This window comes from Sulfitobacter sediminivivens (assembly GCF_042611115.2).
Lineage (GTDB): Bacteria > Pseudomonadota > Alphaproteobacteria > Rhodobacterales > Rhodobacteraceae > Sulfitobacter > Sulfitobacter sediminivivens.
In genome coordinates, this window is record NZ_JBHGAR020000009.1 from 1 (window position 1) to 112,464 (window position 112,464).

The 112,464-nt window shown below is 56.8% G+C and carries 113 protein-coding genes, 1 tRNA gene and 1 other RNA gene (1 of these 115 only partly in view); 43 read left to right on the forward strand and 72 right to left on the reverse strand.

Annotated elements, in window-relative coordinates; all coding sequences use genetic code 11:
• Window positions 1–387: 387 nt before the first annotated feature.
• From ACEWL3_RS10685 to ACEWL3_RS10705, 5 genes are all read right to left on the reverse strand, one after another.
• Entirely contained in the window at window positions 388–735 is a 348-nt protein-coding gene (locus tag ACEWL3_RS10685) for a hypothetical protein (protein ID WP_386182121.1), read from the reverse strand.
• 90 nt (window positions 736–825) lie between these two features.
• Entirely contained in the window at window positions 826–969 is a 144-nt protein-coding gene (locus tag ACEWL3_RS10690; RefSeq protein ID WP_205389817.1) for a hypothetical protein, read from the reverse strand.
• Between the two features lie 214 nt (window positions 970–1,183).
• Window positions 1,184–1,606, reverse strand: coding sequence for a DUF6497 family protein (locus tag ACEWL3_RS10695; protein ID WP_386181837.1), 423 nt, complete (start codon window positions 1,604–1,606; stop codon window positions 1,184–1,186).
• 8 nt (window positions 1,607–1,614) lie between these two features.
• On the reverse strand, window positions 1,615–2,013 hold the full coding sequence (locus tag ACEWL3_RS10700) for a cupin domain-containing protein (RefSeq protein ID WP_386181834.1): 399 nt from the start codon (window positions 2,011–2,013) through the stop codon (window positions 1,615–1,617).
• Window positions 2,014–2,166: 153 nt separating this feature from the next.
• Complete coding sequence (locus ACEWL3_RS10705) at window positions 2,167–3,699, reverse strand: acyl-CoA carboxylase subunit beta (RefSeq protein WP_386181831.1); 1,533 nt, start codon at window positions 3,697–3,699, stop codon at window positions 2,167–2,169.
• 179 nt (window positions 3,700–3,878) lie between these two features.
• Between ACEWL3_RS10705 and ACEWL3_RS10710 the strand changes: the two genes are divergently transcribed.
• Window positions 3,879–5,102: a multidrug effflux MFS transporter gene (locus ACEWL3_RS10710; RefSeq protein ID WP_386181828.1), complete on the forward strand. Its 1,224-nt coding sequence runs from the start codon at window positions 3,879–3,881 to the stop codon at window positions 5,100–5,102.
• A gap of 75 nt (window positions 5,103–5,177) precedes the next feature.
• Window positions 5,178–6,578, forward strand: coding sequence for a helix-turn-helix domain-containing protein (locus ACEWL3_RS10715; protein WP_386181825.1), 1,401 nt, complete (start codon window positions 5,178–5,180; stop codon window positions 6,576–6,578).
• Here ACEWL3_RS10715 and ACEWL3_RS10720 read toward each other — a convergent pair whose 3' ends face one another.
• From ACEWL3_RS10720 to ACEWL3_RS10750, 7 genes are all read right to left on the reverse strand, one after another.
• A complete protein-coding gene (locus ACEWL3_RS10720; protein WP_435000856.1) occupies window positions 6,579–7,244 on the reverse strand; it encodes a thermonuclease family protein in 666 nt (221 codons plus the stop codon).
• Between the two features lie 74 nt (window positions 7,245–7,318).
• Entirely contained in the window at window positions 7,319–8,977 is a 1,659-nt protein-coding gene (gene betA / locus ACEWL3_RS10725; protein ID WP_386181819.1) for a choline dehydrogenase, read from the reverse strand.
• Window positions 8,978–8,997: 20 nt separating this feature from the next.
• Window positions 8,998–10,455, reverse strand: coding sequence for a betaine-aldehyde dehydrogenase (gene betB, locus ACEWL3_RS10730; RefSeq protein WP_386181815.1), 1,458 nt, complete (start codon window positions 10,453–10,455; stop codon window positions 8,998–9,000).
• Between the two features lie 59 nt (window positions 10,456–10,514).
• Window positions 10,515–12,023 carry a choline-sulfatase gene (gene betC, locus ACEWL3_RS10735; RefSeq protein ID WP_386181812.1) on the reverse strand — a complete coding sequence of 503 codons (1,509 nt, stop codon included), beginning with the start codon at window positions 12,021–12,023 and terminating at the stop codon, window positions 10,515–10,517.
• Window positions 12,020–12,595: a choline-binding transcriptional repressor BetI gene (betI, locus tag ACEWL3_RS10740; protein WP_386181809.1), complete on the reverse strand. Its 576-nt coding sequence runs from the start codon at window positions 12,593–12,595 to the stop codon at window positions 12,020–12,022. The genes betC and betI overlap by 4 nt, the downstream gene beginning before the upstream one ends.
• Window positions 12,596–12,670: 75 nt before the next feature.
• Window positions 12,671–13,573 (reverse strand): DMT family transporter, encoded by a 903-nt coding sequence (locus ACEWL3_RS10745; RefSeq protein ID WP_386181806.1) that lies wholly within the window; start codon window positions 13,571–13,573, stop codon window positions 12,671–12,673.
• A 37-nt stretch (window positions 13,574–13,610) separates the two neighbouring features.
• Window positions 13,611–14,207, reverse strand: coding sequence for a LysE/ArgO family amino acid transporter (locus tag ACEWL3_RS10750; RefSeq protein ID WP_386181803.1), 597 nt, complete (start codon window positions 14,205–14,207; stop codon window positions 13,611–13,613).
• Between the two features lie 248 nt (window positions 14,208–14,455).
• On the opposite strand from ACEWL3_RS10750, the gene ACEWL3_RS10755 reads away from it, so the two are divergent.
• Both ACEWL3_RS10755 and ACEWL3_RS10760 read left to right on the forward strand, forming a co-directional pair.
• Window positions 14,456–14,698, forward strand: a complete 243-nt coding sequence (locus ACEWL3_RS10755; protein WP_386181800.1) for a hypothetical protein — start codon at window positions 14,456–14,458, stop codon at window positions 14,696–14,698.
• 126 nt (window positions 14,699–14,824) lie between these two features.
• A complete protein-coding gene (locus tag ACEWL3_RS10760) occupies window positions 14,825–16,216 on the forward strand; it encodes a M20 family metallopeptidase (protein ID WP_386181797.1) in 1,392 nt (463 codons plus the stop codon).
• 79 nt (window positions 16,217–16,295) lie between these two features.
• Here ACEWL3_RS10760 and ACEWL3_RS10765 read toward each other — a convergent pair whose 3' ends face one another.
• Window positions 16,296–17,036, reverse strand: coding sequence for a YebC/PmpR family DNA-binding transcriptional regulator (locus ACEWL3_RS10765; RefSeq protein ID WP_386181794.1), 741 nt, complete (start codon window positions 17,034–17,036; stop codon window positions 16,296–16,298).
• A 177-nt stretch (window positions 17,037–17,213) separates the two neighbouring features.
• Here ACEWL3_RS10765 and ACEWL3_RS10770 point away from each other — a divergent pair, with 177 nt between their 5' ends.
• The 3 genes from ACEWL3_RS10770 to ACEWL3_RS10780 are packed head-to-tail and all read left to right on the forward strand — an operon-like array spanning window position 17,214 to window position 20,215.
• Complete coding sequence (locus tag ACEWL3_RS10770) at window positions 17,214–17,960, forward strand: 1-(5-phosphoribosyl)-5-[(5-phosphoribosylamino)methylideneamino]imidazole-4-carboxamide isomerase (protein ID WP_386181791.1); 747 nt, start codon at window positions 17,214–17,216, stop codon at window positions 17,958–17,960.
• Window positions 17,961–18,011: 51 nt separating this feature from the next.
• Entirely contained in the window at window positions 18,012–19,784 is a 1,773-nt protein-coding gene (locus ACEWL3_RS10775) for an SLC13 family permease (protein WP_386181788.1), read from the forward strand.
• The gene (locus ACEWL3_RS10780) at window positions 19,784–20,215 is read left to right on the forward strand and encodes an ion channel (protein WP_386181786.1); all 432 of its coding nucleotides are present in this window, start codon (window positions 19,784–19,786) and stop codon (window positions 20,213–20,215) included. The genes ACEWL3_RS10775 and ACEWL3_RS10780 overlap by 1 nt, the downstream gene beginning before the upstream one ends.
• Before the next feature lie 42 nt (window positions 20,216–20,257).
• Here ACEWL3_RS10780 and ACEWL3_RS10785 read toward each other — a convergent pair whose 3' ends face one another.
• From ACEWL3_RS10785 to ACEWL3_RS10795, 3 genes are read right to left on the reverse strand one after another with little or no spacing between them, the layout of a single operon-like run.
• The gene (locus ACEWL3_RS10785) at window positions 20,258–22,036 is read right to left on the reverse strand and encodes an SLC13 family permease (RefSeq protein ID WP_386181783.1); all 1,779 of its coding nucleotides are present in this window, start codon (window positions 22,034–22,036) and stop codon (window positions 20,258–20,260) included.
• A gap of 5 nt (window positions 22,037–22,041) precedes the next feature.
• A complete protein-coding gene (locus ACEWL3_RS10790) occupies window positions 22,042–22,965 on the reverse strand; it encodes a DMT family transporter (RefSeq protein ID WP_386181780.1) in 924 nt (307 codons plus the stop codon).
• A complete protein-coding gene (locus ACEWL3_RS10795) occupies window positions 22,962–23,774 on the reverse strand; it encodes a TIGR00282 family metallophosphoesterase (protein WP_386181777.1) in 813 nt (270 codons plus the stop codon). The genes ACEWL3_RS10790 and ACEWL3_RS10795 overlap by 4 nt, the downstream gene beginning before the upstream one ends.
• Window positions 23,775–23,894: 120 nt before the next feature.
• On the opposite strand from ACEWL3_RS10795, the gene ACEWL3_RS10800 reads away from it, so the two are divergent.
• Complete coding sequence (locus ACEWL3_RS10800) at window positions 23,895–25,025, forward strand: Hint domain-containing protein (protein WP_386181774.1); 1,131 nt, start codon at window positions 23,895–23,897, stop codon at window positions 25,023–25,025.
• Here the strand turns inward: ACEWL3_RS10800 and ACEWL3_RS10805 are convergent.
• Both ACEWL3_RS10805 and mgtE read right to left on the reverse strand, forming a co-directional pair.
• Window positions 25,022–25,585: a 5-formyltetrahydrofolate cyclo-ligase gene (locus tag ACEWL3_RS10805; protein WP_386181771.1), complete on the reverse strand. Its 564-nt coding sequence runs from the start codon at window positions 25,583–25,585 to the stop codon at window positions 25,022–25,024. The genes ACEWL3_RS10800 and ACEWL3_RS10805 overlap by 4 nt on opposite strands.
• Entirely contained in the window at window positions 25,582–26,985 is a 1,404-nt protein-coding gene (mgtE, locus tag ACEWL3_RS10810; protein WP_386181768.1) for a magnesium transporter, read from the reverse strand. Before mgtE ends, ACEWL3_RS10805 begins: the two co-directional genes overlap by 4 nt.
• 122 nt (window positions 26,986–27,107) lie before the next feature.
• Here mgtE and guaD point away from each other — a divergent pair, with 122 nt between their 5' ends.
• Window positions 27,108–28,403: a guanine deaminase gene (gene guaD, locus ACEWL3_RS10815; protein ID WP_386181766.1), complete on the forward strand. Its 1,296-nt coding sequence runs from the start codon at window positions 27,108–27,110 to the stop codon at window positions 28,401–28,403.
• A 2-nt stretch (window positions 28,404–28,405) separates the two neighbouring features.
• On the opposite strand, the gene ACEWL3_RS10820 is transcribed toward guaD, so the two are convergent.
• The 5 genes from ACEWL3_RS10820 to ACEWL3_RS10840 all read right to left on the reverse strand — a co-directional run bounded on the left by ACEWL3_RS10820 (window position 28,406) and on the right by ACEWL3_RS10840 (window position 32,878).
• Window positions 28,406–28,816 carry a CAP domain-containing protein gene (locus ACEWL3_RS10820; protein ID WP_435000903.1) on the reverse strand — a complete coding sequence of 137 codons (411 nt, stop codon included), beginning with the start codon at window positions 28,814–28,816 and terminating at the stop codon, window positions 28,406–28,408.
• 8 nt (window positions 28,817–28,824) lie between these two features.
• The gene (locus ACEWL3_RS10825; RefSeq protein WP_386181760.1) at window positions 28,825–30,165 is read right to left on the reverse strand and encodes an 8-oxoguanine deaminase; all 1,341 of its coding nucleotides are present in this window, start codon (window positions 30,163–30,165) and stop codon (window positions 28,825–28,827) included.
• 106 nt (window positions 30,166–30,271) lie between these two features.
• The gene (hisN, locus tag ACEWL3_RS10830) at window positions 30,272–31,072 is read right to left on the reverse strand and encodes a histidinol-phosphatase (protein WP_386181757.1); all 801 of its coding nucleotides are present in this window, start codon (window positions 31,070–31,072) and stop codon (window positions 30,272–30,274) included.
• Window positions 31,073–31,146: 74 nt separating this feature from the next.
• Window positions 31,147–31,521, reverse strand: coding sequence for a helix-turn-helix domain-containing protein (locus ACEWL3_RS10835; protein WP_386181755.1), 375 nt, complete (start codon window positions 31,519–31,521; stop codon window positions 31,147–31,149).
• 484 nt (window positions 31,522–32,005) lie between these two features.
• Window positions 32,006–32,878 carry a LysR family transcriptional regulator gene (locus ACEWL3_RS10840; RefSeq protein WP_386181752.1) on the reverse strand — a complete coding sequence of 291 codons (873 nt, stop codon included), beginning with the start codon at window positions 32,876–32,878 and terminating at the stop codon, window positions 32,006–32,008.
• Window positions 32,879–33,000: 122 nt separating this feature from the next.
• Between ACEWL3_RS10840 and ACEWL3_RS10845 the strand changes: the two genes are divergently transcribed.
• The 3 genes from ACEWL3_RS10845 (at window position 33,001) to ACEWL3_RS10855 (ending at window position 34,706) form a co-directional block, all read left to right on the forward strand.
• Complete coding sequence (locus ACEWL3_RS10845; RefSeq protein ID WP_386181749.1) at window positions 33,001–33,225, forward strand: DUF1127 domain-containing protein; 225 nt, start codon at window positions 33,001–33,003, stop codon at window positions 33,223–33,225.
• A 128-nt stretch (window positions 33,226–33,353) separates the two neighbouring features.
• Entirely contained in the window at window positions 33,354–34,130 is a 777-nt protein-coding gene (locus tag ACEWL3_RS10850) for a Bax inhibitor-1/YccA family protein (protein WP_386181746.1), read from the forward strand.
• A 108-nt stretch (window positions 34,131–34,238) separates the two neighbouring features.
• Window positions 34,239–34,706, forward strand: a complete 468-nt coding sequence (locus tag ACEWL3_RS10855; protein ID WP_386181743.1) for a cupin domain-containing protein — start codon at window positions 34,239–34,241, stop codon at window positions 34,704–34,706.
• On the opposite strand, the gene ACEWL3_RS10860 is transcribed toward ACEWL3_RS10855, so the two are convergent.
• The 8 genes from ACEWL3_RS10860 to gatC form a co-directional block, all read right to left on the reverse strand.
• Window positions 34,703–35,392, reverse strand: coding sequence for a VIT1/CCC1 transporter family protein (locus ACEWL3_RS10860; RefSeq protein ID WP_386181740.1), 690 nt, complete (start codon window positions 35,390–35,392; stop codon window positions 34,703–34,705). The genes ACEWL3_RS10855 and ACEWL3_RS10860 overlap by 4 nt on opposite strands.
• A gap of 86 nt (window positions 35,393–35,478) precedes the next feature.
• Window positions 35,479–36,033 (reverse strand): hypothetical protein, encoded by a 555-nt coding sequence (locus ACEWL3_RS10865; RefSeq protein ID WP_386181737.1) that lies wholly within the window; start codon window positions 36,031–36,033, stop codon window positions 35,479–35,481.
• A gap of 221 nt (window positions 36,034–36,254) precedes the next feature.
• Window positions 36,255–36,422 carry a 50S ribosomal protein L33 gene (rpmG, locus tag ACEWL3_RS10870; protein WP_005852281.1) on the reverse strand — a complete coding sequence of 56 codons (168 nt, stop codon included), beginning with the start codon at window positions 36,420–36,422 and terminating at the stop codon, window positions 36,255–36,257.
• Between the two features lie 186 nt (window positions 36,423–36,608).
• An RNA gene (gene rnpB / locus ACEWL3_RS10875) (RNase P RNA component class A) lies at window positions 36,609–37,020 on the reverse strand.
• A gap of 35 nt (window positions 37,021–37,055) precedes the next feature.
• Window positions 37,056–37,730 carry an N-acetylmuramoyl-L-alanine amidase gene (locus ACEWL3_RS10880; RefSeq protein ID WP_386181734.1) on the reverse strand — a complete coding sequence of 225 codons (675 nt, stop codon included), beginning with the start codon at window positions 37,728–37,730 and terminating at the stop codon, window positions 37,056–37,058.
• Window positions 37,731–38,483, reverse strand: a complete 753-nt coding sequence (locus ACEWL3_RS10885; protein ID WP_386181732.1) for a hypothetical protein — start codon at window positions 38,481–38,483, stop codon at window positions 37,731–37,733.
• Window positions 38,484–38,521: 38 nt separating this feature from the next.
• Complete coding sequence (gatA, locus tag ACEWL3_RS10890) at window positions 38,522–40,009, reverse strand: Asp-tRNA(Asn)/Glu-tRNA(Gln) amidotransferase subunit GatA (protein ID WP_386181729.1); 1,488 nt, start codon at window positions 40,007–40,009, stop codon at window positions 38,522–38,524.
• Window positions 40,009–40,296, reverse strand: a complete 288-nt coding sequence (gene gatC / locus ACEWL3_RS10895; protein WP_386181726.1) for an Asp-tRNA(Asn)/Glu-tRNA(Gln) amidotransferase subunit GatC — start codon at window positions 40,294–40,296, stop codon at window positions 40,009–40,011. Before gatC ends, gatA begins: the two co-directional genes overlap by 1 nt.
• Window positions 40,297–40,445: 149 nt before the next feature.
• Between gatC and ACEWL3_RS10900 the strand changes: the two genes are divergently transcribed.
• On the forward strand, window positions 40,446–41,138 hold the full coding sequence (locus tag ACEWL3_RS10900) for a metal-dependent hydrolase (protein WP_386181723.1): 693 nt from the start codon (window positions 40,446–40,448) through the stop codon (window positions 41,136–41,138).
• A 2-nt stretch (window positions 41,139–41,140) separates the two neighbouring features.
• Here the strand turns inward: ACEWL3_RS10900 and ACEWL3_RS10905 are convergent, their stop codons facing one another.
• The 3 genes from ACEWL3_RS10905 to ACEWL3_RS10915 are packed head-to-tail and all read right to left on the reverse strand — an operon-like array spanning window position 41,141 to window position 42,629.
• A complete protein-coding gene (locus ACEWL3_RS10905) occupies window positions 41,141–41,548 on the reverse strand; it encodes a hypothetical protein (protein WP_386181720.1) in 408 nt (135 codons plus the stop codon).
• On the reverse strand, window positions 41,545–42,168 hold the full coding sequence (locus ACEWL3_RS10910; protein WP_386181717.1) for a DUF5671 domain-containing protein: 624 nt from the start codon (window positions 42,166–42,168) through the stop codon (window positions 41,545–41,547). The genes ACEWL3_RS10905 and ACEWL3_RS10910 overlap by 4 nt, the downstream gene beginning before the upstream one ends.
• Before the next feature lie 5 nt (window positions 42,169–42,173).
• Window positions 42,174–42,629, reverse strand: a complete 456-nt coding sequence (locus ACEWL3_RS10915; protein ID WP_386181714.1) for a nucleoside deaminase — start codon at window positions 42,627–42,629, stop codon at window positions 42,174–42,176.
• A gap of 62 nt (window positions 42,630–42,691) precedes the next feature.
• Here ACEWL3_RS10915 and ACEWL3_RS10920 point away from each other — a divergent pair, with 62 nt between their 5' ends.
• The 16 genes from ACEWL3_RS10920 to ACEWL3_RS10995 all read left to right on the forward strand — a co-directional run bounded on the left by ACEWL3_RS10920 (window position 42,692) and on the right by ACEWL3_RS10995 (window position 60,650).
• Window positions 42,692–43,594 carry a pseudouridine synthase gene (locus ACEWL3_RS10920; protein ID WP_386181711.1) on the forward strand — a complete coding sequence of 301 codons (903 nt, stop codon included), beginning with the start codon at window positions 42,692–42,694 and terminating at the stop codon, window positions 43,592–43,594.
• A 460-nt stretch (window positions 43,595–44,054) separates the two neighbouring features.
• Window positions 44,055–44,939, forward strand: coding sequence for a 5-bromo-4-chloroindolyl phosphate hydrolysis family protein (locus tag ACEWL3_RS10925; protein ID WP_386181708.1), 885 nt, complete (start codon window positions 44,055–44,057; stop codon window positions 44,937–44,939).
• Between the two features lie 39 nt (window positions 44,940–44,978).
• Window positions 44,979–46,175, forward strand: coding sequence for a toxic anion resistance protein (locus ACEWL3_RS10930; RefSeq protein WP_386181705.1), 1,197 nt, complete (start codon window positions 44,979–44,981; stop codon window positions 46,173–46,175).
• 52 nt (window positions 46,176–46,227) lie between these two features.
• Window positions 46,228–47,139 carry a DUF2927 domain-containing protein gene (locus ACEWL3_RS10935; protein WP_386181702.1) on the forward strand — a complete coding sequence of 304 codons (912 nt, stop codon included), beginning with the start codon at window positions 46,228–46,230 and terminating at the stop codon, window positions 47,137–47,139.
• Between the two features lie 37 nt (window positions 47,140–47,176).
• Window positions 47,177–48,292 carry an SPFH domain-containing protein gene (locus ACEWL3_RS10940; protein ID WP_386181699.1) on the forward strand — a complete coding sequence of 372 codons (1,116 nt, stop codon included), beginning with the start codon at window positions 47,177–47,179 and terminating at the stop codon, window positions 48,290–48,292.
• A gap of 205 nt (window positions 48,293–48,497) precedes the next feature.
• The gene (locus ACEWL3_RS10945; RefSeq protein ID WP_386181696.1) at window positions 48,498–49,055 is read left to right on the forward strand and encodes a cytochrome b; all 558 of its coding nucleotides are present in this window, start codon (window positions 48,498–48,500) and stop codon (window positions 49,053–49,055) included.
• A gap of 74 nt (window positions 49,056–49,129) precedes the next feature.
• The gene (locus ACEWL3_RS10950) at window positions 49,130–50,242 is read left to right on the forward strand and encodes a TFIIB-type zinc ribbon-containing protein (protein WP_386181693.1); all 1,113 of its coding nucleotides are present in this window, start codon (window positions 49,130–49,132) and stop codon (window positions 50,240–50,242) included.
• A complete protein-coding gene (locus ACEWL3_RS10955; RefSeq protein ID WP_386181691.1) occupies window positions 50,239–50,913 on the forward strand; it encodes a nitroreductase in 675 nt (224 codons plus the stop codon). The genes ACEWL3_RS10950 and ACEWL3_RS10955 overlap by 4 nt, the downstream gene beginning before the upstream one ends.
• Window positions 50,913–51,359 carry a D-aminoacyl-tRNA deacylase gene (gene dtd / locus ACEWL3_RS10960; RefSeq protein ID WP_386181688.1) on the forward strand — a complete coding sequence of 149 codons (447 nt, stop codon included), beginning with the start codon at window positions 50,913–50,915 and terminating at the stop codon, window positions 51,357–51,359. The genes ACEWL3_RS10955 and dtd overlap by 1 nt, the downstream gene beginning before the upstream one ends.
• Before the next feature lie 151 nt (window positions 51,360–51,510).
• A complete protein-coding gene (locus tag ACEWL3_RS10965) occupies window positions 51,511–53,505 on the forward strand; it encodes a CocE/NonD family hydrolase (RefSeq protein ID WP_386181685.1) in 1,995 nt (664 codons plus the stop codon).
• Window positions 53,506–53,625: 120 nt separating this feature from the next.
• On the forward strand, window positions 53,626–55,215 hold the full coding sequence (locus ACEWL3_RS10970; protein WP_386181682.1) for an ABC transporter substrate-binding protein: 1,590 nt from the start codon (window positions 53,626–53,628) through the stop codon (window positions 55,213–55,215).
• A gap of 13 nt (window positions 55,216–55,228) precedes the next feature.
• Window positions 55,229–56,185: an ABC transporter permease gene (locus ACEWL3_RS10975; RefSeq protein ID WP_386181679.1), complete on the forward strand. Its 957-nt coding sequence runs from the start codon at window positions 55,229–55,231 to the stop codon at window positions 56,183–56,185.
• Window positions 56,182–56,997, forward strand: a complete 816-nt coding sequence (locus tag ACEWL3_RS10980; RefSeq protein ID WP_386181676.1) for an ABC transporter permease — start codon at window positions 56,182–56,184, stop codon at window positions 56,995–56,997. Before ACEWL3_RS10975 ends, ACEWL3_RS10980 begins: the two co-directional genes overlap by 4 nt.
• A complete protein-coding gene (locus ACEWL3_RS10985; RefSeq protein ID WP_386181673.1) occupies window positions 56,994–58,640 on the forward strand; it encodes an ABC transporter ATP-binding protein in 1,647 nt (548 codons plus the stop codon). The genes ACEWL3_RS10980 and ACEWL3_RS10985 overlap by 4 nt, the downstream gene beginning before the upstream one ends.
• 94 nt (window positions 58,641–58,734) lie before the next feature.
• Entirely contained in the window at window positions 58,735–59,514 is a 780-nt protein-coding gene (locus tag ACEWL3_RS10990) for a hypothetical protein (protein ID WP_386181670.1), read from the forward strand.
• 299 nt (window positions 59,515–59,813) lie between these two features.
• Window positions 59,814–60,650, forward strand: coding sequence for an alkaline phosphatase family protein (locus tag ACEWL3_RS10995; protein ID WP_386181667.1), 837 nt, complete (start codon window positions 59,814–59,816; stop codon window positions 60,648–60,650).
• Between the two features lie 21 nt (window positions 60,651–60,671).
• Here the strand turns inward: ACEWL3_RS10995 and ACEWL3_RS11000 are convergent, their stop codons facing one another.
• The 5 genes from ACEWL3_RS11000 to ACEWL3_RS11020 all read right to left on the reverse strand — a co-directional run bounded on the left by ACEWL3_RS11000 (window position 60,672) and on the right by ACEWL3_RS11020 (window position 66,165).
• Entirely contained in the window at window positions 60,672–61,619 is a 948-nt protein-coding gene (locus tag ACEWL3_RS11000) for an alpha/beta hydrolase (protein WP_386181664.1), read from the reverse strand.
• Entirely contained in the window at window positions 61,604–63,481 is a 1,878-nt protein-coding gene (locus ACEWL3_RS11005) for an acyl-CoA synthetase (protein ID WP_386181662.1), read from the reverse strand. The genes ACEWL3_RS11000 and ACEWL3_RS11005 overlap by 16 nt, the downstream gene beginning before the upstream one ends.
• Window positions 63,482–63,689: 208 nt before the next feature.
• Window positions 63,690–64,121, reverse strand: a complete 432-nt coding sequence (gene lysM / locus ACEWL3_RS11010; protein ID WP_386181659.1) for a peptidoglycan-binding protein LysM — start codon at window positions 64,119–64,121, stop codon at window positions 63,690–63,692.
• Between the two features lie 69 nt (window positions 64,122–64,190).
• On the reverse strand, window positions 64,191–65,993 hold the full coding sequence (locus ACEWL3_RS11015; RefSeq protein WP_386181656.1) for an ABC transporter transmembrane domain-containing protein: 1,803 nt from the start codon (window positions 65,991–65,993) through the stop codon (window positions 64,191–64,193).
• Window positions 65,994–66,091: 98 nt separating this feature from the next.
• A tRNA-Gly gene (locus ACEWL3_RS11020) sits at window positions 66,092–66,165 on the reverse strand.
• Window positions 66,166–66,424: 259 nt separating this feature from the next.
• On the opposite strand from ACEWL3_RS11020, the gene ACEWL3_RS11025 reads away from it, so the two are divergent.
• From ACEWL3_RS11025 to ACEWL3_RS11040, 4 genes are all read left to right on the forward strand, one after another.
• Window positions 66,425–67,117 carry a hypothetical protein gene (locus ACEWL3_RS11025; protein WP_386181653.1) on the forward strand — a complete coding sequence of 231 codons (693 nt, stop codon included), beginning with the start codon at window positions 66,425–66,427 and terminating at the stop codon, window positions 67,115–67,117.
• Between the two features lie 119 nt (window positions 67,118–67,236).
• On the forward strand, window positions 67,237–69,213 hold the full coding sequence (locus tag ACEWL3_RS11030) for a S1 family peptidase (RefSeq protein WP_386181650.1): 1,977 nt from the start codon (window positions 67,237–67,239) through the stop codon (window positions 69,211–69,213).
• A 192-nt stretch (window positions 69,214–69,405) separates the two neighbouring features.
• Window positions 69,406–70,029, forward strand: coding sequence for a GNAT family N-acetyltransferase (locus ACEWL3_RS11035; protein ID WP_386181647.1), 624 nt, complete (start codon window positions 69,406–69,408; stop codon window positions 70,027–70,029).
• Entirely contained in the window at window positions 70,022–71,812 is a 1,791-nt protein-coding gene (locus ACEWL3_RS11040) for a tetratricopeptide repeat protein (RefSeq protein ID WP_386181644.1), read from the forward strand. Before ACEWL3_RS11035 ends, ACEWL3_RS11040 begins: the two co-directional genes overlap by 8 nt.
• A 30-nt stretch (window positions 71,813–71,842) precedes the next feature.
• Here the strand turns inward: ACEWL3_RS11040 and ACEWL3_RS11045 are convergent, their stop codons facing one another.
• The 4 genes from ACEWL3_RS11045 to ACEWL3_RS11060 form a co-directional block, all read right to left on the reverse strand.
• A complete protein-coding gene (locus ACEWL3_RS11045; protein WP_386181642.1) occupies window positions 71,843–72,346 on the reverse strand; it encodes a pentapeptide repeat-containing protein in 504 nt (167 codons plus the stop codon).
• A gap of 76 nt (window positions 72,347–72,422) precedes the next feature.
• On the reverse strand, window positions 72,423–73,679 hold the full coding sequence (locus tag ACEWL3_RS11050) for a gluzincin family metallopeptidase (protein WP_386181638.1): 1,257 nt from the start codon (window positions 73,677–73,679) through the stop codon (window positions 72,423–72,425).
• A gap of 66 nt (window positions 73,680–73,745) precedes the next feature.
• Window positions 73,746–74,531: a TfuA-like protein gene (locus ACEWL3_RS11055; protein WP_386181635.1), complete on the reverse strand. Its 786-nt coding sequence runs from the start codon at window positions 74,529–74,531 to the stop codon at window positions 73,746–73,748.
• The gene (locus ACEWL3_RS11060) at window positions 74,528–75,763 is read right to left on the reverse strand and encodes a YcaO-like family protein (RefSeq protein WP_386181632.1); all 1,236 of its coding nucleotides are present in this window, start codon (window positions 75,761–75,763) and stop codon (window positions 74,528–74,530) included. Before ACEWL3_RS11060 ends, ACEWL3_RS11055 begins: the two co-directional genes overlap by 4 nt.
• A 315-nt stretch (window positions 75,764–76,078) precedes the next feature.
• Between ACEWL3_RS11060 and ACEWL3_RS11065 the strand changes: the two genes are divergently transcribed.
• Both ACEWL3_RS11065 and ACEWL3_RS11070 read left to right on the forward strand, forming a co-directional pair.
• Window positions 76,079–77,047 carry a permease gene (locus tag ACEWL3_RS11065; RefSeq protein WP_435000877.1) on the forward strand — a complete coding sequence of 323 codons (969 nt, stop codon included), beginning with the start codon at window positions 76,079–76,081 and terminating at the stop codon, window positions 77,045–77,047.
• Window positions 77,048–77,061: 14 nt separating this feature from the next.
• Window positions 77,062–77,298: a thioredoxin family protein gene (locus ACEWL3_RS11070; RefSeq protein ID WP_386181626.1), complete on the forward strand. Its 237-nt coding sequence runs from the start codon at window positions 77,062–77,064 to the stop codon at window positions 77,296–77,298.
• A 147-nt stretch (window positions 77,299–77,445) separates the two neighbouring features.
• Here the strand turns inward: ACEWL3_RS11070 and hemN are convergent, their stop codons facing one another.
• The 4 genes from hemN to ACEWL3_RS11090 form a co-directional block, all read right to left on the reverse strand.
• Window positions 77,446–78,798: an oxygen-independent coproporphyrinogen III oxidase gene (gene hemN / locus ACEWL3_RS11075; protein ID WP_386181623.1), complete on the reverse strand. Its 1,353-nt coding sequence runs from the start codon at window positions 78,796–78,798 to the stop codon at window positions 77,446–77,448.
• Between the two features lie 247 nt (window positions 78,799–79,045).
• Entirely contained in the window at window positions 79,046–79,447 is a 402-nt protein-coding gene (locus ACEWL3_RS11080) for a hypothetical protein (protein WP_386181619.1), read from the reverse strand.
• 181 nt (window positions 79,448–79,628) lie between these two features.
• A complete protein-coding gene (locus ACEWL3_RS11085; RefSeq protein WP_386181616.1) occupies window positions 79,629–80,840 on the reverse strand; it encodes an NnrS family protein in 1,212 nt (403 codons plus the stop codon).
• Window positions 80,837–81,001 carry a hypothetical protein gene (locus tag ACEWL3_RS11090; RefSeq protein WP_435000879.1) on the reverse strand — a complete coding sequence of 55 codons (165 nt, stop codon included), beginning with the start codon at window positions 80,999–81,001 and terminating at the stop codon, window positions 80,837–80,839. The genes ACEWL3_RS11085 and ACEWL3_RS11090 overlap by 4 nt, the downstream gene beginning before the upstream one ends.
• A 407-nt stretch (window positions 81,002–81,408) precedes the next feature.
• Between ACEWL3_RS11090 and ACEWL3_RS11095 the strand changes: the two genes are divergently transcribed.
• Complete coding sequence (locus tag ACEWL3_RS11095; RefSeq protein WP_435000880.1) at window positions 81,409–81,669, forward strand: DUF6522 family protein; 261 nt, start codon at window positions 81,409–81,411, stop codon at window positions 81,667–81,669.
• Between the two features lie 15 nt (window positions 81,670–81,684).
• Here the strand turns inward: ACEWL3_RS11095 and ACEWL3_RS11100 are convergent, their stop codons facing one another.
• Genes ACEWL3_RS11100 through ACEWL3_RS11130 form a run of 7 tightly spaced genes read right to left on the reverse strand, consistent with a single transcriptional unit; the run spans window position 81,685 to window position 90,329 of the window.
• Window positions 81,685–82,593 (reverse strand): FAD:protein FMN transferase, encoded by a 909-nt coding sequence (locus ACEWL3_RS11100; RefSeq protein WP_386181610.1) that lies wholly within the window; start codon window positions 82,591–82,593, stop codon window positions 81,685–81,687.
• Between the two features lie 4 nt (window positions 82,594–82,597).
• The gene (locus tag ACEWL3_RS11105) at window positions 82,598–83,164 is read right to left on the reverse strand and encodes a nitrous oxide reductase accessory protein NosL (RefSeq protein ID WP_386181607.1); all 567 of its coding nucleotides are present in this window, start codon (window positions 83,162–83,164) and stop codon (window positions 82,598–82,600) included.
• Complete coding sequence (locus tag ACEWL3_RS11110) at window positions 83,161–83,985, reverse strand: ABC transporter permease (RefSeq protein WP_386181604.1); 825 nt, start codon at window positions 83,983–83,985, stop codon at window positions 83,161–83,163. Before ACEWL3_RS11110 ends, ACEWL3_RS11105 begins: the two co-directional genes overlap by 4 nt.
• A complete protein-coding gene (locus ACEWL3_RS11115) occupies window positions 83,982–84,878 on the reverse strand; it encodes an ABC transporter ATP-binding protein (RefSeq protein WP_386181601.1) in 897 nt (298 codons plus the stop codon). The genes ACEWL3_RS11110 and ACEWL3_RS11115 overlap by 4 nt, the downstream gene beginning before the upstream one ends.
• The gene (locus tag ACEWL3_RS11120) at window positions 84,844–86,175 is read right to left on the reverse strand and encodes a nitrous oxide reductase family maturation protein NosD (protein ID WP_386181598.1); all 1,332 of its coding nucleotides are present in this window, start codon (window positions 86,173–86,175) and stop codon (window positions 84,844–84,846) included. The genes ACEWL3_RS11115 and ACEWL3_RS11120 overlap by 35 nt, the downstream gene beginning before the upstream one ends.
• A 3-nt stretch (window positions 86,176–86,178) precedes the next feature.
• Window positions 86,179–88,110 carry a TAT-dependent nitrous-oxide reductase gene (gene nosZ, locus ACEWL3_RS11125; RefSeq protein WP_386181595.1) on the reverse strand — a complete coding sequence of 644 codons (1,932 nt, stop codon included), beginning with the start codon at window positions 88,108–88,110 and terminating at the stop codon, window positions 86,179–86,181.
• A gap of 11 nt (window positions 88,111–88,121) precedes the next feature.
• Complete coding sequence (locus ACEWL3_RS11130) at window positions 88,122–90,329, reverse strand: 4Fe-4S binding protein (protein WP_386181592.1); 2,208 nt, start codon at window positions 90,327–90,329, stop codon at window positions 88,122–88,124.
• 380 nt (window positions 90,330–90,709) lie between these two features.
• Between ACEWL3_RS11130 and rsgA the strand changes: the two genes are divergently transcribed.
• Window positions 90,710–91,744: a ribosome small subunit-dependent GTPase A gene (rsgA, locus tag ACEWL3_RS11135; protein ID WP_386182119.1), complete on the forward strand. Its 1,035-nt coding sequence runs from the start codon at window positions 90,710–90,712 to the stop codon at window positions 91,742–91,744.
• A 263-nt stretch (window positions 91,745–92,007) separates the two neighbouring features.
• On the opposite strand, the gene ACEWL3_RS11140 is transcribed toward rsgA, so the two are convergent.
• From ACEWL3_RS11140 to ACEWL3_RS11200, 13 genes are all read right to left on the reverse strand, one after another.
• Window positions 92,008–92,676, reverse strand: coding sequence for an MBOAT family O-acyltransferase (locus tag ACEWL3_RS11140; protein WP_386181589.1), 669 nt, complete (start codon window positions 92,674–92,676; stop codon window positions 92,008–92,010).
• Window positions 92,677–92,706: 30 nt separating this feature from the next.
• Window positions 92,707–93,012, reverse strand: coding sequence for a hypothetical protein (locus ACEWL3_RS11145; protein ID WP_435000885.1), 306 nt, complete (start codon window positions 93,010–93,012; stop codon window positions 92,707–92,709).
• Window positions 93,012–93,197: a hypothetical protein gene (locus ACEWL3_RS11150; RefSeq protein ID WP_386181583.1), complete on the reverse strand. Its 186-nt coding sequence runs from the start codon at window positions 93,195–93,197 to the stop codon at window positions 93,012–93,014. Before ACEWL3_RS11150 ends, ACEWL3_RS11145 begins: the two co-directional genes overlap by 1 nt.
• Before the next feature lie 771 nt (window positions 93,198–93,968).
• The gene (locus tag ACEWL3_RS11155) at window positions 93,969–94,091 is read right to left on the reverse strand and encodes a hypothetical protein (protein ID WP_386181580.1); all 123 of its coding nucleotides are present in this window, start codon (window positions 94,089–94,091) and stop codon (window positions 93,969–93,971) included.
• 233 nt (window positions 94,092–94,324) lie between these two features.
• Window positions 94,325–94,627, reverse strand: coding sequence for an SH3 domain-containing protein (locus ACEWL3_RS11160; protein WP_386181577.1), 303 nt, complete (start codon window positions 94,625–94,627; stop codon window positions 94,325–94,327).
• Window positions 94,628–94,779: 152 nt separating this feature from the next.
• The gene (locus ACEWL3_RS11165) at window positions 94,780–94,911 is read right to left on the reverse strand and encodes a hypothetical protein (RefSeq protein WP_386181574.1); all 132 of its coding nucleotides are present in this window, start codon (window positions 94,909–94,911) and stop codon (window positions 94,780–94,782) included.
• Window positions 94,908–96,098: a formate dehydrogenase subunit gamma gene (locus ACEWL3_RS11170; protein ID WP_386181572.1), complete on the reverse strand. Its 1,191-nt coding sequence runs from the start codon at window positions 96,096–96,098 to the stop codon at window positions 94,908–94,910. Before ACEWL3_RS11170 ends, ACEWL3_RS11165 begins: the two co-directional genes overlap by 4 nt.
• A 77-nt stretch (window positions 96,099–96,175) precedes the next feature.
• A complete protein-coding gene (gene fdh3B, locus ACEWL3_RS11175; protein ID WP_386181568.1) occupies window positions 96,176–96,769 on the reverse strand; it encodes a formate dehydrogenase FDH3 subunit beta in 594 nt (197 codons plus the stop codon).
• A gap of 12 nt (window positions 96,770–96,781) precedes the next feature.
• Window positions 96,782–99,793 carry a formate dehydrogenase subunit alpha gene (locus ACEWL3_RS11180; RefSeq protein WP_386181565.1) on the reverse strand — a complete coding sequence of 1,004 codons (3,012 nt, stop codon included), beginning with the start codon at window positions 99,791–99,793 and terminating at the stop codon, window positions 96,782–96,784.
• Window positions 99,794–99,851: 58 nt separating this feature from the next.
• Window positions 99,852–100,043 carry a twin-arginine translocation pathway signal protein gene (locus ACEWL3_RS11185; protein WP_386181562.1) on the reverse strand — a complete coding sequence of 64 codons (192 nt, stop codon included), beginning with the start codon at window positions 100,041–100,043 and terminating at the stop codon, window positions 99,852–99,854.
• 59 nt (window positions 100,044–100,102) lie between these two features.
• On the reverse strand, window positions 100,103–100,711 hold the full coding sequence (locus ACEWL3_RS11190; RefSeq protein WP_386181559.1) for a TorD/DmsD family molecular chaperone: 609 nt from the start codon (window positions 100,709–100,711) through the stop codon (window positions 100,103–100,105).
• Entirely contained in the window at window positions 100,708–101,295 is a 588-nt protein-coding gene (locus ACEWL3_RS11195; protein WP_386181556.1) for a DUF3306 domain-containing protein, read from the reverse strand. The genes ACEWL3_RS11190 and ACEWL3_RS11195 overlap by 4 nt, the downstream gene beginning before the upstream one ends.
• Window positions 101,292–101,858, reverse strand: a complete 567-nt coding sequence (locus ACEWL3_RS11200) for a DUF3305 domain-containing protein (RefSeq protein ID WP_386181553.1) — start codon at window positions 101,856–101,858, stop codon at window positions 101,292–101,294. The genes ACEWL3_RS11195 and ACEWL3_RS11200 overlap by 4 nt, the downstream gene beginning before the upstream one ends.
• 300 nt (window positions 101,859–102,158) lie before the next feature.
• On the opposite strand from ACEWL3_RS11200, the gene ACEWL3_RS11205 reads away from it, so the two are divergent.
• Window positions 102,159–104,108 (forward strand): 4Fe-4S binding protein, encoded by a 1,950-nt coding sequence (locus ACEWL3_RS11205; RefSeq protein WP_386181550.1) that lies wholly within the window; start codon window positions 102,159–102,161, stop codon window positions 104,106–104,108.
• Here the strand turns inward: ACEWL3_RS11205 and ACEWL3_RS11210 are convergent.
• Window positions 104,102–104,827, reverse strand: coding sequence for a hypothetical protein (locus ACEWL3_RS11210; RefSeq protein WP_386181548.1), 726 nt, complete (start codon window positions 104,825–104,827; stop codon window positions 104,102–104,104). The two genes, ACEWL3_RS11205 and ACEWL3_RS11210, sit on opposite strands and share 7 nt — an antisense overlap.
• A gap of 75 nt (window positions 104,828–104,902) precedes the next feature.
• Here ACEWL3_RS11210 and ACEWL3_RS11215 point away from each other — a divergent pair, with 75 nt between their 5' ends.
• The 4 genes from ACEWL3_RS11215 to ACEWL3_RS11230 are packed head-to-tail and all read left to right on the forward strand — an operon-like array spanning window position 104,903 to window position 107,355.
• Window positions 104,903–105,097, forward strand: a complete 195-nt coding sequence (locus tag ACEWL3_RS11215) for a DUF6494 family protein (RefSeq protein WP_386181545.1) — start codon at window positions 104,903–104,905, stop codon at window positions 105,095–105,097.
• Window position 105,098: 1 nt separating this feature from the next.
• Window positions 105,099–106,166 (forward strand): Mrp/NBP35 family ATP-binding protein, encoded by a 1,068-nt coding sequence (locus ACEWL3_RS11220; RefSeq protein ID WP_386181542.1) that lies wholly within the window; start codon window positions 105,099–105,101, stop codon window positions 106,164–106,166.
• On the forward strand, window positions 106,163–106,864 hold the full coding sequence (locus ACEWL3_RS11225; protein ID WP_386181539.1) for a biotin/lipoate--protein ligase family protein: 702 nt from the start codon (window positions 106,163–106,165) through the stop codon (window positions 106,862–106,864). Before ACEWL3_RS11220 ends, ACEWL3_RS11225 begins: the two co-directional genes overlap by 4 nt.
• A complete protein-coding gene (locus ACEWL3_RS11230; protein ID WP_386181536.1) occupies window positions 106,861–107,355 on the forward strand; it encodes a DUF6505 family protein in 495 nt (164 codons plus the stop codon). Before ACEWL3_RS11225 ends, ACEWL3_RS11230 begins: the two co-directional genes overlap by 4 nt.
• Before the next feature lie 76 nt (window positions 107,356–107,431).
• On the opposite strand, the gene ACEWL3_RS11235 is transcribed toward ACEWL3_RS11230, so the two are convergent.
• The 3 genes from ACEWL3_RS11235 to ACEWL3_RS11245 all read right to left on the reverse strand — a co-directional run bounded on the left by ACEWL3_RS11235 (window position 107,432) and on the right by ACEWL3_RS11245 (window position 109,459).
• A complete protein-coding gene (locus tag ACEWL3_RS11235; protein ID WP_386182117.1) occupies window positions 107,432–108,139 on the reverse strand; it encodes an energy-coupling factor ABC transporter ATP-binding protein in 708 nt (235 codons plus the stop codon).
• Window positions 108,133–108,837, reverse strand: coding sequence for an ABC transporter permease (locus tag ACEWL3_RS11240; RefSeq protein ID WP_386181534.1), 705 nt, complete (start codon window positions 108,835–108,837; stop codon window positions 108,133–108,135). Before ACEWL3_RS11240 ends, ACEWL3_RS11235 begins: the two co-directional genes overlap by 7 nt.
• Window positions 108,838–109,021: 184 nt before the next feature.
• On the reverse strand, window positions 109,022–109,459 hold the full coding sequence (locus ACEWL3_RS11245; RefSeq protein WP_386181530.1) for a MarR family winged helix-turn-helix transcriptional regulator: 438 nt from the start codon (window positions 109,457–109,459) through the stop codon (window positions 109,022–109,024).
• 101 nt (window positions 109,460–109,560) lie between these two features.
• On the opposite strand from ACEWL3_RS11245, the gene ACEWL3_RS11250 reads away from it, so the two are divergent.
• The gene (locus ACEWL3_RS11250; RefSeq protein WP_386181527.1) at window positions 109,561–111,441 is read left to right on the forward strand and encodes an FAD-dependent monooxygenase; all 1,881 of its coding nucleotides are present in this window, start codon (window positions 109,561–109,563) and stop codon (window positions 111,439–111,441) included.
• Window positions 111,442–111,520: 79 nt separating this feature from the next.
• Here the strand turns inward: ACEWL3_RS11250 and ACEWL3_RS11255 are convergent, their stop codons facing one another.
• Window positions 111,521–112,464, reverse strand: partial view of an MFS transporter gene (locus ACEWL3_RS11255; RefSeq protein WP_386181524.1) — the 3' portion only. 262 nt of this gene lie beyond the right edge of the window; 944 of the gene's 1,206 nt are visible here — the last part of the coding sequence; its start codon lies beyond the right edge, outside the window; its stop codon occupies window positions 111,521–111,523.

A 112,464-nucleotide genomic window follows, 5' to 3' on the forward strand; every position in this document is an offset into this window, starting at 1 on the left:
GCCGCAAGGCCCGCGCAGGCCGTGAGCCCCAAAATGATGTTCCGAATAGACATATACCTGTTCCTTCACTGCTTTTATTTGCTTGGCCAATGCGCCGGGTTTTTCCCATTTCCCGCTTGGCTGCATCTTTAGGTCGACTGTGCCCGATCGTCGAGCCCAAACCCCGCCCCCCGTAAAAATCGGGCAGCAATGCCGAAGCTTCGACACGCTGCCCGTAAAGGGAAGGGGTATGGTCTTGGTGTGCATAAGGCGAAATCCAAAGGACTTTACCCGTTGCAAAGCTGATGCTGACCGAAACGCACGTGCACGCCAAGCGCGCCGTCGGACTTGCGCAAAAATCGGCTGAGGATTGCTGATATGGTGAAAGGCCAAGCGACAACATGCCGATCAATCCTCAAACGCGTCAGGAAAGGCGGCGCGTGCAACACCTTCGTTGATGACCAGCATGGCCTCATAATGGGCCGGATCAAAGGGATCTGTGGCCGGCAGAACCTCGCGACCAAAGAGCCATGAGAGCCGCCCGGCATCAAGGTTGCCCCGCTCGAACGGCTGATCGCCAAATGCGTCCCATAACGCCTTCATGAACCCGATGTCAGCACGCTTGTCAGCAGCTCGCCGGTCAGACCGGCGTTCGCGCACAGTCAAAGGCGTCGCCCCTTTGGGGTTCGCACGTCGTATGGTGAATTGGAAATCTGTGCCCGGCAGTCGTCCGGGAAAGCCGCGGTGCTTGAGCATATAGTCTAGCATGACAGCCCCCTCATATCGGGGCTGGCAGCCATCGCGGCAAAGGTCAGGACAGGCGCGGACGCCTGCCCTGTTATGGTATTACTTGTACTTGCCTGTGTACGTAGGCTCAACCGAGATTGGCTCGGGTGCGACCACAACGTAGTCATCGTCCTGCTGGCTTGCACATGCAGAAATGGCAGCAACAAAGCTGAAAGCTGCCAGCAATTTAATGCTCTTTGACATTTAAGTCTCCTGTCGTTGTTAATGGGGCGCGACACTGCTTGATGCCTCGCACGCCCCGATTCTGAGGTAAGGGATACGTGGGTATTCCTTGACCGCACGTTACAAGAAGTGATTTGCCATTGATACCGGGTTTGAACCAATCGGCGGCATTGTGACTCCAAAGCCTCATTTTTAGGGCGAATCGCAGCCCTCTGCCGTATATATTGTGGTTTCATCACAGGCCTTCCCAAATACAGGTGTCGCCCTCGGCACGGAAAGCTTCAAAAAATTGTGTTGCATCGGGATCTGGGACCCCAAATTCCGTCACGCGATCAGCCAGCGATACAACGATGATCTGCCCGTCCAGGTCATATTGCGTGATGTAGGGCAACGCCACCGACGTGCACAGATGTATCATGTCAGGGGCCGCCGCTTCGTTGTCGATGCTACCACCATCACGGGCAATTTCGGGGGCCACAAAGCGGAATCGCAGCCATATCTGGCCGTCCACTTCATCGACAAGCACCTCTTGAAGCTCAACGGGCTGACCCGATGGCACATCAATGGCAAAAGCTGGGGTAGCGGTGAGCGCTATGGCGAAAAGGCACGCCGATATCCCGTCGGTAAAGCGTCGGTACCGCGTCGGTATTTTTGTCATTGGGGTTTTCATGACGCGTCTTCGTCTTGGGTGGGGAAGTCAGCGGGTGAGATTATTTCGATGAGTTCCATATCATCGGAATGCCGGACTTCGCGGTGTATGATGCCGGGCGGCTGGAGCACGCAGGAGCCTGCGCGCAGGATGTGTTCCCCCTCGCCTTCGTACTCAAACACCACCCAACCTTGGGTGACATAGACCATCTGAAAATCGAGGTCGTGAGAATGCCATGTGGCGGGGCTTTCCATACCCGGCACAGCGCGGATGACATGGGCACCGTAGGCCCCCCTGGTCGCGGATTTGATTCCGAGGTCACGGTATTCAAAGAACGGTCGTAGACCCGCGCCTTTGAAAGTGCCGGAGTCCGCGTGGGCGATGGTGAAGGATTGGTTTTTGAACATCTCAGACATCAAACATTTCCCTGAAAGATGCGCCTATGGCCCACCTGCCATGGGTGGACGACGCGCACGCCTTACGTCTCCGACACCGATTATTCACAATGCTTTGCGCCTGACTGAGAGGTCGAACGGTATTTAAGAAAGGGTGAACAGGCATAGGTGTGCTCACAACGGAATATTGTCGTGCTTCTTCCACGGCGTCACGACCTTCTTATTCCGCAGGGACGCGAACGCCCGCGCGACCCGTTTGCGGGTGGCGCGCGGCTGGATCACTTCATCGATGAACCCCCGCTCGGCGGCCACAAACGGATTGGCAAAGCGGTTCTCGTAATCCTTTGCGTGCTGCGCGATCTTTTCGGCATCACCCAAATCGGCGCGGTGGATGATTTCGGTTGCGCCCTTGGCCCCCATCACCGCAACCTCGGCCGTGGGCCAGGCATAGTTGAAGTCAGACCGCAGATGTTTGGACGCCATCACGTCATAAGCCCCGCCATAGGCTTTGCGGGTGATCACCGTGACCATCGGCACGGTCGCCTCGCCATAGGCAAAGAGCAGTTTCGCGCCGTGTTTGATCACGCCGCCGTATTCCTGTGACGTGCCGGGCAGAAAGCCGGGGACATCGACCAGCGTCAGGATCGGAATTTCAAAGGCATCGCAGAACCGGACGAACCGCGCGGCCTTGCGCGAGCTGTCAATGTCCAGACATCCCGCCAGCACCATCGGTTGGTTTGCCACCACGCCCACAGTGCGCCCTTCAATGCGGATAAAGCCGGTGATGATGTTCTTGGCAAAATCTTCCTGAATTTCGTAAAAGTCGCACTCATCACCCAGCTTGAGGATCAATTCCTTCATGTCGTAGGGCGCATTCGCATTGGCAGGCACCAGCGTGTCCAGCGACGTCTCAATCCGCTCCGGATCATCAAAGAAGGGGCGCACGGGCGGCTTTTCCCGGTTGTTGGCGGGCAGGAAATCAACCAAACGCCGCACCTCTGCCAAGGCCTCAACGTCGTTTTCAAACGCGCCATCCGCGACGGACGATTTGCGGGTATGGGTGCTGGCCCCGCCCAGCTCCTCGGCGGTGACAACCTCGTTTGTGACGGTTTTCACCACGTCAGGGCCGGTGACGAACATGTAAGAGCTGTCTTTGACCATAAAGATAAAATCGGTCATCGCAGGTGAATAGACCGCCCCGCCCGCGCACGGCCCCATGATCACGCTGATCTGCGGGATCACGCCGCTGGCCTCAATGTTGCGCTGGAACACTTCGGCATAGCCCGCGAGACTTGCCACCCCTTCCTGAATGCGCGCGCCACCTGAATCGTTGATGCCAATCACAGGCGCACCATTCTGGATCGCCATGTCCATGATCTTGCAAATCTTCTGCGCGTGCGTTTCAGAGAGCGACCCGCCAAACACCGTGAAATCCTGAGAGAACAGATAGACCAGCCGCCCGTTGATCGTGCCCCACCCCGTAACCACGCCATCGCCCGCAGGCTTTTGTTTTTCCATGCCAAAATCGGTACACCGGTGCGTCACGAACATATCGAATTCTTCGAAACTGCCTTCGTCGAGCAACAGTTCAACCCGCTCACGGGCTGTCAGCTTGCCGCGCGCATGTTGGGCGTCGATCCGTTTTTGACCACCACCCATACGGGCCGTTTCGCGCCGCTGCTCCAGCTGTTCGAGAATATCTTTCATGGTGCTCCCCTATGTGGCCCGTCTTGAGTTTGCGGCATTCTAGCGAAGCAGGCGGCACAACCAAAGGTCAATTCTGCAAATTTGCAAAGTTTATTCAGTAGCTCGCTTGTTAATTGCAAATTAGCAAAAATGGCAATGCGCAATGGACAAGGTCACGCCACAGGACTACTTGCATTTGCATGGATAAGACACCGCAGATCCGGTTTCTGGATCGAACCACACCGCCCCACATCGCCACCCTGATCCTGCTGGCAGGCATGTCAGCCATCGTGATGAACATCTTCCTGCCCAGCCTGCCGCAAATGGCAGTATACTTTGGCACCGACTATGCCGTGATGCAGCTTTCCGTGCCGCTTTATCTGCTTTGCAGCGCGGTGATGCAGCTCTTTATTGGCCCGATTTCGGACAATCTGGGACGTCGCAGGGTGATGTTATGGGGTCTGGGCCTGTTCCTGCTTTCCACGCTGGGCTGCATCTTTGCCCCCAATGCCGCAGTTTTTCTGATCTTTCGGGTCGGTCAGGCGATCATCGCCACGGCCATGGTTCTGAGCCGCGCTGTGATCCGAGATCTTTACACCCAGGATCAATCTGCATCCGTCATTGGCTATGTCACCATGGGCATGGCCTTGGTCCCGATGGTCAGCCCGGCTCTGGGTGGACTTTTGGAAGAACTGTTCAACTGGCAGGCATCCTTTTGGGCATTGTTTGTGATCGGCGTGGGCGTCATGACCCTTGTTTGGGTCGACATGGGTGAAACAGCGCGGGCATCGAGCAAGTCACTGCTGGAGCAATTTTCTGAATACCCCGAACTGCTGCGGTCCCCCCGTTTCTGGGGCTATGCGCTCGCGTCTGGTTTCTGCTCGGGCGCGTTTTTTGCCTATCTGGGCGGCGCACCCTTTGTGGGGAGCGTGGTTTTCGCCCTCAGCCCGTTTTGGTTGGGCATCTATTTTGGTGCCCCTGCGGTTGGCTATTTCGTCGGCAACTTCATCACCGGGCGATTTGCCACGCGATTTGGCATTAACAATCTAGTGCTTTGGGGGTGCCTCGCCAATGCCTTTGGCGGGGCCGTTTCGCTGCTGATCTTTTTGGCTGGCTACGGCACGGCAATCACCTTTTTCGGAATGATGACACTGGTGGGGCTGGGCAATGGCTTGTGCATTCCCAATGCCACCGCAGGCATGCTCTCAGTGCGCCCGCATTTGGCAGGGACCGCATCGGGCCTTGGCGGCGCAATCATGATCGGCGGCGGCTCAGCCCTCGCCGTGTTGGCGGGCGCGTTGCTGACCCCTGAAACCGGGGCCTATCCGCTGCTGTGGCTGATGTTGCTCACGGCCATGGCGGGCGTCTGTTCGATATGGGTGGTCGTGCGCCGCGAAAAGGCATTGGCTTTGAAGCAGAGATAATTCACGCGACCCACCTTGCGACACACAGTTTGCAAAGCTAGGCTTGGCCATCTGCAAAGTTGCAAAGGGTGGATCATGGCCATTCAGAAACTCTATGCCGGGGCCAAGCTGCGTGAACTGCGCACAAAGGTGGGCCTGACCCAAAAAGATTTTGCCGCCCGGCTTGGTGTATCCCTGCCCTATCTCAACCAGATGGAAAACAACAACCGTCCCGTCAGCACGACCGTCGTGCTGGCGCTTGCCTCCGAGTTCGGGATGGATGTTACTGAACTCAGCACCGGCGACGGTGAGCGTTTGGTGAGCGACATGCGCGAAGCATTGGCCGATCCGGTCTTTGGTGGGGACATGCCGCCGCTGGCGGATTTGCGCCTTGCCGCGTCTAACGCGCCGGGGCTGGCGCGCGCCTTCCTGAAATTGCACCAGAACTACCGTCAAACCCACGAACGCCTTGCCTCACTCGATGAGGCACTGGGCCGCGAAGATGCCCGCGCCAGTCCAAGCCCATGGGAGGAAGTGCGCGACTTTTTTCATTACTGCGACAATTACATCGACGCCGTGGACCGCGCCGCAGAACATTTTGCCAGCCGCGAGGGGGGCCACCGAAACAGCCGCGCCTCTGCGGTTTCGACATTATCAGATGCAGGTGTAACCGTCGAATTTACCGACATGGATGCGTTGCGCAGCTTTGATCCCACCCAGAACATCCTGCGCATTTCGGCCCGTGCCGCCCCCGAAACCCAGACATTTCAACTGTTGCTGCAGGTCGCGCTCACCCGTCAGGACGCGCTGCTTGAAGCGACCCTCGATCTGGCACGCTTTCACAGTGCCGCCGCCCGTGACATTGCAAAGATCGGTCTGGCCAATTACTTTGCCGGGGCCGCCCTGCTGCCCTATGCCGCGTTCCACACCAAAGCCCAAAGCTGCCGACATGATCTGGAAGTACTGGCAGGCCATTTTGGCGCGTCGATTGAACAGGTGGCGCACCGACTGTCCACCCTGCAACGCCCAGGCACCAAGGGCATTCCGTTCTTTTTTGTGCGGGTGGATCAGGCCGGGACCATCACCAAACGCCACTCTGCCACCCGCCTGCAATTTGCGCGCTTTGGCGGGGCCTGTCCGCTTTGGAATGTGCACAGCGCCTTTGAAACTCCGGGACGGTTCTTGCGCCAGCTGGCTGAAACGCCTGATGGCGTCCGCTACATCAGCCTTGCGCGCGATATCTCGAAACCGGCGGGCCGCTTTGGTGCACCGGTGCGGCGCTATGCCATCGCATTGGGTTGTGAGGTGCGCCATGCCTCGGCGATTGTCTATGCCGATGGGATGGATGTTGGCCGGGATGGGGCGTTTGAACCGATCGGAATTTCCTGCCGTATTTGTGAGCGCAAAGAATGTCACCAGCGGTCGGTCCCGCCACTTGAACGTCAATTGGTGGTCGACCCGAACATGCGCAACGTCCTGCCGTACCGCATTGAATAATCAGCGTTTTGCAGGTCGCCAGCCAGATGCCTTGGCCTGCGCCTCTGAACAAAACCAGCGTTCGCCCTTTGCGGGCGAGATGCCGGTGCGATCATAGAATTTCTGACCCGGCATGTGGTAAATGTGTTTGCCTGACGCGCTGATATTCCCTTTGATCTGACAGTCCGGGTCATCACCCACCCGCCCTTTGATCCGCGTCAGCCGATAGCGTGCGGGCGATTGCAGCACAAACCCATGCACACCTTTGTTGGCGACATAGGCGGCCTTTTCATCCAGATCATAGTCAAGCGAATACCGGCGATAGGCAAAGGCCAGACCCTCTTGCACCAGCACCTTTGCAATGTCGGTACCATCCACAAAACAACGCGCCACCATCCTGCCATAGCGGTCTTTGCTCAAGGGTTCGCAGCGTACTTTTGCCCCCTGAAACCGGTCCCGCACCTGTCGGGTGATCCAATCACCGCAGGCCCAGTTCTGACCTGACAGGGTCGTGCAGGGTTGATCACTTTCAGGCGCATCAATGCCATGTAATCGAATTCGGGTCTGGCCCACTTCGAGCGTATCGCCATCAATCACCCTCACTTTGCCGGTGATCTCTGCCATGGCAGGCAACGCGCCGAGTAACAGCGCCGCAATGAGAGCAAAACGTGAACAAATCCTTAACATTTGGCCTATATGGCGGAGCAAATCCCCACCATCAATAGCAATTGTTAAGAAAGGTTAACGCAAATTCACAGCGATCAGCGTTGCGACACCTGCCAATTCGGATGCATCCAGGGTTCGTCGTTGGCGCGCGGTAAGGGATCAAGCCCCAGCAGGTGATCTGACACCTTTTCGCCAACCATGATCGACGGCGCGTTCAGGTTGCCGTTGGTGATGCGGGGAAAGATTGAACTGTCTGCAACGCGCAGACAGTCGACACCAATGACCCGCGCCTCAGGATCGACAACCGCGTTTTTATCGTCTGCCCGGCCCATCCGGCAGGTCCCGCAGGGGTGATAAGCACTTTCCGCATGTTCGGCGATCACGGCGTTCAGTTCCGCGTCCGTTTGCGCATCGGATCCAGGCTGAATTTCTTTTTTGACAAACGGCTTGAACGCTTCTTGTGCAAAAATCTCTCGGGTCAGGCGGATGCAGGTGCGGAAATCCTCCCAATCGCTTTCCTGAGACATGTAATTAAATCGGATCAAAGGATCGGCGGCGGGATCGGATGACGCGAGCGACACACTGCCGCGCGAGGCTGATCGCATGGGGCCGGTATGGGCCTGAAACCCATGTCCCTCTGGTGCCACCTGCCCGTCATATCGGACAGCGATGGGCAGGAAATGATACTGAATATCCGGGTATGGCACACCGGGTTTTGATCGGACAAAGGCCGCGGATTCAAACTGGTTCGACGCCCCCATGCCGCGCTTGGTGAAAAGCCACTGCGCGCCAATCACCGCCTTGGAAAGCAGGTTCCAGTGTTTATAAAGCGTGATCGGCTGCGATGCGGCCATCTGGATATACATTTCCAGATGGTCCTGCAGGTTTTGACCGACGCCGGGACGGTCCACAACCACCTCAATGTCATGTTCGGCCAGATGCGCGGCGGGGCCAATGCCCGACAACATCAAGAGCTTGGGCGAATTGATCGAGGACGCGGCCAGCACGACCTCACGCTCTGCCCCGATCACCTCAATCCGGCCACTGCGCGACACCTCTACGCCCACAGCACGGCCATCCTCGATAACCACACGCTGCGCCAAGGCGCGTACGATCTGCACATTCCCGGTCTTTTGCGCGGGCCGCAAATAGGCGTTCGCCGCAGACCATCGCCGCCCTGCCCAAACGGTTTGTTCCATCGGGCCAAAGCCCTCTTGTTGTTGGCCGTTGTAATCGTCGGTGACCTGATACCCGGCTTGCGCACCTGCCTGCACAAAAGCGTCAAATAGCGGATTGTCACGGGGTCCCCGGCTGACGTGCAACGGCCCATCTGTGCCGCGCCAGGTGGCATCACCGCCATGACCACCGTCATGCCAGGTTTCCATCCGCTTGTAGTAGGGCAGAACATCAGCAAAGGACCAGCCGCGCGCGCCCGCCTCTTCCCAATGGTCAAAATCCATTGCATGTCCGCGCACGTAAACCATGCCGTTGATCGAAGACGACCCACCAAGCACCTTGCCACGCGGACAGACCAGGCGGCGGTTGTTCAGATATGGTTCGGGTTCAGAGCTATAGCCCCAATCATAGCGTTTCATGTTCATCGGATAGCTGAGTGCGGCAGGCATCTGAATGAACGGGCCGGCGTCCGTGCCACCATGTTCGATCACAATGACCTTGCGTCCGGCCATCGCGAGCCGATACGCCATCGCACAGCCCGCGCTGCCCGCCCCTACAATCACAAATTCCGCGTTCATTTTTATGTCCTTTGCAGCGCTTAAAATGGCGCTTCGACGTCATCCATCCGGACAAAAACCGATTTCAACTGGCTATAGTGATTGATCGCAGCCTTGGAGTTTTCACGGCCCACACCGGAGTTCTTTGCCCCCCCAAAAGGGGCCTCGACCGGCGCATCATTGTAGGTGTTGATGTAACAGGTGCCCGCCTCAAACCGCGCCGCAACCCGGTGCGCACGGCTCAGGTCGTTGGTAAACACGCCCGCAGCCAACCCAAATTCCGTATCATTTGCACGGGTTATGACGTCTTCTTCATCTTCGAAATCAAGAACCGCCATGACGGGGCCAAAAATCTCTTCGCGTGCGATCACCATTTTGTCGGTCACATCGGCAAAGACAGTCGGCTGCATAAAGAACCCATCGCAGTCCACCCGCTTGCCGCCCGTGACCAGACGCGCGCCTTCGGCCTGGCCTTTTTTTACATACCTTAACGCGATGTTCATCTGCCGCTCTGATACCATCGGGCCAAAGCTGGTTGCGGGGTCCATAGGATCGCCGATGACGGCATCACCCAGACGCTCGGTCAGGCGTTTCAAGAATGCCTCTTTGATCGCTTTGTGCACAAAAACCCGCGTGCCGTTGGAACAGACCTGACCCGAGCTGTAAAAATTACCCAATATCGCGCCACTGACTGCGTTTTCGATATTGGCGTCGTCAAACACGATCATCGGGGATTTGCCGCCCAGTTCCATCGTGACATGTTTGATGCCCGCCGCCGCCGCTGCGTAAACCTTGCGGCCCGTGGGCACGGAGCCCGTCAAAGATACCTTGTCGACACGCGGATCCGTGACCAATGCGCCGCCGACCTCGCCCATGCCCTGCACCACATTGTAAATGCCCGCAGGCAATCCCGCCTCATGCAGGATTTCCGCGACTTTCAGGGCACAAAGCGGTGTTGTCTCGGACGGTTTGAAAATCATCGCATTGCCGCAGGCAAGCGCTGGTGCCCCTTTCCAGCAGGCAATCTGCGTGGGGTAATTCCATGCCCCGATGCCAACGCACAGACCCAATGGTTCGCGCCGTGTATAGACCCAGTTTTCGCCAAGCTGGATATGTTCGCCGGTCAGCGTGGCCGCCATCCCGCCAAAATATTCCAGCGCATCAGCACCGCTGGTGGCATCCACCACACTGGTTTCCTGATAGGGTTTGCCAGTGTCATATGTTTCCAGCACACTGAGATCATGGTTGCGTTCGCGGATCATATCCGCTGCGCGGCGCAGGATGCGCCCCCGTTCGGTGCCGGTCATCAGAGCCCATGCAGCCTGCGCCGTCCTTGCTGCGACAATTGCCTGTTCGATGATGGCTGGGGTGGCAGCATAGACGGTCGCGATCTTTTTGCCGGTGGCCGGATAGATCACATCAATCGGCGTGCCGGCGGTATCCTCAACGTATTGCCCGTTGATGAAATGGCTGGCTTTGGGTTGGGTATCATAAGGCATAAAGGTGTCTTTCTTGGCGGGAGTGCATGTGTATTTTTTGAACAATGAAGCTGGCGGGGCTATTCGCCGCGTGGAAACCGTTTGTTTTCTTCAAGCACATTGAGGTCCATATGGTTGCGCATGAACTGCTCTGATGCCTGGCGCAGCGGTTGATAATCCCAAGGGTAATAACCGCCCATGCGCAACGCCTCATAAACCACCCAGCGGCGGGCCTGCGACTTGCGCACATCAGCGTCATAGGCCTCCAGATCCCAACGCGCCTCTGATTTGGCGCGCAGGGTGTTCCGTGTGCCCTGATGGTCGGGATGTTCGGCGAGATTGGTCATCTCATGCGGATCGGCGTCCAGATCAAAAAGTTGATCATGGTCCAGCGCACAGCTGTTGAACTTCCATTTGCCGTACCGCAAAGAGACCATAGGTGCATAGGACGCCTCGGCCGCGTATTCCATGGCAACGGGTTCGGTGCGGTCAACACCCTGCCCCATGGGCACCAGAGATTGCCCTGTCGTCCAAGCCATCACTTCGTCCATGCTGACACCCGCGAGGTCGCACAGGGTTGGGCAGATATCAATGTTGCTGACCGGTGTGGTCTGCAGCCCCGGTTCCATCTGCGGCGCACAGATCATCATCGGCACGCGGGAGGACCCTTCGTAGAACGACATCTTGAACCACAAGCCGCGTTCGCCCAGCATGTCACCGTGATCGGAGACAAAGATGATGATTGCCTCTTGCCTCGTGTCTTCCAGTGTCTGCAAAATCTCGCCCACCTTGTCGTCGAGATAGCTGATGTTGGCAAAATAGGCGCGGCGCGATTTTTCGATGTTCTGGGACGTGATGTCGAAATTGCGCCAGTCGTTTGCGTCAAAGATGCGTTTGGAATGGGCGTCATGATCGGCATACTCCATCGCTGGAATGTCGGGCTGCAAGTGGTCACAATCCTTGTATAAATCCCAATACTTCTTGCGGGCCACATAGGGGTCGTGCGGGTGCGTAAAGCTGACCGTGAGGCACCACGGGCGGTCTTCCAAGCCGCGTGACAGGTCATAGATTTTGCGCGTCGCCTCAAAGGCCACCGCATCGTCGTATTCCATCTGATTGGAAATCTCGGCCACACCTGCACCGGTCACAGACCCCATGTTGTGATACCACCAATCAATGCGTTCGCCGGGCTTGCGGTAATCTGGCGTCCAGCCGAAATCTGCCGGGTAAATGTCGGTGGTCAGGCGCTCTTCGAACCCGTGCAGCTGATCCGGGCCGACAAAATGCATCTTGCCTGACAGGCAGGTGTGATAGCCGGCACGCCGCAGATGGTGTGCATAGGTCGGGATCGACGATGCAAACTCTGCCGCATTGTCGTAGACACCCGTCGCCGAAGGCAATTGGCCTGACATGAAGGCCGCCCGCCCCGGCGCGCAAAGCGGCGATGCGGTATAGGCATTGCGAAACCGTGTTGACCGGGCAGCCAGCTTTTTCAGGTTCGGCGCATGCAACCAGTCTGCCGGACCATCCGGAAAAAGCGTTCCGTTCAACTGATCCACCATCAAGATCAAGATATTCGGCTTGGTCATGCCGGGTCTTTCAGCAAAAGATCAAGCGTCGACAGCGCACTGGCCCGTGCTGCATTGGCGGTGCCACGGTCGGACAACGCCGCACGCAGATAGAGTCCGTCAATCAGCGCCGCCAATGTGTCGGCGTCCGCAATCGGATGCGCGCTTAGACCCCGCAATGCATGGGTCAGGTTGGACCGCAGGCGCCGCTGATAAAGTCGCAACAGGCGTTTGGTATCCTTGTTGGTCCGCGAGGCCGCATAAAGCGTCATCCAGGCGTTGACCGTGTCAGGGGCAAAACAGGTTTCATCAAAGCTGGCGATGATAATCGCCTGCGCCCGCGCCCGTTGCCCGCGCGCCTGCGTCAACCGCGCCCTTACCTCGGCCCCATATTCGACGAGGATATGGCGCATGGCCGCCAGAAATATCTGATCCTTGCCGCCAAAATAGTGATGCGCCAGTGCTGTGGACATGCCCGCACGCTTTGCAATCTGACCCACCGTCACGTCCAGAGAATGCGCGGCACCGATCTCAGCGATGGTCGCTTTGACCAGTGCCGAGCGGCGGATGGGTTCCATTCCTACTTTGGGCATGGGGATTCGCGTCCTTTGCGGGTTAACCACCCAAGGATAATGCGTTTTTTATTGACCAGTCAATCAAGAAAGATATCAGACTTTCGTCGCATGGCTCAGCGGCGTGATCTGACGTTTCAGCATCGCCTCACGCCAAGTGATGAACGTGACCGACCCAAGGATCACAAAGCCGCCGATGACCACCCAGATATCAATCGCTTCATCAAACATGATGGCCCCGAGGGCCGTGGCCCAGATCAGCTGAAGAAACGTCACAGGCTGTGTCACGGTCACAGGAGCAGCAGCAAAGGCAAGGGTCATGGTGTAATGACCCGCCGTTGCAAAAAACGCGACGCCGGCAAGGATGGTGATCTCGTGCCAGGTGGGCATAATCCAGACAGACAGCGCAAATGGGGCAAGCCCGATGGTGACAAAGATCGACAGCATCGCCACCACCACAGCCGGCTTCACCTCATCGGCGAGGATCTTGGCCAGCAGATATGACCCGGCAAAAACCACCGCAGCGAAGAGCATCGCCAGATGCCCCATGCTGACCTCACGAAATCCGGGCCGCAGGATGATCGCGGCCCCCAGCAGGCCCAGACAGACCGCCACAATTCGCCGCGCGGCCAGCCGTTCGCCCAGGAAAACGGCGGCACCCATGGTCACATAAATCGGCGCGAGATAGTTCATTGCCGTCACTTCGGCAATGGGAATGCGGGTCATCGCAAAAAACCACAACATGACCCCCATCGAATGGAAAATCCCGCGCAGTCCAAAGAGGCTCCAGTGACGCCGGGTCAGATGCGCGGACCTTAGGGCGCTGATGGCAGGCAGCAAGAACACAAGCCCCATGGCATAGCGCAGAAATGCTGCCTCTGCCGCAGGCAGGCGCGGACCCATATATTTTACCAGCGCCGTGACCATGATGAAACACAGTCCCGTCACCAGCATCCAGAAGATGCCCGTCACCGGGCGTTGGGGCAGTGCAGTTGCCATGGCAGCCTTGTTTCGCAACCCGCGAGCAAGGGCAAGGTCACATAAGCAGAAGTTTCGCGGCAATCGCCCACATGGTCAGCGCGATGATCGCATCCAGCACCTGCCAGCTGCGCGGCTTGGCAAAGAGCGGGCTGAGCAGACGCGCCCCATACCCCAGCGCGAAAAAGAACACAAAGCTAGCCGTGACAGCGCCGATACCAAACCACAGCCGGTCGGGATATTGCGCCGAGATGGAACCAAGCAACACCACGGTATCGAGATAGACATGCGGATTGAGCCAGGTAAGCGCGAGCAGTGTCAGGATGGCCCTGCGCAGGCTATGCGTGCCCTGCCCTTTAGCCTGCAGAGCAAGGCCGCCGCGCCATGCGGCTTGGGCGTTCTGCACGCCATACCAGATCAAAAAAGCCGCGCCGCCATAGCGCATTGCGGTTTCGAACCACGGCAGCGCCTCTGCCAGCGCCCCAAATCCGGCCACACCGGCGGCAATCAAAAGCGCATCTGACACCGCACAGGTCAAACAGACCCAAAAGACAAACTCGCGACGCAAACCCTGACGTAGCACGAATGCGTTCTGCGCACCGATGGCCAGGATGAGGGTCAGGCTCAGCGCAAAACCGGGTAAAAACGAGGTCATCACCGACGCGGTGGTCCTTTAATTCAGGTTAAACGGCGTAACGGCTGCGCGCTGATTGTTCCAGTGAAGCTATATCCAGTTATCGCGATACATTTCGACCGTTTTGCCGACCTTGCGACCGTATTGCAAGGCCCCGCTTCAGATCGAAAATGTAACAAAAGGGACACGTTTGAGTGATCCGAATGACGCCCCCTAGCGTACTTCTATTACAGTGCCTATGTGCAAGGTCATAGAAAAAGGAAAATGTCATGTTCGACAAATACAAGAAGCTGGAAATCAGCCAGGAAGAGCTTGCCGTGATCGAGGCCGCACTTCACACGCAATCAAAGATCCTGAACGTTCAGGCCAGTGCTGGTGGCAGCGCCGCGCGCAGTCGGCTGAACGAAGTCAAAAGGGTTCTGGCGCATGTTTCACAACACCGCGCCCCAGACACAGAGCCATGCCGCAAACCGACCGCTGGCTGGTTCGGAATGTCACGTATCTTTGGCTGAGACCTGCCAGAATAGGCACACAACCATAACGTCCCTTTCCGGGGCGTTTTTTATTGCCTGCTGCTTTATTGTGTTTCCATCCTTCCATGCGCAAACTTACCTTGCGAATTGGCGGGGATGCGCGGAATGAACTCTCAAAACACCGACCGGGCGAAAGCGCTTGCCAGGGCGGCCGCATATTTTGATGACGGCCGTTTCGAGGCTGACCTTGCCGCCCTTGTCAGCATCCGCAGCGAAAGCCAGAACCCTGCCAGCGCCGATGCCCTGCCCCACTACCTGAACGAGGCGTTAATGCCGAGATTGGCGGCCGCAGGCTTTAGCTGCGAGATCAACGAAACCCCTGTCGGCGGCCCGTTCATGATTGCGCGGCGGGTTGAAGCTGCAGGCCTGCCGACGGTTCTGCACTATGGCCACGGCGATGTTGTGCATGGTCAGGACGCGCAGTGGCAAGAGGGGCTGTCGCCCTTTGCCCTGACCCGCAGGGGCGACCGACTTTATGGGCGTGGCACTGCGGACAACAAGGGCCAGCATCTGATCAACATCGCTGCCGCAGAGGCCGTCATCGCAGCGCGCGGCAGCCTTGGGTTCAATGCCACTTGGGTCTTTGAGATGGCCGAGGAAACTGGCTCCGCCGGGCTGGCTGCGTTTTTCAAGGCGCACCGCGAGGACCTGAAAGCCGATGTGTTGATCGCCTCTGACGGGCCACGCCTGCAACCAGATACGCCAACGATCTTTCTGGGCGCACGCGGTGCGCTGAATTTTACCCTTACGGTGAACCTGCGCAACGGCGCGCATCATTCGGGCAATTGGGGGGGGCTGCTGGCCGATCCCGCGATGATCCTGTCGCATGCTCTTGCCTCAATCACCGACGCGCGCGGTCAGATTGCCGTGCCCGAATGGCACCCCACCAGCCTGACCGACGACGTGCGCGCCGCCCTCCGCGATCTGCCCATCTCAGGCGAAGATGGCCCCACGATTGATGCGGACTGGGGCGAAGAAACACTGACCCCCGCCGAACGCGCTTTTGGCTGGAATTCCTTTGCCATTCTCGCGATGAAAAGCGGCGTCCCAGAGGCCCCGGTCAATGCAATTTCGGGCCACGCCAGCGCCACCTGCCAGTTGCGGTTCGTTGTTGGCACCGAGCCGGAAGACATCCTTCCTGCCCTGCGCCGCCATCTGGACCACCATGGGTTCACTCAGGTTGAGATCATTCCTGAAGCTGCCAACATCTCGAAAGCAACGCGTCAGCCGCGGGATCACCCTTGGGTGCAACGTGTCGAACAGTCGGTCATTCGGACAACGGGCAAAGCACCGCATGTGCTGCCCAACCTCGCCGGATCGCTGCCGAACGATTGTTTCACTGACATTCTGGGACTGCCGACGGTGTGGATACCGCATTCCTATCGCGGCTGTTGCCAACATGGCCCTGATGAACACATGCTGGTCACCATTGCGCGCGAGGGTCTTCAGATCATGACCGGGGTGTTCTGGGATATCGCCCCACGGGGGCGTCCTTAACAAACTCTATCCCGCTGGGGCGTCCTTGATAGATAAGGCAACGCAAGAGTGCCCTAAATCCCAAAGCCCTGCCAATGCCCTAAAGCTGCTCCATCACCTCGTCAGAGGCTTCAAAATTGGTGGTAACGCGCTGCACATCATCATCATCTTCCAGCGCATCCACCAGCTTCATCAACTTTTGCATGCTTTCGAGATCCATTTCCGTGGTCGTCGTTGGCCGCCATGTCAGCTTGGTCGATTCACTTTCGCCCAGTTCAGCTTCCAAGGCTGTGGCAACCTCGTTCAGATCAGTGTCGGCACACCAAATGATATGGCCCTCTTCGGTGCTTTCCACATCCTCGGCCCCCGCTTCGATTGCGGCCATCATGACGGTGTCCGCATCACCGACATCTGCGGGATAGGTCACCTCGCCCTTGCGGTCGAACATGAACCCGACGCTGCCCGTTTCGCCCAGATTGCCACCGTTCTTGGTAAAGGTGGATCGCACCGTCGACGCGGTGCGGTTGCGGTTGTCGGTCATCGCCTCAACAATAACCGCCACGCCATTGGGACCATAACCCTCATAGCGGATTTCTTCGTAATCATCGCCTTCGCCAGCCGTTGATTTTTTGATGGCTCGGTCAATCACGTCCTTGGGCACGGATTGCGATTTCGCTTCTTTCACCGCCAGACGCAGGCGAGGGTTTTTGTCGGGGTCCGGTTCGCCCATGCGTGCCGCCACTGTGATTTCCTTGGAAAGCTTGGAAAACAGCTTGGAGCGTTGTGCATCAGCGCGCCCCTTGCGGTGTTGGATATTTGCCCATTTTGAGTGGCCGGCCATGACAAACCTCATGTCTGAAAATTCTAGTTGGCACTCTATATGCCAGCCGCACAGTCATGTGCAATCCGCAGCGTGATACCGGATGACCCCTCCAGCCCTTAAAATGCCGCTTTCAGCGTATCCGAATCTGGGCCAATCCATGATAGGTTGACCTAGCGTCAGCAAAGGAGCCCCGTCATGATCATCATTCCCGCCATCGAACTTCAGAAAGGCCGTTGTGTCAGCCTGTATCGTGGACGACTGGACGAGCCGCAGATTTGGCATGTCGATCCGGTGAATACCGCGCGTGGCTGGGCGCAGGCCGGTGCGCAAATGCTACATGTCACCGACTTTGACGCGGTTCAGGGCAAACCTGACGACAACCGCGATCTGGTCACCAGCATCATCCGGCAGGCAAAGATGCCAGTTCAGCTTGGCGGTGGGATACAAACAATGGACGGAATTCGGCGTTGGATCGACGCTGGGGCCGCGCGCATCGTGCTCAGCTCAGCCGCCGTGCACAAACCTGACCTTGTCAAGGAAGCAGCGCTTACCTGGCCTGACCGCATCGTTCTGGCCGTGGATGTCTTTCAAGGTAAGGTCATGGCAGGCGGATGGCGCACCCAGTCTGCGTTCGATCCCGAACCCTTCATCCGCAACTTTGCCAATGACCCGCTGGCCGCTGTCATCGTCACTGACATCGACTCTGCGATTGAGGACGCCGATGCGTCGCTTTCACTCATCACGAAATTGGCCGCAGAGACAAACGCGCCGGTCATTGCGCGCGGCACCGTGCGCGGTTTGGATGACATCAGCCGCTTGAAATATGTGCCCCATGTTGCAGGCACCATTGTCAGCCGCACACTGTTCGACAAAACGCTGTCGCTATCCGAGGCGCTGGCCGTTGCGGCAACTGTCCCTGAGGAAATTGCGCCCTTCGTATAGGTCCCGTTCTATCGGCTGGCCAAACGCAGCACGCTCGGCCATAAAACGGGGATGACAGCAGATCAGATCATTCTCTTTTCCTTGTTCGGCGCGGTTTTTGGCCTGCTGATCTGGGGCCGTTTCCGGTATGATATAGTGGCATTTTCCGCGCTCATGGTGGGCGTGGTGCTGGGCGTGGTACCAACCAAGAACGCCTTTGACGGCTTTGGCCACCCTGCAACGCTGGTGGTTGCGTTGGTTTTGGTCGTTTCCGCAGGCTTGGTTCGATCCGGTGCTGTGCTGTTGATCACCCGCACGCTGGTCGATGCCTCGCGCAGTCTGGGCGCGCATATCACGTTGATGGGTGCGGTGGGCGGCATCCTGTCCGCGTTCATGAACAACGTCGCCGCATTGGCCCTGTTGATGCCCGTCGACATACAAACGGCCCGAAAAGCAGGGCGTCAGCCGGGGCTCAGCCTGATGCCGCTCAGTTTCGCCACCATTCTTGGCGGCATGGTCACCCTTATCGGCACGCCACCCAATATCATCATCGCCGCGATCCGTCAGGAATCACTGGGAGAGCCGTTCAGGATGTTTGATTTCGCCCCAGTGGGCGGGCTGGCGGCCATTGCAGGCCTCATTTTTGTCGCCCTGATTGGCTGGCGCTTGATCCCGGTCCGCGAGGATGCGGCCCTCGATCTTGAGGACATATCACAGTACATCGCCGAATTGACGGTCCCCGAGGGCAGCAAACAAATCGGCAAACGCATCAGCGAACTACAGGATGTCGCAGATAAATCTGATGTCGCCATTCTGGGCCTGATGCGGGACGGCAAGCGTCGCTATGGTCAGGCGCGCAATGTCGCTTTGAAAGCGGGCGATGCGCTGGTGCTTGAAGCGACACCCGATGCGCTTGACGAATTTCGCAGCACCCTTGATCTGGCGCTGGCCGACAGCAACCGCGAAGAACACCTTAAGGCGGGCGGTGAAGGTGTTGAAATCATTGAGGTTGTCGTCCCTGAATCCTCGCGCCTGAACGGGCGCACAGCGCAGGCTGTGGGCATGCTTTGGCGGCAGCGCACGATCTTGCTGGGGATTTCACGACGGGGCCGCAAGATCACCTCACATCTGCGCAATACAGAGCTCATGGCCGGCGACATACTGTTGCTGCTGGTGCCGCGTGACATGGCCGCGCATGTGACCGATTGGCTCGGTGTCTTGCCCTTGGCCGATCGCGGTCTGGCGGTGACTGAAAACTCCAAGGTCTGGCTTGCCATCGGGCTTTTTGGGGCGGCGGTTGCGGCGGCGTCCTTTGGCCTGATCTATCTGCCCGTGGCACTTGGGCTCGTGGTGATTGCCTATGTGCTGGCCAAAATCGTCCCGCTTTCCGAGCTTTACACCCATATCGAATGGCCTGTCGTTGTCCTGCTTGGGTCGATGATCCCGCTGGGGGCAGCCCTTGAAACCTCGGGTGGTACGGAATTGATCGCGGGCGCGCTCATCGGCTTGACCGAAGGGATGGCCCCCTGGATTGTGCTGACCGTGCTTATGGTGGTGACGATGACGCTGTCAGATGTGCTTAACAACACCGCAACGACCATCGTGGCGGCCCCTGTGGGCATTCAGATGGCGCACACCCTGAACGTCTCACCCGATCCGTTTTTGATGGCAGTGGCGGTCGCGGCATCCAGCGCATTTCTGACCCCCATCGGTCACAAGAACAACACGCTGATCCTTGGCCCCGGCGGCTATTCCTTTGGCGATTACTGGCGCATTGGCCTGCCACTTGAGATCATCGTGGTGGCCGTGTCGATCCCTGCAATCCTCGTCTTTTGGCCACTCTGATGGAACTATGGACACAGATCGCACGCGGCACGCTGTTTCTGAGTATATCGGCAGGGATACATCTGGCGCTGATCATCTTCAGTCTGCCGTGGCTGACACGGGTGGCTCAAGCCACAAAAGAGCAATTTCGCGCCCATCGCGCCGGTCTGCTGATCAGCCTCGCTTTTGGGCTCACCGTCTTTGGCCACACCGTGCAGGTCTGGATCTGGGCAGGGGCGTTTTTGTGGTACGGGGCAATCGACGGCGTTGATACCGCTGTCTATTTCTCCCTCAGCACCTATACCACACTGGGATACGGCGACATCATTCTGGACGATACCATGCGTACCTTTGGGGCATTTGCCTCTGTGTGCGGGATGCTGACCTTTGGGATCAGCACCGCATTTCTGGTGGGGATGATCGGACGGGTGCTGCCCAAGGGACTGCACTGATCGGCGACCAGCCCACCCGCGCTGAAAATCAGGCCCAAGGCGTTACAACGGCCACATCAACGGGATCAACGCAGAAGCCAGCAGCCCGACAGACAGGTTCAACGGAATCCCAACCTTCAAGAAGTCCGTGAACTTGTACCCGCCCGGCCCATAGACCATCATATTTGTCTGATAGCTGATCGGCGTGGCAAAGGTCGCGCTGGCCGCAATCATCACCGCAATCACCAAAGGACGCGGATCAATGCCCATGTTCACCGCCAGACCAATGGCCACCGGCGTGAGCACCACCGCAACCGCGTGATTGATCAACTCTGACAGCACCGAAGTCAGCAGATAGATCGCCCAGACGATGAGGAAGGGCGGCAAAACCGCGATGGGCGGTGCAATAATCTCGACGATCAACTCGATCGCCCCGGAGGTTTCCAGCGCCGTCGCAACCGCCAGCATCGCAAAAATCAGCGCAAGCAACCGCCCGTCGATCACCGAAAACGCCTCGTCCGGGTCAATGCAGCGGGTCAGGAACAGCACAGCCATCGCAAGCACAGCAAGCAACAGGATCGGGGCCACCCCAAACGCTGCAAGGATGACGATACCCGCCAAAGCCGCCAATGCCAGCGGCGCATGGCGTTGACGGTACGGCCGTTCGGTGGGATGGTTCACATCCACAAGGCCTGCATCGACGGCCAGTCTGTCGATGTCTTGCGCATTCCCCTCAAGCAGCAGCGTATCGCCGACCCGCACGACCACGTCGTCAAGTTTGCTTCCAATGTTCTCGTTGCGCCGGTGCACGGCCAGTGGATAAACACCATAGCGCCGGCGCAAACGCAGCGCCCCAAGCGAGCGCCCGACCAATGTCGCACCCGGCGTGATCAGCACTTCCACCGTTGTCGTCTCGCGCGAGCTTAGCTTGTCCACAACCCGCACATCCGAGCTGGCTTGCATGCCCAGCAATTCCTGTATCTGAGTGCGCAAGACGATGCGGTCACCGACTTCAAGTTCAACGGAGGCAAGATCACGGCGCAGCGACAGGTCACCGCGCAGCACGTCAATAAGCCGTACACCGTCACCCCCGAAAAGCCCGACGTCCGTGACCTTTTGCCCAATCAGTGCGCTGCCTTCTGGTACCGCAACTTCGGTAAAGAATTTCTTTTTGGTTTTATCGCCAAGCATGCTGGCCATGGTGGGCCGGTCGGGCAGCAACCGAGGTGCGACAAACCGCAAATAGAGACCACCCCAGATCACCAGAGGGATCGCCAGCGGCGTGACCTCAAAGATCGAAAACGGCTCCATCCCGCTGGCCCGCGCCACGCCATCGACCAGCAGGTTGGTCGAGGTGCCGATCAGAGTTAGAGTTCCCCCAAGAATGGCCATATAAGACAATGGAATCAACATCTTGCTGGCGGAAATGCCCAGTTTCTTGGACAATTGCACAAACACCGGGATCATCACCAGAACCACGGGCGTATTGTTGACAAAGGCTGACGCCAGCACCACGAAAATCATCAAGGAGCCAATGGCCATCACCGGACTTGTGTCGGCCTTTGCCTCGGCCAGTCGGGTGAACCACGCCAAAGCGCCGGTGCGCACCAACGCCCCCATGACGATGAACATCGCGGCAATTGTCCACGGTGCCGAATTTGACAGCACATGAACCGCATCATCATAGGGTAACAGCCCCAGCGCCAGCATCGCCGCAGCCCCGCCAATGGCCGTGACCTCTGGCGGGTAGATCTCGCGGATGAAGAGCGTGAACATGACAATGACGACGCCGAGCGTCATGAGCGCCTGAGTTTCTTGCGAGAACTCAAAAAAACCAGCCATAACGCTCAACCCTCGTTTGGTTTTTGCTGTACCAAAAGCGCATTGTGGCGCTGAGGTTGCACCAGATACATACCCATGAACATCGCGGCCAATGCAAGCCAAATAGTCGGCGCATAGGTTTCGCCCAGTATCAGGTTCGCCCAGATCAGGCCAAAGCCCGTGACCATATAACTGACCTGCACTGCAAACACGGCCCCTGCCCGGCCCACCAGCCAAACATAGGCCGCATACACCAACACATGGATCACCGACCCCGCAATCAGCGCCTGCTGCGGGACCGCCAGCGGCCAGACCGGCGCGATGTATTGACCGGTAGCGAACGTCAGCGGGATCATAACGATCACACCCACCAATGACGCGCCAAACATCACCTGAAACGGGTCCAGCCTTTCCGTCCCCCATTTGTTCACATAATTGCCTTCAAAGGCATAAAATAACGCCGTAACCAGATAGATCGCGGCCCATCCGACCGGGATTTTCAACCCCAGATCAATCGCCGGGGCGACGATGATCAACACCCCGATCAAACCAAAAAGCAGCCCGCCAAGCCGCCGCCAGCGAAATCGGTCATTCCCAAGCATCAGAGCGATGACAAAGGCGAACATCGGCACTGTGCTGATCAGCAGCGACATGATGCCTGCGGGCAAGAACACCGCGGCCTGATACGATATGGAATTGGGCATCACCGTGCCAATCATTGCCAGGATCAGATAAAGCCGCAGCGCGCGCATGTTCAGCGGCAAAGCGACCCGGCGCACAGCACAGATCACCCCCATCAAAACCATACCGATGATCAACTGCCAGAACACCAGCCCAAAATGGCCGTATCCCGTGCTTACCGCGATTTTGGTAAAAGGCTGCGTAATGCCCCAGCCCGCGCCCATCAGCACCAGAAACGCGGAGTAAGACAGGATTTCGCGCCTTGTCACGGGGTGCTGGACTGCAAGGTGCCACCTGTGCGCACCGGCTGGATGCGCGTGGCACGGCCTGTGCGGTCATCCGTTTCGACATAGACACCTGACAACGTCGCCTCACCATTGGCTGGCGTGAACCGTTCTTTTGGCATGCCTGTAATAAACCGGCGCAAAGGCTCGGCTTTGTCCATGCCAATGACCGAATGATAATCGCCGCACATCCCTGCATCGCTGAGATACGCAGTGCCGCCGGGCAGGATCATCGCATCCGCCGTAGGGACATGGGTGTGGGTGCCCACCACCAGTGACGCGCGCCCGTCGCACCAATGGCCCATCGCCATCTTTTCAGACGTCGCCTCGCAATGGATGTCCACAATGATCGCCGATGCCAACCCGCCAAGAGGATGGGTTTTAAGCACAGGCTCCAGCGCTGAAAAAGGATCATCAAAGGGGCGTTTCATAAACACCTGACCCAACGCCTGACAGACCAGAACCTTGCGCCCGTTTTGCGCCGTAAACAGCCGTGCGCCCTTGCCCGGTGCAGATTTAGAGAAATTCAGCGGCCGGATAATGCGCTGTTCCTGCTCAATATAACTGAGCATGTCTTTTTGATCAAACGCATGATCACCCAGCGTGAGGCAATCGGTCCCGGCCTCCAGCAACAGCTTGGCATGCGCGCCCGACAACCCAATGCCACCGGTGGCGTTTTCGCCGTTCACCACGACAAAATCAAGCTTCCACTCGGTGCGCAGACGGGGCAGATTTTCGGTGATGGCGCGACGCCCGGCGCGGCCCATCACGTCGCCAAGAAACAATATTTTCATAACTGCCATCGTTAGGCCCGTTTGCCCGGATGAGCAAGCGCCCCAGAATTGACACGAAGCAGGCACAGTTTGGCACCACCCGGTTGGTACAATTTTCGATTAATTGTTCGGGGCGAGACTGTGGCCGACAAACTTGATGGACTGATTATCAGTGAAATCCTCGCGGACAATGGGGGGGGCAGCGCCTTTGATACAGACGGCGATGGCGAGGCCAACAAGGCCGATGAATTTGTCGAAATTCAAAATACCACCAATAGTGCCATATCACTTGATGGATATGAAATCTGGTCAGAAAAAGCTGGCCAACTTTACAGCTTTGGTCCCGGCGATACAATTGCTGCGGGCGGGACCGCCACTGTGGTTGGCGAATATATCGGAACCCCGCCCGCGGGCTATTACGATTCCGGGGCCAGCAATAGTGTGAACTGGCTGCCCGACGGTGAGGGCCAAAAGTTCGATTCAATCTTTCTGGTCAACAGCGTGACTGGCGAATACGTGGTGCTGTCATATGGCGTCCCGCCCCGCACACCCACGCTGCCCAGCGGCTTTCCCGGCACAACAAGAATTGGCGCGGGCGAGACGATTGCCAGCAATGCGCCCAACGGCACTGCATTTTCACGCGATATAAACGGCGATTTTGTCGAATCCGCGCCGACCCCCGGTGCACCGGGTGTACCTTGTTTTTGCCCCGGCACCTTGATCGAAACCGTTAAGGGGCCCGTCACCGTCGAAAAACTGCGGCCAGGTATGCTGCTGCGATCGCTAGACTCGGTTTTTGAGCCACTGCTGGGAATTAAGCGCCATGTCCTGCCCGCCGCCCGGGTTTTTTCTGACCCGACATTGCTGCCTGTCCTTTTGCCAGCAGGCTCTTTTGGCAATAGCCGCCCGCTGATGGTGTCGCCAAACCATCGCATCATGCTCAGATCACTGCGCGTCAGCATGCTTTTTGGTGGCTCAGAGGTCCTTGTTGCTGCGAAACACCTCTTGCCCCATGGGGCAACACGCGTTCCTTTTGAGGGCAGGCCGCAGTCCTATTATCACTTGTTGTTTAAGGATCACGTCATTCTGCAAGCCAATGGGCTATGGACAGAGAGCCTGTTTTTGGGGGACGTCATTGATCAGGATGAAAGCGCGCGCTGTGATTGGGATTTTGTACCAGGGACCGCGCCGTCGTCCATCAAACATGCTTATGCCGCGCGCCCGATCTTGCGGCGCTATGAAGCACATGTCCTGTTGGAACGCGCCGCCTAGGTGCCTACGTCGATAACGCCTGCTTCGGTCACAATCAGGTCCAACGGTTGATCCGTCGATTCAAGCGGCAGATCGTCCGTTTCCTGCCCCGCGAAGGCAAAACCAATCGCCATCGTCGGCCGGTTGGCACGCAACAACTCAAGAGTTCGGTCGTAGAATCCGCCCCCATAACCCAAACGCCCGCCTGCGCGGTTGAAGGCCAAGAGCGGCACGATCAGGATCTCGGGTTCAAAAAAATCTGCCCTCTCGGGGATCAATGCGCCAAATGCTCCCGCCACCATCGACGTATCAGGTGTCCACCGCGAGAATTTGAGGGGCTGACCTGATTTGATAATCACCGGCACGCCTACCGGTCCATACGCACAGGCCTCTGCCATGGCAGGCACCGGGTCGATTTCCGTGCGGATCGGCATGAAACCCGAAAGCGGCACACCACGATATCCCGCCAGCACCTCGCTCAGATATCCGGCCTGCGCGGCATTTGCGTTTTCGAACAAAGTCTTGCGCCGCGCAAATGCTAACTTGCGCGCCGCCGCCTTGATCGCTGCGAGATCGTTCACAACAGCACCGCCGCCGCCAATCCGAGGAACGCAAAGAAACCCACAACATCCGTCACAGTGGTCACAAAGGCCCCGGATGCAAGCGCCGGATCGACCCCGACCCTTTCCAGCAGAATGGGAATGCCCGTGCCTGCCAATCCGGCCACCACCATGTTGATCACCATGGCCGTGGCAATCACGTAACCCAATGCGGGCGAGCCGAACCAGATATAGCCCACGATCCCCATTACCACGGCAAAGACCGTGCCATTTATCAAGCCAACCAGACATTCACGCCGGATCACCCGCCAGACGTTTGACCCAGTCAAATCCTTGGTCGCAATCGCGCGCACCGCCACGGTCAGGCTTTGGGTCCCCGCATTGCCGCCCATCGACGCCACGATCGGCATGAGCACGGCCAGCGCCACGATTTGGGCCAAAGCCATTTCAAATTGGGCAATAACAAGTGATGCAGCAATCGCCGTGACAAGGTTAACCGCCAGCCACGGCAAGCGCTGTTTGGTGGTTTCCATCACCCGGTCGCTCAGTGACCCTTCGCCAACACCGGCAAGACGCAGGATGTCTTCCTCGTGTTCCTCATCCAGAACCGCCATCGCATCATCGATGGTTATCACCCCGATAAGGCGCCCCTCATCATCCACGACAGGTGCCGAAATCAGGTGATACTGGTTGAACGCATAGGCCACATCCCCCTCATCGCGCATCGCCGGGATCACCTGAAACGTTTCTTCGAGGATATCGCGCAGCATGGTGGCGCGTTTGGACCGCATCAGTTTGCCCAAGGTGATGTTGCCCACCGGGTGCAGGCGGGGATCGACCATTACGATGTGATAGAACTGATCTGGCAGGTCCTCTTCCTTGGTGTTACGCAAATGATCAATCGCCTGACCGACATTCCAATGCTCGGGGGCCATCACGACCTCGCGCTGCATCAGGCGACCGGCGGAATATTCCGGATAGCTGAGCGATTGTTGCACCGCCGCCCGGTCGCTATCTTCCAGCGCGCCCAGAATCGCGGCTTGCTGTTCGTCCTCCAGATCTTCGATCAGATCAACAACATCATCGCTGTCCATCTCACGCACCGCTTGGTTCAGGACCTGCGGCGTCAGCATCGAAATCACATCTTCTCGGATAGATTCGTCAAGTTCTGACAGGATTTCGCCGTCAAACTCGCGGTCATAAAGCCGGATCAGATCGGCGCGGTCACCATGGCTGATCTGTTCCAGAAGGTCAGCAATGTCCGCCGCGTGCAGCGGCTCCATCAGGGCGGTCAGTGTGGCCTGATCACCCGCTTCAACCGCCTCCAGAATCGCCGCGACCGCCTTGCGATCAAGCAGATAGGCCTCCGCCTCATCCTCTTCTTCCCGGGTCCGTTCCAGATCTTCACTATCATCCATCATCACGTGCTCCTCGACCGGCCCTTGCGCTTGGCGCGACCATAGGCATGAGGTGTTTGAGACACAATGGCGGTTGATTGCGGATCGGCGTTGCCGCCCGCCCCGGACAGGAATAATGTCACCTCATGACTCAACAGACTCTGCTTTGCGGCCCGACCCTGCGCTTTACCGGCGATCCGATGATCCAGCCGTGGCATGACGTGATCCATGTTGACACCAATGGCGGTGTGCTGATCGAAGGCGGCATCATCAAGGCGGTCGCTGACGCGGACCGCCTGCGCGCAGATCACCCGCAGGCAAGTGTTACAACGTATGGGGACGGCACCCTGATCTGCCCCGGTTTTGTCGATGCCCATGTGCATTACCCGCAGACGGCAATTATCGCGTCCTGGGGCAAGCGCCTGATTGACTGGCTCAACAGCTATACTTTTCCCGAAGAAATGCGCCTGTCTGATCCGGACTATGCCGATGAGATTGCCACGCGGTATCTGGATCTGACGCTGGATCATGGCACCACCACTGTGGCGTCATATTGCACCATCCATCCGCATAGTGTCGATGCGATTTTCACCGCCGCCGCGGCACGGGGCCAACGCATTGTCGCGGGCAAAACCTGTATGGACCGCAATGCCCCCGAAGGGCTGCGCGACACCGCGCAATCAGCATATGACGACAGCAAAGCCTTGCTGGAACGCTGGCACGGGAATGGGCGCGCCTTCTATGCCATCACCCCACGGTTTTCACCGACCTCAACGCCAGATCAGCTTGCCGCTCTTGGCGCGCTCTGGGCTGAATTTCCCGAATGTCTGATGCAAACCCATCTCAGCGAACAGCTTGATGAAATCGCTTGGGTCCGCGATCTTTATCCGTCTGCGCGCGATTATCTTGATACCTATGAGGTCCACGGCCTGATCGGGGATCGCGCCCTTTTCGGCCATGCCATCCACCTTGACCCCCGCGAGATCGACCGTATCTGCGAGACCGGTGCCGCATTGGTCCATTGCCCCACGTCCAACACCTTTATCGGCTCTGGTCTTTTTGACATGGCCGGCCTTACCGCGCGCGGCATTCCTTGCGGGCTGGCCACGGATACCGGCGGTGGTTCGTCTTTTTCAATGTTGCGCACCATGGCTGCGGCCTATGAGATTGGCCAGCTACGCGGCACCCCGCTGCACGCAGCACAACTGATCTGGCTCGCCACCGCCGGCTCTGCGCGCAGCCTGCATCAGCACGGGCACATCGGCACCATCGAGGTGGGCAAGGAAGCGGATCTGTGTATTCTCAACCTCGCCTCAACCCCCGCGATTGCGCAGCGCGCCGCACAGGCGCATGACATCTGGGAAAGCCTGTTTACCACGATCATGATGGGCGATGACCGCGCTGTCCGCGACGTCTGGATCGCCGGAAATCGACGGGCGTAGCGTCAGCAGGATCCCGCAAGCACCATCACCCAGATGTTATCCTTTGTCCGCGCGAGCCCAAATTCCCGAACTTTCTTATGGACCATGTTTCGGTAATGCCCTTTGGATTTCGTCCAACTCTGCATGACCTGCGCCAAATCCCGTTGCCCTTTCGCAATATTCTCGGCGACGAAACACCACTTATATCCCTGCGCGCTGACCCGATCAGAAACGGCTGAACCATTGCTGCCCTCATGGGCGAAAAACCCCCGCTGGGCCATGTCTTTCGCATGGGCCTGCGCCGCCTTTTCCAATCGCGGCGAATAGATCAGGGCCGGCTTGCCCGCACTGGCGCGCACCCCATTGATCGCGCGCGTTGCCGCAGGGTCCGCCGCCGCTGGCACGGCCATCAACAACAGCGCCAATACAAACATCACCTGATTCATAATGCCTCGCTCAATGTTCTTGCCATTTGGTTTTGCCGCGCGACCTGGGCACCCAGATCAAGGGTTTGAATCTGACCATCGCGGACAATCTGACGACCTTCTACGAATAAATCCCTTGCCGTGGTCGGTCCAGCAAGTAACAGTGCAGCGGGGTCCCAACTGCCCGCTGAGGTCAGGCCACTGACGTCCCAGATCGCCACATCCGCGCGGCAACCCACCGCCAGACGCCCACAATCGGGCCGCCCCAGGATATCCGCACCACCGCGCGTTGCAATCTCCAGTGCTTCGCGGGCGCTCATCGCATCTGCACCGCGCGCAACCCGCTGCAGCAACATCGCCATCCGTGCCTCAGCCACCAGATTGCCCGCATCATTGCTTGCCGATCCGTCAACACCAATGCCCACCGGGACGCCAGCATCCCGCATCGCCCGCACCGGTGCAATGCCAGAACCAAGGCGGCAGTTTGAGCAGGGGCAATGTGCCACGCCGGTGCCCGTCTCAGCAAAAAGCGCGATCTCACTTGGGTCCAGCTTGACGCAATGCGCGTGCCACACATCGCGGCCAACCCATCCCAACGCTTCGGCATACTGCCCGGGACGGCAGCCGAATTTCTCAAGGCTATAGGCGATGTCTTCGTCGTTCTCAGCCAGATGCGTGTGCAGCATCACGCCCTTGTCCCGTGCCAACACCGCCGCGTCGCGCATCAATTCGCGGCTGACTGAAAAAGGCGAACAGGGCGCGATCCCGACCCGGCACATCGACCCCTCTGAGGGGTCATGGAAACCATCCACCACTCGGATGCAGTCATTCAAGATCGCAGCTTCATCCTCAACCAGATCATCGGGCGGCAATCCACCGCTGCTGACCCCAATGCTCATGGCCCCTCGAGTCGGGTGAAAGCGCAGACCAAGCTCGGCAGCAGCGTGGATCGTGTCCTCAAGCCGCGCGCCATTGCGATACAGATACAGGTGATCGGACGACAGGGTACACCCTGACAATGCCAGTTCCGCCAGACCAATTTGCGCCGACACATACATATGCTCTGGCGTGAAACGCGACCAGATCGGATAGAGCGTTTGCAGCCAACCAAAGAGCAATGCGTCCTGGCCACCCGGCACCGCACGGGTCAGCGTCTGGGACAAATGGTGGTGGGTGTTCACCAGCCCCGGCGTCACAACACATCCAGACGCATTTATCACCTCGCCAGAGGTGGCAAGCCCGGTCGCAACCGCGACAATCACACCATCCCGGATCAGGATATCCGCACCGTACATTTCGCGGCGCACGTCATCCATTGTCAGAATACAATCTGCGTTTTTGATAAGAATTTCGACCATGCTGCACCTCTTGCTCTGGCCTGTCTCATGCAAAGGTGCAAACGCTGGTGGAAAACAGGCTCAAGAACCAGCATTACAGGAACTTAAACGCTGACACGGTCCGTGGTCAATAATCTTTGAGGATCGCCAGTGCCTGTGCGTGGATTTCTGTGTTCGCCGCCGCAATTGCACGTCCGCCCGCGTGGGCAGGCCCGCCTTGCCAATCGGTCACAACCCCGCCTGCCGCCCTGATCACCGCGATCGGCGCATGAATGTCATAGGCGTTCAATCCCGATTCAATGACCAGATCAACCTGCCCTGCCGCAACCAGCGCATAGGCATAACAATCCATGCCATACCGGGTCAGCTGTGCGCGACCGGCCACCGCATTGAACCCCGCACCATCCGCCGCGGTGCCGACCTCTGGAAAAGTTGTAAAAACAATTGCCTCGCTCAGGTCACGCGGTTTCATCGTGGCCAGCGGGCGCGTGCCTTGCGGCCCGGTCATCTGCGCGCCGTCTGGTGCCCCCTCAAATCGCTCACCAACATAGGGCTGATCAATGAGCCCATAAAACGGCCCCGCCGCATCTGAGAGCGCAATCAAAACGCCCCAGGTCGGGGTGCCGCTGACAAATCCACGGGTGCCATCAATCGGGTCAAGCACCCACGTCAGCCCGGATGTCCCGGACTTTGCCCCATATTCCTCGCCCAGAATGGCATCATCGGGCCGTTCCCGCGCCAGAATATCGCGCATGGCACGCTCTGCCGCGCGATCCGCCTCTGTCACCGGGTCGTATCCAACGCTCAGCTTGTTATCCGCCGTCAGACCCGCAGTGCGAAAATAGGGCAAAATAATCGCCCGCGCCGCATCTGCCATCAGATGCGCAACACGGCGGATATTTGGATCAAATGAGGTTGCATCTGTCATGCACATGGCCTGCCAGCTTGGCCCGCGCAATTCAAGCCCCCGATCCCCTTAAGGTACCGAGGGCCGTGCCCGTTTCAGGCTACGTCGCTTAAGACGCGGGCAAGTTCAAACAGCCTGCGCCGCTGGTTTTCCGGAATCGCGTAATAGGAGCGCACCAGATCCATTGCCTCTTTGTCGCTCATCAAATCGGTTGGCACAGTAGCGTCTTTCAGAGCGGCTTCGTCTTCAGCAGATTTAAGACCTTCAAAAAAGAAGGAAACCTGAACATCAAGGGCATCGGCAATATCCCAAAGCCGCGACGCGCTGACGCGGTTGGCCCCGGTTTCATATTTCTGAATTTGCTGGAACTTGATGCCAACCAAATCCGCGAGACCTTGTTGTGTCATCCCCTTCAACCATCGCCGCTGGCGAATGCATTTCCCAACGTGCACATCTACCTTGTGAGCCATCTCGTTTCGCTTCCTTACTTATTAAGAACTAAAATAATTTCAATCATTACGTTTTTGACGTCGAAAACATGTGTTTTGCAATCCGATGTCGCTCTCTAGCATACGAATTACCACCAGCACATCAAACATTATTAACTATTTCATGATCCGCGCACACAAAGGTGCTTACAACCTAAGGTGTTAATTGTGGATAAATCCGAGACTCAATGCGAGTCTATCAAACCGTCGAAAAGCTGTATTTTCCATGACATGTCAGACACCTGCGCCGCATCCTTAAGTTTCGCGGCAAACACGTAAAAGTTGGCTTTGAACAGAGTGCGCAAAGTTTTGGCAGCCTTAAAAAAACAGAGCGAATTGTAACAAACGGAACAATTTTACCCCCACACGCACCGGGAGAGTGAATAAAAAGTGATTCTCCCAAAGGGTTAAATGCGCCATTTGCGCGCGCCATACGCCACCCGCTGATAAAGACCATCATCTACCCTTAAACGGCGCGCAACCGGCCAGTCTGAGGCTGGAATGCATTTTGCAAAAGAGCGACCAATGTGTTGTGTACTTCTCCCTGCGATCCTTGCGCGCCATAAAGGTTGATCTGCTGGGTTGCCAGGATCGGCAAGGCGCTGTTGTGATCGACCTGTTCAAGATAGGGTGGTTCGGTCCCGTCGATCATCGCATGCACAGCCAGATCGGCGCTGACCGCCGCCTCAATCGTGCGATCACTTTCGGTATCAACGGCCATTTCCCAATCAATACCGGCGGCGTCCAACGCCTTTACCACATGCGGCCGAAACGTACAGAAACGGCAGAACGCCAGACGCAAAGGCCGTTGCCGCCACGCCGCGCCACCGGGTGCCCCGATCCAGATTAAATCTTTTTCTGCAAGCATCTGGCCACCCTGATCAAGCCCGGTCTCGGTCGTGACGATCAGATCACAGTCGCCTTTTGCGAACTGCTCTTTCAAGGTTTTCGTATAGGACGCTTCAAGCAAGATGCGCACCCTCGGGAACGCGGCGTGGAATTGTTTGAGCACCTGTGGAATGGCCGGATACACAATGTCATGCGGCACACCCAATTTGATCTCGCCCTCGTAGGCCTGATCGGTCAGGCGGGCAATCACCTCGTCGTTCAGCGCGATCATCCGGCGCGCATAAACCAGCAATTGTTCACCCGACGCGGTCAAGCCAATGGTGCGCCCCGTACGATCCAGAAGGCTCAGTCCCAGCATTTCCTCCAGTCGCTTCAACTGCATCGACACAGCTGATTGGGTCAGATGCAAGAACCCCGCCGCCCGTGTGACCCCGCCTGAATCGGCCACAGCCACAAAGGACCGCAGCGTCGTGATGTCGAGGTTTCTCATATATCAATCCCCTTGATGTCAACCATAACAAACATTCGTTTTTATTATGTCCCGATATCCACCATATATCAAGCATCGAAATGCAAAATGGAATCGCATCACAATTTCTAAAGGAATACGCCATGACCACGCTTCTTCGCCACAGCTGCCCTGCAACACCAATCAACGGTGCACGCACCCGTTCTATTCGCAGTTTTTTCGCCCGTGCTTATGGCTTGTGGCGCACCCGGCGTGCGCTGGAAGGTCTGTCAGGCGCTCAACTTGAAGATGTGGGCGTGACCCAAGCCGAGGCAGATCGCGAGGCACGTCGCCCGGTCTGGGACGTTCCGGCCAATTGGCACGACTGACCGACGCAGGCCGTTACAGTTTTCGACAACAAAAGCCTTGAAAAACAGTCGCGAAGGCCCAATATTCCACGCAATACCGTGACCGATCTTGTCGGCACGTAACTTATTGCCAGTTTGGAGGTCAACACATGGCTGACGTGAATACAATCCGGGGCGTAGCCGGAACCCGCGCCGCCGAAATCGACGCGGGTCTGCGCGCCCACATGAACAAAGTATACGGGACCATGTCCGTCGGTATGCTGATCACCTTTGCTGCGGCTTGGGCGATTTCAGGTTTGGCGGTTACTGCCGACCCTGCTTTGGGCGTGGCGCAATTGAGTGCTGACAAATACCTGACCAACTTCGGCTACACGCTTTATGCATCGCCGCTGAAGTGGGTAGTGATGTTTGCCCCTCTCGCCTTTGTCTTTGGCTTTAGCGCGATGATCAACAAGATGTCCGCCGCCACGGCACAGGTCGTGTTCTATACCTTTGCCGCCGTGATGGGCATCTCGATCAGCTCGATCTTTTTGGTCTTTACCGGCTATTCGATCGCTCAGGTGTTCCTGATCACCTCGATTGCCTTTGCGGGTCTTTCGCTCTGGGGGTACACAACCAAGAAAGACATTTCTGGTTGGGGCAGCTTCCTGATCATGGGCGTGATCGGCCTGATCGTCGCCTCCATCGTGAACATCTTCCTCGCCTCTTCGGCGCTGATGTTTGCCATCTCTGCCATTGGTGTTCTGATCTTTGCGGGCCTCACAGCCTACGATACACAAAAGATCAAGACCGAGTATCTGGCACATGCGCACCACGGTGATACCGAATGGTTGGGCAAAGCCGCCATCATGGGCGCGCTGAACCTCTATCTCGACTTCATCAACATGTTCATGATGTTGCTGCATCTGTTCGGCAACCGAGAATAAGCGCTTCGCATTCTGACGAAATGGGGCCGGTTCTGAAAAGGACCGGCCCTTTTTTTGATGGCAAGCACCCCGATGCCAGAGTTACGAGCAAACTGCGAAAGGTGATCCATGACCATTATCAAAGCAGGCACCGCAAAACGCGATGAAGCCGGGCAGGATGACTCTCTTGGCCCCTACCGGGCCGAACTCATCAGCGACACCGGGCACCTTACCCAATTTGGCGCGTTCATCGAAGAACTGCCGCCGGGATCGCATTCATCTTATGCGCATTGGCACAGGTCAGAGGATGAAATGATGCTGGTCCTGAGCGGTGAAGTTGTCGCCATCGAGAATGGCGTCGAGACCATTTTGGCACCCGGTGACGCGGCCTGTTGGAAGGCGGGGGATGCGGTTGCGCATACGCTGCACAACCGCAGCGATGCGCCCGTGCGCTATGTCGTGATCGGCACCCGCGCGCCCAAAGATACAGTAACCTATCCAAAACTCGACCGGGTTCTGCATTTTAATCGGGCGACTAAGGAACGCACGTATACCACGCTTGCGGGTGCACCAAGCAGCGGTCCACAGAAAAGCTAGGCCAGTACCCCAAACGCGTGTCCCACAAAGGCTGTCACTGCCATTGCCAATGTGCCCCAGACAACCACCCGGCGAATAGCTGGCCATCTTGGCGCTCCGCCCAGGTGTGCGCCGCCCCCGCCCAAGGCAACAAGCGCCAGCACCGCCACAATGGCCACCGAGATACCGCGGCTGCCCGCAGGGGCCAGTAACGCCGCAAGCAACGGCAAACCGCCGCCCAGCGCAAAGGCCAGCGCAGAGGCACCCGCCGCCTGCAATGGGTTCGCCTGCCCTGCCAATCCAAACATGCCCAATTCTTCGCGCGCATGTGCGCCCAGCGCATCATGATCGGTCAGCTGCGTCGCGACCTCCAGTGCCAGATCACTCTCGACACCTCGGCTTTCTAACCCTTCCGCCAATTCGCTAAGCTCATAATCCGGGTCTTCGATCAGCGCAACGCGCTCGCGTTCCAGATCCGCCTCTTCGACATCGGCTTGGGCAGAGACAGACACATACTCACCCGCAGCCATTGACAAGGCACCCGCAGTCAACCCGGCCAGTCCAGTCAAGATCACATTGCCATGCACCATTCCGGCAGAAGACACACCGACCAGCAGGCTGGCCGACGACACAATACCGTCATTCGCCCCCAAAACGGCAGCGCGCAGCCAATTGCTGCGATTGATATAGTGACCTTCTTTGGGCATTGGGCGTCATTCCAAATGCAGCATGCGTATTAAGTGTCGCGATACTGTGCATTGGGACGGGCTGCAAGCGGGTGTGTCCGGCAAGATCAGGGGCAGTTGATTGCGCCCGCGATCCCCGTTGCGCGTGCACGACTGGGCCCGATGGAATAGCCGCCGCCATCTGGTGTGCATCCGGTCAAGGCCGGGACTTCGGCAAGGAAATTACTTACGGTGGTGGGACCCATCGTGATGACTGTGCCACGCGGCGCACGGAAGACCGCAAACGGGTTGCTGCCCACACGCACAATGCTCAGCCGAACGTCGCGGCCAGCCACGTTCACGGCAACTGAATTACTGTCGAGGGTGCCACCGCTGCGTATCGCGCGAGACGCCTGAGTACTGCGGTTGGACGACCCGCCACGAACACTGATCTGCGGCACACGCACGCCCGACCGCACCACGACAACAGGGGCAGTTCTTTTCGAAAACAACGGCTTGCTCAAGACCTCGACCGCCTGGGTATGGGAACCGACGCCTGTGAACCCGACACTTTGACTGTATTTACCACCAAAGACGGGTGCCGGGGGCGGCCCGCCCAGTTTACCGGCACATGCCGACAAAAGACCGACAGACATCAAAGCGAAGATTAGCAAGCGTGGCATGTTTTGTTCCTTGGCAGCTAGGATATCGTCAACTATTGCGTGATGCTCGCTAGGACGCAAGCGCTGTGTTGTGATGAACAGGCGACAGATATCCAACCGGCCTTGAACGTCCGCGGGGACGATCCCCAGGCGCGTACGGCCCGAATGGCGTTATCCGACCCCTTAAACGCAAAAAGACCGCGCAATGAGCGCGGCCTCGGAATCCTGAAATCAGGCTGATCTTACTTGATCTTGCCTTCTTTGTATTCGACATGCTTGCGAATAACGGGATCGTACTTTTTGATGACCATTTTTTCGGTCATGGTACGTGCGTTTTTCTTGGTAACGTAAAAATGGCCTGTGCCCGCGGACGAGTTCAGACGGATCTTGATCGTGGTTGGCTTCGCCATAAGTCTTCTCCTGCTGCACCGCCCGGCCGTGCGCGGGGTGCGGGTAATCCTGAAACCCGGCTTTTAACCGGATGCGGGTCCGAGTCAACAGCAAAAGGCGGTTGCAACCTCAGTTCAGGCCGGGTGTGGAAAAATCCGGATTTTTCGGGCGTTTCTGTGCAAGACGCCGATTTCAGCCGGATGGATATGCGCGGAAAGCCTATAAGCCGGATTTTGTCCTCGTATGCAGGCAGGCCCGCACACGATGGATGACCATTCCTCTGACCACGCCGTTGCCGACGCAGCTATAGCTGCCAACCCGGACCTGCTGGGGCAAAAGAATCCCCGCTGTTGCCAGCACGCGGTCCCTATTTGGCATTGCTCCCGGTGGGGCTTGCCGTGCCGTCCCTGTTGCCAGCGACGCGGTGGGCTCTTACCCCACCGTTTCACCCTTACCCTTGAAGTGGTATCGGTTGCCCGACCTGCCACAAAGGCGGTTTAATTTCTGTGGCGCTGTCCGTCGGGTTGCCCCGCCCGGGAATTACCCGGCACCGTATCTTTTCGGAGTCCGGACTTTCCTCGATTCTGTTGCCAGAACCGCGGTCATCCAGCCTTCCGCGCAAGGTGTGGCGTAGCCCGCGACGCACCCTTGGGTCAAGTCTGCAAATCAGTTTCGCCCAAAACCGCAAAATCAGAAGCACAAAGCGGTCCCTGCGCATAGGGTCGATAGCGCAAGCGCACTGCCGCAAGCAGGGCGTCATCGTCCACCTCGGCGGTATAGCCCAGCGCTCTTGCGGCTTTGCGGAAACTGTCAAAGCTCTGGCCCTGCGGGCCTGCGTCGCCGCCAATTGCGCGCGCCAGCCCCTGCCGCGCCAACCGCGCCCAGTCAAAATGCGGACCGGGATCACCTTTGCGCCCCGGTGCCATGTCAGAATGGCCAATCACCCCCGCCGCCGGGATCGCCCAGCGCGCCATGATCCCTTTCAGCAAGTGTTCAAGCGCGGCCATCTGCGGCTCTGAAAACGGATGGGTCCCAAGGTTGTCCAACTCGATGCCAATGGAGCGGGAATTGATGTCATCCATACCAGCCCAAGCACCGGCACCCGCATGCCATGCGCGCTGATCTTCGGGGACCAATTGCGTAATTTCACCCCGATTGGCGATCACATAATGGGCCGACACCTCGGCCTCTGGATCACACAGACGCCCGATCGCCGCCTGCGCGTTTTCCATGGCTGTATAGTGGATCACGATCAGCGCGGGGTGCAGACCATCCCGGCGCGGCCCACAGTTGGGCGAAGGATGATCGGCAATCGCAAGCTTTGTCACCTAGCCGCCTTGCGCTGCCCGGCGAAACGGGGTGGGATCCCAGGCACAGGCAAATCCATCGCCATCAGGGTCGAGACCATTGCGGTCGCGGGTTGGCCCGCCATCAGTCAGAAAGGCGATCTGCGCCTGATCCGGGTGCGAGTACTGCGCACAGGCCCGCACAGATTTGGAGGCCTTGTTCAGACCAATCCGCGTGTAAATCGGTGTGCCCAGCGCATGTTTGGTTGCGATTGCATAGGCAACGATATTGGGACCGGCATCGCCGCGATCCGGCAATGCTTCGGGCTGCACCACTTGATATTGCGCCCGGTTTGCCGCAATGCGTGCTGCATCATCATCAATGGTGCGCTGCCCCGACACGGCATCAAAGTTGTTCTCGTTTGAAATGCCTGCCGTGTTGACCACCGCGGGGGCCGGGTTAGACGGGCTTGCGTTAATCGGCGCAATGCCGGAATTTGACGCCGCATCATTGCCTAGACCATTGCTGGCCCCACCGGGGCGGGTCGCAGCCAGCACACGGGCGGTTGCAGCGGCAGTCGCTTCGGGTGAGCCATCATTCACCGGCAACAAAGGTGCCGACGACACCGATGACGGTGCCGGTACGCCGCTGGCTGCCAATGCGGCTTCACGGCGGCGCTGCTGCTCTTCGAATGTGCCATCAAACCCCACACCGCGACCAGAATCCGGGACGGCAGGCTGACAAGCCGACAATACCACACCGGCGGCGATCATTAAAAATACACGTGTGATCATTTGACCTGCTTTATTTTACTGCTTTGTTGTGCACGCATTTACCACCATTTGTCCGCTTTGGCCACAAACCCCGCGTTGCGCTCAAGCGCATAAGCGGAAGACAGCAAATCGGCCTCTTCCCAAGGTCGGCCAATCAGTTGCAGACCCAACGGCAACCCCTGACGGTTTTGCCCGGTCGGCACCGCAATGCCCGGCAATCCGGCAAGGTTCACGGTGACAGTGAACACATCATTCAGATACATCGCCACCGGGTCTGCGTCTGTCATTTCACCAAGACCAAAGGCCGCAGATGGGGTGGCGGGCGTCAGGATGCAATCGATACCCTGCGCAAACACATCCTCAAAGTCCTTTTTGATCAGGGAACGTACCCGTCGCGCGCGGTTGTAATAGGCGTCATAAAAGCCAGCCGACAAAACATACGTCCCGATCATCACCCGGCGCTGAACTTCTGGTCCAAATCCTTCGGCACGGGTCTTTTCGTACATCTCGGTAATGCCATCCCCTTGATCCAACGTGGCACGGTGGCCATAGCGAACCCCGTCATAGCGCGCGAGGTTGCTGGACGCCTCGGCAGGCGCAATCACGTAATACGCAGGCAAGGCGTATTTGGTGTGCGGCAGGGTAATATCGACAATTTCGGCCCCGGCATCCTTCATCATCGCAGTGCCGTCAGACCACAGCGTTTCGATTTCTTCGGGCATGCCGTCCATGCGGTATTCGCGGGGGATGCCGATCTTTTTACCTCGAACATCACCGGTCAATGCCGCCTCAAAGTTCGGCACGGCCAGATCGGCACTTGTGGAATCCTTTGGGTCATGGCCACACATTGCCTCAAGCATGATCGCCGCATCGCGCACCGATTTGGTCATCGGTCCGGCCTGATCGAGCGAGGACGCAAAGGCCACAATACCCCAGCGCGAACACCGCCCGTAGGTCGGCTTGATCCCGACCGTACCTGTAAAGGCCGCTGGCTGACGGATTGAACCGCCCGTATCGGTGCCCGTTGCCGCCAGACACAAATCAGCCGCAACCGCCGCCGCTGACCCGCCTGACGATCCACCGGGCGTCAGTTCTGCCGCGTCGTTTCCGCGCCGCCATGGGTTGACCGCATTGCCATAAACAGACGTCTCATTAGACGATCCCATGGCAAATTCGTCCATGTTAAGCTTACCCAGCATCACGGCACCCGCATCGAACAGGTTCTGGCTGACCGTGCTTTCATATTCGGGCAGGAAGCCTTGCAGAATACGCGATCCCGCCTGAGACGGCACACCTTTGGTACAGAACAAATCCTTGATCCCAATCGGCAACCCACACATCGCCGGGGCATCCCCCGCCTTGATCCGCGCATCCGCCGCCTCGGCTTGCTGCATCGCGATCTCTGGCGTGTGGTGCACAAACGCGTTCAACGCACCGGCCCCGTCAATCGCGCTCAGACACGCTTCGGTCAGCGCTTTGGACGTCACCTCGCCAGAACGTAGGGCATCGCGGGCCTCTGCCAGCCCCATTTTATTCAGATCAGACATTATTCGACCACCTTTGGCACCGCAAAAAACCCCTCACGCGCATCGGGCGCATTGGCCAGCACGGCGCGCTGCTGATTACCGTCCGTCACCTCATCAGAACGCCGCTTAAGTACCTGAGGCGTGACAGACGTCATCGGCTCGACCCCCTCAACGTCCACCTCGTTGAGCTGCTCGATAAAGCCCAAAATGGTGTTAAATTCCTGCGCCAAGGCAGGCAACGCATCAGGCTCTACCTTGATCCGGGCCAGTTTCGCGACCCGCGCGGCGGTGCTTTCGTCAATGGACATCGGGATTCCTCATCTGATCCCCCGCCATTTACCGCCCCAAACGCCCCCTCGCAAGGGCAGCACGGGTTTTCCGCTTCACCCTTTTGAAAATACCTTCCCAAAGCCACAAAACACGCTAACTTTGCGGGCAAATCGCAACGGGGATCATCATGAATATCATCTGGCTGGGCCACGGCTCATTTCGCATCGAAATCGAAGACCAGATCTTGCTGATCGATCCATGGCTGAACGGCAATCCGATGCTGCCAGAGGATCAGCGCGATAAGGCGATCACCGGTGCCACCCATATTCTGGTCACCCACGGCCATTTCGACCACACGCAGGATATTGCCGAAATCGCGTCCAAGACAGGCGCACCCGTGTCCGGCATGTATGAACTGATGGCGTGGTTTGACCAAAAAGGCGTCAAAAACACAACCGGCTTTAACAAAGGCGGGACGATCCAATGCGGCTCTGTTGCTGTAAGCATGGTTCCTGCGTCACATTCATCCTCCATCGGCAGCGATAATGGGGCGGTCTATGTCGGGGCCGAAACCGGTTTCGTCATCAAAGGCGAGAACCACACCATCTATCACTCCGGCGACACCACGATCATGGCGGACATGGATTGGATCGGGGATTATTACAAACCCGACATTGGCATCCTCTCGGCGGGGGGATTTTACACCATGGACATGGCGCAGGCCGCCTATGCCGCCAAACGCTATTTCAACTTCAAGACGGTGATCCCCTGCCACTACCGCACCTTTGAGGCACTGGAACAAAACGCTAAAGTGCTGGCAGATGGCCTGCCCGGCGTGGATGTGATTGAGCCGCATGTGATGCGGCCAATTGCATTCTGACCTTAGTCGGGCAAAGTTGACCCGGACATGCAGCCTGTTTGCCCCGCAAATTCGAGCGGACGGTTAAGCGATTGTGAAAGATGGCTTTCAGCAGGCAATTCAAATTCCGCGCAAACCTCAAACCGGGTATCGTCGATGCGGCGATAAATGTAGGGCGCATCGGTCTTAGGGTCGGACACGGAGTTGATCCGCACATACTCCGGACAATAGTCCGCGTCTTCCAATGCCTCTGGCAACGGCCGCCTGGCCTTCGGGCACTGCAGGTAATTGAAAATGCGGTTGAGGTCGGAGATCCGTTCACGATCCATCTTTTCCATACGCGCATATCCAGGACCACCCGCCGCCATCAGCCCCAGAATCAGTGCCGCCACGACAGCGGCAATCATCGCAATCAACAACGCCTTGTTCACGTGGCGTCCCCTTTTCGGATGTCATTGAGATAGAACAGGAAAATCCCGCCCGCGACAGCACCGACCACAGCCGCCTTCATCACAAACTGCCCGGTCAGGTCGCCGTTTAGCAGCGCATAAATGGTCGCCACCAGATCACCCAGCAAAACCGACGCCGCGATCAGCAACGTGATATAAATCAGCCATTTTCGAATGGCGGACCGATACAGACTTGGGTCCGCCGCCAGCTTGCCGCGTTCACGGACCGTCAGCCATAGATAGGTCGGTGCGGTCACGATCAGCACCGCCATTGCCCATCTGATCTGGTTGTAAGGGCGATAGATAGTCGGTCCGTCAAACGTCAGGTCGATAAGGGCGTGAAACAGCGCAACCAAATGCCCCGCGCCAAAAATCAGCACCCCAAAGGTCAGCGCATAAATAAAGAAATCGCGTGCCGAAACGGTGGCTTGCGGGCGCGGGATTGGTGGTGAAAACGCGGTTTCGGCCCACGCATCCAGGGCATCCGCAACCTCGTTGCTGCTCCACCCCGACTGCGTCAATGCCGCTTCGATCTCGGCCCGATCTTTGCCAGCACTCAGCGCTTCGCGCACAAATCTGGAAAGTTGTTTGTTCGCCGCCATACCGATTATCCTTTTCTTTTTTCCGCAAAGAACGCCTTAAGCAGATCTTGCGCCTGCGCCTCGCCTATGCCGTCAAACACCTGTGGCACATGGTGGCACTGAGGGTGCGCAAACACCCGCGCGCCTTGCGCCACACCCCCTGATTTGGGGTCAGACGCGCCATAGTACAACCGACCGATGCGCGCCGCCGCAATCGCCGCCGCACACATCGCGCAGGGCTCAAGCGTCACATAAAGCGCATGATCCACCAGCCGCTCGGATCCAAGCAACGCACAGGCCGCACGGATTGCCAGCATCTCGGCATGTGCGGTCGGATCATTCAGTTCCCGCGTTCGGTTGCCTGCCTGCGCCACCACGCGGCCATCCGCGTCCACCACGACGGCACCCACAGGCACCTCACCGCGCGCACCCGCCACGCGGGCCTGATCCAGTGCCACATCCATGAAAGACCGAAATGTCATGCCCCTTGATGCCCGCAAAAGCCGCCCTTTCGCAAGCCGGTGAAACGCGTTAAGGCGGGGTCATGAACACCAAGCCCCCTTCCGATACGCCTAAAGGCGACCGCATCGCCAAAGTGCTGGCGCGCGCCGGCCTGGCCTCGCGCCGCGAGGCAGAGCGGATGATTGAGGCCGGCCGCGTGCGCGTGAACGGCGATCAGATACTGTCACCCGCCCTGAACGTGACCGAGACGGACAGGATCACCCTTGACGGCAACCCGGTATCAGAACCCGAACCCCCGCGCATGTGGCTATATCACAAGCCCACCGGCCTTGTGACCACCGACCGCGACGAAAAGGGGCGCGGCACGATCTATGATGATCTGCCCGAGGACATGCCGCGCGTGATGGCGATCGGACGGCTTGACCTGAACTCCGAAGGGTTGCTGCTTTTGACCAACGACGGCGGCATCAAGCGCAAGCTGGAACTGCCCGCGACAGGCTGGCTGCGCCGCTACCGCGCGCGCGTAAACGGGCGGCCCTCAGACGCGGCACTGGATCCCTTGCGTCAGGGCATCACCGTTGAGGGTGAACATTTTCAGCCCATGACCGTAACGATTGACCGCCAACAAGGCGCAAACGCCTGGCTGACGATCGGGTTGCGCGAGGGCAAGAACCGCGAAATCCGTCGCGCGATGGATCATGTGGGCCTCAGCGTGAACCGGCTGATCCGCATCAGCTATGGCCCTTTTCAATTGGGCGAACTGAAACCCGGCGAGGTTGAGGAAATCCGCCGTAAAATCGTGCGCGACCAGATGGGCATCACGCTTGCCGACGACAGCGGCACCGCTGTCAAAAAGAAACCGACAGGCGTGAAACGCGGCCCGCGCCGCAAACCCGGTGGATTTGGCGGCGCAGGCCAACCCGGCGCGCCCGGACCACAAAAAACCAAACCTGCCCCCAAAGGACCTCGCAAGCCGCGTGGCTAGGGTCTGGACCCATTTCTTCCAAAGAAATCTGCCCGGAAATTTGAGAACACACCCCTGCAAGGATACGCGCACGGCGAAATTCCCCGTCACAGGCAATTCACATTGAACCAAGATGGTCCTAAGACTTTGGTGAACACTGCCAATGGGGGATATCGTGACCATCCTGCTGCCAATAAAGCAGGCAAACCCTGTGGCGCTGTCCCGCGTTTGGGCAGCCGGTGAGTTACCCCTTTGGCCACGCGTGAGCGGTATTGAATGAGCGGACTTGGAAAAATAATGCAAGATTGCCCGACTACCCCCGTGTTTTTCCGCATCATCGTTGCTATTGTAGATTTTCCGAGATCGTTCGACAGGCAAAGGATTGCGCTATGAGGTCAACCGGCTTTCAGAAAGTCTCTTATGTCGCGTTGGTTGTGATCCTCTTTGGCGTCAGCTCCGGCTGGCTGGGGGGCCTGTAAAGATGGCAAAGCGTTTCGGTGGCAAGTACAGCCCAGACGACAGCGGCACGCCCCAGACCCAGCATGGCGATCGGGTGGTGGTTGACCCGGTTGGTGGACGTGCAAACGTGATGTTCATCCCGCCTGTTGTGCTGTTGGCAACCACATTGGGCAGCGGGGCGCAAAGCCTTGCGTTTGGATTGGTTGGCGCAGGGACCCTGACTTTGGGCGCATGGCTGCTGCGCGAAGGGCTGCGTGCCGAAGCGGCCTATGCCGCGCGCAAGGTGGCCCGCCGACCTGCCGTCCCCCGCAAGATTTTGGCAGGAATTGCAACCGGGCTGGGTGCCGGACTGGCTGTAATCGCCCACCTGAATGTGGCGAGCGATGTGGTTGCCGCCGTGCTCTACGGACTTTGCGCCACGGGTCTGCATTTCGCCGCTTTTGGGATTGATCCGCTCAAGTCCAAGGGCATGGAAGGCATCGACACCTTTCAACAAGACCGCGTGGCGCGTGTTGTGGATGAGGCCGAAAAATATCTGGCCGGCATGACCGACGCCATCAAACGCGCCGGCGATCGCAAAGCAGAAGCCCGGTTGGCGCGCTTTCAGGCCACCGCCCGCAATCTGATCCGCACCGTCGAAGAAGACCCGCGCGACCTGACTGCCGCGCGCAAATACCTGTCGGTGTACCTACGTGGTGCCCGCGACGCGACGGCAAAGTTTGCAGACATTTATGCGCGCACCGGCGATCCGCAGGCGCGCATTGATTACATGGCATTGCTGGATGATCTTGATCAGAACTTTGCCGCCCGAAACCAAAAATCTCTGCTGGATGATCGCAGCGATCTGTCGGTCGAAATTGATGTGCTGCGCGAGCGGCTTTCCCGAGAAGGGGTGCGTTTGGAATGACACGCCCCCTTCACCCAAAACTTTAAGGAACCAGAGTATATGTCTGAAACTGTAAGAGAAAAAGCCGCCCAATCCCTTGCCTTGGTCGAAGAGGTTACCGCCGTTATCCTGCCCGAACCCATGGATGCAAATGCTGTCGTTTCCCTGCAAGATGCCGACAAGCCACTCAGCGCTGAGATCAAGCGCCGCATGGGCGAGATCGACATGGAAGACACCCAATCCATCGTCTCCTTCGGTTCTGCCGCGCAGGCCGAACTGCAAGAGATTTCGCAAGCCATGTTGCAGGATGTGCGCAACAAGGATGTCGGCCCCGCCGGTGACAGCCTGCGCAGCATCGTCAGCACGATCCGTGGCTTTTCGGTCTCTGAACTCGATGTACGCCGTAAGCGCAGCTGGTGGGAAAAGCTGTTGGGCAAAGCCGCGCCTTTTGCCCAATTCACCGCCAAGTTTGAAAAGGTGCAGGGCCAGATTGACCGCATCACCGACAACCTGCTGAGTCACGAACACACACTGCTCAAGGACATCAAATCGCTCGATATGCTCTATGAAAAGACCCTGCAGTTCTACGATGAACTTGCACTTTACATCGCGGCGGGTGAGGCAAAGCTGGCGGAACTCGACACCAAGACAATCCCCGCCAAGGAAAAAACTGTCGCCAAGGCTAAAGAGGCCGATCAGGTGATGGTGGCACAGGAATTGCGCGACATCCGCGCCGCGCGCGACGATCTGGAACGCCGGGTACATGATCTGAAACTGACCCGTCAGGTGACCATGCAATCGTTGCCATCGATCCGGTTGGTGCAGGAAAACGACAAATCGCTGGTGACCAAGATCAACTCGACCTTAGTCAACACCGTGCCGCTGTGGGAAACGCAACTGGCACAGGCCGTGACCATCCAGCGTTCAGCCGAAGCCGCATCAGCGGTCCGCGAAGCCAACGATCTGACCAATGAGCTCTTGACATCAAACGCCAAGAACCTGCGTGAAAGCAACAAGATGATCCGTCAGGAAATGGAACGCGGCGTTTTCGACATCGAGGCCGTCAAACAGGCCAACGCCGATCTGATTGGCACCATCGAGGAATCGCTGCAGATCGCAGACGAAGGCAAGGCAAAGCGCGCCGCCGCCGAGAAGGACCTCAAGGAAATGGAGGCCAAACTGCGTGATACCCTTGCTTCTGCCAAGGCCAAAAAGACCGGTCTGGGCGACACCGCGTCCGGCGCGGTGCCAAGCTAACCCAATGGTGTCACCGGTTCGGAACAGAATAGCGCGATGGGGCGCGGGGGCCATGCTGGTCGCCGCCCTTTTCGGCTGTGATGCGGTCTTGGTGACCCCCCCCACCAAACCACCGGCACGGCCAGCTGCAGCCGCCCTGCCCGCGCCTGTTGTGGCACAGCCAACATCTGAAAAAAGCGCCGCTTTGCGCAGTTACCTCGCGCAAGTTCAACGCGCACAACTGGCCCAAGGGCTGCTACGCCGGGATGGCGGCGGGGTGGATACGCCATTTACCGCCGATGTGCTGGCGCGCAACTTTGAACAGATTGCGTTTTACAATGAATATGACGGCAACTTTACTGGCCGTGGCGGGGCCAGCCCGCTGCGCCGCTGGGCAGCACCCGTGCGCATGGAAGTGATCTTTGGCGCAGGCGTGCCCCCCTCACAACGCGCCAGTGACACCGCAGACGTAAAAAGTTACGCTGCCCGGCTTGGCCGTGTCACCGGACACCCCGTCTCGACCTCTGGCAAGCCGAATTTTCTGGTCATCATCGCATCTGAGGACGACCGCGCCGCAACCTTGGCACAGGCCGCCACGCGGGTGCCGGGCATCTCGGCCAGTTCGCTCAATGCCATGCGCGACATCCGGCGCGACACCTATTGCGCAGTTGCCGCCTATGCTTCGGGGCCCAATGCCAACACCTATACCGCTGCTGTGGCGGTAATCCGTGCTGAAAACCCCGATCTGCTGCGCCTTTCGTGTATCCACGAAGAACTGGCGCAGGGCATGGGCCTTGCCAACGACAGCCCCGGCGCGCGTCCGTCAATCTTTAATGATGACGACGAATTCGCGTTGCTGACCAACCACGATGAACTGCTGCTCAAGATGCTTTACGACCCGCGTTTGCGCATCGGCATGAACGCAAAAGAGGCCACGCCAATAACCCGCATCATCGCGCGTGAGTTGACGGGCGGGCCGCTTTAAACCACGCTGGATATTGACCAAGAAAAGGACCGACCCCATGGGTATTTTCGATTTCCTCTCAGGCGAATTCATTGACGTCATCCACTGGACCGACGACACCCGCGACACGATGGTCTGGCGGTTTGAGCGTGAAGGCCACGAGATTAAATACGGGGCCAAGCTGACTGTGCGCGAAGGTCAAGCAGCGGTTTTTGTGCACGAAGGGCAATTGGCCGATGTGTTCACCCCCGGTCTTTACATGCTTGAAACCAACAACATGCCGATCATGACGACCCTTCAACACTGGGATCATGGCTTCAAAAGTCCGTTCAAATCCGAAATCTATTTCATCAACACCACCCGGTTCAATGACCTCAAATGGGGCACCAAGAACCCGATCATCGTGCGCGACCCTGAATTTGGCCCGGTGCGCCTGCGCGCCTTTGGAACCTATAGCGTCAAGGTGTCGGACCCCGCCAGATTCCTGACCGAAATCGTCGGCACCGACGGCGAATTCACCATGGACGAGATCAGCTTTCAAATCCGCAATATCATCGTACAGGAATTTTCTCGCACCATCGCACGCGCCCAAATTCCCGTGATGGACATGGCCGCCAACACCCGCGAGTTGGGCAAGCTGGTCGGCGGCGAAATCGCCGCACAGATCGCCGAATACGGTCTTTCGATGCCGGAACTTTATATCGAGAATATCTCGCTCCCCCCTGCGGTCGAAGAGGTCATGGACAAGCGATCCTCGATGGGCGTGATTGGCAACCTCAACGAATACATGCAGTTTCAGGCCGCCGAGGCCCTGGGCCGTGATGGCGGCGGTGCTGCGGCCATTCAGGCGGGTCTGGGTGCCGGTCTGGGCATGCAAATCGGTCACCATGTTGCGGCCACCGCTGGCCCATGGGGCGCACGCCCTCACGGCGCACCTGCCGCGATCCCCGCGCCACCACCACCGCCCGTCGAACACGTCTGGCACATCGCCGTGGATGGCGACACAACAGGGCCTTTTTCAAAGGCAAGCCTGGGACGCATGGCCGCCGACGGCAGCCTGACGCGCGAAACATTCGTCTGGACCCCCGGTCAGGACGGCTGGCAAAAGGCCGAAGATGTGGCCGAACTGGCGCAATTGTTCACCGTTCTGCCGCCGCCACCGCCCGGCGCATGAGGTATTAGCAACTGTCGCAGATCTGATGGCAACAGCCCCGCAATCGTGGGCGCTGTGCCGATGATGCTGCCAATCTTTGGCCCGTTCCGGCGTGATCATGCCCTGCCACTGGGGCAGCCATGGCCCAATCTGGTGGCCAGCTGAAACTGTGATACTATGGTGGACGTATGTTCTGACCTGACTAAGACCCAGATACCAAGACAAAATGATATTCCGCACCCTAACCCCTTATCTGCCCCAGCGCCGCACCGCCCTGAAAGTGATGCATTGGTCCATGGTGCCCTTGCTCATCTGGTTCATCCTTGTGACCCCGTCTGATGTGCTGCCCTTTGGACCGCGCGCGTTTCAGTTTCATTCGATGCTGGGTCTGCTTTTTGTCACGCTCTGCCTGCTTTGGAACGCCGATTACATGCGCCGCGGTCTGGCAAGCCGCCCCGGCCCGAAGTTGCCCCCATGGGCCCGAAAAGTGCATCAGGGTTTGCACAAGGCGCTGATCTGGGGGCTGTTTGGTGTGGCGCTCACCGGGTTTTTCCTGGGCCTGACCTCGGCCACTTTGCTAAAAGCAGGGGGCATTTTGCCCATCGCGCCGCCCTTGGGCCTGAGACATGCCAATGACATCATCGGCACCATCCATATCTATGAGTTCTATCTGCTCGCGATCCTTGCGATCGCGCATGCCGGTTTTCACATCTGGCGACACGTTCGGTTGCGCGACAATGCCTTGCGGATCATGGTACCGCGCATTCTGCACGCCTATTTATAAGACAATCCGCAACCGCTCTGGCACGCTGGCACCATCAGCGCTATGTCTGGTTCAAGCCCTCTGACGGAGCCCTCATGACCGACACATTCAACGCCCCTGCCCCCGTCTCAGAACACCGCTTTCCCTGTGACAATTGCGGGTCCGACCTGCGATTTGATCCGCAAGCGGGCGAATTGACTTGCGATCATTGCGGCAACACCCAAGCCATCGACGGCACTGGCTTTCAGTTTCAGCCCATCAAGGAACTTGATTTTCAGGCCGGGCTGCGCACCGACCTGCCGGGCACTGAAATGCAGGAAACCCGTGTCACATCCTGCCCCAACTGCGCCGCCCTAGTGGAGTTTGAGGACGGAAAACACGCCACCGAATGCCCATTCTGCGCCACGCCTCTGGTTGTCGATACCGGTATCCATCGGCACATCAAACCCCGCGCTGTCCTGCCCTTTGCACTGCCCGAAGACGTCGCACGGGACGCGATGAAAGACTGGCTTGGCAGTTTGTGGTTCGCCCCAAGCGGCCTCAAGAAATACGCCCGCAAAGACCGCAAGATGCAGGGCATTTACGTGCCCTACTGGACCTATGATGCCGATACCGTTTCCAGCTATCATGGTGAACGTGGCACCGTTTACTACGAAACCCAGACCGTGATGCGCGACGGCAAACGCACCCGCGTTCAAGTAGCCAAGGTGCGCTGGCGCGCTGCATCGGGACGCGTGGCGCGGTTTTTTGACGATGTGCTGGTGCTCGCCTCAACCTCATTGCCCAAACGCTTTACCGACGCGCTGGAACCCTGGGATCTGTCCGCCCTTGAACCCTATGCGCCGGAATACCTCGCGGGGTTCCGCGCCGAAGCCTATGCGGTGTCGCTCGAAGATGGCTTTGGACAGGCCCGCCAGCACATGGACAGGGTGATCGAGCGGGACGTGAAATTTGACATCGGCGGCGACCGCCAGCGCATCCACGGCATTGATACGGCAGTGTCCAACATCACTTTCAAGCACATCCTGCTGCCGGTCTGGCTCGCGGCCTATAAATACCGCGGGAAAACCTATCGTTTTGTCGTAAACGGACGCACCGGGCGGGTGCAGGGCGAACGGCCCTATTCCACCATCAAAATCACTTTTGCGGTGATCCTTGGCCTCATTCTGGCTGCAATTATCGGCTATTATGTGGCGCAACAACCATGACATCCTATGAGACATTTACCGATATCCTGAAATCGCGCTATTCGTGCCGCGCTTTTCGGCCTGATCCGGTGCCAGATGATGTGATCACCCAGATCATCACCGCCGCGCGCCATGTCCCTTCGTGGTGCAATGCCCAACCCTGGCAGGTCACCATCACCAAAGGTGCCGCAACCGACGCCTTCCGCGATGTCATGATGACAGCCGCCAGCACTGGCACGCCACCGCAGCCAGACCTCGACTGGCCTTCAAAATATTCCGATGCCTATGCGGAGCGGCGCCGCACCTGCGGTTACCAGCTTTACGATGCGGTGGGCATTGAAAAATCCGACCGCTCCGGGCGCATGGCCCAGATGCTGCGCAATTACGCGCTCTTTGATGCGCCCCATGTCGCGATCATCCATTCCCCGGCAGAGCTTGGCCCCTACGGCGCAATGGACTCCGGCGGCTTTGTCACCGCATTTACCCTGGCCGCAACGGCGCTTGGCGTTGCCAGCATCCCGCAGGCGGCCATTGCGGGCTACGCGCCGCTGGTCCGCGACCACTTTGACATTGCAGACGACCGGCTGGTCCTCTGCGCCATCTCATTTGGCTATGCAAACAAGGACGCACCGATCAATCAATTTCGCACCGAACGCGCCGTCCCCGACCAGATCATCGACTGGAAATCCTGATGCGCGCCCTGTTGCAACGGGTCAGCGAGGCTGCCGTTACAGTCGAAGGCGAAACCATTGGTCACATTGGTCCGGGCCTGTTGATCCTGATCTGCGCCATGCCCGATGATACCGAAGCCACAGCAGCGGCGCTTGCCCTCAAAATCTCGAAATTGCGGCTGTTTAAGGACGATGCAGGCAAGATGAACCTCAGCCTCACCCAGACTGGCGGTGCCGCATTGGTGGTCAGTCAATTCACCCTCGCCGCCGATACATCGCGCGGCAATCGTCCGGGATTTTCGGGTGCCGCAAAACCCGAACACGCCAACCACCTGTATGAATATTTCACCGCACAACTGGCCGCGCTGGATATCCCGACCCAGACCGGCAAATTTGGTGCCGACATGGCCGTCAGCTTGACCAACGATGGCCCGGTGACGCTCTGGCTGGATACGCAAACCCCCTGACCTTCACCCCTTTCCAAATACCGTCAGGGGCCAGCACCAAACGCGGACGGGGATATTTCGCAAAACATTCGATGGCCCGCCCACAGCCCTTGAAGGGCTGCGAAAAGACGATTCAGTTGACAAAATCAGCCACCCGCAAGACCTATTAACAATGACCAAAACCCTAAACGCCCTGCGCGCCATCACCGAAGAGCCTGATCTGGGCATCACCCTCAGCGACGGCTGCCGGCTGTCCGCCCGTGTCTGGCGTCCCACCGATGCCCATACGGATCCTGTCCCCGTGATCCTTGAATATCTGCCCTACCGCAAACGCGACGGGACATGCGCACGCGACGCACTGACACATCCGTGGTTCGCCGAGCGCGGCTATGCCTGCGTGCGGGTCGACATGCGTGGCAATGGCGACAGTCACGGCGTGATGGAGGACGAATACACTCCGCTCGAACAGGCCGATTGCATCGAGGTGATATCATGGCTGGCCACCCAGCAATGGTGCAATGGCAATGTCGGCATGATGGGCATTTCCTGGGGCGGATTTAACGGCCTTCAGGTTGCGGCCCATGCGCCCGAACCGCTGAAGGCGGTGATCACATTATGCTCCACAGTGGACCGCTTTGCCGATGACATTCATTACAAGGGCGGCTGTTTGCTTAACGAAAACCTCGGCTGGGGTGCAACCATGTGGTCCTATTCCAGCCGCGCACCTGACCCTGCATTGCGCGAGGATTGGCGTGAGATGTGGCTGGAGCGGTTGGCCGCAGAACCGTTCCTGCCCTCACTCTGGCTGCGCCACCAACGGCGCGATGCCTATTGGAAACAGGGGTCGGTGATCGAGGACTACAGCGCCATCAAAGCCAAGGTATTGGCAATAGGCGGCTGGGGAGACGCCTATAAGAACGCGGTCCCGCAATTGGTCGAAGCCTTGCCAGATGCCAAGGGCATCGTAGGGCCGTGGGTCCATAAATATCCGCATTTTGCCATCCCCGAACCACGCATCGGGTTCCTGCAAGAAGCGCTGCGCTGGTGGGACCGCTGGCTCAAAGACATCGACACCGGGGTTGAGGATGACCCCGATTATCGCGCCTATCTCATGGACGGACTGCGCCCCGCCACATGGTATCTGGAACGTCCCGGCCGCTGGATTGCGGAAACAACCGGGGCGACATCTCATCTGCAAACCAAGACGCTATACCTGACGAACGACGGTCTGCGCACCACAACCGGTCAGCTTGACCGCACCGTTGCCTCTCCTGCGCATTGCGGCGCGGATGCGGGCGAATATTGCGCAATTTGGCTTGGTCCCGAACTGCCCGGTGACCAGCGCAGCGATGATGCGCTGTCAACGACTTTCGACAGCGAACCCTTGAGCGCCGATATGGACATCGTCGGCGCGCCGCGCGTGACGGTTCAGGTTGCGTCAAACCAGCCACAGGCGCAGATGGCGGTCCGCCTGAACCATATTCACCCCGACGGTGCCGCCACCCGCATCACCTACGGCGTCCTGAACCTCAGCCATCGGGACAGCGCGGAAAACCCAAAGCCCATGACCGTAGGCAAGGTTGAAAACGTCATGCTTGATCTTGATCACATCGCCTACCGGGTGCCCGCGGGGCATCGGTTGCGGGTCTCCCTTTCTGACGCCTACTGGCCCTTGATCTGGCCCTCGCCTGCGCCCAGCACACTGACCTTGAGTGCCGGTCAGATCGCCCTGCCCCAGCGCCCGACCTCGGGCGGCGACGAATACGCTTTCCCGCCCCCCACCGCCGCAGGTCCCTGGCAGATTGAGACTTTGCGCCCCCAGAATCACATCAGGCGGCGCGAAACAGATATGACCACAGGTGAGGTTTCATTGGTGATCGAAGACGATTTTGGCCGCGTGAAAGACCTGGGTCACGGGCTGATCAATGGGTCAATTGCGCGCGAACGCTGGACCATTCATCCAGATAATCCGCTTTCAGCGCGCGGCACGTGTCACTGGACCGAAGAACTGCAGCGCGGAGATATCGTTTTGCGCACGGAAACACACTGCACGATGTCATCAGATGCGACAGATTTCCATCTGACCGCACGGCTGGAAGCCTATGAAGGCGACACCTTGGTTTATGACCGCGATATCACCGACAGCGTGAAAAGGGACTGCATGTAACACAACCATCATGATCTGATGGCTATTAACCCTTGCGACACAGCACAAAATCGGCAAACTTGATCCATCAGTCAATAAAACGGCGCAACCAAGCGCCATGATTCCAACCGGGAGTATCAAATGAACGATCAACTAAAATCTATGACGGCCGATGTGGCCAAGGGCCTGATGACACGCCGCGAATTTGTCGGGCGTGCCGCTGCACTTGGCGTGACAGCGGCAGTGGCGAACACAATGCTGGCCACACAGGCCCGCGCCGAAGGCCCGGTCAAAGGCGGCACACTCAAGATGGGTATTCAGGGCGGCGAAAGCACCAACACACTGGATCCGGCACTAGCCGCATCGTCGGTCCCTACCGTGAACCTACGAAATGCCTTCGACACCCTTGTGAACGTGGCCCCTGATGGCAGCATTGAAAACAGGCTAGCTGAGAGCGTGGAAGCAACATCAGATGCCAAAACTTGGAATTTCAAAATCCGCAAGGGGGTCGAGTTCCACGACGGCAAGCCGCTGACCCCAGAAGATGTATTGCGCACCATGGAACGTCACTCGAATGAGGATGCCACGTCAGGCGCGCTTGGCATTATGCAAGGGATCGAATCCATGAAGGTGGATGGCGATAATTTCTCGGTAACTTTAAGCACGCCAAACGCCGATCTGCCCTACCTGATGGCTGACTACCACTTACAGATTCAACCGGACGGCGGATTTGAAAATCCTACCGCCGGAATCGGAACCGGTGCGTACATGGTAGAAGTTGATGAGCCCGGCATTCGCCATTTGTTTAAAAAGAACCCCAATTACTGGGACGATTCGATCGGCCATGCCGACGAGATAGAGGTGCTTGTCCTGAATGATGCCACCGCACGGACTGCAGCCTTGCAATCAGGTCAAGTTCACATCATCGACCGGGTGGATCCGAAGATCGCACAGCTTCTGGGCCGAGCGCCGAATGTCGAGGTCAAATCGGTCTCAGGACCAGGCCATTATGTTTTCATTATGCATTGTGACACCGCACCAACTGACAACAACGACCTGCGGCTGGCGTTGAAATATGCCATCAACCGCGAAGAGCTTGTTGACAAAATCCTGCGTGGCTATGGCACGGTGGGCAACGATTTCCCGATTAACAAAGCCTATCCGCTGTTCGACGAGACGATTGTACAGCGTGAACATTCAATCGAAAAAGCCAAGGAGCATTACGCCGCTTCTGGCCACGATGGCTCGCCAATCATATTGCGGGTTGCCGATGGTGCATTCCCCGGTGCGGTCGATGCCGCGGCGTTGTTTCAGGAATCAGCCAAAGCAGCGGGTATTCCGCTTGAAATCAAGCGGGAACCGAATGATGGCTACTGGACAGAGGTCTGGAACGCACAGCCCTTCTGCGCCTCTTATTGGTCCGGGCGTCCCGTTCAGGACCAGATGTACACCACGGCCTATCTCTCGACCGCCGACTGGAACGATACTCGTTTCAAAAATGCGGAGTTTGACGCACTTCTTAATGGCGCAAAGGCAGAACTTGACACCGAAAAGCGGAAGGCAGCTTACAGCAAGATGGCAATGCTCGTGCGTGACGAGGGTGGCACAATTTGTCCGATGTTCAATGACAGCGTCGAAGGCGTATCCACAAGCGTCGGGGGGTGGATCTCAGATCCGAACCTAACAGTGATGAACTGCATGGCGGGCATCAAGTGCTGGCTGAACGCTTAGGGCGCACACGGATATGCACCCCATCTTAAAACTGATCGCCCAACGCTTAGCGTTGGGCCTTCTGTTGCTTATCGCCGCGTCCGTCCTGATTTTTGTAGGAACCTCAATTCTGCCCGGTGACGTCGCCCAATCAATCCTTGGCCAAACAGCAACGCCAGAAAATCTAGCCAACCTTCGCGCCGAATTGGGCCTCAATGAACCCGCGCTGAGCCGATATTTCTCATGGCTCGGTAACTTTCTGCAAGGTGATCTCGGCACGGCCCTCACCAATGGCCGCGACATCGCCGAAAGCCTTGGTGGTCGTTTAAAGAACACATTATTCCTTGCCTTCTGGGCGGCCCTCATATCGGTCCCGCTGGCAATTTTCCTTGGGCTGCTGGCCGTGCGCTACAAAGACCGCTGGCCTGACAAGCTGATCTCAGCTGTAACCCTCACCACAATCTCAATCCCCGAATTCATGATCGGCTACGTGCTGATCTATTGGGTATCAATCAAATGGGGCATGTTCTCCTCGGTAGCGATCATCAATGACGGCATGTCACTTGGTGAAAAGCTGAACGCAATCGCCATTCCGGTGATGGTACTCACGCTGGTTGTCTTGGCTCACATGATGCGCATGACCCGCGCCGCGATTTTGAATGTTATGCAATCGGCCTATATCGAAACCGCCGAACTTAAAGGCATGGGGATGCTGAAAATCATCCGCAAGCATGCATTTCCCAATGCAGTCGCCCCCATCGTCAACGTGGTCATGTTGAACCTTGCCTATCTGGTGGTCGGCGTGGTCGTTATTGAGGTCGTCTTCGCCTATCCCGGCATGGGCCAATATCTGGTCGATCACGTTAGCAAAAGGGACGTGCCTGTGGTGCAGGCCTGTGGCCTGATCTTTGCGGCAGTCTATATCGGGCTGAACCTCGTTGCCGATATTGTCTCAATCCTGGCGAACCCCCGTCTGAGGCATCCGAAATGAAAAACATCCCCATTTCCGCGCTCATCGGCCTGTTCTTTACCGGTCTGTTTTTCCTCATGGCCCTCGCCGCCCCGATCATCGCGCCCTACGGCATGTCCGAGGTCGTAGGTGACGTCTGGGAACCCTCATCTTCCGAGTTTTGGCTTGGCACTGACAGCATTGGCCGCGACCTGCTGACCCGCCTGATTTATGGCGGACGCACAACGATCTTTATCGCGGTTGCAGCAACAATCCTCAGCTTTGTCACCGGCTCCGTCCTGGGCTTTTTCGCCGCAGTTTCTGGCGGCTGGGTCGATCAGGCCCTGTCCCGTTTTGTCGATCTGATCATGTCGATCCCCTCACTGATCTTTGCCCTTGTGGTGTTGTCAGTGATGCCGACCACCATGCCGATCCTGATCCTGTTGATGGGCCTGCTTGATTCCACCCGCGTGTTCCGTCTGGCCCGCGCGGTGGCGGTGGACATTACGGTAATGGATTATGTCGAGGCCGCGCGTTTGCGCGGCGAGAAAATTGGCTGGATCATTTTCCGCGAAACCCTGCCCAATGCACTGTCACCGCTGGTCGCTGAAATGGGCCTGCGGTTTATCTTTGCCGTGCTGTTCATCTCGACTCTGTCGTTCCTTGGCCTTGGCGTACAGCCACCGCTGGCCGATTGGGGCGGCATCGTGAAAGAAAACAAGGAAGGCATCAATTACGGCATCCAGGCAGCACTTTATCCTGCCTATGCCATCGCAACCTTGTGTATCTCAATTAACCTTGTTGCGGACTGGATCCTGACCCGTACCACATCGCTGAAAGGGGGCCGGGGATGACTGAACAAACACAACCATTGCTCAAAGTCCGTGGCCTTAAAATCGGTGCGACGATCTATCCGCCGGGCGAACGCCCCCGCGATATCGAGATCGTGCACGGCGTCGATTTCGATCTGGAATCGGGCAAGGTCCTCGGCCTGATCGGGGAATCCGGGGCCGGCAAATCCACCATCGGTCTGGCCGCAATGGCCTATGGCCGTGGCGGCGTCGAACTGACGGGTGGCGAAGTCTGGGTCAATGGCCGCGACATGCTGAAAGCGAGCCTGCGCGATGTGCGCCGCTTGCGCGGGGCCGAAGTCACCTATGTGTCCCAATCCGCCGCCGCCTCCTTCAACCCGGCAAAAAAGATCATGGAACAGGTGACAGAAGCCGCCATTTTCCAAAACAAGTTCGGCAAGAAAGAAGCCGAAGAACGCGCGGTTGAACTCTTTCGCAAACTGGGCCTGCCCGACCCGGAAAACATCGGATCGCGGTATCCGCATCAGGTATCAGGCGGCCAGTTGCAACGCTGCATGACCGCCCTTGCCCTTTGCCCGGAACCCGATCTCGTGGTGTTCGACGAACCCACAACGGCGCTGGATGTGACCACACAAATCGACGTGCTGGCCGCGATCAAGGATGCGATCCGCGACACCGGCGTGGCTGCCCTTTATATCACACACGATCTGGCCGTGGTGGCGCAGGTCTCCGATCACATCATGGTGCTGCAACAGGGCGCGATGGTCGAATACGGCACCACCGATCAGATCATCAACAACCCGCAAGAGGAATACACCCAGGCCTTGGTGTCCGTCCGCTCCATCAAACACGTTGAGAAAAAGCCGACCGACAATCCGCTGCTGCGCGTTGAAAACATCACCGCGCGCTACAAAGGCACCGATTTCGACGTGCTCAAGGATGTGAACGTCGAACTGCACCCCGGTCAGACACTCGCCATTGTGGGCGAAAGCGGCTCGGGTAAATCAACGCTGGCGCGGGTCATCACCGGACTCTTGCCCCCCTCGGCAGGCCAGATCGTCTTTAACGGACGGACGCTGACACCAGACCTCAAATCCCGGCCCCTCGATGATCTTCGCGAATTGCAGATGATCTATCAGATGGCCGACACCGCGATGAACCCGCGTCAGACCGTCGGCACCATCATCGGCCGCCCGCTTGAGTTCTACTTCAACCTCAAAGGCAAGAAGAAACAGGAACGCATTCAGGAATTGCTGGACGAGATCGAACTGGGCGACGGGTTTCAAGACCGCTATCCAGCCGAACTTTCCGGGGGTCAGAAACAACGTGTCTGTATCGCGCGCGCACTGGCCGCCAAACCCAAACTGATCATCTGCGACGAGGTCACATCGGCGCTCGACCCGCTGGTCGCGGACGGCATCCTGAAACTGTTGTTGAAGCTGCAAAAGATCGAGGACGTATCCTATCTCTTTATCACGCACGATCTGGCCACGGTCAAAGCCATCGCTGACAGTATTGCCGTTATGTACCAAGGCCAGGTCGTACGCTACGGGCCAAAGTCGCAGGTACTGGCCCCTCCGTTCGACGATTACACCGACCTGCTGCTAAGCTCCGTACCAGAGATGAAACTGGGCTGGCTGGAAGAGGTGATCGAGCATCGCAAAATGGAAAGCGCGGGGAATTAGGACGCTGGCATGCGGGTGGCGGCTTTGAGCCCAAATTTACATTTTCACGAAGCGAGTTTAGTGTCTGCTTTTGATTTAAAATTGGAGACCATGCGTGAAAGCTGTTTGGCGACCAGAACGGCGAAACCGCAAGATTGGAACATCCGCATCGGGATATTCTAAATCGAACGACATGCGAATTCCAGAAAGCTGGCAAGACAAGCATGGCAATTTCTCAGTGTTTCTTGAGCGTCTTAAGAATGCGAAAGAGCAAGATGTAACAATCGGAAACTTCGAATTAACAACGCTGTTTGAAGAGCCGCGGGATGGCTTTACCTACGGATGCTCACCGCTAGATGTTATCAAACTGCTGACTGCGGCGGTGAACCTAGTACCCAGCCTGCCAGACATTGTTGCCTTCCGCCAGCCGACCCGAAAGCAACAACTGCAAAGGCCTGTTTGGGGGCGATTTTTGTACTTTGCAGAATTTGGGAAACATGGTGGAACCGCCATTCTTCTTGAGGCGCAAGAACTTGGGGCAAAACTAAAATGGTCAAAGCGCATGACGATGGAAGACCGAGACGAGTTTGCCCGCTTGGTATCGGATGGGCATGCCTTCACGGAAGAAAAACGAGGCTTCCAAGCGGAACTTAACGAGGGTTCAGTGCGGAACACAATTCTGTATCGGACGTTGCTTCACGAACTGGGACATTGGGTTCATTATCACCAAGAAGTTCTCAATGCGCCAACAGCCCTGAACGAAGATCAAGAAGTAGCAAGCGAACTGTATTTTTCCAAACCAAGCACAGAGCGCGAAGTCTATGCCCACGCATTTTCGGCAAAGTTAGGCCAATCGCTTAGAGAGGCCAGTGAGATACCCTTCGATCCAATATAACTGATGAAAGTAGCCATTCGGGGATGTTCTAGTGGAGGTCTGCTTTGTCCGCAGTGCTGACATTCACTCCCCCTCACCTTCCATCATCGCACGCCGCGTTAATCCGCTCAAGGCTCCGCATCACCGACTTTGATACCGATGCAATACCGACGTATTACACCCGCCTTATCAAGCCCCCAGACCCCTTGAAACAAGGGCGTTAACGGCGCTTTCTCCATACCGCGCTCTGAGCTTCGGTTAACCGTTGCGTGCGCCCCCGCTCTGCGGTCATATGGCCGGGCAACCAAGGGGGCCGAACCATGAAAAACAAGCTGCTGCTGATCATCCTCGACGGTGTCCCCTACCGCAACTGGCGGCGTCTGTTTGGCAACCTTGAAGGCTGGGTCGACAGCGGCGATGCCCGGGTCTGGAAAATCCGCTCAGTGCTGCCCTCGACCTCGGCATCGTGCTATGCCTCAATCCATACGGGCGTGGCCCCGGCGGTGCATGGCTGTACCGGGAATGGTAATGTATTCCGCCTCAAGGAAAAGGATATCTTTTCTCAGGTCCGCGCGGGCGGCGGCGTAACCGGTGCGGTTGCACATTCGTTCTGGTCAGAGTTTTTCAACCGCCATCCCTTTGATTTCGTTCGCGATATCGAATATGACGAGCCAACAAGCAAATCCATCAACCACGGTCGTTTCCACACCATGACAGGGTATGGTCACGACAATCAGATGACCCCCTCTGACGTGGATTTATTTGGGTCCCTCACAAATCTTTGCCAGCGCTTTGGCCTGAATTACGGTATGTTGCACACCTGTACATTGGACAGCATGGGTCATCGGTTTTTCCATGATTGTCATGAAATGGACCACGCCTGTTTTGTGATGGACGAAATGCTGGCCCCGTTCATTCCGCGCTGGTTGGATGACGGATACGAGGTGATCGTCACTGCCGATCATGGTCAGGACGCGCGCGGCCACCACGGCGGGCGCGACCCGTTACAGCAAGAGGCGGCACTGTATTATTTTGGGGCCGCGGAAGGGCCATCAGAGGACACAGTGATTGATCAATTGCAATTGGCCCCGACGATCCTGCACCGGCTCGGCGCACCGATTGCCAAGACCATGAAAGCCAAGAGTTTTCTCACTTAAGGCGATTGGATCAACCCGACGTCAATATGGCCATTCACGCCGCCCCAGCGCATCAATTGCACCGACCACCTGATCGAAAAAACCAGCCGCTTTTTGCGACATCACCCGCGCCCGTAAACAGCCGTGCACCATGCCCGCCACATTGATCCATTCCGCCTGACCACCCGCCGCACGCAGCGCATCTCGATAGCTTTGCCCATCGCTGGCCAGCGGATCACATTCTGCCGTGATCATCACCGAGTGTGGCACCCCGGCAAAGTTGGTGTCCTGCAACGGCGCATAGCGCGGGTCGCCTTTGGGTGGACCGCTGCCACCCGTGCGCATGTTCATGTAAAATTCCATGTCCGCTGTGCTGAGATGTGGCGCATTGGCATGCTCCACATAGGACCCCTGCCCCCAGTCACCGCCAAGACCCGGATAGATCAGCACCTGACCAACAATGCGCCCGTCATGCGTGCCCCGCGCGTGATGCGCCACCGCCGCGGCCAGATTGCCACCGGCACTGTCGCCCGTCAGCATCAGGTCACCGTCATGTGCGGTCGCGATGGCAGCGAAAGCCCGCCACGCATCGTCGAAACACCCCGGAAAAATCACCTCGGGGGCCAGTCCGTAATCAACCGATATTACCCTATACCCGGTGCGCTGGCAGATCTCGGCGCAGACATCATCATGGCTGTCGAGCCCGCCTACAACAAAACCACCACCGTGGTAATAGATCACCGTCACATCGCTGCCGCTGGTCTCATAACGGCGGCAGGGAACGCCACCGTTAGGCTCATCATGGACCTGCACACCTTTGGGCCTGCCCTGATAGAACACCTTGCACATGCCGTCATAGACATCGCGCTGCTCAGCAATGGTCAGATCGACAGCACCGGCCGGATAGGTGCTGTCCAGCCGCTCGATGAACGCCCACATTTCGGCGTCAATCAAGCGGCTGTAATCCGGTGTTCTCACACAGCCTCCCATGGCCTCGTGAACGCACCTAGCACTTTGCCGACATCTGCATCTGACGCGCCACCCATCGTGACCTGCGCCACCAGACCGCGCTTTTTGTCATCAATCACGGAGGTCACCCGCGCCTCCAGCGACGCCTCTTCCAGCGCGGCGTTGTAAATGCGCGTGATCGCATGTTTGCGCAGATCAGGTTTGAAAATCTTGCCCACAGCCGTTTTGGGCAGTTCGTCCATGATCGTCATATGCTTGGGCTGCGCGGCCCGCTCATGGACCTTTTCCTTGCAAAAGGCCAAAAGCTCTTCTTCGGTCACGGACGCACCGGAAACCAGTTCGACAAATGCACAGGGCACTTCGCCTGCATGGGCATCGGGCTGTCCGATTGCCCCGGCAAAAGCCACAGCTTCATGGCCCAAAAGCGCCTCCTCAATCTCGGCGGGGTCAATGTTGTGGCCGCCCCGAATGATCAGATCTTTGGCCCGCCCGGTGATCCAAAGATAGCCATCGCTGTCCACCCGCCCCAGATCGCCTGTGCGCAGATATTTTTCGTCATAATAGAGGTCTTTGTTCTTGTCGGCCTCGGTATAGGTATGCCCTGCATAAACGCCGGGGTTCGACACGCAAATCTCGCCAATCTCGTCCACACCCGCATCCACCGGCCCGTCATTGGTGCCCTTGATGATCCGGACTTTGGAATAGGGCAATGGGATGCCAATGCTGCCAACTTTCTTTTGGCCATCAGTCGGGTTAACGGACACGAGGCATGTGGCCTCGGTCAATCCATAGCCCTCTACAAGAGTAACGCCTGTGGCTTCCTCAAAGCGCCGAAAAAGCTCAAGCGGCAATGGTGCAGAGCCTGAGAACGCCGTCTTGACCGTGCTCACATCCGCATCAATGGGCCGCTGCATCTTGGCCGATATGGCGGTCGGTACAGTAATGATAAAGCTAATCTTCCAGCGCTCAACCAGTTTCCAGAAATTGTCAAATACGCCTTCACCACGGTATCCCTGCGGTGTCGGAAAGACCACATGCGCACCCGAATGGACGGCCGCCATCAGGATCACGTGACAGGCAAAGACATGGAACAGCGGCAGCGGGCACATGATGTTGTCGTTCTCGTCAAACAACAGCCGATGCCCCAGCCAACCGTTGTAGACCAGTCCCTGATAGGTATGCTGTGCCACTTTCGGCATGCCGGTGGTCCCGCCAGTGTGGAAATAACATGCCACGCGGTCTTCTTGTGGATCTTCAAACTTCAGTGTTGTCGGTTGCTTGGCAAGTTCTGCATTGAAATTCAGGTATTTGGCCTGATTAGCGATCTTCAGCTTGGGCCGGATCAGCGGGATAATCCATGATTTTGGCGGTGTGATATATCGCAGCAGGTCAACTTCAAGCACCGTATGCACACCCGGTGCAAATTTGACCGCTTCTGCGGTTTTTTCAGCCACATCGGTTTTCGGGAAAGGCCGCAATGTCACGACCACCGACGCCCCGGTTTCGCGCAGGATTGACCCGATCTGTTCAGGTTCCAACAACGGGTTGATCGGGTTCGCGATACCGGCAACGGCACCCCCCAACAGCGTAATCGTCGTTTCATTACAATTGGGCAGAACATAGGCCACTACATCCTTGGGGCCGATGCCAAGGGATCGAAACATATTGGCCGCTTGGGTCACCTTGCCGTGCAATTGCTTCCAGGTGAGCGTTTCAGCCTTGTCTTTGGGACCAGAGAATATCTGATAACTGACGGCATTGTGCTGCGGGAACTTTGCCGCTGTGCTGCTGAGCAATCCGTAAAGCGTCTTCGCAACATCGCGTTCTGCCCAAGGCCCTTCCGCTTCGATTGCTTTGCAATCCTTGATCCCGCCAAATGGCATGGCCGTCCTCCCCTAAAAGCTGGTTTTCCAGCTGTGTTTTTTTACTCGCCGAAAGGATGCGTCGAAATCCAGTTTTCTGCAAGCATGCTGGCCTTTGCGACGCTGCGTAAGCCAATATAACGCAGCGGCAAAACAAAAAGGGCGGCTGTGCGTCATGCACAACCGCCCCAATCTTTTTGGTATTATTCGATCTGAAACCTATTACTGCTCACGCGGCAGGAATACGCAGAACCTGGCCTGGATAGATTTTGTCAGGATGGCTCAACATTGGTTTGTTGGCTTCAAAAATCTCTTCGTAGCGGGCACCGTTGCCAAGCGTTTTGGCTGAGATTTCCCAAAGGGTGTCGCCCTTTTCGACCGTATGAAACGTCGGATCGGCACCGTCACCTTCGATGTCTTCTTCAACCTCTGCGACGCCCTCGACATTTCCAACTGCCAGAATGACTTTCTCTTTCATCTCCTGGCTGACGGCCTTGCCGCTGACTTTTACCTTGTCACCGTCCACGGTAATATCAAGACCCTTGGCATCGAGGCCGAGATCCTTCAATTCATCCTGCAACGCGGCCCCTGAGACCTCTGCGTCGTCACCACCGTCAAATACTTTCTTGCCGGCATCTTTAACAAAACTCCACAAACCCATATCAGTTCTCCTTTGCATATGAACTCATAGAACATAGTTTCGTTCCACGCCAACGGACACAAGGGGGAATTAAAGAGCTTGCGCACCATCGGTGAATTGCAGCTTTGCCAGCCGGGCATAAAGCCCGCCCTTGGCAACCAGTTCATCATGGGTTCCGATTGCCAGAATGCGGCCCGCCTCCAGCACCACTATGCGGTCCGCTTTTTTGACAGTCGCCAAACGGTGCGCCACGATAAGGGTCGTCCGGTCGGCGCTTAACTTGTCCACGGCGGCTTGCACGGCACGTTCGCTTTCCGCATCCAGCGCGCTGGTGGCTTCGTCCAGCAACAGCACGGGCGTATCGCGCAGAATCGCGCGTGCGATGGCAATGCGTTGCTTCTGACCGCCTGACAACATTACGCCCCGTTCCCCCAGATAGCTGTCATAGCCTTCGGGCAAAGCAGTGATGAATTCGTCTGCCGCCGCCGCTTTGGCAGCAGCCGTCACATCAGCGTCGCTGGCATCTGGCCTGCCGAACCGAATGTTTTCTGCGGCACTGGCGGCAAAGATCACCGGGTCCTGAGGGACAAGTGCAATATGGCGACGGAATACATCACGGCGCATATCGCGCAGGTCGACACCATCCAGCCTGATCTGGCCCTGCGCAGGATCATAAAACCGCAAGATGAGCTGAATAATCGTCGTTTTACCTGCACCGGACGGACCAACAAAGGCCACGGTTTCGCCTGGGCTGATCTCCAGATCAATCCCATCAAGTGCTGCGACACCGGGCCGCGCCGGATAGGAAAAATGCACCCCTTCAAACGTGATCCGTCCGGTCACTGTATCCGGCAGGGTCTGGCCGTGAAGCGGATCGTTGACCGCATCTTCGCTTTGCAGCAGATCGACCAGACGCTCGGTGGCCCCTGCCGCGCGCTGCAATTCAGACCAGATTTCAGACAGCGCCGCAACCGCACCTGCCACCATCACCGCATAGATGACAAACTGTACCAGCCCGCCCGCCGACATATCGCCCGCACGCACATCACGCGCGCCGATCCACAGCACACCGACCACGCCGGAAAACACCAAAAAGATCACGATCACGGTCATCGCCGCACGGGTTTTGATGCGCCGGCGTGCCGCGTCAAAGGACGCTTCTGTCATTTGACCAAACTGATCCCGACTTGCCGCCTCGTGGGTAAAGGCCTGCACGGTCTGCACCGCGGTCAGGCTTTCGGATGCGTTGCCGGATGATGCCGCGATCCAGTCCTGATTTTCGCGGCTGATAACCCGCAACCGCCGCCCCAGCGTCAGAATCGGCACCACAACTGCGGGCACGATCAACAGCACCAGCAGGGTCAATTTGGTCGAGGTCAACATCATCAGTCCCAGACCCCCGAAAAAAATTAGCACATTGCGTAGAGCGATCGACATCGATGAACCGATCACGGACAGGATCAGCGTGGTATCTGTGGTGATCCGGCTCAAGACTTCGCCGGTCATGATCCGCTCGTAAAACGACGGGCTCATGCCAATCACACGGTCAAAAACCGCCTTGCGAATGTCTGCGACGACCCGCTCACCCAACCGAGTCACCAGCGCATAGCGCAGCCCGGTCCCCACCGCGAGCAGCGCCGCAATCACCAATGCGCCCATGAAATATTGATCCAAAAGCTGGGTCTCGCCCGTGCGAAAATTATCCACGACCCGGCGCACTGCCAACGGTAAAGTCAGCGAAATCATTGCCGTGAGCACCAAGGCACAAATCGACGCGATCATCAGTGCCCGGTAAGGCCACAGAAACGGCACCAAAGCGCGCAATGCGCCCAGCTGCTTGGATTTTTCGCGTTCCTCAGTCTGGGACGGCGCAGGAATTGGAGGTCGGGCCATGAAATGTCCTTTGGTGGTGCTCACGCGGTCATGGCGCGGCTGAGCAGCAGGGTCAAGCACTGCGCGTGCGGCATAAACTACAAAGGACATGGATGTGTTGGAGCGGGCGGCGGGAATCGAACCCGCGTCATTAGCTTGGAAGGCTAAGGTCTTACCACTACACAACGCCCGCTCTGTGATTTGATCTAGTATTTCACGGTACTTGAATGGTCAAGTGTCGGCAGGGCGCTTCACCATTTTCGGCAGGTTGGGTGATATTGTGGGTTGTTTGAATGGGGCAGCCACGAAAGGAACCCTGCTGTCTTTTACAATTCCGATCTGAAATTTCGTCAGACACCAGTTTATTGAAGAAGGATATACAAAAAGACGCGTTTCCATGCTAGGTTTCAATGAACATTTTGAACAAATTCATTCATTTCGAGGGTATTGCAATGGCTGAACATACAGACGGACCTGTGCCATTTGCCGCTGATATTTTTGCCGGCGCTGGGCTCGGGTTGCTGTTGGGTTCTGTTATGGGGCTGTCCGTTACACCGGTAGTGGCCATCGTGATCGGTGCGCTCACATCAGTTTTGGCCGTGTTTCTGGGGCTGGACGGCAAGGGCAGCCTAACCAAACTGCCCAAAGTCAACGCCGTCCGGATTGGCGCTTTTGGCTTTGCCACTGTTGCTGGTTTGGCTTTGGGGTTGCACGTACGGATCAACAACCCGATTGCTGTCGACCCCAGTGTTGCGCTGGCCCGTTGGGATGCGGCCTTTCCCGACAACGCGACGCTGGCCAGACAAATGATGGTTTATGAACGTACTGCGATTGTGCCCGCAACGCTCGCGTTTCAAGACAGCAAGTCTGCAACAAATGTGGCAACGGACCCCACAGCGGCAGGTGCCAAACAGGCGGTCCTGTTTCTTACCTTATCGAAGTTCGATGCCTGCTCTCGCCTTGATCCGGCGCGTTTTGCCACGCCAGCCGATGTCCTCGCGGCGTATAATCGCGACAATGTCCCTGATCTTGTGCGCGCATTTGCAGAGCAGTTGAGCGGATCCAAAGAGGGCGATTTGGAAGCCAGGGTAGAGCTTGCCCATGGGGTATTGTGCCGGATGCAAGATCTGGGCGACGCGAAATGAGCCGGTGGCTCGCATTGCTCCTTCTTTGCATTTCGATGCCGACTGTCTTGCTTTCGCAATCCAAAGGAAAAGCCTCACATTCTGTTGTGCAAATCCGTTGCGCGACACCTGATGGGGATATGAAAGCCACTGGTTTCATATGGCCTGAACCCGGATTTGTCGTGACAGCATTGCATGCGATTGCTGGCTGCGCGCCGGGCAAGGGGCTGGTCTACAGCGAGAGCGCCAAAAAGGAGACCCTGATCGCAACTTACCTGGCCGCTGATCTTGAAGGGGATCTGGCCTTGGTGAAGTTGGAAGACGATCTGGGTCTGCCAGCGTTGATGATATCAGATATGCAGCCGGCGCTAACAGACGCCCATATTGTCTGGGGCTATCCACTGGCCGCAGAACAGATGATCGGGCTGCGGATCGAATTCGCGCTGGGTCTGGATGCGGGTGCGACGACATTGGGTCGGGCATTTTCATCTGCAGATCTGGCGAAACTCTTTCGAAATCAGGGCTACCCGAAGCGCAATACTCAAATCCTGCGCGTCACAACCACCATACAGCCCGGCCATTCCGGCGCACCTATTCTCGACCCCAAAGGGCGGGTGGTTGCAATTGCTGATGGTGGACTTTTGGGCGGCTGGCGCGGGATCAACTGGTCAGTTCCGGCCGGTGTCTATCTACCTGGTCTGCCAAATTCGACCGACCCCTTCCCCAGCACAATCTCCGAACAGGCCAATCTTTTCAGCGCTATGACAGTGCGCGATCCGATCACCGTGGCCCTGGGCCAGACCACCCCCAAGGATCGAACAGATCAGGATGGTCCGGCGCATGCCGGATCGGTCCCTTTCCCGGTTGCTTTGGATGCCTATGGCATTGCTGAGGACGAAGATCTGTCTTGGATCATCGATGATTTGACCGACATTCTGCCCACTCAGAAATCAAGAGACCTGCTAATGCTGACCGGGCTTTTTCCTGCGGGTGCCGACCAGCCCATCTTTGTCCCCGAACGCGTGAAATTCACTTACGATCCGGCATTTGGGTCCATTGAGGCCCTCAGCACGGATGGGTCTGTCCGCCAAGTAACGGTGAGCTATGAAGGAGATGACTTTGAAGACGCCCTTGCAAAGGGGATGGCGTTGCTGTTCGACAAACTCACAGCTCTTGGCATCGACGCCGGGGCTGTCACCGTTCCGGAAAATAAAATCGACCGACAGCTTGAATTTGTCAACTATATCGCCCCCTCCGGCGAGACGGACAGCCCGTTGGCCACGAATTTCACTGTTCAGGTGAATGGTCCGCATTTTTCAGGGCGCGCCTTACACCGCACAAAGAAATTCAAGGACATGACGGACACCGATTACATCGACTTCTTGATGATGGATTTTGCGACCTTCGATCTCAACAGTCTTGCCCCGCTTGAGAACGAGATCTGGGACCGCTTGGATCAGGATGGCCTTCAGATTGAGCAGAATGCGGAAGAGCCAAGCGCGCTGACACTGGTGCGCCGCATCCCGCTTGCAAGTGTGGCACTGGAATTTGTTGAAGCACAGGATTTTGAGTGGAAAGAAAATCTGGCCGGGCTCAAAGAACATCTGGATGATCCTGGCGATTTTGATGCTCTGGCTTTTGACATTTATGAAGATCGCCTCACCGGAGCGACCATAGCCGTGCCATCGGGATTGCCGCTGGCGTGGGATCCCGCACTGGGTGCTGTCAAGACCAGCATTGGTGACGGAAGTGTGGAACTTGCGATTGCCGTGGAACGGACGGCGGATTTGGCGACAGCAGCAGACAGGAAGATAGCAAAGTTTGTGGAACAGATTTCAATGCATGCGGCTTGGACAGACCAAAAACCCACGGATTGCAAATTGGTGGAGGTACCAGACGACGACTTGGCCACCTGTTGGGGGTACTTCGAGGGAACCGACCGCACGACGGACGAATTTGCGGATCTATATCTGGCTCTTGATGTGCGCAACAACGTCCTTTTGGGGACGTCGGTCTACATCGTGGGCAAGGAAGAAGACCTGACCAAGCAAGAAGCTGTCACGTATCGGATGATGCTTATTGCAGCAGAGCATCTGACGGACTTTGCTGCGAATTAGAGACCTTCGCACCGTTCTGCACGCGTATCAGGTGGCCACCAAGAATGTTGGTATCTGTGCGCATGATTTGATATACTGAACGGATATTCTGAAAAGTAATTGTTCGAATGCCATAAAAGTGGCGACCCAATCTTTTTCGTTGGCTCGGTTGCACTGCTGACATTTAATCGGAAACGACAAGGGAATATTAGCATGACTTCAAATGAGATTAAAAATTTCTTCACCTTTCGACCTATGTCTTTGGACGATATTTCGACGTTCGCGGAATGGTTTTTGGACTTTAATGACGTGGCGATGTTTGAGCGGAATATGCCTGTTCCCAAAAATGAAGAAGCGCTGCGAGAAAGCTGGCGAAAATCGCTGGAGTATGCGGCGATACCGGGTGCGTTTTGGTTCGTTGCGGTCAGTGCGGATGGCCAGCCCGCCGGTATCGCTGGGTTGGAAGCAGTCAATTACATCCACGGCGACGCAATTGTACCCTGTTTCGTGGGGCCGCAGTTTCGCAAGAAAGGTCTTGCAACAGCGATGTCAATCAGCCTTTTGGATCTGGCCTTCAGGCAGCTTCGGTTGTTCAGGCTGACAACATTTTATAGAGAAGATAACTTAGGGACGCGGTCCACGCTGTCGTCGTTGGGCTTTGAGGAAGAAGGGAGATTTCGGGGAGGTTGGTTTACGGACGGTCAAAGGCAAGATGTCGTGATTGCCGGGCTCCTGAGATCTGAATGGGACCAAAGGCGGAAATCCGTACTCGACAATTTGAGGCAAAACCACAACGTCATTCTTAACCAAACAAGTTGGAAATCCACAGGTGAATAAGGTCAAGACCATCCCCCGTTCTTCGGAACGCAAGAAACGACGTCTCGTCGCCATTGTTTTTGCGGATATTGCGAATTTCAGCAAGATGATGAGCGTCGACGAGGAGAGAACCACCGACGCGGTAAGAGAGAGGCTGGCCATATTCCGAAGTGAAATCGGTGAATTTTCGGGTGAAATGAAGGGGTCAGCCGGAGACAGCGCCTTCATGATCTTTGAAAGCGCAGTGGATGCGGTCACTTTCGCGGTCAAAATGCAAAACATTTGCCGAGACATGAACAAGGACCTGCCTTCCGATGAACAGATATGGTTCCGCTTTGGCGTCAATCTTGGCGAAGTTCTTGTCCACGGTGATGATGTCTCAGGTGAAAGCATCAACATCGCGGCCCGCATCGAGGCTTTTTCAAATCCCGGGCGGATATGCATTTCCGGCGCGGCCTATGATCACGTCAGCAACACCCTTGAGTATGGCTATGAATATCTTGGTGGGCAGGATTTCAAAAACATTGGTAAGACCATTGACGTCTTTCAGGTGCATGAAAACCCGACCTCGGCGGCGATGACACCGGGCCTACGGCGCGACATCGACAAATCGGTTGACTACAGGGAACGGGCAATCTCAAGCCAGTCCATCGTTGTGCTTCCGTTCGGTTTTCAGGGCAGCAATAGCGATGACCATTGGTTTGCAGAGGGCTTGACCGAGGACGTGACCTCCAGTCTGTCCCGGTTTCACCAGTTTTTCGTAATTTCCCGCGATTCTGCTTATATGTACCGCGATCGCGTCAAGGCACCAAAGCAGGTGGCGAGCGAGTTGGGTGTCCGCTACGTCGTCGAGGGATCTGTCAGAAAGGCCGGTTCGCGTCTGCGGATTACAATTCAACTATTGGATGCTCTGCAGAACCGCACGATCTGGGGCGAACAATACAATCGTAACATAGAAGATCTGTTCGATTTGCAGGACGAGATCACGCAAGTGATCGTGTCCGCGACAGCGGCGCAGATCGAGGTATCAGAACGCGAACGAACGCGGCTTTTGCCGCCGGCAAACCTGATGGCCTATGGATCGGTGCTTAGAGGTGAAAGGTATCTTGCCCAGTACACGCAGCAGGATGTGAAAGAAGCGCGTGAGATGTTTCTCTCGGCTTTGCGCAGCGACGAAACATATTCAAGGGCATATGCCGCGCATTCCCGCACCTTCAATCTGGAATGGCGCTACGATTGGGCCGAAAATTCCGACACTGCGCTGGATGAGGCACTGATGCTCGCGCGTCGGGCGATTGAGTTGGATCCATCCGACGCACGAGGGTTTGGTGAACTGGGTTTCGCACATCTCTATCGCAAGGAGCATGACGCGGCCATCAATGCTTATGAGCGCGCTTTGAAGCTTAATCCCAATGATGCCAATGTAATGTCTGACATGGCGGACGCATTGGCCCATAGCGGCCGATCAGAAGAGGCGATTACCCTGTTGCAAAAGGCCATGCTGCTTAATCCATTCTATCCGGATCAATATATCTGGCATCTGGGTGGGGCGTATTTCAATCTCAAGCGCTATGAAGATGCAATCAAAACGATCCAGAAGATGCAGAATCCGACTGAAGGGCGGCGTCTGCTTGCGGCGAGTTACGCATTTCTAGGACGTATGGACGAGGCCAGCTATGAGGCTGACCGCGTGCGCACAGCACATCCGAATTTTGTGGCGGAACGGTGGGCTGCAGTCCAACCTGACAAATGCAAAGAGGATCTGCAGCACTTTCTGGATGGTCTCAAACGGGCTGGACTATAAGGCGCTAGGCGGCATGCGATGCCTGTCGGTCTAGTCGCTGGCATCGCCCCGCGCACCAGACACCCGCGCACCTGAAACACGCGCACCCGAAACGCGGGCACCTGAGACACGTGCACCTGAAACGCGGGCACCCGAAACACGCGCACCTGAGACACGCGCACCTGAGACACCTGCGCCGCCATCGCCCCCGGTGTCAGGCAGTAGATTTTCAAATTTACCAGAATCGACATCCAGCCGGACCGTCTCGTTAGAGCGGTCGACAATCCAGGCGCGAAGATCGGCATAGAATTTCTTGTCGCGCGGATTTGGGCCGGGCAGCGCAATATCATCGGCCTCTTCACCGTTACCATCGACCAGAAACAGTACCGGCGACGCCAATTCCAAGTAAATACCGTCAAAAGTAAAACCATAAGCCCGCGCGAATTTCGGATCCTTACCCGCCGTTTTGTCAGCATCTGAGACGCTCACGGTCAAATCGTCGACGACACGACCAAATATAACAATTTTTGAGGACGTATGGATCGTCTCTTTCATGGCTTTTATCCTTTTTCGAGCAGAAATTGATTAATATTCAACCTAAAGTGTTGTTATTATAGCGCAAAAATCTCATCTAGTCTATTGGCACCATGGTTCGCACTGAATTTGCGTGGCTGCCTTTATCAAGTGGTTTGAGTTGCGGGCCGACTTCAACAAAGCCGATATCGCGCATATCAAAGTTTCCTCGGATCAGCCGTTCAAATCGTCCCCCGGTATGTCTGAAATCGACCTCGATAAACAAATCTGCCACGTCAACGAAATTGAGATCGGCGTTTTTCAATTCCTTCCACGTATCGGCAAGGTAGGTCCCCAATATGTCGCGCGCATCAATCAGCGCCAGTTTGAATGCCTCCGGATTAGCAGCAAAAGCCTCATCGAACATTTCCTGCATCACGGTTGCGTATTCAGGCGTTGCCAGCAACTGATCTGACATGTCTTCAAGCTCCGGCGTAATGGCATCGTAATCCAGCAGCATTTCGTGAAAGATATCTACGAAAATATCAAAGAATGCACCGGTAAGCGGTTGCGCCAAATGGTGTTCCTTGATCCAGCCCTCGGCAAATTCACTCAAACGAGAATCATTAGCGGCCACCCTGATCTGCTTGTTCTCAGACAACTCGGCAATCCGGCTTGCCGCATTCAACGTATAAAGATTCCCACGTGTCTGTTCGAGCAACAGATCGACCAGAGAATTGAAATGCAGGGATGAAATCAAGGCGACAAGATCTGCGGCACTTTCATGAAACCCAAAATACTCTCCGGTCACGTTGTTGGGATCAGGGACACCCACTTCTGAATAGATAAAGGCATGCCCCACTTCATGGGCAATCACATCGAAATTAAGGCTGAAGGGCGTATATCCACCATCGCTGCGATCGCCTCCCATTTCCAGAAATCCAAAACCCGAATAGGCGTTTTCCAACGACGGCAGGATGGTAAGCTCGACCCGGTCATACGTGCCATCACTTTGCCAGGGAATTTCACGGCCGAAATAGCCTTCCCAGATGTCCATCACGAACCGCACCGTGCCAAAGAGGTGCGCCGTTTCGAATTGCGGTGTGCCGGGTTCCAGATAGTCAAAATTACCCTCTGCGTCCGGATATGCCGGTTCTTCTATGGCTCCCTGCCATGCAGGCGTCAGTACCGCCGAGCCATCAGGCGCAATGCCGTAAGGCTCGGTCTTGCCAATGGGAAAAATCGCATACATCCGGTCATCAGAAGGTCCCGGCCCAAGACTTCCTGCAACCGAGGAGACCATCACCGTTTCCGGCTCCACAAAGTCTTTCAAAAATTGCGGCTGAGGGAACAGTCGGAACCGCGTGCCTTGCATGTATTCGACCCTTTCTGCATCTCGCGCTTCGTATCCTAGGCCATAGATTAGCATAGCAAAAAGTAATCAGCTAAAAAAGTTGGTGTCCCCCAACAAACGATAGCCCCCGACCTTTGGCGGTTCTTGCTCTTTGCGCCGGTCTTGCCATATCTGGGTGGAATGAACCCAAAGATCCGTCTGTTCGAAATGAAAATTTGGTACTGGCTTTTTGAATTGGCCCGTAACCATTCGATCCAAAAGCAGGCAGGCATCATCACGTTTCTGATCGACCTCGTTTTCTGCGATCCAGTCCAACAGGTTTTGACTATTGTCCGGCCACAGTTCAGCCACTTCCGGATCACGCAAAACCCTTTCCCAAGTCCGGTCTTTGAAAAAGATCGCCTTGGCATGGTCGATCACCGCATCAGCCTGATGTTGTGTAATCACTTCTGCAAGCACCGCCGCCGAGAGCGTTGCCCGCAGATTGACCATCGCGACACTCAGCGGTGCAAAACCAAATTCCTCTGGCCCATGTGTCAACGCCACTTCATCGTCGTCTTCCAGCACTCCGTCACGATAATCGCCGTAAATTGAACCGATGCCGATCATACCGAACGCGTCAAGTTCCGTAGCGCGCAGTGCACCCATGCTTGACGCGCCAAGCACGGCAATGCCTTGCGACATCGCCCAGAGGATTTCTTTGTGCCACACGGACGGCACACCGTCGAAATAGCCGTCGATGATCCCGATGGCGGACGGCGCTTCCAACGTGGCAAGATAGACGTCACCTTGCCGAACCGGTGGCCGAATTTCGATAATTCCTGTACCCGGCAGCGTCACATTGGCCAGCGACGGACCTGCGAATATGATCATCGCAACCGGCCCTTTCCATTTGCGTTAAGCGCGCGATCCCCGGCAACATAACTGTCATCGTCATGCGGTGCCTCAAGCCCCGGGATGATGACCCGCACAACCGCGATCTCAAATTCCTTGCGCTCAAGATCGACAACCGCGATCTCTTCGACCCCGGCATCGCGCAAGCATTTCTCAAGCCAAGAAAGATCGCTTTCCAGATCAGCATTTACCGATGTCGGGACATCATCAAATCGCTGCAAGGCCCTCTTTCCATCCTGTTCAACGTTGAAACCGGCCATCTTCTGGTCCCTGCCCGACGTGCTGTATTCCTCAAAAGACAGGTCTTCGCGGGCACCGGTGATATAATTCAACCGGGTCTGCGCTGCTTCGTTGAGCGCCCTTTGCAGGGCAACTGCGCGGTCTGGATGTGTCCCTGATCCCAACCCAAGGTGGCTTGTCTCAGCCTGAGGGTCACAAATGACACACATGAATGTCGCCACCGCGACATCAGACGTCACATTCCACACGAAACAGTCCAGCCCGGCATTCTCGAACTTCTTTAAGGCAATCAGACAAAGCGGATCATCAATCGAGGTGATATCCAGCTGTGACGCCCGCTGTGCATGGGCAGGCCAGTGATGCCACAACGCCAGCGCGTCACGTTCGATCACCTCGCAGATAGCGTGGCATATCGCTTCAAGCCTGTTGTTGCCGGACGCCAGACCATTGGTGCTCGCCGGGAAGAAACCAGTGTCTGGCGACAGCGGATGGGTGTAATTCGCATGCACCATTTCGAGCGGGACAAGCACATTTCGATCGCTCATGAGATCAGTCCCATAGACCCAATGCAAACGCTCCGTGCGACCCGGTGCCCGCGCCCGGATACGCGGAAGCCGATCCAGATCGATGAATGCATGATGCTTTGACAGGTCTTGAACACTCGCAAAAAAGACCGGCTGGTCAAAATGTTCCGCATGCCAGATTTCCACCGCTTCCATCAGCGCCGAGACCTTGGCCAGCGCAAGTGTCGAACCCTTTCCCTGAGAAACCGCAATGGAGCGCGCATTGGGGCGGATGGCCAGTGCGACCGGCAATCCGATCCGATCAAGTCCTGTTACATTGGCGAGGCGGGTAATTCCAAACTCATGTTTGATCGGTAAAATGCGATCAAGGGTCTGCTGTGCTGTGCAAATGCGGTGCAGTCCGTCCACCAGCAGTTTTTGCTTGTCGCCACCAGTATCTACATTCACATCAACCCGCCATTTTGCTCGACTTGGAATATGAAATTTTTACCACCTTTCCGATGGAAAGTATAAATAAATCAATACGTGATGCCCCCCCACACCATCCAGAATGAGGGCGATGATCGTGGTGGTGGGATCGGTGCGATTTTTGGGGCAATGCAACAACGCGAGATTGCATGCGATTGATCGCCCCAATTGATCGATGTCATATCACCCGCTTCCGTGCAGCTTAGATTACCGAAACAGGCGACACAAAAACCTATCGAGGAAATCCATCCATTGAGAGATCTGTTTACCTGGTTAAATGACCAATTGCTGCGCATGGAGTGGCTATCGGATCTGGTCACTTGGATTTTGCGCGATGGTCTGGGCATGGAAATGACCAGTCGGGTCGCCGGCAGCTTCCATTTCTTCATTTACGACGTCGTTAAAATATTCATTTTATTGTCGTTTCTCATCTTCGCCATTTCATATGTGCAAAGCTATTTCCCGCCCGAACGGACACGCCGCATCCTTGGGCAACGACAGGGATTGGGGGCCAATACACTTGCGGCCCTTCTGGGCACCCTTACGCCGTTCTGCTCTTGCTCATCTATTCCCCTGTTCATCGGCTTTACCAGCGCAGGACTGTCGCTTTCGGTGACGTTTTCCTTTCTCATTTCATCGCCGTTGGTTGATCTTGCCTCTGTGATCTTGCTTGCAAGCATCTTTAACTGGACCATTGCCTTGAGTTACGTCGCCGTTGGATTGATTCTGGCGGTTCTGGGCGGCACGTTGATCGGTCACCTTAGATTAGAAAATCAGGTCGAAGCATTTGTGTTCCAGAGCCCGGTCACCGATCACGACAATGACGGTCAGATCAGCCGCCGGGAACGGCTGATTTACGCGCGTGATCAGGTATTGGATATCGTGCATCGGGTCTGGCTTTTTGTCCTGATCGGTGTGGGTATCGGGGCAGCAATCCACAACTGGATTCCCGAAAGTTTCATCACTGCAACCTTGGGCCAAGACCGATGGTGGTCGGTCGTTGTCGCGACTTTGGCTGGCGTGCCGATGTATGCCGATATCTTTGGAACGCTGCCGATCGCCGAAGCACTCGTTCTCAAAGGTGTCGGTGTGGGGACCGCGCTTGCCTTTATGATGTCGGTCACAGCGCTGTCATTGCCGTCGATGATCATGCTCAAACGGGTTGTGAAAATGCCGTTGCTGGTCATTTTTGTTGGCATCGTAACAGTTGGCATCGTTGTGATCGGGTATCTTTTTAACAGCACCACCCATCTGCTCATTTGAAAGGGAGAATGACGATGCACATCAAGATTCTAGGGTCCGGTTGCAAAAAGTGTGTGGCTTTGGCCGACAACGCACAGGCTGCGGCACAATCTGCAGGAATCGATTTTGAGATCGAAAAGGTTACCGATGTTGTCGCAATCGCGGGCTATGGTGTAATGTCCACGCCCGGATTGGTCATCGACGAAAAAGTTGTGGCTTCTGGACGGGTTTTGACCGCGACTGAGATAGGTGAGTTGCTCAAGGACGTGTAAAACGTTCCGCGGTTGGGCAACGATTGACGCGCTCTTTCTGTTACCAAAACCATTGCCAACAGGCCGTGGTGCCGTTCTCATCTGCGCGAACATTGAAGGGAAAAACTTCCGCAGCCTTCGCCTGATTCAGGGGCCAGCAAGTAAGCCTTAGACAGCTACAGAATGGCGCGCGCTGCTGGATTGAAGATAAGCATCAAATGCTGCTGCCGCGATGCGCACCAGGGGGCGACCCTGCGGCGTCATCCGTATCTTGCCTTCGGACAGGATGAGCAAACCATCGGCTTCCATCTCTTGTAGCGTTTCGAATTCTGGAGCCCACCAACGCTCAGGTGCACCATACTGCCGACCTATTGTGGCTGCATCGACATGACAGTCACACATCAGCCGCTCGATCACCTCAGCACGCAAACGGTCGTCTTCTGTCAGTGGCAAGCCCTTGGCAACAGGCAATAACCCCGCGGTCACAGCGCGTGCCCACGCACCCGTTTCCACGAAGTTTTGCACATATCCCGACGGCGTTCTGCCGATTGAGGTCGCCCCCATGCCAATCATCGTCTGAGCGCGATCGGTTGTGTAACCCTGAAAATTGCGATGCAATTGTCCAGTGCGGGACGCCACCGAAAGTGCGTCGTCGGGCAAAGCAAAGTGATCAAGGCCAATGGCTACGTATCCTTCTGCAACCAGCGCTTGGGCCGCTGCACTGGCCTGTGCCGCACGGGCGGCGGAACCGGGCAGTGCGTCGTTCTCGATCATCCGCTGGTTCTTGGCCATCCAAGGTACATGAGCATACCCAAAGAGGGCCACGCGGTCCGGCCGCATGGCGGCACACAGCCGGACCGTCTTCACGATGCTTGCAACCGTCTGATGCGGCAGGCCGTAGATCAGATCAAAGTTGATACCCGACACCCCCGCAGCGCGCAATTGTTCGACAGACCTTTGAACCATGTCAGGAGGTTGCACGCGGTTGATGGCGTTTTGCACCTGGATGTCGAATTCCTGCACGCCAAAGCTGGCCCGGTTAAAACCCAATGCACCGATGCGATCAGCCATCTCTGCGGTAAGGGTACGAGGGTCGCTTTCGATGGCAATCTCTGCATCCTGCGCAAAATCCCACAGCGCGCGTACGTCCTCCATGAGGGATTGCAGGTCATCGGGGCTTAACGCCGTGGGCGTCCCGCCGCCCCAATGAAGATGCGAAACAGTCATCCGTCCCGGCAAAGCGCGGGCGGTCAGATCTATTTCCTGCCGCAAGGTCTTCGCATATTCCCCCACTGGCCCATAGCGGGATGCCAGCTTCATGTTGCATCCGCAGTACCAGCACATCTGGCGGCAGAACGGGACATGCAGGTAAAGGGACACCGGGTCGTCCCTGTCGAGTTTCGAAAGCCAGTCGCGATAGCGCGTTTCCGCGAAATCCTTTTGGAAATGGGGCGCTGTAGGATAGCTGGTATAACGCGGTGCCGGGCGGCTGGCGTAGCGGGCAAACACAGTGTCCATCATTGGATCCTTTGGTTCAGCGAAAACTCGATGCGCACGGCACGAGCAGCACAGAAAAATCAGCGCGACCATCCCGAGGGGCAGGCACCTTCGACCACCTGTCTATGTTTGGCGGGACCCGATTTCTTTGATTTAGCGCAAAGATTTGCAGTTCAGTTTTTTTTCATTCAGCGGCAAAAGATGCAGCGTTCGATTAATCCGCATCTATCCTCCAAGCATCAAGAGGTATGTCAACAGACATCTCCAGACGCTAACGCACCACGGGCAAATTCCGGACCGCGACCGTCGCTACGATGATCCACACAATCAGACGTAAAGTCATGGCACCGACGGTGCGCATTTCAAATGCGCCACCTTGCAAGATATGCAAACCGAACAGCGCGAAAACCGCAGCTATTGCCAACGCGATGTACACTGCCATCCGGGCTGCCCAGCGTCGGCCCATCGCAATGCCGATGCCCGTCAAAATGTAAAAGAAACCAGAAAGGAAATTGAACCAGAGCACAAACGGAACGGCATCCCCAACCGCGTCCCGCATTGCGACACTTCCAAACAGCGCTTGACCGCCAGAAAGAATTGTCAGGGTGCCAAACACTATGGCGACACCTGCCGCCAATTTTAATGTCCAGCTGCGCGTCGAATGTTCAACCATAGCCTTCTTGCCTCCTTCGTTCTCTAGAAATCGGTATCGCTGCAAAAACAACTGACCGGGCCTGAGCTTTCCTGCAGATGGTTCAATTCCCCTGACCCACCGCAATCGCCTTAAATGCGCGGCACGACGTCGGGGAACCAACCCGATTTAAATAGTACAGAACCACCTTGTGTCGGGTCGCTTATCCTCCGCTTTGTTTGTCCGCCGGCAGGGTCAGCAACAGACGACCGTACACCAAAGAGAACCCACCAAAGGCCGCGATCCACCCAAGCCCCGCCAGTGCGTGAAGCCACGCCGCCGCTGATGGCCACAGCCCCGCCCCTAGACGGGACAGGACCGCGATAAGCACAAACACATATATGCCAACTGTCGCAGGCCCTGCCGTTAACGGCTGGCCGGTATGGCCAAGTGTGGCGCGGGTCATTACCGCCAATGTCATCACCGCGACGGTACCGGCCATCCATAGATGTTGCGCCGCTGCCGACCCAAAACTACCGGGCCAAAAGATTTCTGCGCCAATCGCCAGCGCGCCCAGTGGCAGAAAACCATATCCGATGTGCAGCACCGCTACCAATGGTTCTGAACCCGTCCGGTATCCCGCCCATCGCACCAGCCGGATGATGTGCAGGGTCCCCGCCAATAAAAGAAAGGCTCCGCTTACCGAATGGGTGGGGGCCAGAACCCAAGAAAATAGTGCCACCAAAAGCACCAATAGCGATGCTTTGTCGAACCGTTGCATGGGCGGCGAGGGCAGACGACCGCTGCCTCGTCTGACCAGCCAATTGCGGGTGAATGACGGCACGATCCGCCCGCCAATCAAGCCGATCATCATCACGCCGGCACCAAGGCCAATGCGCAGCCCATAGCCCGCTACGGGATCGGCCGACCCAGCCGCTTCCAAATGAAACAGCGCATTTCCGAACGTGAAAACAGCCAGCATGCCCAGCACGATCAGGTTGCGCCAATTTTTTCCCGCGACAATCTCGCGCGCGATCACAAGCCCCATGGTCACAGGGAAAGCAATATCCACGAACGCGACCACCAAGGGCGACAGGTTGGCCGAAACGGCCACGCCGATGCGACCCGCAACCCACAGCCCAAAGAGCACCCCGAGCGGCCAGCCAATGATCGGCAATCGCCCGGTCCAATTCGGCACCGCCGTCAAAAGGAAACCTGCAACAACAGCAGAGAGGTATCCAAACAGGAACTCGTGGGCATGCCACGACACCGGGTCAAATGCCGTAGGTAAGCTCATCATCCCGGAAAGCATCAGCAACCAAAGCGCCATCGAAAGGGTTGCCCACACGGCGGCCCCGAAAAAGAACGGACGAAAGCCAAAGGTAAGGATTGCCGGTCCGCGCCAGGCGCGCATTTGTGCGGAGGTACTGCTCATGACGCCCCCGATTGGAGCCCAACCCCAAAGGTGCAGGGGCGTATTGAAAACACCGCCAGTTTTCGGGCAAAACAGCCGCCGCCGTATCCAGATCGGCTGCCATTGGCACGCAAATCAGCCATCTGTGAAGCATACCCGCCGGTTGGTACTGGATTATTCATTGCATTGCCTCTGACACTTAAGATGGAGCAATAGGCCTGTCGCTTCCCCGCCAGTAGTTCTGATAAAGACCGGTGGGGATCCGCCAAATTACTCATAGATCACGGCCCAACACATTCAGAGCTTTTGCAGAACTATCAACCGTCGTTCAGGCGGCAGCTTTTGGTCAATTCTGTTGCGTTAATGAGTAAACCTGTTAATAGGTACTGTAAATGCCTATTAAAATCACAGGAAGCTAAATGCGCCTGATCTCAGACAGCGAATGTGGTCTTTGCTTACCAGTCAAATCGACGCAGCCTGACCCCGATATCCGAAATAAGGATGTGTCTGGCAAATGCCAGACTATCTGTCACGGCCCCTTCGGATACCGCAAAAGTTGCCGTCGCCACCGATCCTTGGAAAACGCCTCATGACCTCCGTTGAATTTGGCGATGATGGCTTCGTGGTAGACGCGGAGATACTTGCTCAGGCCTTCGGTATCGCTCCGTCCGAGGTGCAAACGCTTATGCGATCTCAGGCGATGACCTCCCGGTGCGAAAAAGGGGTTGATGAGGATGAGGGGCGCTGGCGGTTGACTTTCATTTACCAAAACCGCGCATTTCGCATGACAGTGGACGATAGCAACCGGATTCTCAGTCGCGCCAAATTTGACGTGACACGTCAGGCTTGAGCGCTTCAGCCACCCTCAGATAGTTGAAATCGCTTCAAGTTTTACGTCCTGAAATCGGGCAAGACAAAAATCAATCTCATCACGCGTTTGCAACAGGCAGGCCGCCGTCGACAGGGCATCGGCAAGCGCAGCGGAAGTTGCTGACACAGAGATCTCACGCCATTTTGCCTGCGATGGCCGGCCCGTGCGTGGGTCGAGGATATGACCGACAGACGCAGCTTGATCAAAAGTTGTGCCAAGCGGCGCTGAGGTTGCAAGAGCCCGCGTGGCAAGCGGCACTTCCCCACCAGCCGAGAGTTTGACAGGCCAGGGACGGCCATCGGGATGCCCACCAAGCGCACGAATTTCACCGGTATCAATCAGAATATTGGTCAATCCTTCGCCATCCAGCATCACAGCAACACGATCCGCGATGTAACCTTGCGCGATTCCATTCAGGGTCAACGCCATTCCGGGTTGCAGGGCAACGGCATCGGCGCTGGATTTTACATGCTGCCAACCGGTCAGCGCATGTGCTTTACTCTGCTCAGTGTCCGTTGGCACTGTGCCACGCGCAGATGCGTCAGCGAAACTGGCCCAAAGGGGCTGGACTGTCGGATCGAACCGGCCGCCGGTTGCCTCATGAACAGCACCCGCAAGCGACAGACACTCCAGCAATTCAAATGGCGGCGCGTGAAGCACGCCAGCGCTGTTCAACTGCGCCAAGGCGCTGTTGTTGCGGAAAAGGCTGAAAACATCTTCCAACCGCGAGATTTCCGCAGTAACCCGCGCGCTAATCCTCCTGGCATCGGGATGCGCCAGACGAAGCGTGGCCCGGGCACCAAGGGCCACACCCTGCCATGTGTAGACCGGTTGCGCACGGCCCTGCCCCGGCAAGGCAATGGCGGCGGCACTGATCGCTAGGAAACGGCGGCGGCTGGTCATGGTCTTACTCCCCAGGGGTGCGCGACAAGGCGCGCAAGCGATTGCTATACTCTGCATCATCTGTGTCGCCATCCAAAGCCACAGGGGCCAGAACGGCGCTGTTCGGTATGTCGGCAAGGCGCATGACCTGCCCGCCATTGGCTTTTGCAAACCGATTGGCATTTTCAGGATTCGAAAAAGGCACGATTTCAGGCGCGCCCATGCCGCCCTTGGCACGCCCACCCGCAACATAAAACGCGTTCTCAGCAGCGATCCAGTTTGTCGGACCCGGCACTTCCCAAGTGGCATCAGGTGCGCCCATATCATTGACCCAGACCGCCAGAATATCATGACTTTGCTCAGGCATCCGCATATAGGCCACGACGTCCCGGACCTGACTGAAAAACAGCGGCGCGCCCGGTAGTCCTGACAAATGCGCCTGTGCTTTTGGGCCATGATGTTCAAGCAGGTTCATCTGGCAATAATGCCCAACTGTCTCTTCGGTCAGTGGCAGAGCTGCCGTGTCTTGTACCCCATCTTGCTTGCAAGCAGTCAGGACCAATAAGGCCGTGGCCAACAAAAGGTGTCTCATGGTTCGAACTTTCTAAAGGCAAGTGTGGCCAAGGCCAGCGCCAACAGCGGCCAAACCAGCAATGAGGATAGCGATTGCCATTGCGGAATGACCGTTGCGGCACCCCCAATGCCTGAAGCTGCGGATGTGGCTTGCGATGCGGTGAGGTTGAAGAGCCGAAAGGCATCTGCGGGATTGGCGAGCAGGGCCGCAGGGAAAATACGGGTCGTAAAAGTACCGCCGCCGTCGGCGACAACCGCCGCCAGCAAACCCAGATCATAGAGTACCACCAACCCCAGCCACAACCCAATTGCCAAACCTGCTGCTGCCGAGGCGCGCCGCGCCAAGGCCGAGAGCGCATACCCGATCCCCAGAAATGTTGCCCCAAGCAAAATGGATGTCCATGTCAGCCGCCATAAAGAGCCCAGCCCCGAGACCGCCGCGGGATCAGCCACTATGGTGACGGCTGCCGCCGTGCCAAAGCCTGCGACGATGGAAAAGATCAGAATGACCGTATGCGCCAGCAACTTACCTGCAAGAACCTCCCAACGGGCAACTGGATAGGTCAGCAACAAGGGTAATGTGCCGCGCTCCACCTCGCCAGCAATGGCATCAAACGCCATCAAAAGCGCGACCAGCGGCACCAGATAGACTGACAAAGACGTCAGCGATGCCACCACGACCGACAGGCGGTCCGCGCCAAGTGCGCCGGTCGGGGCCGACCCCGCAGCCGACAACACCAGCGAAAAGACCACCATCAGCAGCACGGCAATCAGCACCCAACGGTTGCGGCGGGCGATGTGACCCTCGGTAATTGCCGTGGCAAGGATGCGGGCGATCATTGTCCGTCCCTCCGGCTAAAATGGCCATATATGTCTTCCAAGCTTGGCGGGATTATGTCGAAGTCCGCAACCATGTTCTGCATCGCCGAAATGCGGGCGAGAGTGGCAAGCTTATCGCTTTGTGCACAAGTCAGATGGAGCGTATTTTCAACGCGGATCGCATGCGGCAAAGCTGCCATGATATCCGTGCCATATCCATTGAGCGCGGTAATCTGCATGGAGATTGGCAGCGCCGCTTCCCGGCGCAATGCCTGCAAGGACCCCTCAGCCACCACTTTCCCACCTGACAAGATGCACAATCGGTCTGTGCGCGCTTCAACCTCGGTCAGGGCATGGCTCGACAAAAGGATCGCGGCACCATCGGCGGCCAGATCATCCAGCAGATCGTAAAAGTCGCGCCGCGAGACAGGATCAAGGCCGCTGGTCGGCTCATCCAGAACCAAAAGAGCCGGGGACCCGATCAAGGACTGAGCCAGACCGACCCGCTGCCGCATACCCTTGGAATAGGTTCCAATCCGGCGCTTGGCCGCAGAGGCGAGGCCAACGCGCTCCAGCAGGTCCATCGCCCCCTTGGGGTCCACCTTGCGCAGACGCATGTAGTACGCAATCTGCTCCAGCCCGGTCAAAGCGGAATGAAAGGCGGCGTTTTCCGGCAGATACGCCACCTGCAAGCGCGCGCCGGGATTGCCCGGAACCGCACCACAGACCGAAATGTCGCCGGTATCGGGTGCAATCAAGCCCAGTATGAGCTTCATCAGCGTGGATTTCCCCGCGCCATTATGGCCCAGCAATGCCACGCGTTCACCCGGCGCCACGCAGAGCGAAACGTCAGACAGGGCTGTCACGCTGCCAAATGTCTTAGTGAGATGTGAGATCGTCAATGTCGAAGTCATCTGGGTCACTTTCTTTCCGTCGGGCGACCACTTCGGCCTCCATCGCGGTGTATTCGGGCGGGACTGTCACCATGGGGGCGGCCATCAACGGTGTGCTGTCCACAACACCCCCTGGCAGAGTGGCGGGAAAACTGGATTGCGCCCATCGAATGAGCTGCACGGCCGGGGCACCGGTCAGCAAGGCAGCGGCCGGTTGCGACCACAAAATATGATCCATCAGATCATTAGGGCGAAAGGCGCTGTCTGCGATACCATCACCGCCAAGGTCAAACCCGGGATGATCCGACCAATAGTTGCCCCTGCCCTCAAAACTCCATTCGATGTCACGGGTACCGACGTATTTCACCTGCGTCCGATTTCCAATGAAAGCGTTTCCCGTCAGAATGTTACGTTCTGATCCAGCAGTGAAATGAATGCCTATGGTGCAGCCTTCAAACCGGTTATCATAGATCAAATTCTTATGGGCATTGTAGATGAACGTGCAGCGATCCGCCCCGCCGCGCACCAGATTTCCCGACACGTCCGCATTATTTGCATAATTCAACATCACCCCGTGGCTGATGTCGGACAGGCTGAGGTTGTCTTTGATAACAACCTTGTTTGAGAACATGATTGCATACCCCAGATGATTGCCAATCGACACATTCCCCGAGATTTCGGAATCGTTCGTGTACATGTAATGCACCGCAAAGCGCAGATCGCGAAACAGGTTGTTGCGGTAGACACCCTTGCGCGAGGTGTTCGAGAATATCCCGTCACGACCCCAACGGATTTTATTGCCCTCGATCAATGTACCGGGGGCATTCCATACATAAATGCCGTTTCCCCGGTCGTTCATGCGTGGCGTCTGCGTCCCTTCAATCGTGTTGTTGCGAACAACTGCGTCCCGCCCGCCATGCACATCTATGCCATGCAGATTGCCCAGCAGGCGATTGCCCTCAATCAATGCGCGATCTGCCTTTTTAAGTATCTTGATCCCGGCGTCTAGATTTTGGCTATCAAGCCCTGATCCGGTTATTGTCAGCCCCGTGATATGCACATCTGAGGCATTAATTGTGATCACCGTCCCCTGCCCCATGCCATCAATGACGGCGTCATCGGGTCCGGTAATTGTCAGCGGCCTGTCAATCGTGACCGGGCCAGCAAACTGGCCCGCAGCCAGAACCAGCACATCGCCGGGCGCTGCCCCGGCGATGGCGTTGGCAAGCGTCCCTGCCCCCGGCAGCACGCGAACCTCTGCTGCCCAAACGGGCAGAGCGATCAGCAGTGACACCAGAAAGGTCAGGGAGCGCAGCATGGCTTAGCTCGGCTTTGGTTCGACAAACATCCGACCGCGCATCTCCATATGGAGCGCGTGACAGAACCATTGGCAATAATACCAGAAAACCCCAGGCTGTGCCGCAACGAAGGTCACCGATGCAGTCGCCTGTGCCCCGATTTCCATCGCCACACCATGGTTGCCCATGGTGAAACCGTGGGTCAGGTCGTCAATGTCATCAAGGTTGGTGACGATCACTGTCACCTCGTTACCTTCCTGCACGGTAAAGCTCTCAATGGCAAAAGCCGGTGCCTGACTGGACATGTAGACGCGCACCTTGTTGCCGTCTCGGATCACTGTGTCCTGATAGTCATCCAGATCAATGCCGTCGGCTTCGGCCTGTGCACGTGCGTCAGCCCAAATCGGATCGTTGCGATCCCAGACCGACCTCGGGCTCAGCTTTGACGGGTCCACGATGATTGAATCGTGCGGCTCGGCAAAGGTCGGGCCGTCATGGATCAATGTCATCTCATCGCCATCAATTGTAAAGAGTTGTTCATTCTCCGGCTTTAACGGACCCACATTGAGAAAGCGGTCTTTCGAGAACTTGTTCATCGTCAGATAGTATTTGTCGGTCGCTTCCAGCGTCTCGCCCATCACGGTCGAGTTGTGACCGGGTTGGTAATGCACATCCTTTTTAGTGCGTATCGGGTCAACGTCCTCGCCGTTGTAAAGCTTGATCGCATCCTCAATGTTCCACTTCACAACCTGACTGTCGAGGAACAGGGTGGTGTAAGCGCCGCCCTTTCCGTCAAAGCAGGTGTGGAGTGGACCAAGACCCAGTTCCGGCTCTGCCACGATGACGCTGCGCGGTTCAGCGCCATCGTTGAAAACCGCATCCAGCTTGCGCACGTCAATTACCGAGACCGTCGGTGACAGCTTGCCCCCGATGCACAGATGGATCTTGTCTGGTGCCATATTACAGCCATGCGGGTTGTTCGGGATTGGAATGTAGCGGGTGTATTTGTTGTCCAGCCCTTTGCGCCCGTCCAACACTTTGACGCCGTTCAGCTCAATAAAGTCACCTGCCTCGATGCCTTTTTCAATCTCGGCAATGTTGAATACCACGACATGATCCATGTCGGCTTCTGTCATGTCGGCCAGGGTCATCCCCATTTCCGAATTGTATGAAGTTGAGAACGCGTATTTGCCCTCGTAGTCGCAATCTGTATTATCAAGGTTACCCGAAACCATGACCTGCCATGCCACCGTCATTTCGTCGGCGTTCACGGCGGTGTAGAAGTTTACGTACTTTTCCGGCTCATCCAAAATCGAGCCATCGTTTACCATTGGTGTTTCATCCTCACCGTTACAGAAGACATAGTTGGTGCGTGGCCATTTTTGCGGGCGCAGTCCGTGGATGGCTTTGGCGTTCGGGATCTCGATGATCTTGTCACATTTCATCACGTCACAGCGTACGCGAGCCACGCGGGTGTTGGCCTTGTCATTCATGAACAGATAGCGCCCGTCATAAGTGCCTTCGGTGAAAGACATATGGGGGTGGTGCAGATCGCCATTTGGTGGGAATTCATGACCATTGGCGGCCAGATACTTTTTGGTCTTTTCGGTCAGACCCTCGGTCAGAATCTTCTTGGATTCATTGCTGATGCCCCACCCGGTTGCAGAACAGATGTTGAATACCGGGACCCGCATCAATTCACGCATCGACGGGATGCCCAGAATGCGCATCTCGCCGCACTGGCCCGAGGACCAAAAGCCATAGTATTCGTCAAGCTGGCCCGGACCGACTTCAGCTGCGGCGCGCGCGCTGGTGGCAGTGCCCAGTGTCGCGGCACCAATGGCACCGCCCGCCAGAATGGCTCGTGTGCCGAATGCACCAGCTAGCGCGGTGCCCCCGGCCGTGGCCCCTAGCAGATCGCGCCGTGTGATTGGCATTTTCTTATCATCAGACATAGCTCGTCCTTTCAGTTGGTGGGTTGTGGAGTAGGTTGGTTTGGATGCCCCAGATTGGGGCGCATGAGATCCGGTGCTGCACCGACTTTCTCGCGACGCTTCACTTTTTTGATGACGACGGGACAGGTCGTTTTCGACTGGTAAAGCACCTGACAATGCAGGCAGTTCACACATTCGTTTGGATTAATCTCGCCAGTCGGATGGATGGCCTGAACAGGGCATTGGTTGGCGCAGGTCTGGCACGGGTTCCCACACTCATGATAGCGCTTGAGCCAGTCAAACATCCGCAACCGTGCCGGAATGGCGAGCGCTGCGCCCAGCGGGCAGAGATAGCGGCAAAAGAACCGCTCGACAAACAATCCGGCAATCAGCAGGGCCGCAAGATAGGCCACAAACGGCCATGCCCGCACAAAGTTCAATATGATCGCCGTCTTGAATGGTTCAACTTCGGCCAGACGTTCGGCCTGTTCGATGCTGGCAAGCGAAACGCCGAACAAACCAAGGAAGATCATGTATTTCAGCGGCCAGAGGCGTTCATGAAGCCCCCATGGCAGCGTCCATTGAGGAATGTGCAAGGCGCGCGCGGCGCGATTCAGCAGTTCTTGCAAGGCACCAAACGGGCAGAGCCAGCCACAATAGGCACCCCGCCCCCAGAACAGCAGCGCTGCTGCCACCGCGAACCACAAAATAAACGTCATTGGGTCAAGCAGAAACGCCTGCCAGCTAAAACCAGAGACCAGCGAGCCAAACAGCGCCATCAGGTTGACCACAGACAATTGCGCGTTGGCATACCAGCCCAGATAGACCAGCGTCACCGTCAGGAATGCGATGCGGAACCAGAGAAATCCGCGTTCATTGCGGGTTGCGTAAGTCTGGAAAAAGAATACGCCAGTCAGCACGCTCAACATGATGCAGAGCACAACGATCTCGACCTGTTTGCTTTGCCAAATCCGTTTCCACAGCGCCTGATGTGCATCAGATTCTGTCAGCGATGTGACCTTAACCACCTCTGCGGACACTTCCGTAGCCGGCGGTGGTGCCACAGACCGGAGGTATTTGTCCGGAAGTTGATAACCCAGATCAAATGTCGTGAAGACTTTTTCAATCGCCCCTACCTCGCGTTGGACAAGAAGCTGAATGCGGAAAGGCTGTGTCGGATCAAAACCGCTGTCTGCGGGGATTTTGAACAGATCCGCCTCGTGATAGACGGGTGCCCCTTCGGCGGCGATTGTGTTGATGCGTTTGTGCATCCGGTCCCGGAACCGCACGGAAACGTCATCCTGGATCAGCACAATCCGGTCGAAAATGCCACCCCGCACATACCCCGACCCCTTGAAGGAATAGAGCCCGCGCCCAACGATTGCGATGGCATGGTCACCCTCTTCAAGCCAGTCTTCCAGATTGCCGGCAACAGCTTCCCCCAACAGCGCCCGACCGATTGCGGGATGAGAAACAAGAGCGACTTGCATCTCAATAAACGTTGTCTCTGACGCTTCTTTGAGGGCGCGTTTGCCTGCCCGCTGATCTTTCATACCCGCAAAGGCGGCATTGACCTGCCCGACATCAAGCGACAACCGGCGCAAGGTGCCATCCCCTTCCAGCGCCATCCAGCCTGATGCGGCCTTGGCGTCTGGGTCGATTTCAAATTGTGGCCCAGTCCCCGTTTCCTCAACAGCCAGCCCACCCAACCCAAGCTCTCGGGCAACCTTGAGACCCGCCCGAATGATGGAATCGTCGATCACCATGACCGTCACCGTCGCGCCTGAAATAATATCAAGCTGGTGAGCGGTACCGCCTGATTGAGCCTCGGCAACAAGATCGAGGCCACGATAATTTGCGACCAGCGCCTTCATCTTGGAGTCTGAAATGCCAATGAGAACAATCGGCTCAGAGTGTTTGACCAACTGCACCCCGATGACCTTTGCATCATCATCCACAGCAACCATCGTATGGATCGGTTTTCCCGAATAGCCGGTGGTTGAGACAAAATCAGATGTAACAAATGCCCAGCCGATGCGGTCCCCACCCTTGAGAATCTGCACTGCCGGGACGTCAGCATGGAAGGGACCAAAGGCATCGGCCCCGTCGACCAATTCACCGGCCTGAACGTCAGACACCAATTCTGAGAGGACCGATTCAGCCGCAACAACTGGTTGCGCGCAAAGCATCACAGTTACCAAAAAGGCCAGCACGGTAAACAGGAAACGGAAATGCTTCATGCGCCGCCACCCTTGCGAGGGAGGTGTCCGGGGCAACAGATCAGAAAGACACGGGGATTCTGGGTTGGCGCGATCAGATCATCGGCAGGCGCTGTCTTTGAAACACCGGTGGCGTTAACTTCCGTGGGAACCGCTCCCGCGTCGCGCCCAGCAATCGCCACCCCAGTTGGGGCATGAAAAGTAAGGCCGAAAGCCATTAACAGTGTAAGCAGAAAGGAACTATCGTTCTTCATGCTCATGCATCTAGCAACCGCCCAATTTAAGTTCTTTGAGCAAGCGCAAAGTCGCGATTGATTTCGGCCTTTGGGTAAAGATGTCGTTTTGATGGAATGCGCATGAAAGACTTGCACCATTCAGGCAGTGCGGCCATGTGGGGTGTCATGCACAATGAAAAACCTTACGCTTCCCAATTGTTGGCATCCCTCGGCTGGTCACAATTCTTTGCCGACCAACTTGAACCAGATGAGAGAGCATTAGCCCGCTTGCGCATTGCAACTGTCCATCGGACCCGAATGACTGCTGAATCCGAAAACGGCCCGGTCAAGTTGCGTCTTTCGCCCCAAACCAATGCCGCAGATTTCACCGTGGGGGACTGGGTTCTGGCCGAGATGCCTGAACATATGCTTGTCCGGCGACTGGAACGGCGATCCTTGCTGCATCGCCAGACTATGGGGTCGCGCACTCCGCAGTTGATCGCAGCGAATGTCGATACCCTTTTCATCGTGACTTCGTGCAACGACGACTTCAATGCCGCTCGGCTAGAGCGATATCTGGCATTTGCAAATGAGGCCGGAACCAAACCGGTGATCGTCCTGACCAAAGCAGATCAAATGGCAGACGCGGCGACATACGCAAAACAGGCCGCCGCCCTGCAACGCAAGCTGGCCGTTGTGACGTTGAACGCGAAATCACAAGATGCCGCCGCGGCGCTGGCGCAATGGTGCGGGCATGGACAGACGGTCGCCCTTGTCGGGTCTTCCGGGGTGGGAAAATCCACATTGCTCAACACACTTGCGGCCAAGCCGCCCGAAGAAGCACAGACAACAGGTGGCATTCGCGAGGATGACGCAAAAGGGCGACATACAACGACGTCGCGGTCACTGCACGCCATCCAAGCCGGTGGCTGGGCGATTGATAGCCCCGGCATGCGCACCCTTCATCTGAGCGATGTCTCGAAAGGGCTGGACGTTCTGTTTGCCGAGATCGCTGAACGTGCGGGCCAGTGCCGCTTTCGCGATTGCACCCACTTGCATGAACCGGGTTGTGCGATTCAGGCAGCCGCCGCCGATGGCACGATTGACCCTGCGCGCCTTGAGCGTTGGCGCAAACTTCAGGATGAAAACCGCGACAACACACCCACCACCTCTGGGGCGCGTGGCAACAAGAAACCTGAAATTCGGGGCAAACGGCGTTGAATCCATCGCCGGGTTGCGTGGCAAAACGTGATCAGTGCTCTTTCAGCAGGATAGGTTTCGTTGGCACGCTATGCTGTTAATATCCAACATAGGGCGCTTCCGCAGCCTCGAAACTGCCGTAGGCAACCCACAGAATCAGGATCGCGATACATCCGGCAATATAAAGGATGCGCCCGGATTCCATCATGTAAATCAAACTCCATGCGCAATGGCAGACAGGAAAACCACGTAACCCAAGGAAACGACACGGATCATCAATGGCTTCACTTTTTCTTTTTGGTCCAAGGTAGAACATATCCCAATGCAAGCCCGTGCCCAAGACCCCAGATTAGAAAGTTCAATGACAGATTGTGCCACAACCCCATGAACACAAACGCGCAAATCAATGCCAGCTTTGAACTGACCCAGGTGACGACGAGGGGCAGATTGATATATTGGATGACGAAATCGGCCATCGACCGGTGCCACCTTCTCCAGTAGTGGCCGATGTCGCTGGCCAGATGGGGCTTGCTAAAGTTCTGCGGAACCGAAAACCCAAGAACAAGTGCGGTTCCTTCAGCCATGCGCGAATAGCCATAGATGGTGGCAAACAGAAATCCAAAACTGCTTAGCGGTAAAAAGAGGAAGTGATAGGTGCCATAGGCGATGAGGCTCTTTTGCTCAAAAAACATGTTCTCCTGAAAGTGTGCATACTGAACCGCCATGCCGAGAAATCCAGCCACTGCAAAAAGAAAGACAAACCCCTCGAATATCCGGTAAAAACCGTCTTGGTAGTGTGGGCGGCGACGTTCCCTGAGCGCCTTGAGCACATCAAGTCCATTGAAAACCGCGCCCGACGGAAGTGCAGCGAAAAAGAAACTGGCGATTGCAGGTGCGGGAATGTAATTGCGCGGGCCTGCCTTTTTCTTAATCGCCTGCGTCGTTGTCATCATTTGCCGGATAATAAAAAAGGCACTTCCCAGTCACAGAATGGGCGCGGCCCATAACAGATCGAGAATGTCCGGAACAAACAACAGTAGAAGTATCAGATAGGGCAGCCGCGCATTGACGCGCTCATTCCCCAATATCCGGCTTGTGCCATATACCGCGATGTTCAAAGCAATGGCCGCGAAAGCCAGAGCAGCCGGATGCGTTACGCAAAGCAGTAGCATTGGGGGCGCTATACACCAAAACAAGCGATTGACCGGACTAAAGCGAAAGACCAGCGTTGCATGAGATAGACCAAGGACAACCAGAATGAGCACGACATATGAGACCGGGTCAATCATCAGCGCGCGCCCGGGCCTAGAATATCAACAACACACTCGGCCATAAAGGCCGTTGTCAGCAGGGCCGTCGGATACTTTTCGAGATGGGCATCGTCATACGAGAAGCCGCCGAATTCCATGCCAATCTCAGCATATATATCAAATATTTTGGCGCTGTCGGGCAACGCATTTTCCAAGGCAACCATGTCATCAGGCAGGCACCGTGTCCATTGAATCCTCCGGTACCACAAATCAAAACATCTCGACCATTCTCGGTTCGCAGTGTGTCCTGAACAATCAGAATTACTTTGTCGAGCACATCATCAGCCATAAATTGAATCCTCGAGAGGGCGTGCAAGTTCGTCGTAAAGTGCCCGTTCGGCAGGGCTCTATTCTGAAATGGGGTCGATCTTATAGGATGCCCGTTGATTTATCTTTTTGGCCGACAGCTCCACACATTCTTTTCAGATTGGTCTCAGTGCTGACACCCAACGTTTGAAGCAGCGGTGCCCAAAACCGGGCTGGTTCTTAGATCAGATCCGTAAAAAGCACCTTGCTGCGCAAAGCACCATTTTTGACGAACTTGGCAAGGTGTGTGTTGACAGTTGTCCAGGGCCAGATGTTGCGCTGAATTGCGGACCATTCTGTCCAAGGATAAAAGGACACACTGTCTTTGGTTGGTTTCAGTCTGCCAAGTGATATGAATTTTTGCTGTCTGTCAGCGGCGTGTCGCGATCGGGCCAGCCGGCTACTTGGGTATCTTCGTCCAATACAATCGTGGCTAATCTTACAAATCCTTCGCACCGCCCGAAAATTGCAACAAAACACAATGGGGGATGGCGCTTTGCAAGTGGTCCCAAAAACGGTGCGTTGTTGAACGCGACATCAACCAAAAGCGAAGCACCTTCTGCAGCTTGCTCCAACACTTTCTTTGATCTCAGCTCTTCGACAGTTTTTTCTGCATAGGCTGCGTCATTTCATGCTTTGCGGTTCTGAAGATTGATGAGCGGAAGCCGCCGTGTGGGCGTGCCATCAAACAATTGCCCCTCATGAAATGCCGTCACCTCAAGAAGCGCATTCAGTGTCTTGGCGACAAACATTGTGGCCGTCCTGCCAGTGCTTGCAAAGAACGCAAAAGAGCATGCGTTTTCTTGTTGGTTCGCGATTATCACTGCTTCGACCTCTACCCTTAAGGCCGCAATATTTTTCTAGCGAGCTAACATCCACCCGTTGATTGCACTAGGGCGATGACTCAGTCGAGACCATATGCTCCGCCCAAAATCGGGCAGCTCGGTCGAGCACGAGCATTTCAGTGAGGTCGATCAGGGCGAGATCACTTCTTGCGAAGGTAGGCCCAAGATACATGTCCCATGAGGCCACGCGCCTGTTTCAAAGTGACCCTGCACCAGCGGGTGCCACCTGTCTGCTGGCAGTCCTGAACCCTCAAGACGGTGCCATTGGGAAGACCAACAATGACCTTATATCCAATGCCCGGCCCTGCCCGCATTTTCAGCATGTCGTCATCCTCGACGCCATGAACCTCGTAGTATCCAAGCGACGCGGCCGCCGCGGGATCAGCTCGAAAGATGGTTCCCAGCGCCAATACTGACAGCGCGACAAAGATGGCTTTGCGCATCGGTTTCTCCTAATTTCTGCCTCGATATCAAGTTTAGCCTGCCAGCGCGCCCAATGGAACAGCCTCTGATCGCAGGCGGCAAAGTCTCAGGGCTTCGGGGGTTCAGCAAGACCTTCCGGCAATGCTGATTTCATTGGGACAGATCCGTTGCGCTACTCGGCGATCCGCACGTTCGTTGCCGAAGACCCTGCCTCAGCACTGGAAAAACCGATGTGCGTCAGTGCTTGATTTGCACCAACCGAAATCACGACCAGTGCCACGAGGGCAAAAAGAAACGCTTTCATGTCGCCGTCCCCTTCTTGGTCTGGTCGGTCGTGGTCAGGACCTCATCTGCCCAGATGCTGTGATGTTCGCGCGCCCATTGCTCTTCAACCTCGCCTTTGCCCATCGCGTCAAATGCACCTTCCATCCCGACAGAGCCAAGGTAGATATGCGCGAAAATGATCGCCGTGAGGATCAAACTGACAAGCGCATGCCATAGCTGCGCATATTGCATCTCTTCCTGGGGCTGCAGTGGGTATGGCAGGTCTGCGGCACCAAACCAGCCGGGAATGCCCCAGCTGTTGAGCGTCGAGAATGTATGACCGAACAGGTTCATTTCAAACGGAAACAGCAGGGACAAGCCGGACAGCGATATCGATCCTCCCAAGACGATCACCGCCCAGAAGATCAGTTTTTGACCTGCGTTGAACTTCTTGGCTGGTGGATGCTCCCCTCCAAATAGGCCGCCCGCTTTGGCAAGCCAATGCAGGTCGGTACGATCGGGAATGTTATGAACGACCCAGACGACAAAAATGATGACCAGCGCGACCATGAACGCCCAAGAGACGTTGTTATGAACCCATTTACTCCCGACCGCCAGAAACGCAAACGTCTCATGACCAAACGCAGGGATCAGCACCTTGCGGCCAAAGAGCGAGATGAGCCCAGTGACGCCAAGTACCAGAAAGGAAGACGCCAAAAGCCAATGGCCGAACCGTTCAAACGCCTTGAAGCGCGTGATCGTGCGCCCGGTTTTTTCGCCATGAATGCGAATGCGACCGCGGATCAGGTAAAACAGCACCAGCAACACAAGTGTGCCACCCAATAGGTAGACCCCAAAAGACAAAAGCGGCCCCTCGCGGAACTTGAGCCACCACATGCCACCGTCTTGCATCAGTGTGGTTACGGCTGGACCGCGGGTTTGCGTGGTAATATCGGCTGATCCGTACCGCAGCGCCCGCCAAAGGTCTGGATCAGAGGCTCCACCAAGGGTGCCAAGTTGATCGCTGATACTGGCAGCGGCGTCAGGATTGCCCGTTAGATCACTGCGAAAACTGTCATCTATCGCGATGCCTTCCTGTCTGCGCAGGATGTCCTCAAGCGTCTGCGCACCCCCAGTTGAGGCGCGCGGATCATCTAAGGCATCTTGCGCCGCAGCAGGTACAGCGAGGGTCAACATAAGGGCAAGCAAGCCTAAAAGACGCAGCATCAGCAACTTCCTCATCATAGATCAAAGAGGGGCGGCCCAGATTAGGCCGCCCCTTTTAGCAATCTCAAAAGGGGCCTTTACCCGCCTTTTTGATCGTAAGCTGTACCCCAGCCCCATGCGCCGGATCCAAAACCACGCGCCACAACACGTTCGCGGTAAATGCCCGATACGACATCGCCGTCGCCGGCAAGCAGAGCCTTGGTTGCACACATCTCGGCGCAGATGGGCAGTTTGCCCTCTGCGATCCGGTTGCGGCCATATTTTTTGAACTCGGCAGTGGAATTGTTTTCCTCCGGGCCACCGGCACAGAAGGTGCATTTATCCATTTTGCCGCGTGAGCCAAAGTTGCCCGCCTGCGGGTATTGCGGTGCGCCGAAGGGGCATGCGTAAAAGCAATACCCACACCCGATGCACAGGTCTTTGGAATGCAAAACGACACCATCGGCGGTCTGATAAAAGCAGTCCGTTGGACAGACGGCCATACATGGCGCGTCCGAACAATGCATACACGCAACCGAAATTGACCGCTCGCCGGGTTTGCCGTCGTTGATCGTGACGACTTTCCGACGGTTGATGCCCCAAGGCACATCGTGTTCGTTCTTACAGGCCGTGACACATGCGTTGCATTCAATGCAGCGTTCAGCATCTACGAGAAATTTTGCTCTAGCCATTCTACTTCTCCCTTATGCTGTCCAGATTTTGCAAAGAGTCGCTTTGGTCTCTTGCATCTGGGTTACGCTATCATAGCCATATGTTTGTGCCGTGTTACTGGATTCACCAAGAACAAATGGATCGGCTCCTTCGGGGTATTTGTCCCTCAGATCAACGCCTTCTAGATGACCGCCAAAGTGGAACGGCATGAATGCCACGCCTTCACCCACCCGTTCCGTCACCATCGCCATCACCTTGACTTTGCCACCTTCCGGGCCTTCGACCCAAACCTGAGCACCGTCACGGACACCAAGATTATTGGCATCACGGGTGTTGATCTCAACGAACATGTCCTGCTGCAATTCGGCCAGCCATGGGTTGGAACGGCTTTCGTCACCGCCGCCCTCGTATTCAACCAGACGACCTGAGGTCAGGATGATTGGATAGTCGACTGAGAAGTCGTTTTGCTGAATGGACGCGTACATCGTCGGGACGCGCCAGAACTTCTTGTCCTCGTAGGTTGGGTATTCAGCCACCAGATCACGCCGGTTGGAATAAAGTGGTTCGCGGTGGATCGGGACAGGGTCCGGGAAGGTCCAGACAACGGCCCGCGCCTTGGCGTTACCAAATGGCGCACATCCGCGCGCAATCGCCACGCGCTGAATACCGCCTGACAGGTCGGTTTTCCAATTTACACCGCCAGTCGCCTTCGCGAAGTCGGATTCAATCTCGCCAGTTTGCGAGGTTTCACCCACTTCTTCGGTTTTGGTGTCACCGGTGCCGCCATCGTCAGCGGCCTCGGTGGTCAGCGGCGCGCCCTCTGGATACCCGGCAACCGAGTTGATCGCCGATTTTTCGTCATCTGTTAGGTCGCCCTCCCATCCAAGATCACGGAGCATCTGAACGGTGAATTCAGGGTAGCCATCCTCGATCTCTGAACCGGGGGTAAAGACGCCTTCGGCCAGAAGGTTATCGCCATCGCGTTCCACACCAAACCGGGCACGGAAGGTCAGCCCGCCTTCTGCCACCGGCATCGACATGTCGTAAAGGTTGGCCGTACCGGGGTGGTTCATTTCGGCCGTACCCCAACAAGGCCAGGGCAACCCGTAGAAATCACCATCAGCCGGTCCACCGATCGCCCGCAAACTGGTGCGGTCAAAGGTGTGCTGGTTGGCCATGTGCATTTTCATCCGCTCAGGGCTTTGACCCGTATAGCCAATGGTCCACATCCCCCGGTTGAATTCGCGGGTGATATCCTCGACATTCGGTTCCCCGCCTTCGTCAATCGCGATGTTGCGGAAAATCTTGTCATGAAAGCCGAACTTTTCGGAAAACATCGCCAGAATCGTATGATCCGGCAGCGATTCAAACAGCGGTTCGACAACTTTATCACGCCACTGAAGCGACCGGTTGGAAGCTGTGACGGAACCGCGCGTTTCAAACTGCGTACAGGCTGGCAGCAGATAAACGCCGTCGCTGCGATCCTGCAAGACAGCAGAGACCGTCGGATAGGGGTCAACCACGACAAGCATGTCGAGCTTTTCCATCGCCGTTTTCATCTCTTTCTGGCGGGTTTGCGAGTTCGGCGCGTGGCCCCACAGGACCATGGCGCGGGTGTTGTCAGGCTGGTCAAGGTTTTCCTTGTCCTCCAGCACGCCGTCAATCCAGCGGCTCACAGGAATGCCTGTCAAGTTCATCATCGCGGTTTCGCCGACAGTTTCCGGCGAAAACCGGCCTTTGAGCCAATCCAGGTCTTCTTCCCAGACGCGTGCCCAGTGTGCCCATGACCCCGCTGACAGACCATAATAGCCCGGCAAGGTATCGGCCAGAACGCCAAGGTCAGTTGCGCCCTGCACGTTGTCGTGGCCACGGAAGATGTTTGTGCCACCACCGGCGGTGCCCATGTTCCCCAGTGCCAGCTGCAAGATACAGTAAGCGCGGGTGTTGTTGTTGCCATTGGTGTGCTGTGTGCCACCCATACACCAGATAACGGTGCCGGGGCGGTTGTTGGCCAAGGTCCGGGCCACACGCTCCAACTGTTTGCCGGGGGCACCCGTGACCCGCTCGACCTCTTCTGGGTTCCACTTGGCCACTTCTGTTTTGATCTCATCCATGCCCCAAACGCGGGTACGGATAAATTCTTTGTCCTCCCAGGAGTTTTCAAAAATGTGCCACAGAATGCCCCAGACGAGGGCCACGTCAGAGCCGGGCCGGAAGCGGACATATTCGTCTGCGTGCGCTGCGGTCCGCGTGAAACGTGGGTCACACACGATCAAAGGCGCGTTGTTCTGTTCTTTGGCTTTCAGCATGTGCAGCAAGGACACCGGATGCGCCTCAGCTGGGTTGCCGCCAATCAAAAAGATCGCCTTGGAGTTATGGATATCGTTGTAGCTGTTGGTCATGGCACCGTAGCCCCATGTGTTCGCTACACCGGCCACCGTGGTCGAGTGGCAAATCCGGGCCTGATGATCGACGTTGTTGGTGCCCCAATAGGCCGCAAACTTGCGGAACAGATAGGCCTGTTCGTTGCTGTGCTTGGCAGAGCCGAGCCAGTACACTGAATCCGGTCCACTTTCGTCGCGGATTTTCATCATACCGTCGCCGATCTCGTTGATCGCGTCTTCCCAGCTGATACGGACCCACTCGCCGTTTTCTTTCTTCATCGGGTACTTGAGGCGTCGTTCGCCATGCGCGTGCTCACGCACAGCCGCGCCTTTTGCGCAATGGGCACCTAGGTTGAAGGGGCTGTCCCAGCCGGGCTCCTGGCCTGTCCACACACCGTTGTCGACTTCGGCAATGACCGTACACCCGACGGAACAGTGGGTGCAGACAGACTTGATCGTCTCAACGGCTCGGGTTGCGGCGGTCTGCGCCGTCGCTTGCGTTACAGAGCCACCTGTGGCCGCAATCGCCGCCAATCCGCCAATCGCCAGCCCCGATCCCCGCAGAAATCCGCGTCTGTCGATGCCGCTTGCACCCTTGTTCACGACTATCGGCGAACGGCCGGAGCGGCGTGTATACCCGTTGGTCTTCTTCCTAAGCATTGTCTTCCTCCCTGATCCAGCTTGGCTGGACAAATTTGTATCGTCGTCGCGCGCAGTCCTAGAAGCGTGTGCTTTCGAGGTAGGCCCGTGTATGTGCCGTGTCTTGCATCGTCTCAGACGACAGGTCTGCCGGTTGCGCAGCGCCGGCTTGCGTGGCCCCGCCTGCGACCACTGCAACTGCAGCAGGTGCCGCGGTGCCCGCCAGTTTCAGGAATTCGCGGCGGCTTTTGCCTTCGGTCTTATCGGTCATGGGATGTCTCCCCTTCCATGATTGGCGGGGATCCCCGCCGGTTAAAAAAAGCAAACCCGTCAGTTTGCTGTCATGCGAAATGCTTCGCGTTCGATGTTCATGAACGCAGACCCGACGGCCCCCACGGATGCATAAAGCACCGATGATTTTGCGGCCTGCAGATCCGTGAAATAATGCGTCGACCATGTCCCAATATGAGCATTGAAAAACTCATTTTGTTCCTGAAGTGTCGCGACCCGACCAAAACGACCGACGATCATGCCAGCCATCATTTCCATCAGCGACGCGATATTGTCCTCGGGTTCAAAGACGTCATCAGCTCGCGCCATGCCAAAGTTGGCCATCGTCGCGCGCAGGTTCGCCAAGGGTTTTTCATTCAGGAACCCGGTCAGGTAGTAGCTTGCATATGGCAAAAGCTCGCCACGACCCAGACCGATGAACAGCGCATTGAATTCAGAACGCACTGCATTGGGTTTTGACACTTTCGCGACACGGGCAAGGCCCTTGATCGCCTGCCCCAAATCTGTGTCATCCCCCTTCAATGCCGCTGTCTGGTCCAACAATATCTGATCTGGCGGTGCCGCCAACATCAGACCCAGGTAATTGTAAAGATCAGCGCGCAGGCGATCTTCATCGGTGATATCTGGCAGGGTGGTCGCGACATTCATGCGGTGCGATCCTCGAATTGGAACTGCATCCGGCGCGGCGCGGGAGATGCGGGCTCATCATCATGCGCGGTTGGCTGAATATACGGTGCTTCGGCTTCTAAAACCTCAACTTCGACCTCGGCATCGTCACCCACAACGTCTTGCTCTTCAATTTCCGCCTCAGGGGCGTGCATCTCATTTTTTTTACGCTCGACCTCGATCAGATGCGCCAACATGCCCTTGCCGACCTGATAGGTCGTCTTGATAGCACCTTGCCCGGTACTGCCGGTCAGATAGTCATCATCGTAATCGTTCAATCCGTCCACACAGGCCAGCACCGGATTGCTGGTCCAAAGCTTGCGCAAGGCAATCTTGCGCAGATGTGCCGGTACTTCCTTGGACATGAACGCTTTGAAATCATCGCCCTGCACCAATGTCATCGGATCAGGTAGGTTAAGATCCTGCAAGATTTCCGCGTCAGACTTTTCCTCTAATGCCGCGGCATCTTTCTGAACCAAAGCGTCAAGCGCTGCCTGCTCTTCAGCCGCCGCCTCTGCTGCAACTGCTGCACGTCTGCGAGACCAGGACGAAAGAACGCCGCTCAATTGACGACCTCCCTGCGGCGTGGCGCGCGGTACACATCACTGACCTGACGAATGCGCGGATCGCCGATCCCGTCTTCAGTCTGGTCGACCGACATGTTCTTGCGGCGACGCTTCACAAACACTTCTTCTTCGTAGTGTTGTTCCACAAAGCTCGCGATCCAGGCGTGCAAGCCTTCGGGCATTGTCACCTTCTCAACCAGCTCTTCTGCAGAATCGCAGTAATCTTGCGCCTCATAGGGCGAGGCCGTCACAAGGGCCACCGACCAAGGTTTGTCTGCAGTGGCATCATTTGGTCGCAAGACAACATAGACCGACGGCGAACGGGCCTGCAGCTCGTGTGCGTAGGCCTCTGCATCTGACACATAAAGCGTGAGCGGCAGCGTTGCGGCATGAAACTCTGTCACGCCGTCTTCCGTTCTGAGAATTTTCCAATCAGCATCCGGTGCACCCGGCAAAACAGATGACGCTTTCCAGGCGAACTTTGTCCAACGCGTTACACCCGGCGACCGCTGAACAACGACACCCAATGGAATGGTCTGCGCATTTGGATAGTTCAGCTTCAAAAAAAATCCCCGGACAAGACGTACTTATCTCCGTCTAACTTAGACCTATTTGCCCAAAGTCCAAAAGCCTTTTTGCATACATTGGTATATTGCCGTCTATTGCTGCATCGCAGAATTTTCAGAGCCCAGATTTCTATGCCTATTTGGGTCGCAGCCGCTCATGGCACTGTCAAATTGTCGCAGCAATTGCTGCACATGCATATAAGTCCATAACAGAATCGCGTCCAAATATCGGTTTACTGTCGGTCCATTTCCTGACTAGCTGCGGCTCGGCGAATACTGTGCCAAACGGGGAAAGCCATGTCTAAGTCATTGCTGCTATGCGACTGTCTGGGTTCGCAAAAAATTGACACTGTCGCTTTGCAAGAGGCGACAGGTCTGGCCTGTGGGGCGTGCCATAACAGCCTGTGTACGGATCAAATCGACATTGCAACCGCTGCAATCGCTTCAGGCGACGTGATGATCGCATGTCAGCAAGAGGCCCGCTTGTTTGCTGAAATCGCAGATGAAATCGACGCGCCGTTACCAGTGTTCGTCGACATCCGTGACCGTGCCGGCTGGTATGATGGATCAGATGATACAACACCCAAGATGGCCGCGCTGGTTGCTGACGCCCAGCTGACGCAACCTGCATCCAAATCGATTGATATTGTCACCCAAGGAACCTGCCTGATCATCGGCAAGGCCGAGGTATGCCTGCCTGCCGCAGAAAAGCTTGCAGACATCCTTGCGGTGACAGTTTTGCTGGACTCCGGCGATGACATTGCGCCAACGCATGCCTTTGATACGGTTTTCGGTGCACTGCATCAGGCCACAGGAACACTTGGAAATTTCGATATCCGGATCAACGCCTTCCAACAGAGCGTCGTTGGGGGGCGTGGAACGCCCGCACTGACCGCGCCCCGCGACGGTGCACTGTCGCAGTGTGACATTATCCTTGATCTCACAGGTGGCGTGCCGCTGCTCCCAGCCCCTGAAAAACGTGACGGTTATCTTAGGGCTGATCCAAAAAGCCAGCCTGCCGTCGCTGACGCGGTATTCGCGGCAAGTCAGCTTGTGGGCACATTCGAAAAACCACTTTACGTCCGGTTGGAGCCTTCTTTGTGCGCCCACTCCCGAGCGGAAAAACCGGCATGCTCAAACTGCCTGAACGTGTGCCCCACCGGCGCAATTACATCGGCGGGCGAACATGTCAGCATTGACCCGTTGATCTGTGCGGGTTGCGGTGCCTGTTCGGCGGTGTGCCCCTCTGGCGCGATCAGCTATGATGCGCCGTCGACGGATTTCACCTTTCGCCGGATCACGACGCTCGCAACGACCTATCGGACAGCGGGCGGTCAGAATGGAACCCTGCTGGTCCACGATGATCACGGCGCTGAAATGATCAGCCTGTCCGCGCGATATGGCCGTGGGTTGCCTGCCCATGTCATTCCGATGGAAATCAGCGCCTTATCGGGCTTTGGTCATGCGGAAATGCTCGGCGCGCTTGCCGCCGGTTTTGCCCGGGTCGACCTCTTGCTTGCCCCAAAGACAGAGCGTGATGCGCTTGATCCCCAACTGGAACTGGCACGCGCGATTTCAGGCGAAAAAATTGCACTGCTCGACATCTCGGACCCTCATGCCCTGTCGGACCATATGTTTGACGAGATACCGGAGGCCGCGATTGCAAAGCCGGTCTTGCCGATGGGCACAAGACGGCAAATTACGCGGCTTTCAGCCAAAGCATTGAACCCCGAAGCCCAAAGTATTGCTCTGCCAGCGGGGGCACCATATGGCGCGGTCATTGTTGACACCGATGCCTGCACACTGTGCCTTGCCTGCGCATCGCTGTGTCCATCAGGCGCGCTTGGCGACAATCCGGACCTGCCGCAACTTCGGTTTCAGGAAGATGCCTGTCTGCAATGCGGCCTATGCGCCAACGTCTGCCCTGAAGACGCAATTACGCTGGAACCACAACTCAATCTCACGGACATTGCGCTGAGCCAAACGATCCTGAACGAAGAAGAACCGTTTGCCTGCATCGAATGCGGCAGTCTTTTTGGTGTCAAATCCACTGTTGAGAAGATCACCGAGAAACTTGCGGGCAAACATGCGATGTTCGCCAATCCCGATGCGGCGCGGATGATCCAGATGTGCGACAATTGCCGGATCAACGCGCAGTACCATTCCGACAACAATCCCTTTGCAGCGGGCGAAAGACCGCGCCCGCGCACGACGGACGACTATTTGTCAAAGCGAAAGGATCACTGACTTTGCAAGGGTTCGCCCAAATCCGCGGGCTTAATCGTCGCCGCGTAGGCAAGGATCGCGTCCAGGTCGTCCTGGGATATCTCGACCGGTACAATGGCTGGCGGCAGATGCGCACGGAAAGGCGGCGTAATCCCTTCGACCTGACTGAAACTCGGATGCGGGTTGAGAACGTAAAACGTGCTGAACCTGTCTTCCCAATCATCAAAGGTGCGCATCAAAGCAAACGACGGGGTCTGGCCCATACCCTTCATGCGGTTGGTCTCGTTGATCACATGGCACCGCCCGCAATGGCGCAACGACAGCGTTTCGCCAAGAACGGGATCGCCTTCAAAAATGGCCTCAACCGCGAGCTCTTCAGCGACAACTTGGCTGCTAAAAAGCGCGCGCCCTTCTGGCTGAAATCCATCTATCGTCCGTTTGCCAATGTCAGAAAGAAGCCATTTGGTAAACAGCGCAGGACCCGCACCATCGGCACCAGAGACGTGCCACACTGTCCCCAGACCTGCAAAGACCGGGACGCCGTCCGGGCCAATGACGACATCACCGCCCATCTCTATCACCGAAACGCGTGCGCCATGTTTCAGCGAAAAGCGCGGCAGGACGTAGGGCAGAAATCCTGTGTCGGTGATTTCAGGCGGGGCGGACAAGGTAAAATCTCTGTCCTGCGCATGCACGCAAATGGGCAGTAGCGCACAACACAGAACGAAGATAAATTTCACATCAGTCATTCCCCAGCGATGGGCGCAGCCTAAAGGGCGTCCCGCAATACAGTCAAGAAAATCGGAGAACCCACCATGAGCGAAGATTTCAACATGTCGATGCGCAAGTTCCTCAAGCAGGTCGGCGTCACCTCACAGCAGGCCATCGAAGAGGCCATGCGCAATGCCGGTGCCACGTCTGGTCAGAAATTCGAGGCAAAGATGGTTCTGACCATCGATGGGCTGGACATGGAACATGTCGTGACAGGCACAATTGAAGGGCAGTCATAACGTGGCTGTCACCCGCGACGCCGTCACCGCCATCCTTCAGTCCATTGATGATCCGTTAAGCGGAACCTCTCTCGCTGAGGCGGGGATCATCAAGGCACTGACCGTCGATGACGGAAAGATACGCTTTGTCATGGAGGTCAGCGGCACCCATGCCGAGGCCTACGCAAAAATCAAAGACGATATTGAGGCGCGCATAAACGCGCTGGACGGTGTGAAGGCCGTTTCGATTGTGATGACGGCGCACAGTACCAAGTCTGCCCCCCCTGATTTGAAACCCTCGCGTAGTGCAGCACCCGCTGGCCCGGAAAAAGTACCGGGTGTCGACCGGATCATCGCGGTGGCGTCCGGCAAGGGCGGTGTCGGAAAATCGACTGTCGCCTCCAACCTTGCCTGCGCTCTGGCCGCCGAGGGGCGGCGCGTCGGTCTGCTTGACGCCGATGTCTATGGTCCGTCCCAACCCAGAATGCTGGGTGTGTCGGGACGGCCCGCTTCGCCAGATGGCAAAACCATCCTGCCGATGCGCAACTTTGGCGTCACGATGATGTCCCTTGGCCTGATGACAAATGACGATCAGGCGGTTGTCTGGCGTGGCCCGATGCTGATGGGCGCGTTGCAGCAGATGCTGGGTCAGGTGCAATGGGGCGCGCTGGACGTGCTGATTGTGGACCTGCCGCCCGGCACCGGTGATGTTCAGATGACGCTGGCGCAAAAGGCGCAGCTTGATGGTGCAATCATCGTCTCGACCCCTCAGGACATCGCCTTGCTTGATGCACGCAAGGGTATTGATATGTTCAATCAGTTGGGCACGCCGATCATTGGCATGATCGAAAACATGTCGACGCACATCTGTTCGGCCTGCGGGCACGAAGAACATCTGTTTGGTCACGGTGGTGTCGCCGCCGAGGCTGCGAAACTGGACGTGCCGTTGCTTGCTGAAATCCCGCTCCATCTCGACATCAGGCTTGCGTCGGATGGCGGAGCACCCATTGTTGTGTCCAAGCCTGACAGCCCACAAGCGCAGGCGTTTCGCAGCATCGCAAAGGGCCTGATTGCCAAGGGTCACGCATGAGAAAACCCAGCTTTCCACCGCTGTTCAAGGGTCAAGCAGCGGCAGGCGGCGACCCTTTTGCACTTGCCTGCGCGGCCGCAGACGTCGGCTGCGATGCCGGTCTGGTGATTTACGATCGCGCACATGACACCTTGCGCGCCGCGATTGTTTTTGCCCCGGATGCGGTCCTGTCAGAGGCTGTGGCGATCCTGCCGATCTGCGGTGTTGGATTTCAGAATGCACTGGGGGCATTGGCCCCGCCAGAGGTCGCGGTGCATCTGGGTTGGGACGGTTCAATATACGTCAACGGTGGGCGATGTGGCCATTTGCAAATGGCATCAGGAGACACGGTCGAAGACATCCCCAACTGGATGGTGATCGCCCTGACGCTCTCGCTCTGGCCGGACAGCGATGAAACCGGTCTCACACCTGACGTCACCGCCCTTTTTGCCGAAGGGTGTGCAGCGGTGGATGCAACAGACCTGCTTGAGGCCTGGGTGCGCCACACCCTTATTGGGATCAATACCTGGACCGACACAGGCATGGCATCTCTGCACCGCGAATGGTCCGGGCTTGCGCATGGGCTAGAGGGTTTGATGACTGTCGCCGGGCAGACAGGCACATACGTCGGACTGGATGAGGCACTGGGGCTTCTCTTGAAGATCGACGACAATACCGTTCTAATCCCGCTCACCGCAAATCTAACGAGGTCCACATGAAACTCGCCCGCGCCATCCATTTTGACGAAAGCGACACGCGCGTCTTTCACAACCCAGCACGCACCGGGGAATGGTGCATTTCAGGTGGATTTGAGTTTTCGAATTGGGGAGAAGCCGATTTGATCGGCAAGGCCAGACAGGCTTTTTCAAACGGCTGGATGGGGTGCGAAACTTTCGGGCGGGTCAGTTTTGTCGCTGTCACGCAGATCGAGCCACAAGAGCGGGATACACTTGCGACGCTGCTCGCCCATCATTTCTTTGATATCTACGGCGCGCCATCTGTGGAGGCCGCACTTGATGTGGCCCGCGAAGAGATAGATCAGATGGTTGAGCTTTGCGCAGATCATGCCCCCAACACCCTTTTGACGGTTGCCAGAGAATTGACACCAGCAGGCGTGAAAGAGGCCTACCGTGTGATTGAGGCACAGGAAGCCGATATCAATCAATTTGCGGTGCACGGGTCGCTTGATGAAGAACCCCATCACCATTGAGTGTTCGATCATGGCGTTGAATAGCCAAAGACCGCGCGTCGCACCGATGCCAGAATGACGCCCAATTCGCCGCCCCCTATGTGACGATATCACCTCTGAGGAAGGCAGCCAAAGCGTCCGTTTTGGGGTTCGCAAAGGCCTGTGCCGCGGCACCGGTTTCGTGTATTTTACCATCGAGCATAAAGATCAGATCATCGGCAAGCCTGCGCGCCTGTCCCATATCATGGGTCGACATGACCAGCCGCGTGCCGGATGCAGCGGCCTCTTGCAAGAGCACCTCGATGTCGCGCGTTGCGTATCCGTCCAGATTGGCACAAGGCTCATCAAGAAACAGGACTTCGGGCTTGCAGACCAGCGCCCGGGCAATCGCGAGCTTTTGCCGCTCGCCGCCTGACAGCCGCCGCGCTGGAGTGTCTCTGAGCGGGTAGAGATTAATGCGTGCAAGCCAATGGTCCACTTCCGCACGGATGGCCGCCTTGGACAATTTTGCCAACCGCAGGGGATAGACGAGGTTTTCCGCAACGGACCGACGCATCACTATCGGAGATTGGAAAACAAAAGCATGTTTCGCCGGGTCGTTCTGTGCCCATGTCACCTCACCCGCGTTGATCCGTTCGATCCCATGCATCACGCGCAACAATGTGGTTTTACCAGACCCGTTTGGGCCAACGATAATGGTCGGCCCTTGCGGGTTCAGGATCAGGTCAACAGGGCCTATGACCCTCCTACCCTGCCGTCTGACGACAACCTGTTTCAGCTCAAGGGGGAACAGCACGGTCACCAGCGCCCCTCCCGTTCGGTTTGTGACAGGGTGTGTATCGTGATGTTCACCACAATCGCGATTCCAATCAGCACAAAGCCCAAACCCAGAGCCAACGCAAAGTCGCCCTTGCCTGTTTCCAGCGCAATTGCAGTGGTCAGAACGCGGGTCGCGTGGTCAATATTGCCGCCCACAATCATTATCGCCCCGACCTCTCCGATCGCGCGTCCGAACCCGGCCAGTGCAGCAGTCAACAGATTGCGGCGACCGTCCCGTACAAGGGTAAAAATCCGCTGACGCTTTGATGTATTCAGGGAAATCAGCAGATCGTGATATTCGGCCCAAAGTTCGCGCATCGACTGGTGGGCGATAGAGGCGATGACCGGAGTGATGATGATAACCTGTGCAATGATCATTGCCGTGGGTGTGAAAAGCAGGTTCAGAACACCAAAAGGCCCAGCCCGCGACAAAAGGATGTAGACCACAAGCCCGACAACAACCGGGGGCAGCCCCATCAACGCGTTGATCATGGAAATGACCAGACGGCGAAAGCGAAAGCGTTGCAGCGCTAGGTAGGTCCCAAGCGGAATTGCAATGACCGAGGCGATCACCAAAGCGGTCAGCGTCACGCGCAAAGATCTGAGACTGATCTCCCAAAGCTCAGCATCAAACGTGACAACCAGCCAGAACGCTGCCTTCAGGCCTTCCCATATCTCGATCATGCAGCCTTGAAACCCGTACCAATTATCAGAAAACAGAACGTCCAGCTTTCCTGCCCGGAAAACAAGTGGCAATCGATTGAAGTATGACCACTAAGTGGTGTGAGCGGACCCAAATTCTGGTGAAACATCTGCGATCTTAACCGTGATATCGGCGCAAGCGGCATCACCTGCACCGCCCCGACAGTCAGTGCTGATCGCGCAGGGTTCTTGTCATCAATTTCAAAAAGATGGCTTTTTCTTCTTCAGTCAAACCTTGCAGGATGTCCGCTTGCAGTGCACCCACAATAGGCCTGATCGCGGCGAGAAGTGCCGCGCCATCTGACGACAACCAAAGCCTGAAAGCGCGCCGATCGGTTTCGTCTGGCACCCTGCGGATCAGGTTCTTCTGCTCCAACCGTTTGACCACGCCACCAATCGTTGCACGATCATATTTAATACGTTTGGCCAAACTGGCCTGATCCAGGCCAGGGAAATTTCTCAAAGTGTCCATTGCGGCGAATTGCACCGAGGTCACGTCATGCCCTGCCTGTTTGATACGGTCCTGAAAGATAAACGCAGACTGTTGGTTAAGCCTGCGGATGAGGTGGCCGGGCATCTCAGTAAGAGTAATATCATCGGTCATTCAAACGGTCCGCGAATAAGTAAGTATACATATTATATTGACAGTCAGCACAGGCGTCCAGTATTTAGTATGTGTACTTACCAAAAACTGGGCGCTGCCGGATGCAATACCATTTGAATGGCTTTCGAAACGGTGATCCATCGGTCTCACCTCAGACAATACGTGCTGCATCGCCCCAAGGCACCGTTGATGTGCTGATCGTTGGCTGTGGCCCGGCTGGCCTCACATTGGCAGCACAGCTTGCCGCTTTTCCCGAAATTTCAACCCGCATCACCGAACGTAAACCCGGCCCGCTGGACGTGGGGCAGGCTGACGGTATTGCCTGCCGGTCAATCGAGATGTTCCAGGCTTTCGGGTTTGCCGAAAAAGTTCTGAAAGAAGCCTATTGGGTAAACGAAGTGGCGTTCTGGCGGCAAGATCAGGTTGGCAGCAGCCTGCACCGTGCCGACCGCATTCAGGATGTCGAAGACGACCTCTCGGAAATGCCGCATGTCATCCTAAATCAGGCAAGGGTGCATGACTTCTATCTGGAGATCATGCGGCAATCTCCGCACAGGTTGGAACCTGACTACAACCGGGAACTCGTTGAATTAACTAAAACCGACGATACAGAGTATCCGGTGTGCGCAACATTCAATTGCCTTGATGCAGAGGGCAGGACCGAAACCATCCGCACGCGTTACGTCGTGGGGTGTGATGGTGCCCGCAGTGCTGTCCGCAAATCATTAGGTCACGTGTTAAAGGGCGAAGCCGCACGACAGCTTTGGGGGGTGATGGATGTACTTGCGGTCACAGACTTTCCCGATATTCGTCTGAAATCCGCCATTCAGTCAGCGGATCACGGCAGCATTCTGATCATCCCCCGCGAAGGCGGCTATATGGTGCGGATGTACATCGAACTTGACGAATTGCACGGTGATGAACGCGTCGCAGATCGCAACGTTTCGCCGCAGATGCTGATCTCCAAGGCCCGCGATATCCTCTCACCCTATTCGCTTGATGTGAAAGAGGTTGCATGGTGGTCGGCCTATGAGATCGGACAACGGGTCTGTGACGCTTTTGATGATGTGCCCGACACAGAAAGACACCATCGCGCCCCCCGCATATTTATCGCCGGCGACGCCTGCCATACCCATAGCCCGAAGGCTGGACAGGGCATGAACGTCTCTATGGCCGATACGTTCAATCTGGGCTGGAAACTGGCCGCTGTTCTGCGTTTTCAGGCCGTACCGGGACTCTTGCACACGTATACGCAAGAGCGGCAGGTCAAAGCCAAGGAATTAATTGATTTCGACCGTGATATGGCCCGGCTGTTCAGCGCAAAGCCAAAAACCGCCGCAGAGGCCGAACAATTCCAGACGTATTTCAAGAAACACGGGCGGTATACCGCCGGGGTCGAGACGCGCTATGACCCCTCATTGATCACACGAACGGATCGGCATCAGCCCCTCGCCTCAGGCCTGAAAGTAGGAACGAGGTTCCATTCCGCCCCGGTGATCCGACTGGGCGACGGCAAACCCATGCATCTTGGTCACCTCCTCAAAGCCGACGGCAGATGGCGGTTGATCGCTTTTGCAGCGTCGGGTGATGTTGGACAGCCCGGAGGCGACATCGCAAATCTATGCACCTATCTGGCTGAGAACTCCGCCAGCCCTGTCTTGCGCTATACTGACAGGGGTGCCGATATCGACAGCGTCATAGACCTGCGCGCGGTGTTTCAGCCGCACCATCATGACATGGCACTTGAAACGCTGCCAAAGCTGCTCTTGCCGAACAAAGGCCAGTACGGATTGGTTGATTATGAAAAGGTCTATTGCCCAGATTTTAAATCGAGTCCCGACATATTTGACCATCGCGGCATTGATCGGCTGCGCGGTGCCCTGATCATCCTGCGCCCCGATCAATTTGTGGCATCGGTTCAACCTTTGACGGATTTAGAAGGCATCACAGAATTCTTTGGCGGGTTTATGATGACGGGATGAACCCTTCCCGAATGAAAACAGCAACATTCAGCCCCAGTCCAAGGGTCGATATGTTTGCATCCAAATGCCGTCACTTAGGTCAGGCAAACTTGGGTTTTTGGCTTTCTTGAATGGGCATGTGGATGATCGCGGCAAGAACACCGAACACGACGGCAGCCCACCACATCGGCGTGTAACTTTGGTAGATATCAAAAATGCGCCCACCCAGCCATGCACCTGTAAAGCTGCCCACCTGATGGCTAAAGAAAACCAAACCTGCCAACGTGGAAAGATATGTAAGCCCTTGCGTCTGGGCGACCAATCCCATCGTAAACGGAACCGTCGACAGCCACAGCAACCCCATGACAGCAGAGAAGACATAGATGGTGGTCGGCGACGCCGGCGTCAGAATAAAGACAACGATCACAATGGCCCGCGACAGATAGATGCCGGCCAACATGTTCTTTTTGGAATGATTTTGCCCGCTCCACCCGGCCAAAAGCGACCCGGCTATGTTGAAAAGCCCGATCAGGGCAAGCGACCACCCGCCCACAAGGATGGGCAAGCCCAGATCCGCAATATATGCAGGCAAATGCGTGCCAATAAACGCCACATGAAACCCACAGACGAAAAAGCCAAAGAACAGGCACAAATAGCTTCGGTCACGGAACGCAGTTTTGATTGCACTTCCGAATGCGCCAACACCCTGCGATGACGCTGTCAGCACTGAGACGCGAGACACAAAGATCAGAAACGGCAGAATGGCAAGAAAGCTGAGGCTGATGAGAATGATGGTCTGCTGCCAGCCAAAATAGTCGATCATCGCAGAGGTGGCAGGCGCTGCCGCGAACATCCCCAATGACGCGGCAGCCGTCCCAAGCCCCATGACAAAGCTGCGCTGCCTCGCCGTCACGACCTTGCTTAATGCGGCGATCACCACCGGGAACGAACATGCACCTGTGCCCATTCCGACAATGACGCCAGAAAATACAAATACCTGTGGAATCATAACTGATCCTCTGAGATAAAAGCCAAGCGCCGCAC

What these genes read in the sequence shown, in the direction of transcription:
- ACEWL3_RS10685 (WP_386182121.1), bottom strand. Translation starts at nt 735, where the DNA reads ATGCTCAAGCACCGCGGCTTTCCCGGACGACTGCCGGGCACAGATTTC.
- ACEWL3_RS10690 (WP_205389817.1), bottom strand. Translation starts at nt 969, where the DNA reads ATGTCAAAGAGCATTAAATTGCTGGCAGCTTTCAGCTTTGTTGCTGCC.
- ACEWL3_RS10695 (WP_386181837.1), bottom strand. Translation starts at nt 1,606, where the DNA reads ATGACAAAAATACCGACGCGGTACCGACGCTTTACCGACGGGATATCG.
- ACEWL3_RS10700 (WP_386181834.1), bottom strand. Translation starts at nt 2,013, where the DNA reads ATGTCTGAGATGTTCAAAAACCAATCCTTCACCATCGCCCACGCGGAC.
- ACEWL3_RS10705 (WP_386181831.1), bottom strand. Translation starts at nt 3,699, where the DNA reads ATGAAAGATATTCTCGAACAGCTGGAGCAGCGGCGCGAAACGGCCCGT.
- ACEWL3_RS10710 (WP_386181828.1), top strand. Translation starts at nt 3,879, where the DNA reads ATGGATAAGACACCGCAGATCCGGTTTCTGGATCGAACCACACCGCCC.
- ACEWL3_RS10715 (WP_386181825.1), top strand. Translation starts at nt 5,178, where the DNA reads ATGGCCATTCAGAAACTCTATGCCGGGGCCAAGCTGCGTGAACTGCGC.
- ACEWL3_RS10720 (WP_435000856.1), bottom strand. Translation starts at nt 7,244, where the DNA reads ATGTTAAGGATTTGTTCACGTTTTGCTCTCATTGCGGCGCTGTTACTC.
- betA (WP_386181819.1), bottom strand. Translation starts at nt 8,977, where the DNA reads ATGAACGCGGAATTTGTGATTGTAGGGGCGGGCAGCGCGGGCTGTGCG.
- betB (WP_386181815.1), bottom strand. Translation starts at nt 10,455, where the DNA reads ATGCCTTATGATACCCAACCCAAAGCCAGCCATTTCATCAACGGGCAA.
- betC (WP_386181812.1), bottom strand. Translation starts at nt 12,023, where the DNA reads ATGACCAAGCCGAATATCTTGATCTTGATGGTGGATCAGTTGAACGGA.
- betI (WP_386181809.1), bottom strand. Translation starts at nt 12,595, where the DNA reads ATGCCCAAAGTAGGAATGGAACCCATCCGCCGCTCGGCACTGGTCAAA.
- ACEWL3_RS10745 (WP_386181806.1), bottom strand. Translation starts at nt 13,573, where the DNA reads ATGGCAACTGCACTGCCCCAACGCCCGGTGACGGGCATCTTCTGGATG.
- ACEWL3_RS10750 (WP_386181803.1), bottom strand. Translation starts at nt 14,207, where the DNA reads ATGACCTCGTTTTTACCCGGTTTTGCGCTGAGCCTGACCCTCATCCTG.
- ACEWL3_RS10755 (WP_386181800.1), top strand. Translation starts at nt 14,456, where the DNA reads ATGTTCGACAAATACAAGAAGCTGGAAATCAGCCAGGAAGAGCTTGCC.
- ACEWL3_RS10760 (WP_386181797.1), top strand. Translation starts at nt 14,825, where the DNA reads ATGAACTCTCAAAACACCGACCGGGCGAAAGCGCTTGCCAGGGCGGCC.
- ACEWL3_RS10765 (WP_386181794.1), bottom strand. Translation starts at nt 17,036, where the DNA reads ATGGCCGGCCACTCAAAATGGGCAAATATCCAACACCGCAAGGGGCGC.
- ACEWL3_RS10770 (WP_386181791.1), top strand. Translation starts at nt 17,214, where the DNA reads ATGATCATCATTCCCGCCATCGAACTTCAGAAAGGCCGTTGTGTCAGC.
- ACEWL3_RS10775 (WP_386181788.1), top strand. Translation starts at nt 18,012, where the DNA reads ATGACAGCAGATCAGATCATTCTCTTTTCCTTGTTCGGCGCGGTTTTT.
- ACEWL3_RS10780 (WP_386181786.1), top strand. Translation starts at nt 19,784, where the DNA reads ATGGAACTATGGACACAGATCGCACGCGGCACGCTGTTTCTGAGTATA.
- ACEWL3_RS10785 (WP_386181783.1), bottom strand. Translation starts at nt 22,036, where the DNA reads ATGGCTGGTTTTTTTGAGTTCTCGCAAGAAACTCAGGCGCTCATGACG.
- ACEWL3_RS10795 (WP_386181777.1), bottom strand. Translation starts at nt 23,774, where the DNA reads ATGAAAATATTGTTTCTTGGCGACGTGATGGGCCGCGCCGGGCGTCGC.
- mgtE (WP_386181768.1), bottom strand. Translation starts at nt 26,985, where the DNA reads ATGATGGATGATAGTGAAGATCTGGAACGGACCCGGGAAGAAGAGGAT.
- guaD (WP_386181766.1), top strand. Translation starts at nt 27,108, where the DNA reads ATGACTCAACAGACTCTGCTTTGCGGCCCGACCCTGCGCTTTACCGGC.
- ACEWL3_RS10820 (WP_435000903.1), bottom strand. Translation starts at nt 28,816, where the DNA reads ATGTTTGTATTGGCGCTGTTGTTGATGGCCGTGCCAGCGGCGGCGGAC.
- ACEWL3_RS10825 (WP_386181760.1), bottom strand. Translation starts at nt 30,165, where the DNA reads ATGGTCGAAATTCTTATCAAAAACGCAGATTGTATTCTGACAATGGAT.
- hisN (WP_386181757.1), bottom strand. Translation starts at nt 31,072, where the DNA reads ATGACAGATGCAACCTCATTTGATCCAAATATCCGCCGTGTTGCGCAT.
- ACEWL3_RS10835 (WP_386181755.1), bottom strand. Translation starts at nt 31,521, where the DNA reads ATGGCTCACAAGGTAGATGTGCACGTTGGGAAATGCATTCGCCAGCGG.
- ACEWL3_RS10840 (WP_386181752.1), bottom strand. Translation starts at nt 32,878, where the DNA reads ATGAGAAACCTCGACATCACGACGCTGCGGTCCTTTGTGGCTGTGGCC.
- ACEWL3_RS10845 (WP_386181749.1), top strand. Translation starts at nt 33,001, where the DNA reads ATGACCACGCTTCTTCGCCACAGCTGCCCTGCAACACCAATCAACGGT.
- ACEWL3_RS10850 (WP_386181746.1), top strand. Translation starts at nt 33,354, where the DNA reads ATGGCTGACGTGAATACAATCCGGGGCGTAGCCGGAACCCGCGCCGCC.
- ACEWL3_RS10855 (WP_386181743.1), top strand. Translation starts at nt 34,239, where the DNA reads ATGACCATTATCAAAGCAGGCACCGCAAAACGCGATGAAGCCGGGCAG.
- ACEWL3_RS10860 (WP_386181740.1), bottom strand. Translation starts at nt 35,392, where the DNA reads ATGCCCAAAGAAGGTCACTATATCAATCGCAGCAATTGGCTGCGCGCT.
- ACEWL3_RS10865 (WP_386181737.1), bottom strand. Translation starts at nt 36,033, where the DNA reads ATGCCACGCTTGCTAATCTTCGCTTTGATGTCTGTCGGTCTTTTGTCG.
- rpmG (WP_005852281.1), bottom strand. Translation starts at nt 36,422, where the DNA reads ATGGCGAAGCCAACCACGATCAAGATCCGTCTGAACTCGTCCGCGGGC.
- ACEWL3_RS10885 (WP_386181732.1), bottom strand. Translation starts at nt 38,483, where the DNA reads ATGATCACACGTGTATTTTTAATGATCGCCGCCGGTGTGGTATTGTCG.
- gatA (WP_386181729.1), bottom strand. Translation starts at nt 40,009, where the DNA reads ATGTCTGATCTGAATAAAATGGGGCTGGCAGAGGCCCGCGATGCCCTA.
- gatC (WP_386181726.1), bottom strand. Translation starts at nt 40,296, where the DNA reads ATGTCCATTGACGAAAGCACCGCCGCGCGGGTCGCGAAACTGGCCCGG.
- ACEWL3_RS10900 (WP_386181723.1), top strand. Translation starts at nt 40,446, where the DNA reads ATGAATATCATCTGGCTGGGCCACGGCTCATTTCGCATCGAAATCGAA.
- ACEWL3_RS10910 (WP_386181717.1), bottom strand. Translation starts at nt 42,168, where the DNA reads ATGGCGGCGAACAAACAACTTTCCAGATTTGTGCGCGAAGCGCTGAGT.
- ACEWL3_RS10915 (WP_386181714.1), bottom strand. Translation starts at nt 42,629, where the DNA reads ATGACATTTCGGTCTTTCATGGATGTGGCACTGGATCAGGCCCGCGTG.
- ACEWL3_RS10920 (WP_386181711.1), top strand. Translation starts at nt 42,692, where the DNA reads ATGAACACCAAGCCCCCTTCCGATACGCCTAAAGGCGACCGCATCGCC.
- ACEWL3_RS10925 (WP_386181708.1), top strand. Translation starts at nt 44,055, where the DNA reads ATGGCAAAGCGTTTCGGTGGCAAGTACAGCCCAGACGACAGCGGCACG.
- ACEWL3_RS10930 (WP_386181705.1), top strand. Translation starts at nt 44,979, where the DNA reads ATGTCTGAAACTGTAAGAGAAAAAGCCGCCCAATCCCTTGCCTTGGTC.
- ACEWL3_RS10935 (WP_386181702.1), top strand. Translation starts at nt 46,228, where the DNA reads ATGCTGGTCGCCGCCCTTTTCGGCTGTGATGCGGTCTTGGTGACCCCC.
- ACEWL3_RS10940 (WP_386181699.1), top strand. Translation starts at nt 47,177, where the DNA reads ATGGGTATTTTCGATTTCCTCTCAGGCGAATTCATTGACGTCATCCAC.
- ACEWL3_RS10945 (WP_386181696.1), top strand. Translation starts at nt 48,498, where the DNA reads ATGATATTCCGCACCCTAACCCCTTATCTGCCCCAGCGCCGCACCGCC.
- ACEWL3_RS10950 (WP_386181693.1), top strand. Translation starts at nt 49,130, where the DNA reads ATGACCGACACATTCAACGCCCCTGCCCCCGTCTCAGAACACCGCTTT.
- ACEWL3_RS10955 (WP_386181691.1), top strand. Translation starts at nt 50,239, where the DNA reads ATGACATCCTATGAGACATTTACCGATATCCTGAAATCGCGCTATTCG.
- dtd (WP_386181688.1), top strand. Translation starts at nt 50,913, where the DNA reads ATGCGCGCCCTGTTGCAACGGGTCAGCGAGGCTGCCGTTACAGTCGAA.
- ACEWL3_RS10965 (WP_386181685.1), top strand. Translation starts at nt 51,511, where the DNA reads ATGACCAAAACCCTAAACGCCCTGCGCGCCATCACCGAAGAGCCTGAT.
- ACEWL3_RS10970 (WP_386181682.1), top strand. Translation starts at nt 53,626, where the DNA reads ATGAACGATCAACTAAAATCTATGACGGCCGATGTGGCCAAGGGCCTG.
- ACEWL3_RS10975 (WP_386181679.1), top strand. Translation starts at nt 55,229, where the DNA reads ATGCACCCCATCTTAAAACTGATCGCCCAACGCTTAGCGTTGGGCCTT.
- ACEWL3_RS10980 (WP_386181676.1), top strand. Translation starts at nt 56,182, where the DNA reads ATGAAAAACATCCCCATTTCCGCGCTCATCGGCCTGTTCTTTACCGGT.
- ACEWL3_RS10985 (WP_386181673.1), top strand. Translation starts at nt 56,994, where the DNA reads ATGACTGAACAAACACAACCATTGCTCAAAGTCCGTGGCCTTAAAATC.
- ACEWL3_RS10995 (WP_386181667.1), top strand. Translation starts at nt 59,814, where the DNA reads ATGAAAAACAAGCTGCTGCTGATCATCCTCGACGGTGTCCCCTACCGC.
- ACEWL3_RS11000 (WP_386181664.1), bottom strand. Translation starts at nt 61,619, where the DNA reads ATGGGAGGCTGTGTGAGAACACCGGATTACAGCCGCTTGATTGACGCC.
- ACEWL3_RS11005 (WP_386181662.1), bottom strand. Translation starts at nt 63,481, where the DNA reads ATGCCATTTGGCGGGATCAAGGATTGCAAAGCAATCGAAGCGGAAGGG.
- lysM (WP_386181659.1), bottom strand. Translation starts at nt 64,121, where the DNA reads ATGGGTTTGTGGAGTTTTGTTAAAGATGCCGGCAAGAAAGTATTTGAC.
- ACEWL3_RS11015 (WP_386181656.1), bottom strand. Translation starts at nt 65,993, where the DNA reads ATGGCCCGACCTCCAATTCCTGCGCCGTCCCAGACTGAGGAACGCGAA.
- ACEWL3_RS11025 (WP_386181653.1), top strand. Translation starts at nt 66,425, where the DNA reads ATGGCTGAACATACAGACGGACCTGTGCCATTTGCCGCTGATATTTTT.
- ACEWL3_RS11030 (WP_386181650.1), top strand. Translation starts at nt 67,237, where the DNA reads ATGAAAGCCACTGGTTTCATATGGCCTGAACCCGGATTTGTCGTGACA.
- ACEWL3_RS11035 (WP_386181647.1), top strand. Translation starts at nt 69,406, where the DNA reads ATGACTTCAAATGAGATTAAAAATTTCTTCACCTTTCGACCTATGTCT.
- ACEWL3_RS11045 (WP_386181642.1), bottom strand. Translation starts at nt 72,346, where the DNA reads ATGAAAGAGACGATCCATACGTCCTCAAAAATTGTTATATTTGGTCGT.
- ACEWL3_RS11050 (WP_386181638.1), bottom strand. Translation starts at nt 73,679, where the DNA reads ATGCAAGGCACGCGGTTCCGACTGTTCCCTCAGCCGCAATTTTTGAAA.
- ACEWL3_RS11055 (WP_386181635.1), bottom strand. Translation starts at nt 74,531, where the DNA reads ATGATCATATTCGCAGGTCCGTCGCTGGCCAATGTGACGCTGCCGGGT.
- ACEWL3_RS11065 (WP_435000877.1), top strand. Translation starts at nt 76,079, where the DNA reads ATGGAGTGGCTATCGGATCTGGTCACTTGGATTTTGCGCGATGGTCTG.
- ACEWL3_RS11070 (WP_386181626.1), top strand. Translation starts at nt 77,062, where the DNA reads ATGCACATCAAGATTCTAGGGTCCGGTTGCAAAAAGTGTGTGGCTTTG.
- hemN (WP_386181623.1), bottom strand. Translation starts at nt 78,798, where the DNA reads ATGATGGACACTGTGTTTGCCCGCTACGCCAGCCGCCCGGCACCGCGT.
- ACEWL3_RS11080 (WP_386181619.1), bottom strand. Translation starts at nt 79,447, where the DNA reads ATGGTTGAACATTCGACGCGCAGCTGGACATTAAAATTGGCGGCAGGT.
- ACEWL3_RS11085 (WP_386181616.1), bottom strand. Translation starts at nt 80,840, where the DNA reads ATGAGCAGTACCTCCGCACAAATGCGCGCCTGGCGCGGACCGGCAATC.
- ACEWL3_RS11090 (WP_435000879.1), bottom strand. Translation starts at nt 81,001, where the DNA reads ATGAATAATCCAGTACCAACCGGCGGGTATGCTTCACAGATGGCTGAT.
- ACEWL3_RS11095 (WP_435000880.1), top strand. Translation starts at nt 81,409, where the DNA reads ATGACCTCCGTTGAATTTGGCGATGATGGCTTCGTGGTAGACGCGGAG.
- ACEWL3_RS11100 (WP_386181610.1), bottom strand. Translation starts at nt 82,593, where the DNA reads ATGACCAGCCGCCGCCGTTTCCTAGCGATCAGTGCCGCCGCCATTGCC.
- ACEWL3_RS11105 (WP_386181607.1), bottom strand. Translation starts at nt 83,164, where the DNA reads ATGAGACACCTTTTGTTGGCCACGGCCTTATTGGTCCTGACTGCTTGC.
- ACEWL3_RS11110 (WP_386181604.1), bottom strand. Translation starts at nt 83,985, where the DNA reads ATGATCGCCCGCATCCTTGCCACGGCAATTACCGAGGGTCACATCGCC.
- ACEWL3_RS11115 (WP_386181601.1), bottom strand. Translation starts at nt 84,878, where the DNA reads ATGACTTCGACATTGACGATCTCACATCTCACTAAGACATTTGGCAGC.
- ACEWL3_RS11120 (WP_386181598.1), bottom strand. Translation starts at nt 86,175, where the DNA reads ATGCTGCGCTCCCTGACCTTTCTGGTGTCACTGCTGATCGCTCTGCCC.
- nosZ (WP_386181595.1), bottom strand. Translation starts at nt 88,110, where the DNA reads ATGTCTGATGATAAGAAAATGCCAATCACACGGCGCGATCTGCTAGGG.
- ACEWL3_RS11130 (WP_386181592.1), bottom strand. Translation starts at nt 90,329, where the DNA reads ATGAAGCATTTCCGTTTCCTGTTTACCGTGCTGGCCTTTTTGGTAACT.
- rsgA (WP_386182119.1), top strand. Translation starts at nt 90,710, where the DNA reads ATGCACAATGAAAAACCTTACGCTTCCCAATTGTTGGCATCCCTCGGC.
- ACEWL3_RS11140 (WP_386181589.1), bottom strand. Translation starts at nt 92,676, where the DNA reads ATGATGACAACGACGCAGGCGATTAAGAAAAAGGCAGGCCCGCGCAAT.
- ACEWL3_RS11145 (WP_435000885.1), bottom strand. Translation starts at nt 93,012, where the DNA reads ATGATTGACCCGGTCTCATATGTCGTGCTCATTCTGGTTGTCCTTGGT.
- ACEWL3_RS11150 (WP_386181583.1), bottom strand. Translation starts at nt 93,197, where the DNA reads ATGGTTGCCTTGGAAAATGCGTTGCCCGACAGCGCCAAAATATTTGAT.
- ACEWL3_RS11155 (WP_386181580.1), bottom strand. Translation starts at nt 94,091, where the DNA reads ATGTTTGTCGCCAAGACACTGAATGCGCTTCTTGAGGTGACGGCATTT.
- ACEWL3_RS11160 (WP_386181577.1), bottom strand. Translation starts at nt 94,627, where the DNA reads ATGCGCAAAGCCATCTTTGTCGCGCTGTCAGTATTGGCGCTGGGAACC.
- ACEWL3_RS11165 (WP_386181574.1), bottom strand. Translation starts at nt 94,911, where the DNA reads ATGAAAGCGTTTCTTTTTGCCCTCGTGGCACTGGTCGTGATTTCGGTT.
- ACEWL3_RS11170 (WP_386181572.1), bottom strand. Translation starts at nt 96,098, where the DNA reads ATGCTGCGTCTTTTAGGCTTGCTTGCCCTTATGTTGACCCTCGCTGTA.
- fdh3B (WP_386181568.1), bottom strand. Translation starts at nt 96,769, where the DNA reads ATGGCTAGAGCAAAATTTCTCGTAGATGCTGAACGCTGCATTGAATGC.
- ACEWL3_RS11180 (WP_386181565.1), bottom strand. Translation starts at nt 99,793, where the DNA reads ATGCTTAGGAAGAAGACCAACGGGTATACACGCCGCTCCGGCCGTTCG.
- ACEWL3_RS11185 (WP_386181562.1), bottom strand. Translation starts at nt 100,043, where the DNA reads ATGACCGATAAGACCGAAGGCAAAAGCCGCCGCGAATTCCTGAAACTG.
- ACEWL3_RS11190 (WP_386181559.1), bottom strand. Translation starts at nt 100,711, where the DNA reads ATGAATGTCGCGACCACCCTGCCAGATATCACCGATGAAGATCGCCTG.
- ACEWL3_RS11205 (WP_386181550.1), top strand. Translation starts at nt 102,159, where the DNA reads ATGTCTAAGTCATTGCTGCTATGCGACTGTCTGGGTTCGCAAAAAATT.
- ACEWL3_RS11215 (WP_386181545.1), top strand. Translation starts at nt 104,903, where the DNA reads ATGAGCGAAGATTTCAACATGTCGATGCGCAAGTTCCTCAAGCAGGTC.
- ACEWL3_RS11225 (WP_386181539.1), top strand. Translation starts at nt 106,163, where the DNA reads ATGAGAAAACCCAGCTTTCCACCGCTGTTCAAGGGTCAAGCAGCGGCA.
- ACEWL3_RS11230 (WP_386181536.1), top strand. Translation starts at nt 106,861, where the DNA reads ATGAAACTCGCCCGCGCCATCCATTTTGACGAAAGCGACACGCGCGTC.
- ACEWL3_RS11240 (WP_386181534.1), bottom strand. Translation starts at nt 108,837, where the DNA reads ATGATCGAGATATGGGAAGGCCTGAAGGCAGCGTTCTGGCTGGTTGTC.
- ACEWL3_RS11245 (WP_386181530.1), bottom strand. Translation starts at nt 109,459, where the DNA reads ATGACCGATGATATTACTCTTACTGAGATGCCCGGCCACCTCATCCGC.
- ACEWL3_RS11250 (WP_386181527.1), top strand. Translation starts at nt 109,561, where the DNA reads ATGCAATACCATTTGAATGGCTTTCGAAACGGTGATCCATCGGTCTCA.